We start from the raw sequence: 105,811 nt of genomic DNA on the forward strand, positions 1-105,811 counted from the left end.
AAGACGGGCTACCCGAACCCCCCCAACTTTCCGGCCTCGCCCCCCCCGCCCCCACTCCCAGGCCACCCCAGACCCCCCAAGACCAACCCCCCCCGGGGGGGGGGGGGGCGGGGCCCCCCCCCCACCACCGGCGTTTCAGCCCTCCGACACCCGCGCCATCACCCGCCGCAGCCCTTCGGTCAGCTGCTCGGCGTCGGTCGCCGAGGGCTCGTCGAACAGCCACTGGACCATCAGGCCGTTGAGCAGCGTCGTATAGAAGCGGCCCTCGGTCTCCACGAGGTCATCGGGCAGTTCGCTCTCCTCGATCCCGGTGAACATCGCGGCGAGCCCGCGCCGCCCCTCCACCTGCGCCTTGGCGAGCAGATCGCGGACGCCCGCGAGCCGCTCCCCCTGCGTGACGACCTCCAGAGTCAGCATCCAGATCGCCCGCGACTCGGGGATCGAGCGGATGACGTTCGCCCATGTCTCCCGGAATCTCTCCAGGCCGCCGCTCCCCGGAGCGCCCGCCACGCCGACCGCACGCTCGAAGCCCTCGCCCATGGGCTCCAAGAGCGCTACGTACGCCTCTACGAGCAGGGCGTCCTTCGAGCCGTAGTGGTAGCCGATGGACGCCAGGTTGGTCCCGGACTCCTTCACGATGTCGCGCGCCGTCGTGCGCACGAACCCCTTCTCCAACAGGCAGTACTTGGCGCCTTCGAGCAGATCCTCACGGTGTCCCATACGGGCCAGCCTACTCCCGATCCATACGCACGTCCCAGACCAGCGTCTTACACGTCCGTACTAGACAAGCGTTTAAGACGCTCGTACAGTCTCCGTCATGACGAACTCGACGCACGAACAAGCGAATTCGGCGGTCCCCGAGCGCGCGGGCCGCAAGGAGTGGACCGCGCTCGCCGTCCTGATGCTGCCGCTGCTCCTGGTCTCGATGGACGTCTCGGTCCTCTACTTCGCGGTCCCCGCGATCAGCGCCGACCTGGAGCCGAGCGGCACCCAGCAGCTGTGGATCTTCGACATCTACGCGTTCGTGCTCGCGGGGCTGCTGATGACGATGGGCTCGCTCGGCGACCGCATCGGCCGCCGCAAGCTGCTCATGATCGGCGCCCTCGCTTTCGGCGCGGCCTCCCTGACCGCCGCCTACGCGGGCAGCGCCGAGCTCCTCATCGCGGCCCGCGCGGTCCTCGGCATCGGCGGCGCGACCCTGATGCCGTCCACGATGGCCCTCGTCCGCACGATGTTCCGCGACGCCGGGCAGCGCGCGAAGGCCATCGGCATCTGGTCCGGCGTGATGGTCGCCGGTATCGCGCTCGGCTCGGTGATGAGCGGCATCCTCGTCGAGCACTTCTGGTGGGGCTCGGTCTTCCTGGTCAACCTGCCCGCGATGGTGCTGCTCCTGATCCTCGCCCCGGTCCTCATCCCGGAGTCCAAGGACCCGAAGCCGGGCCGCTTCGACCTGCTGAGCGTGCCGCTGTCCATGGCCGCCGTGCTGCCCGTCGTCTACGGGCTCAAGGAGATCGCCGCCGCGGGCCTCGAACCCGCGTACGTCGCCTCGCTCACCGTCGGACTCGTCTTCGCCGCCCTCTTCGTCCACCGCCAGCGCACCACGGAGTCCCCGCTGATCTCCCCGGCCCTCTTCCGTGGCCGCGGGTTCGCCCCCGCCGTCCTGCTGAACCTCATCTGCTCGCTCGCGATGATGGGTTCGGCGTACTTCACCACGCAGTACCTGCAGTCCGTCCTCGGCAAGAGCGCCATGGAAGCCGCCCTGTGGGCGCTGCTCCCCTCCGTCCTCATCGGTTTCGCCGCACCGGTCGCCACGGCCCTGGTGCAGCGGGGGATGAACCGCGCCTATGTCGTCTCGTCCGGCTTCGCCGTCTCGGCGTGCGGGTACGGCCTGCTGGCCCTGACCGGCACGGACTCCATGTGGACGGTCCTCACCGGCGCCGGGCTCCTTGCCTGCGGCGCCGTGGTCATCGGCTCGCAACTCACCGACCTGGCACTCGGCTCGGCCCCCGCGGAGAAGGCGGGCTCCGCGTCCTCGCTCCTGGAGACCGGCCAGGAGTTCGGCGGCGCCCTCGGCATGGCGCTGCTCGGCTCCATCGGCAACGCGGTCTACCGGAACGAGATCCCGGACTCGGCCCCGGCCGAGGCCCACGAGACGCTCGGCGGCGCCCTCGCGGTGGCCCGGCACCTGCCGGACAAGGCGGCCTCAGCGCTGACGGACGCGGCCCGCGACGCCTTCACCAGCGGCATGCACATGGCGGCCCTCACGGGGGCGGCGGTGCTGCTGGTCGCGGCGGCGGTGGCGGCCGTGACGCTGCGCCGGATCACGTCGGCAACGGCCCCCACGGAGCCGGAGCCCGCGAAGGTGCTCGCTTGATACCGCAAGACGAACGCCGGACGGGCTGGATCTCTCCAGACCGTCCGGCGTTCGCGGACGAAGTCGGCGGAGCCGGTGGCGACCGGCAACCGAGAAGCGGGGTGACTAGTCCGTCAGGTCCACCGCACGCGCGGAGTCCGCGCCGATCTCCGCGGCCAGCTCGTTGAGCACCGACTGCGGCACCGAGTCGTCCACGGTGAGAACGGCGAGCGCCTCGCCGCCGACGTCGGCGCGGGCGACCTGCATGCCGCCGATGTTGATGCCGCCCTCACCGAGGACACGGCCGACGGTGCCGACGACACCGGGACGGTCCGCGTAGCGAAGGACGACCATGTGCTCGGCGAGCGCGAGGTCCACGTCGTACTCACCGATGGCGACGATCTTCTGCAGGTGCTTGGGTCCGGCCAGCGTGCCGGAGACCGAGATCTCCTCGCCGCCGGTCAGCGTGCCGCGCACCGTGACCACGTTGCGGTGGTCCGGGGACTCCGAGCTCGTGGTGAGGCGGACCTCGACGCCACGCTCCTGGGCGAAGAGAGGCGCGTTCACATAACTCACGGTCTCATCGACGACGTCCTCGAACACACCCTTCAGCGCGGAGAGTTCGAGCACCTTCACGTCGTGCTGGGTGATCTCGCCGTACACCTCGACGTCCAGCCGCGCGGCGACCTCGCCCGCGAGCGCGGTGAAGATCCGGCCGAGCTTCTCGGCGAGCGGCAGACCGGGACGCACATCCTCGGCGATGACGCCGCCCTGGACGTTCACGGCGTCCGGGACGAGCTCGCCCGCGAGGGCCAGGCGCACCGACTTGGCGACGGCGATACCGGCCTTCTCCTGCGCCTCGTCCGTCGACGCGCCGAGGTGCGGGGTGCAGACGACCTGGTCGAACTGGAAGAGCGGGGAGTCCGTGCAGGGCTCCTTCGCGTACACGTCCAGACCGGCGCCCGCGACACGGCCTTCCTTCAACGCGGAGTACAGCGCCTCCTCGTCGACGATCCCGCCGCGCGCGGCGTTCACGATGCGGACGGCGGGCTTGACCTTGTGCAGGGCGTCGTCGCCGATCAGACCGACCGTCTCCGGGGTCTTGGGCAGGTGCACGGTGATGAAGTCCGAGACCTCGAGCAGCTCGTCGAGCGTGAGGACCTTGACGCCCATCTGCGCGGCGCGCGCGGGCTGTACGTACGGGTCGTAGGCGACGACCTTCATGCCGAAGGCGCTCATGCGCTGGGCGACGAGCGCGCCGATGCGGCCCAGGCCCACCACACCGAGGGTCTTCTCGGCGAGCTCGACGCCCGTGTACTTGGAGCGCTTCCACTCGCCGGCCTTCAGGGCCTGGCTGCCCTGGGGAATGTTGCGGGCGGTGGCGATGAGCAGACCACAGGCGAGCTCGGCCGCGGTGACGATGTTCGAGGTGGGTGCGTTGACCACCATCACGCCCGCCTTCGTGGCGGCGGACACGTCCACGTTGTCCAGGCCCACGCCCGCACGGGCGACGACCTTCAGCTTCTTGGCGGCCGCGATGGCCTCGGCGTCGACCTTGGTCGCGGAGCGGACCAGAATGGCGTCCACGTCGGCGATGGCGGGCAGCAACTCGGCGCGGTCCGCGCCGTTGCACTGACGGATCTCGAAGTCCGGGCCCAAGGCGTCGACAGTTGCGGGCGACAGCTCTTCAGCGATGAGTACGACCGGTTTGCCGTTGGCAGCAGTGCTCACGTGAGTCCTCACAAGTCCAATGCGGACGGCCGTCCCGACGGCCGCATGCGGGTGGAGGGGAGCGGCACCGGGGGCGTGCCTGCCCCTCCTCGGTGTCGCTCAGCCGCGTGGAAGACGCACGACGCTGTGGGCCTGACGCGAATGTTGAAAGCAGTGTAGTGGCGTCCTGACGAGTGTCTTACGCCTTGGTGGAAGGATCACCCTTCCGTGGCTGGACCAGGTGGACAAAGGGGCCGGGACTGCGGTCCCGGCCCCGTCGCCTCAAGGCTTACGCCTCGTCGTTCACCCACGACATGAGCTTGCGGAGCTCCTTGCCGGTGGTCGCCAGGAGGCTGGACTCGTCCTGGGTCTTGTACTCGTTGTACTTCTTCAGACCGCCGTGGTACTCGTCCATCCACTGCTTGGCGAAGGTGCCGTCCTGGATCTCGGCGAGGACCTTCTTCATCTCGGCCTTGGTGGCGTCCGTGATGATGCGCGGGCCCGTGACGTAGTCGCCCCACTCGGCGGTCTCGGAGACCGACCAGCGCATCTTCTCCAGGCCGCCCTCGTACATGAGGTCCACGATGAGCTTCAGCTCGTGGAGGCACTCGAAGTACGCGATCTCCGGCTGGTAGCCGGCCTCGGTCAGCGTCTCGAAGCCCGCCTTGACCAGCGCCGCGGTACCACCGCAGAGCACGGCCTGCTCGCCGAACAGGTCGGTCTCGGTCTCCTCGGTGAAGGTCGTCTTGATGACGCCCGCACGCGTGCCGCCGATGCCCTTGGCGTACGAGAGAGCCAGCGCGAAGCCCTTGCCGGTCGCGTCCTGCTCGACGGCCGCGATGCACGGAACGCCGCGGCCCTCCTCGTACTGGCGGCGGACCAGGTGGCCCGGGCCCTTGGGGGCGACCATGCAGACGTCGACGCCCTCGGGGGCCTTGATGAAGCCGAAGCGGATGTTCAGGCCGTGGCCGAAGAACAGCGCGTCGCCGTCCTTGAGGTTGTCCTTGATGGACTCCTCGTAGACCTGGGCCTGGATCGGGTCCGGAACCAGGATCATGATGACGTCGGCCTCGGCGGTGGCCTCGGCGGGCGTCACCACGCGCAGGCCCTGCTCCTCGGCCTTGGCCTTGGACTTGGAGCCCTCGTGCAGACCGACGCGGACGTCGACACCCGAGTCACGGAGCGACAGCGCGTGGGCGTGGCCCTGGCTGCCGTATCCGATGACCGCGACCTTGCGGCCCTGGATGATGGACAGGTCGGCGTCGTCGTCGTAGAACAGCTCGGCCACTGGGAATCTCCTATGTGTGCTGGTGTTGCGACCCACCGTACGGCGGGCGGGGGAGGGAAGTTTTACGGTCTCGGCATACGGGCGGGCCCGGCGGCCGGTTCGTGCTGGTTCAGGCCGAGCGGTCGAGCGCCCGCAGGCTGCGGTCCGTGATGGAGCGGGAGCCGCGGCCGATCGCGATGGTGCCGGACTGGACGAGCTCCTTGATGCCGAAGGGTTCCAGCATCTTGAGCATGGCCTCCAGCTTGTCGCTGGAGCCGGTGGCCTCGATGGTGACCGCCTCGGGCGAGACGTCCACGGTCTTGGCGCGGAACAACTGGACGATCTCGACGATCTGCGAGCGCGTCTCGTTGTCGGCGCGGACCTTGGCGAGGACCAGTTCGCGCGCCACGGCGCCGGCCGGCTCCAGTTCGACGATCTTCAGGACATTGACGAGCTTGTTGAGCTGCTTGGTGACCTGTTCGAGCGGCAGGTCCTCGACGTTCACGACGATGGTGATGCGTGAGATGTCGGGGTGCTCGGTGACGCCCACGGCCAGGGAGTCGATGTTGAAGCCGCGGCGTGAGAACAGCGCGGTGATCCGGGCGAGGACACCGGGCTTGTTCTCGACCAGGACGGAGAGCGTGTGCTTGGTGGACATGACTCGTGGTCTCTCTTTCGCTCTCGCCTAGTCGTCTTCGTTGTCGCCGAAGTCGGGGCGGACCCCGCGGGCGGCCATGACTTCGTCGTTCGAGGTGCCCGCCGCGACCATCGGCCAGACCTGGGCGTCCTCGTGGACGATGAAGTCGACCACGACGGGGCGGTCGTTGATGGCGTTGGCCTCGGCGATGACCTTGTCGAGGTCCTCGGGGCGCTCGCAGCGCAGCGCCACGCAGCCCATGGCCTCCGACAGCTTCACGAAGTCCGGGACGCGGGTGCCCTTGTTGGGGCCGATGTCCTCGGGACCGCTGTGAAGGACGGTGTTGGAGTAACGCTGGTTGTAGAAGAGCGTCTGCCACTGGCGGACCATGCCGAGGGCGCCGTTGTTGATGATGGCGACCTTGATCGGGATGTTGTTCAGCGCGCAGGTGGTCAGTTCCTGATTGGTCATCTGGAAGCAGCCGTCGCCGTCGATCGCCCAGACGGTGCGGTCGGGCTGACCGGCCTTGGCGCCCATCGCGGCCGGGACCGCGTACCCCATCGTTCCCGCGCCGCCGGAGTTGAGCCAGGTGGCGGGCTTCTCGTACTCGATGAAGTGGGCGGCCCACATCTGGTGCTGGCCGACGCCCGCGGCGAAGATCGTGTCGTCCGGGGCGAGCTTGCCGACCCGCTCGATGACCTGCTGCGGGGAGAGCGAACCGTCCTCGGGCTGGTCATAGCCAAGGGGGTAGGTCTCGCGCCAGCGGTTGAGGTCCTTCCACCAAGCGGTGTAGTCACCCTTCTGGCCCGCGGTGTGCTCGGCCTGGACCGCCTGGATCAGGTCGGCGATGACCTCGCGGGCGTCTCCGACGATCGGCACGTCGGCGGCGCGGTTCTTGCCGATCTCGGCCGGGTCGATGTCGGCGTGGACGATCTTCGCGAAGGGCGCGAAGCTGTCCAGCTTGCCGGTGACGCGGTCGTCGAAGCGGGCTCCGAGGGCGACGATCAGGTCGGCCTTCTGCAGCGCGGTGACGGCGGTGACCGCTCCGTGCATGCCCGGCATTCCCACGTGCAGCTCGTGACTGTCGGGGAATGCGCCGAGCGCCATCAGTGTGGTGGTGACGGGCGCTCCGGTGAGTTCTGCCAGGACCTTCAGCTCGGCGGTGGCCTGGGCCTTCAGGACGCCGCCGCCGACGTAGAGGACGGGCCGCTTGGCGGCGGTGATCAGCTTGGCGGCCTCGCGGATCTGCTTGGCGTGCGGCTTGGTCACCGGGCGGTAGCCGGGCAGGTCCTGGGTGGGCGGCCACTGGAAGGTGGTCTGCGCCTGGAGGGCGTCCTTGGCGATGTCGACCAGGACCGGTCCCGGACGGCCCGTGGAGGCGATGTGGAACGCCTCCGCGATCGTCGCCGGGATGTCCTCGGCCTTGGTGACGAGGAAGTTGTGCTTGGTGATCGGCATCGTAATGCCGACGATGTCCGCCTCCTGGAAGGCGTCCGTGCCGATGGCCTTGGAGGCCACCTGGCCGGTGATCGCGACCATGGGCACGGAGTCCATGTGGGCGTCGGCGATCGGTGTGACGAGGTTGGTGGCACCGGGACCGCTCGTCGCCATGCACACCCCGACCTTGCCGGTGGCCTGCGCGTAACCGGTGGCCGCGTGCCCCGCGCCCTGCTCGTGGCGGACCAGGACGTGACGGACCCGGGTGGAATCCATCATCGGGTCGTACGCGGGAAGAATGGCACCGCCGGGAATGCCGAATACCGTGTCGGCCCCGACTTCCTCAAGAGAACGAATGAGGGACTGCGCGCCCGTGACGTGCTCGACGGGTGCGGGCTGCTGTCCTGAGGATCGGGGCCGCGGCTGCGGATGGTGGGCCCCGGTGGCCTGCTCGGTCATCGGCATTCTCTTCTCGAAGCTGAGGGTTTTTGCGGGGTGTTTGCAGGGTTTTGGCAGTGCCGGTGCAACAAAAAACCCCTCGTGCCAGGTGGCAAGCGAGGGGAGCGCGTCGGAGCGTTCGCGGGATTCCGGTATTCGGACCGGTGATTCCCAGCTTCAGCCGACGCGCTTTCCAAGTACGAGAATTCGGGTGCGCATGGCATTGACCCTCTCTCCAGCGCACAGCACCTGTCAAGTAGGTGGGACGGGGGTCTCATTATGTGAGCGGATGAAGGATTCGACACCTCCTCCGAACCCCACCGGGGGGCCACCTGCCAGGACGGGCTCCGCGGGGCCGTACGGAACGGGGTACTGCCCGAGCGAGAGCGCACGGCGCAGTCGGTACTCGTCGAGCGGCCCGGAGAACGCCATGCCCTGCCCGTGCGTACAGCCCATCGCGCGCAGGGCGACGACCTGCTCCGGGAGGTCGACGCCGTCGGCCACGGAGCGCAGGCCCAGATCGCCGGCGATGCGCAGCAGACCGGCGGTGATCTTGTGAAGCCGCGCGGACTCGACGACGCCCTCGACGAGACTGCGGTCCAGCTTCAGTACGTCGACGGGGAGCCGCCGCAGTGCGGTGATGGCGGCATAGCCACTCCCGAAGCCGTCCAGGGCGATGCGCACCCCGAGCCTGCGCAGGGAGGTCAGGCGGCGCTCCAGATCGTCGAGGGGGACGCGGGGGTCACTGTCGGCCAGCTCGATGACGAGCGCCCCTGAGGGCAGCCCGTACCGGGTGAGGAGGGCCTCGATGGAGCTCAGCGGCATGGAGCGGTCCAGGAGGCGCCGTGCGCTGATGCGGACGGCGACGGGCGTCGCGTGCCCCGTGCGTCCCCGTTCGGCGGCCTGCTGGACGGCTTCCTCCAGCATCCAGCGGCCCAGCTCCGCGGTGCGGGCGCTCTCCTGGGAGTCCGATGTGTCGGCCATGCGCAGGAACTCGGCGGGCGTGAAGAGGATGCCCTGCGCCGAGCGCCAGCGCGCCTGGGCGGCGACGGAGGTGATGCGCCCGTCGTCCAGGGAGACCACCGGCTGGTGGAGCAGCGCGAACTGGCCTTCGTGCAGGGCGGTGCGCAGCCGGGTCGCCAGCTCCGCCTTGCGCACGACATCGGCCTGCATCTGGGGGGCGTACAGCTCGACGCGGCCCTTGCCCGCGGCCTTGGCGCGGTACATCGCGAGGTCGGCGTTGCGCAGCAACTCGCCCGCTCCGAGGCCTGGTTCGGCGAAGGCCACGCCGATGGACGCCGCCACGCGCACGTCGTTGCCGCCGATGGCGTAGGGCTGGGAGAGGGCGATTCTGAGACGGTCTGCGAGTTCGTAGATGTGCTGCTCGCGTGCGGCCTGGTCGCGGGTGCCGTCGCCCACGATCAGTGCGGCGAATTCGTCGCCGCCGAGCCGGGCCGCGCAGTCCCCGGACCTGACGGCCTCCTGAAGGCGGCGGGCCGCCTGGATCAGGAGTTCGTCTCCCGCCTGATGGCCGATGGTGTCGTTGACCGCCTTGAAGCCGTCGAGGTCGATGAAGAGCACGGCCGTGCCCCGGTCGGTGATCCTGCGGCCGGTGAGCGCCTGGCCGACCCGGCGCGTGAACAGGGCGCGGTTGGGCAGGTCGGTGAGCGGGTCGTGCTCGGCATTGTGCTGCAACTGCGCCTGGAGGCGGACCCGTTCGGTGACGTCGCGGCTGTTGAAGATGAGGCCGCCCTGGTGGCGGTTGACCGTGGACTCCACGTTCAGCCAGTCGCCGTCACCGGACTTGAAGCGGCACTCGATGCGGGTCGTGGGCTCTTCCACGGGGTTCGCGGTGAGGAACCTGCGGACTTCGTGGACCACTCTGCCGAGGTCCTCGGGGTGCATGAGCGAGGCCAGTTCGGAACCCATGAGGTCTTCGGCCTCACGGCCGTAGACCCCGGAGGCGGCCGGGCTGACGTAGCGCAGTATGCCGTTCGGGGCGGCGATCATGATCACGTCGCTCGAACCCTGGACCAGGGAGCGGAAGTGGTTCTCCTTCTGGGCCAGTTCCTGGGTGAGGGTGATGTTGTCCAGGAGCATGATGCCCTGGCGCACCACCAGGGCGAGCACGACCGTGCCCGCGGTGAAGAGCACGACTTCGTCGACGCTTCGGCCGCTGAGCACGTTGTAGAGAATCCCCAACGTGCAGACGGCGGCGGCCAGATACGGCGTGAGCGCGGCAAGGGATCCGGCGATCGGCCGGGTGGCGGCGGGCCGCACTCCCTTGGGGGCGCCGCTCTCCACGCGCGCGTGCTGCGCGTCATCCGCCTGCTTGGGCCAGGGCACCGCCCAGGGCGCGTACGCCAGGAGCAGTGATCCCGCGAACCAGCCCGCGTCCAGCATCTGCCCCGAGCGGTAACTGGCGTGCAGCAGGGGCGAGGTGAACATCGCGTCGCACATGACGGTCAGCGCGAGGGCGCCGATCGCGGTGTTCACCGCCGTGCGGTTGGCGGAGGCTCGCCTGAAGTGCAGCGCGAGGACCATGCTGACCAACGCGATGTCGAGCAGCGGGTAGGCGAGCGAGAGCGCGGCGTGCGCGACGCTCTGGCCCACGAACTGTGCCGTGTGCGCGAGGGCCAGGCTCCAGGAGAGCGTGAGCAGCGAGCCGCCGATGAGCCAGGCGTCGAGGGCCAGACAGACCCAACCCGCCCGCGTCACCGGACGCTTGGCGAGCACGAGCAGGCCGATGATGGCGGGCGGCGCGAAGCAGAGGAAGAACAGGTCGGCGAGGCCGGGACTGGGCACCGGCTGCTCGAGCACGACCTCGTACCAGCCCCATACGCCGTTGCCCAGGGCCGCCATCGCGGAGGAGAGCGCGAACAGCAGCCATGCGGGTCGAAAGCGGCTTCGACGGGTGCGCGAGTAGCGGAAGCAGGAGACCGCGGCGGTCGCCGCCGCGATGCTCAGGCCGAAGTCGCCCATGATCAGGGCGGCTCGGGGCGATCCCCAGCCGAGCGCCGCCCCGGCGGCATACCCGCCGCAGACCACGAAGAGCGCGATCTGCGAGACCAGGCTCGCGCCGCCGCCGGAGGCGGGGCGCCGGGCCAGTGGGGAACCGGGCGGCATCGGCGCCGTCAGACCTCCGCCGCCGTCCAGGGCGGTGACGGGTGACGGCCGGGTGCTCACCGGGCCGCCCTGGTCCGTACCGCCCTTGTATCCCTCCGCTTCCCGTGATCTATCGACTCCGGGATCTCGTGTGCGCAGCCGTCGCGCAGCCGACTGCGAGCCGGTGCGTGTGAGAGTCGCCGTCGGCAGCTCCGCCGCGTCGGTTCGTTCGCCCATTGGCCGTACATCGCCCGTCGCCCCCCTCGCGTCTGATGCCTTGCCTCGTCCCCGGCGCCGAACGGTCCACGGCGCAGCCCCTGTCGGGACGATACACCAGTCTCGTCACTCAGGGACATAGGTTCTGTACGCTCCGTGACGGCAAGCGGTGTCGTAAACACACGGCGCACGCACGCGGGTGCGGAGCGTGCTCGAACGCTCCCTGGGCGAGTGCGCCTTCGTGCGCTATTGGGTCGTCAGGACCACGTTCGCGAGGGGGTCCCCGGCGACGTGCCGGGTCAGCTGGCCGGCGAGCAGCCGCTTGGCGCGGGGCAGGAAGGCGGAGGTCGATCCGCCCACGTGCGGGCTGATGAGCACCCCTGGAGCCTGCCACAGGGGATGACCTGCGGGCAGCGGTTCCGGATCGGTGACGTCCAGGGCGGCGGTGATCCGGCCGCTCTCCAGTTCGGCCAGGAGCGCCTTGGTGTCGACGACGGGGCCGCGCGCGACGTTCACCAGCAGGGCGCCGTCCTTCATGCGCGCCAGGAAGTCGGCGCTGACCAGGCCACGGGAGGTGTCGGTGAGGGGCGTGGAGAGGATGACCACATCGGCTTCGGGCAACAGCGCTGGAAGTTCGGCGAGCGGGTGCACGGGGCCGCGCTCCGTGGCACGGGCGGAGCGCGCGACGCGCGCCACCCGCGCGCACTCGAAGGGGGCGAGCCGGTCCTCGATGGCGGAACCGATCGATCCGTAGCCCACGATCAGGACGGACTTGTCGGCGAGCGCCGGATAGAACCCGGACCGCCAGTCCTCCTGCCGCTGCCCTTCCACGAATCGGGGGATGCCGCGCAGGGAGGCGAGGGTCAGCGCGAGCGCGAGCTCGGCGGTGCTGGCCTCGTGCACTCCCTTGGCGTTGCACAACTGGACGCCGGGCGCGAGGAACTTGAGCCCGGACTGCACGTGGTCGATGCCCGCGGTGAGCGTCTGCACGGCGCGCACCGATGTCATCTCGGGCAGTGGCCGTACGGAGGTCTCCACGCCCTTCAGATAGGGCACCACGTAGAACGCGCAGTCGGCCGGGTCCGCCGGGAAGTCCGGGCCGCCGTCCCAGAAGCGGTAGTTGATACCGGCATCGGCTGCTCCGGGCAGGCCTTCGATCTCGTCAGCGGCATAGGGAAGCCATACGTCTGTCGTCATGGTCAGGAGGCTAATGCGCACAGGCCGCACGCCGCGTGAGGGGAGGCAGCGGTTACGTTGGGGGCTGCTCGGACATGAAGTGGGGGGCACGGCCAGGTGGACCGCAGGACGATCGGCGCGGCAGCGCTCGAAGTGGGTGCGGTCGGGCTCGGCTGCATGCCGATGAACTGGGCGTACACCGGATCGCGGCAGCGCGGCGAGGAGTCGCTGCGCACCGTGCACGCAGCCCTCGACCAGGGCTCGACCCTCCTTGACACGGCGGACATGTACGGGCCGTTCACCAACGAGCTCCTGGTGGGGCGGGCGCTCAAGGAGCGGCGCGGCGAGGCGTTCGTGTCCACCAAGTGCGGGCTCCTTGTGGGCGAGCAGCACATCGTCGCCAACGGCCGCCCCGGCTATGTGAAGCGGGCCTGCGACGCGTCGCTGCGACGGCTGCAGACCGAGACGATCGACCTCTATCAGCTGCACCGCGCCGATCCCGAGGTGCCCGTCGAGGAGACCTGGGGCGCGATGGCCGAACTCGTCGCCGCGGGGAAGGTGCGGGCCCTCGGTCTCTGCGCGGTGGGGGCGCGTGCCTCGCGGCGCGAGGGCAGGGGGCTGCACGAGGGAACGATCCGGCAGCTTGAGCGGGTCCAGCAGATCTTCCCGGTCAGCGCGGTGGAGGCCGAGCTCTCGGTGTGGTCGCGAGAGGCGCTTTTGACGCTCCTTCCGTGGTGCGCGGCGCGTGGGGTCGGCTTTCTGGCGGCGATGCCGCTGGGGAACGGGTTCCTCACGGGGACGCTGACGCCCGGGCAGGGCTTCGAGCCGGACGACGTACGGGCCCGGCATCCCCGATTCACCGCCGAGATGATGGCGGCCAACCAGCCCCTCGTGGTGGGCCTTCGCCGGGTGGCCGAGCGGCACGGGGCGACCCCGGCGCAGGTGGCGCTGGCGTGGGTGCTCGCGCAGGGCGGCGACGTGGTGCCGATCCCCGGGGCCAAGCGGGAGCGCTGGGCGGTGCAGAACGCGGGGGCGGCGTCGGTGCGGCTCACCGGGACGGACCTCGCGGAGATCGCGGCGCTGCCCTCGGCGATGGGCTCGTGGGACTGATGTCCACGCGTCGGTGAGGCTGGGCCGGGAACCTCTGGGGACCGAGCGGTGTATGAACGGTAGAAGCGCTGCGTCGAAGGGAACCTGATCGTGCAACGACCTGCTGTCACGGCCGCACTGGCCGCCGCCGCCCTTGTGCTCACGGCCGGTTGCTCGTCCGGGGGCGGGGGCACGCCGGACAACGCGAAGAGCGCGGAGTCGAGCCCCGCGACGGACGCGACATCCACGGGCAAGGCGCGCACCGGCGAAGCCCCGCCGGAGAAGGGGTCGGCGAAGGTCACCAAGACCCTCACCGAGAACCTGAAGTCGCCCTGGGGTCTCGCACCGCTCCCCGACGGGGACCTCCTTGTGTCCTCACGCGACGAGGGGACCATCACCCGCGTCGACGGGGAGACGGGCGAGAAGACGGACCTCGGCTCGGTCCCCGGCGTCTCCCCCGCCGGTGAGGGCGGCCTGATGGGCCTGGCGCTCTCCCCCTCGTACGCGTCGGACCACATGGTCTACGCGTACTTCACGACCGAGTCGGACAACCGCGTCGCCCGCATGCTGTACGACGAGAAGAAACCCTCAGGACAGCAGCTCGGCGCACCCGACACGGTTTTCAAGGGCATCCCCAAGGGCGGGGTCCACAACGGCGGCCGGATCGCCTTCGGCCCGGACAAGATGCTGTACGCGGGCACGGGCGAGACGGGCGACACGGGCCTGGCCCAGGACAAGAAGTCGCTCGGCGGCAAGATCCTGCGCCTGACCCCGGACGGCGACCCGGCCCCGGGCAACCCCTTCGACGACTCCCCCGTCTATTCGTACGGCCACCGCAATGTGCAGGGCCTGGCCTGGGACGAGGACAAGCAGCTCTGGGCGGCGGAATTCGGCCAGGACACCTGGGACGAACTGAACGAGATCAAGGCCGGTGACAACTACGGCTGGCCGGAGGTCGAGGGCAAGGGCGACGAGGAGGGCTTCCACGATCCGGTGGCCCAGTGGAAGACCTCGGAGGCCTCCCCCAGTGGCATCGCCTACGCCGAGGGCTCGGTCTGGATGGCGGGCCTGCGCGGCGAGCGCCTGTGGCGCATTCCGGTCCGGGGCGTGGACGGCGGCGTGCAGCCCCAGTCCTTCCTGAAGGGCGAGTACGGCCGCCTGCGCACGGTCGTCGCGGCGGGCGGGGACAAGCTGTGGCTGGTCACGAACGAGACGGACTCCCGGGGCACCCCCGAGAAGGGGGACGACAAGATCCTCGAGGTGACGGTGAAGTGACGTGAAGCAGCGCGGACGGCTACTTCTCGGACGAGGGCCCGGCGTCCGGTTCGGACCCGGATTCCGCGTCAGCCGACTCGGGGTCCGGGTCAGCCGACCCGGGGGCCGCGTCAGTCGGCCCGGATTCCGTCCTCGCCTGCTGCGGCACCCTCACCACCACCTTGCCCGACGTGAGGTCTATCGGCCCGCGGCCGGGGTCGCCGTCGGCGACGTCGACCCGGCTCAGCTCAAGCCGCTTCTGCTCGTCGTCCGTGTGTTTGCGGCCGGGCTGGAAAAGCTCGATCAGGTTGAACACTGCGCCTCCTGGCGGCCGAGTTCCTCCATACCAGCGTAAGCGAGCGCCCGCGGAACCCATCGGGGCCGGGAAGCCGCAGGTCAGCCGGTGGACCGTGCGCTCTGTGCGCTCTGTGCGCTCTGTCGGTTCTCTGGGCTCTCTGGGCTCTCCACGGGAAAAAGGCGCAGGCGGTGGGCCAGGGCCGCCGCCTCGCCCCGCCCCGCCACACCCAGCTTGGCGAGGATGTTGGAGACGTGGACGCTCGCCGTCTTGGGGGAGATGAAGAGCTCCTCGGCGATCTGACGGTTGCTGCGGCCCGCGGCCACGCGGCGCAGCACGTCCCGCTCCCTGCTGGTGAGGCCGAGCGCCTCGGCGGGGTCGACCGGGGCGAGGTGGGCCCGCGCGGTGGCGCGGTCGCCGTCGTGCTCGTTCAGCGTGAGGCGGGCGCGCTGGGCGAGCCCCGAGACGGAATCGGCGAGGGGCCGGGCCCCCAGGCGCTCGGCGACCTCGCGGGCCCGGCGCAGCAGACCGGCGGCGCGCTCACGATCCGCTTCGGCGCCCACGCCCGCGGAGGCGGCGAGGAGGGACTCGGCGAGGCGCAGGCGGGTGCGGGCGAGGTCGTAGGGGCGGTCGAGGGGTTCGAACGCGGCGACCGTGGCGGACCAGTCGGCGGGGGTGTCCCGGTCCTCGGCGCGCAGCAGCTCGGCGCGTACCCACTTCTCGTGGGCGTCCCAGACCGGCATGGGTGAGGGCAGTTTCCTGGCGGCTCGCCGAATGCTCTCGATGGCCTCGGTCCGGCCGGGTTCGGCGGCGGGCAGGCCGCGCGTATCGGCCTCCGACGTGGCCGCGGCGAGCAGCAGGGGCCAGGTGTAGCGCTGGGTGCCGGGCGCGAAGCCCGTGGCCAGGGCCTGTTCGAGCTCGGTGCGTGCTGCGGCGACGCCGGCCGCGCGGTCGGGGTCGGCCGCCGCGATACCGAGGGCGGCGGTGACCATGGGCAGGGAGTACTGCGGCATGAGGCCGTGCAGCCCGTACTGGTCGCGGGCCAAGGTCAGTTGGGCGGCGGCTTCGGGCACGTCGCCGCGGCCGAGGGAGACGACGGCGAGGTGCAGGGCCGCCCCGGCCCGTGGTTTGACACCGAGCGCGCCGCGGCGGGCCGCCTCGCTGGCATCGACCGCCTCGTCCCAACGGCCCAGCGAGATCAGGGTCTCCGCCTTGTTGTTCTGGACCCAGCTCTCGGTGTCCGTGAGTCCGTACTTCCGGCAGAGCGCGAGCCCCTGGTCGCTGACCTCCAGGGATTCGAGAGAGCGGCCCGCGCCTTCGAGCACGGACGGCAGGTTGACATGGATGTGCGGGATCCGGGAGACGAGGCCGGGGGGCGCCACGCACCGGTCCCTGACCGCGTACATCTCCGCAAGGCCGTGCTCGACGTCGCCCGCGTCGACCAGGAGGCCGCCGAGGATGAGCCGGGCGTTGAGCTCGATCTCCTCGGCCTTGACCATCCGGGCGTACTCGACGGCGCGTTGGGCGGCCGCCAGGGTCTCCGCCCCGGGGTTGTGGAGCATGCCCCAGGAGGCGACGTTGGTGAGGACCTCGGCGTGCACCTCGGACGGCGGAAGCCCGCGGACCAGTTCCTGCGCGGTGGCGATCTCCGCCCAGCCGTCACCGCGGGCGAGCGTCGAGGTGAGCCGGGAGCGCTGGATCCAGAACCAGGCGGCGCGCAGGGGGTCCCCTTTGCTCGAACCGTGTTGAGAGCCTGAGGGAGGGTCCTGCTCGTCCTCGAGGATCCGCAGCGCACGCTTGGTGATCTTCAGGGCGCGCTCGCGCTCACCGCAGAGGCGACCGGCGACTGCGGCCTCCGCCATGAGGTCGAGGTAGCGCAGCGGGGTGGTCTCGGGGTCGCAGCCACAGGGAGGGTAGACCTCGGCGTGGTCCAGGGGGCGCAGGTCGAGGCGTACGTCCTCGGGGGCGCCGTCCCACAGTTCCATCGCCCGTTCGAGGAGGCGCAGTTGCTCGGAGTACGCATAGCGGCGGCGGGCTTCGACGGAGGCGCGCAGGACGGCGGGGAGCGCCTTCGCGGCGTCGTGCGCGTGGTACCAGTAGCTGGCGAGGCGGGCGGCACGCTGGTCGTCGGCGACGAGTGAGGGGTCGGCCTCAAGAGCCGTGGCGAAACGGCGGCTGATCCGGGAGCGTTCACCGGGCAGCAGGTCGTCGCCGACGGCCTCGCGCACCAGGGAGTGCCGGAAGCGGTAGCCGTCGCCGTCGGGCGACGGCAGAAGTATGTTGGCGCCGACAGCGGCCCGCAGCGCCTCGATCAGGTCGTCCTCGGCGAGCCCGGCGACCGCGGCGAGCAGCGGATACTCCACGGTCGAGCCGCCCTCGGCGACGATCCTGGCCACCCGCTGGGTGTCCTCGGGCAGCCCCTCGACGCGTACGAGGAGGAGATCGCGCAGGGAGTCCGTGAGGCTCGCGCAGCTGCCGCCGTGCGAGGCGACCGCGAGCTCCTCGACGAAGAAGGCGTTGCCGTCCGAGCGGTCGAAGATGTCGTCCACCAGGGACTGCGCGGGCTCGGCGCTGAGGATCCCCGCCATCTGGCGGGCGACTTCGCCCTTGCTGAAGCGGGCCAGTTCGATGCGCCGCACCGTACGCAGGCGGTCCAGCTCGGCGAGGAGCGGGCGCAGCGGGTGGCGGCGGTGGATGTCGTCGGCGCGGTAGGTGGCGACGACGACGAGGCGGCCGCTGCGCAGCGTGCGGAAGAGGTAGGCGAGGAGGTGGCGGGTGGAGGCGTCGGCCCAGTGCAGGTCCTCCAGCGCGATGACCACCGTGCGCTCCGCGGCGAGGCGCTCCAGGAGGCGGACGGTCAGCTCGAAGAGGCGGGCCATGCCTTCCTCGTCGTGCTGGGCGTCCGTGCCGCGCAGGCGCTGCGGGGCCTCGCCGAGTTCGGGCAGGAGCCGGGCGAGTTCGCCCTCCTGGTCGGCGGCGGCGGCGTCCACCTCACCGGGGAGCTGGCGGCGCAGGGAGCGCAGGGCGCTGGAGAAGGGGGCGAAGGGAAGGCCGTCAGCGCCGATCTCCACGCAGCCGCCGAGCGCGACGACGGCTCCTTCGGCGCGGGCCGCCGCGGTGAACTCCTCGATGAGGCGGGTCTTGCCGACGCCCGCCTCGCCGCCGAGGAGCAACGCCTGCGGCCCGCCCGTGCCGGGGGTGGTGGTCCCCTGGGCGCGGGCGAGCGCGTCGTTCAGAACGCCCAGCTCATCGGCGCGGCCGACGAACACGGGGCTTACGGATCTGGTCTCCACAGCCGTGAGCATCGCACAGGGTGCGATGCTCACGGCAGCGGATATCCCGAGGGCGTCAGCAGGCGCTTCGGCGGGCGCTTCGACCGGCGCTCCGGTGGGCGCCTCCGCCTTCATCAGACGGCCCGGCTGAAGCTGATCCTCCGCTGGGCCCTGCTCACCCGCCCCTCGGTGTCGTGGCGGGCCGAACGGCGCTCGGCGCGGGTCGCCTTGGCCTCACGGGCCTCGCGCAGGAGGCGGCGGCGGTCGGCCTCGCGGGCGAGGTCGGCGGCGCGGAGCTGGTGCATTTCGTACTCGAACATGAGAACTCCCTGGCTACTGACTTGAGTTTCGGCTTCGCGGTCCGTGATCCGCTGTTCGCGGATCCCGTCTTGCGATGCCTCTACTTTCGTCTGCCAGGGAGGGTCGGCACATCGGGAGAGTGCCGCATCTTGAGGGGGTGGGGGGCCTTAGGAAGGTGGGCAGGGGCCTTAGGCCATACCTCCGCGCCTAAGGACCCCCGCTACCTCACGTGCATTGACTACGTGCCATCAACTCGTCGACGGCAGCCCGTAGATCAGGTCCGAGTACTTGGCGATGGCAAGGAGCAGGCCGATGACGCCGAGGACGACACCCGCCCAGGCCACCGACTTGATCCACGGCGCCTGTACCTGGTCGGGGGCGCCGAACGCGGGCCTGACCAGGACGACGAACCCGACGACCAGCGCGACGAGCGCGAAGGATCCGGCGATCAGCGCCGTGACCTGCCAGGAGTCGCCGTACAGGGCCTGGATCTGGTCGGCGACGCTCGCCGACTGCTTGGTCTCCAGCTGCCCGACGATGTTCGAACGCGCCGCGGCGACGGTGCCGAGCCAGCCACCGGAGAGGCCGATCACGCCGAGGGCGGCGGAGACGACGGCCGCGGCGCCCTGGAACACGCCACCGGACTTGGCCGGAGCGACCTCTTCGACGACGACGAGGTCGTCGGCGTCGTCATCGGTGTCGTCGGCGTCGTCGGCCTTGGCGGCATCCGTCGACACGGCATCCGTGGTGGTGTCGTCCACGGCGTCCGCAGCCTCCGAATCTGCGGGCTTCGCGGGCTTCGCGGCCGCCTCGGCCGCAGTCTCGTCCTCTGTCTTAGTTCCCATGCTCCGCACCGTACGGACGGAGTCTGAGAGGTTTCTTAACGAGCCGCTTCACCACCGGCGGAGTCCCCGGCACCGGCCGCCTCACGCGCCTCGCGCCACTGTGGCGCGAGCACCGACCACACCTCCATGTCGTGCCGCACCCCCTGCCAGGGGAAGCTCTCCCGCAGCACTCCGTCCCTGGTCATCCCGAGCCGCTCGGCCACCGCGATACTGCGGTCGTTCGCCGAGGAGACCATCCACTCCACGCGGTGCATGCCGCGCTCGTCGACCGCCCAGTCGATGAGGACCCGGCTCGCCCTGGTGATCAGGCCGTGCCCGGCGGCGGAAGGCTCTAGCCAGACACCGAGCTCGCAGCACTCCGTGGCCGTGTCGAAGATCCGGAAGAAGATTCCGCCGACGAGCGTGTCGTTCAGCCAGATGCCGTAGAGGTGCCCCGTGTCGGCGGCCTTCCTGTCGGCGTACGTCTGGAGGCGCTCCCGAGCCGAATTCAGGTCGGTCACCAGCGAGGTCAGGGGCACCCACGGCCCCGTGTAGTCGCGCGCCCGCTCGATGTGCGCGAGGAACTCCTGTGCCTGCCACGGCTCGATGGGCCGCAGTTCAGCGCCCTCGCCCAGCGATATCGCGAACATTCCGCTCCTTCGTCCCGTCCGTCATTACGGGGATCCTCGCACCAGGGACGGCTCGGCTCGAACGGCTTTCCGGCGGCTCGATGCTGATCCGCGGCAGCCTGCGGTCGAGGCCGCGCGGCAGCCACCAGTTGGCGCCGCCCAGCATGTGCATCAGCGCCGGCACCAGCAACGTACGCAGCACGAACGCGTCGAGTGCGACCGCCGCCGCGAGGCCGATGCCGAACATCGCGATGACCCGGTCGCCGCTCAGGACGAAGGCGAGGAAGACCGAGATCATGATCACCGCCGCGGAGTTGATCACGCGGCCCGTCTCGGCGAGACCGACCCGCACGGCCCGCCGGTTGTCGCCGGTCTCCAGCCACTCCTCGTACATCCGGCTGACCAGGAAGACCTGGTAGTCCATGGAGAGCCCGAAGAGGACGGACACCATGATCACGGGCAGGAAGGGTTCGATCGGTCCTGCCGAGCCGAGGCCGAGCAGCTCGCTCCCCCAGCCCCACTGGAAGATCGCGACCACGACCCCGAAGGCGGACGCCACCGCCGCCACGTTCATCGCGGCGGCCTTCAGGGGGATGCCGATGGACCGGAAGGCGAGGAGCAGCAGGACGCAGCCGAGGCCGATGATCACGCCCACGAAGAGCGGCAGCTTGCCGACGATGATCTCCGCGAAGTCGTCGTAGCTCGCCGTGACACCGCCGACCCGCAGGTCGAGCGCGGTGTCGGCCTCGGCCCTGGGGAGCACGTCGTCGCGCAGCCGGTCGACGAGCTCGCTGGTCCGCTGCGACTGGGGGGACGAGTCCGGTACGACGGTGACGTAGGCGGCCGTGCCGTTCGCGTCGTACGTGACGGGGCTGACGGAGGCGACGCCCTTGGTCGACTCCAGTGTGGGGACGAGGTTGGTCAGGGCGAGCCGGTCGCCCGCTCCTTCGACCTCGGTGACAAGGGTGAGCGGGCCGTTCACGCCGGGGCCGAAGCCGCGCGCGAGCAGGTCGTAGGCCTGCCGGGTGGTGGCCGACGCCGGGTTGTTGCCCTGGTCGGACGTGCCCAGGTGCAGGGAGAGCGTGGGCAGGGCGAGCAGCGCCAGCACCGCGACGGCGACGCCGCCGAGCAGCTTGGGGTGGCGCTCCACGAAGGCGGACCAGCGGGCGGCGAGCCCGGTGGGCACCTCCGGGGCCGGGCCGTGCTCGGCCAGGGCGCGCCGTTCGCGGCGGCTCAGCGCGCGCGGGCCGATCCAGGACAGGAGCGCGGGGAGCAGGGTCACCGACGCGGCGACCGTGAGGAGCACGGTCAGTGAGCCCGCGATGGCGACGCCGCCCAGGAAACTGAGCCGCAGGATGAGCATGCCGAGCAGGGCGATGCACACGGTGGCGCCCGCGAAGACGACCGCGCGTCCGGTGGTGGCGACGGCGCGTTCCGCGGCGACGGCCACCGGAAGACCCTGCCCCAGGCCCTTGCGGTGTCTGGTCACGATGAAGAGCGCGTAGTCGATGCCGACGCCGAGCCCGATCAGGGTGCCCAGCATCGGGGCGAAGTCCGCGACGGTCATGAGGTGCCCGAGCAGCACGATGCCCGCGTACGCCGTGCCGACCGAGACCAGCGCCGTGGCGATGGGCAGCAGGGAGGCGGCGAGCGAGCCGAAGGCGAGGAAGAGCACGACGGCGGCGACGGCGACCCCGACGATCTCGGCGGTCTGCGCGCTCTTGGTCTCGGTGAGGCCGACGGCGCTGCCGCCGAGCTCGACGTCCAGGCTGTCCGACCCCGCGGCCTTGGCGGTGTCGACGAGCATCTGCGCGTCCGACTTGTCGATGGCGTCGGCCTGCTCGTGGAAGGTGACGGTCGCGTACGCGATGCGCGCGTCGGCACTGATCTGTGCGGCGCCGCGCTCGGTGTACGGACTGCTGACGGAGGCCACCGCGGGCATGCCGGCGATGGTGTCCAGGGCGCTGGTCATCGTCTGTTCGACGTCGGCCGCGCGCACCGTCGTGCCCGCCTCGGTGCGCCAGACGACGGTGTCGCTGTCGCCGCCGAGGCCTTCGAAGCCCTCGTTCAGGAGCTGGGTCGCCCGGCCGGACTCGGTGCCCGGCACCTCGTAGTCGTTCGAGTACGCGGATCCGGTGACGGCCGCGGCACTCGCGGCGCCGCCGAGGGCGATGAGCCAGAGCAGTACGGCCAGGAGGCGGCGCTTCACACACCACCGTGCGAGTGCTGCCACCGACTGGCTCCCTGTACTGGTTCGTGGATCTTTATCGGGAACAGTCTTGAATGAGATGAACAGCCCGCAAAGAACGTTTGAGAGGCGACTTGGGCGCCAGAGGTACTTTGACAACACTCGGAGATCGTTGGTCCCGTTCGTGGCTTTCCTCACAAGTTCACAAGAGGGTGTGCGAGGCCCCATCGGGACCTCGCACACCCTCAGAACCGGGGATTCAGCCCGACACGCTCGCGCGTCCGTTCTCTATGTGCCCCATCAGACGGCGCCGGAAGGCAGGTTCGCCCGCCGCCGTCGCCTGAATGTCGTACCAGCCGTGCTCGTCGTCCGTGTGCCAGGCGATCGTGCGGCTGCTGCCCGCCTTGACGCGGACGACCCGCGTCCGCCTCCTGACGTCGTCCTCGTCCACATAGCCGACCGGCTCGACGGTGAAGACGAGCTCCTTACGGCCCCGGTTGGCCAGCGTCACATGAAGCTCGCGACGGGTGATCGCGGAGGCGAGCTGCGCGTTGCCGTCCTTGCCGCCCGCGAACTCGCGCCGGAAGCCGTTCGGCCCCGTGATCGTGAAGGAGTACGCGTCCTTGGACACCGGGACGGTCCAGGAGCCCTCGCGCACGACGTCCTTGTGCTGCGGGACCTTGAACTCGTCGGCGTACGGATAGAGCGCGAAGTGCGCGCTGGAGCGGCCGCCGTTGCGCAGCCGCACCGAGAGAGCGCCCTTCTCGCCCGGCTTCACGTACGCGTCGGGCTGGTAGGGCAGCGGGCGGGCGCGGCGCGTGCCGGGCTCCTGGACCGGCATGGACTGCTTCAGGGGCGGCTGCGGGGACCAGCGGCCGCTGAACGCCGGGATGGCGCCGGGCTTTTCGACCTCGGGCTGCCGGTGTCCTCGCTTGAAGTCGAAGGCGCCGGTGAGGTCGCCGGTGACCTTGCGGCGCCAGGCGCTGATGTTGGGTTCCCGTACGCCGGTCCACTTCTCCAGGAAGCGCACGACGGAGGTGTGGTCGAAGACTTCGGATGTGACGTAGCCGCCGACGGTCCAGGGTGAGACGACGAGCATGGGGACGCGCACACCGAGGCCGGTCGGCTTGCCCTCCCAGCGCTCCTCCCGCTCCTCGGCGCTCTCGCCGCCGGGGACGGGCGGCGGGACGTGGTCGAAGAAGCCGTCGTTCTCGTCGTAGTTGATGAAGACGGCGGTGCGGCGCCAGACCTCGGGGTGCGAGGCGAGGGCGTCGAGGACCTTGTAGACGATGGTCGCGCTGTGGATCGGCGAGGAGACGCTGGGGTGCTCGGAGTCCTGGGCGGACGGCACCAGATAGCTGACCTTGGCCAGCTTGCCGCCCGCGACGTCGTTGGCGAACTCCTCCGCGAGCTTGCCGGTGGGCACGCGGCGCAGGGCGCGCTCGAAGAGCGACTTCTCCGCCTTGGTGAGGGTGGCGACGCCCTCCTCCAGGGTGGCGAGCAGCTTCTCGCGCTCGGCGTCGTCCTTGGCGTCGCGGACCTTGGCGTAGAAGGCCTCCATGTAGGTCAGGCCGGTCTTGGCGAGGACCTTGCGGGCGATGGCCTTGAAGGTCGTGAAGAACTCGATCTGGTTGTCGGTGAAGTTCTCCCACTCCGTGTACGTCCGCCAGCTCACGCCCGCCTTCTCCAGGCGCTCGGCGTACGTCCCCCAGTCGTATCCGGGGTGTGTCCCCTCGTCGTACGCGTCGTTCCCGACGGCGCGCCTGCCGTTCGCCTCGTAGCCCGTCTTGCCGCTCCACAGGTGGTTGCGGTTGGGGCTCGTGGAGGTGTGGATGGACGAGTGGTAGGCGTCGCAGACGGTGAAGGTGTCGGCGAGTTCGTAGTGCAGGGGGATGTCTTCGCGCGTGTAGTACGCCATCGTCGCGGCGGTCTTGGCGGTGATCCAGCCGTCCGACCAGCCGTCGTGCCAGGCCTTGGCGCCGCCGCTCCATGAGTGGTCGAGGGCGCCGATGTACTGCAGGTCCTTCTTCTGCGCCGCCGCGGCCTCGCGGACGGGGAAGGGCAGGACGGTGCTCAGCACACCCGGCTGCTCGAACACGGACTTCCCGCTCGGGAGCCGGACGGCGTTGCGGTCACCGAAGCCGCGTACGCCGCGCAGCGCTCCGAAGTAGTGGTCGAAGGACCTGTTCTCCTGCATCAGGATGACGACGTGCTCGATCGAGTCGAGCCCGCTGCCGCCGGGTTTGGGCCGGTCCCGGTCCTGTGCCAGTGCCTGCTGCAACGACGGCGGCAGGAACGATCCGACGGCGGCGGCACCGAGTGCGCCTCCGCCAACTGCCATCAGCCGCCTGCGAGATATCTCCGGGGACACGTACGACCTCCAGTCGACGGCCAATGGTTCTCTGCTGATCCATTAGCCTGCTCCGCCGGGACGGTAGTGAAGTCTGGTTTCCCTGTGAAGACTTGGGGACGAAGTCGGCGTGAACGGACGCGCCCGAGTGTGTACGTCCGGACTCGGTCGGCCGACCGGACTGGTCAGCCGATCAGCAGCCCCGCCCAGAGCGCGACGGTCGACGCCGCGAGGATGAGGGGCACGGTCAGCACGCCGAGCACGGTGAAGGTGCGCAGCTCGGCGTCCGTGCCGTGGTCGTGCAGGATGCGGCGCCACAGGAGGGTGGCGAGCGAGCCGACGTACGTCAGGTTCGGGCCGATGTTGACGCCGATGAGCGCGGCGAGGACAGGGCCGGGTCCCGCGGGGGCGACGGCGGGCAGCAGGGCGAGGATCGCGGGCAGGTTGTTGATGAGGTTGGCGAGTACGGCGGCGAGGCCCGCGATCGCGAGCAGAGCGGGCAGTGAGGCGCCGTCCGGCAGGATCCACTCGATCCCGGAGCCAAGGCCGTTGTCGACGACCGCCTTGACGACGATGCCGAGCGCGAGCACGAACAGGCAGAACAGGGGGCTCGCGGAACGGACGATTCCGGTGGCGGTCGTACGTTTCCGCAGCAGCGCACGTCCCGCGAGCACCGCCGCTCCCGCGAGGGCGGCCCACAGGGGTTCGAGGCCCACGAACGACGTCACGACGAACCCCGCGAGCGTGAGCCCGAGGACGACCAGGGTGAACACCGGCACGGGGGTCGGCTCGGTCTCCTCGGACACCAGGGCGCCCGCGGCCAGCTCGCCCGCGAAGTACCGCCGGAACACCACGTACTCGATGCCGATGGCGACCAGCCACGGCACCGCCATGAGCAGAGCGAACCGCGTGAACGTGAGCCCGCTGGCGGTGAGTGCGAGGAGGTTGGTGAGGTTGGAGACGGGCAGCAGGAGCGACGCCGAGTTGGCCAGGTGGGCGGTCGCGTAGACGTGCGGACGCGGCCTGGCCCCGACGCGGGCGGCGGTGGCGAAGACGACCGGGGTGAGCAGCACGACGGTGGCGTCCAGGCTCAGCACCGCGGTGATCACTGCGGCGACGCCGAAGACCCCGCCGAGCAGCGCCTTGGTCCGCCCGCCGCAGAGCCGGGCGACGAGATCGCCGGCAGCCGCGAAAAGCCCGTCGTCCGCGCAGATTTGAGCGAGCACGAGCACGGCGGCGAGGAACCCCACCACCGGCAGCAGGCTCTCGACCTGCGCGAGCGCGTCCCGCGGCGAGACGGCCCCGAGCACCACGACAAGCCCGGCTGCGGGCAGCGCGGCGGCGGCCTCGGGCCACTTCCGGGGCCGTACGACGGCGAACGCGAGCACGGCGAGCAGCAGGCCGACGGAGAGGATCTCGGCGGTGACGGTGTTCAGGGGGACGCTCCGTGGCCCGCGGGGGGCGGTGGTTCGGCGGGGCGGACGTGTCCCAGCGTAAGGCGGACTTCTGTGTGGTCCGGGCGTCCGCGGGTGCGCCGGGAAGCTCCGGACCGGCACATGCGTGGGGCGGCGCCCCTTACGGCGCGCCGCCCCACCTCACACGTACGAGCAGGAGGACTCAGCCCTCCACGCCCAGCTTCTCCAGGATCAGTTCCTTGACGCGGGCCGCGTCGGCCTGGCCCCGGGTCGCCTTCATGACCGCGCCGACCAGTGCGCCGGCCGCCGCGACCTTGCCGCTGCGGATCTTGTCGGCGATGGCGGGGTTGCCCGCGATCGCCTCGTCCACCGCGGTCGTCAGCGCGCCCTCGTCCGAGACGACCTTCAGGCCGCGCTTCTCGACGACCTCGTCCGGCGTGCCTTCGCCGGCCAGGACGCCCTCGAAGACCTGACGGGCCAGCTTGTCGTTCAGGTCGCCCTTGGCGACGAGCTCGGCTACCCGGGCGACCTGCACGGGGGTGACCGGCAGTTCGTCGAGCGCCTTGCCCGTCTCGTTGGCGTTGCGGGCCATCTCGCCCATCCACCACTTGCGCGCGGCGGCCGGGTCGGCGCCCGCCTCGATGGTGGCGACGATCGGGTCGACCGCGCCCGCGTTCAGGATGGACTGCATGTCGTGCTCCGAGACGCCCCACTCCTCACGGAGCCGGTTGCGGCGCACGCGCGGCATCTCGGGGAGACCGGCACGCAGCTCCTCGACCCACGTACGGGCCGGGGCCACCGGGACGAGGTCGGGCTCCGGGAAGTACCGGTAGTCCTCGGCGTTGTCCTTGATGCGGCCCGACGTCGTGGAGCCGTCCTCCTCGTGGAAGTGACGGGTCTCCTGGATGATCGTGCCGCCGTCGTTCAGGACGGCCGCGTGACGCTGGATCTCGAAGCGCGCCGCACGCTCCACGGAACGGAGCGAGTTGACGTTCTTCGTCTCCGAGCGCGTACCGAACTCCTCGCGCCCGTGCGGGCGCAGCGAGAGGTTCACGTCGCAGCGCATCTGGCCCTTGTCCATCCGGGCCTCGGAGACGTCGAGCGCCTTGATGACCTCGCGCAGCTCGGCCACGTACGCCTTGGCGACCTCGGGAGCCCGCTCGCCCGCGCCCTCGATCGGCTTGGTGACGATCTCGATGAGCGGGATGCCGGCGCGGTTGTAGTCCAGGAGCGAGTGCGAGGCGCCGTGGATACGGCCCGTCGCGCCACCCACGTGCGTGGACTTGCCGGTGTCCTCCTCCATGTGGGCGCGCTCGATCTCCACGCGGAAGACCTCGCCGTCCTCCAGCTGGACGTCCAGATAGCCGTTGAAGGCGATCGGCTCGTCGTACTGAGAGGTCTGGAAGTTCTTCGGCATGTCCGGATAGAAGTAGTTCTTCCGGGCGAAGCGGCACCACTCGGCGATCTCGCAGTTCAGCGCGAGACCGATCTTGATGGCGGACTCGACGCCGATCTCGTTGACCACCGGCAGCGCGCCGGGCAGTCCGAGACAGGTCGGGCAGGTCTGGCTGTTGGCGTCCTGCTTGAGCTCGGTGGAGCAGCCGCAGAACATCTTCGTCTTGGTGCCCAGCTCGACATGGACCTCAAGGCCCATGACGGGGTCGTACGTCGCGAGGGCATCCTCGTACGACACCAGGTCAGTCGTGGCAGTCACGGTGAAACTTTCCCTCTCAACCCAGCAGGACGTCGTCGTCGCCGAGCTTCTTCAGCTCGCGATAGAGCAGAGCAAGGCCGGTGACGATGGCGGCGGCGGAGACAGCGGCGTCGACGAGCCGGAGCGTGTCGTGGTCCTTGCGGGCCGTGCGGGCCTGCTTGACGACGGAGACCGCGCCGAAGGCGGTCGAGGCGATCGACAGGTACGCGCCGGGCTTGGACTTCTTGAAGCCCTTGGCCTTGGCAGTCATGGGACTCACAGTGACGGTGCCTCCTCAAGCAGCGGGTGACCCCACCTTTCCACGAAGGCGGCCTCTACGGCAGCGCCGACCTTGTAAAGACGGTCGTCCTTCATGGCGGGGGCGATGATCTGCAGCCCGACGGGCAGGCCGTCCTCCGGCGCGAGGCCGCAGGGCAGCGACATGGCGGCGTTGCCCGCCATGTTCGACGGGATGGTGCACACGTCCGCGAGGTACATCGCCATCGGGTCGTCGGCGCGCTCGCCGATCGGGAAGGCGGTGGTGGGCGTCGCGGGCGAGACGACCACGTCGACCTGCTCGAAGGCCTTCTCGAAGTCCTTCGTGATCAGGGTGCGGACCTTCTGGGCGCTTCCGTAGTACGCGTCGTAGTAGCCGGAGCTCAGTGCGTACGTGCCCAGGATGATGCGGCGCTTGACCTCGTCGCCGAATCCGGCCTCGCGGGTCAGCGCGGTGACGTCCTCGGCGGACTTCGTGCCGTCGTCGCCGACCCGCAGGCCATAGCGCATGGCGTCGAAGCGCGCGAGGTTCGATGAGCACTCGGAGGGCGCGATCAGGTAGTACGCGGAGAGCGCCAGGTCGAAGGACGGGCAGTCGAGCTCGACGATCTCGGCGCCGAGCTCCTTGAGCAGCGCCACCGACTCCTGGAAGCGCTGGACGACACCGGCCTGGTAGCCCTCGCCCGCGAACTGCTTGACGACGCCGACGCGCATGCCCTGTACGGAGCCGTTGCGGGCCGCCTCGACGACCGCGGGGACCGGGGCGTCGATGGACGTCGAGTCGAGCTCGTCGTGTCCTGCGATGACCTCGTGCAGGAGCGCGGCGTCCAGGACCGTGCGGGCGCAGGGGCCGCCCTGGTCGAGCGATGACGAGAACGCCACCATGCCGTAGCGCGAGACGCCGCCGTAGGTCGGCTTGACACCGACCGTGCCGGTGACGGCCGCGGGCTGGCGGATGGAGCCGCCGGTGTCGGTGCCGATGGCGAGGGGGGCCTCGTACGACGCGAGCGCGGCGCTGGAGCCGCCGCCCGAGCCGCCGGGGATACGGGTGAGGTCCCACGGGTTGCCGGTGGGGCCGTACGCGCTGTTCTCGGTGGAGGACCCCATGGCGAACTCGTCCATGTTGGTCTTGCCGAGGATGACGACGCCGGCTTCCTTCAGCTTGCGCGTGACGGTCGCGTCGTACGGCGGGATCCAGCCTTCGAGGATCTTGGAACCGACCGTGGTCGGGATGCCCTCGGTGGTGAAGATGTCCTTGAGCGCGAGGGGTACGCCGGCCAGCGGGCCGAGCTTCTCGCCCTTCTCGCGCTTGGCGTCGACGGCGCGGGCCTGCGCGAGGGCGCCCTCACGGTCGACGTGCAGGAAGGCGTGCACCTTCTCGTCGACGGCCTCGATGCGGGCGAGGTGGGCCTCGGTGACCTCGACTGCCGTGAGCTCGCCGGAGGCGACCTTGGCGGCGATGTCCGCGGCGGTGAGCCTGATGATGTCGATCTTGCTGTCCGTCATGGTGGGTTAGTCCTCCCCCAGGATCTGCGGCACCTTGAAACGCTGCTGCTCTTGTGCCGGGGCTCCGGAGAGCGCCTGCTCGGGGGTGAGCGACGGACGGACCTCGTCCGCGCGCATGACGTTCGTCAGCGGCAGCGGGTGGGAGGTCGGCGGTACGTCTTGGTCGGCGACCTCGGAGACGCGGGCGACCGCGCCGATGATGTCGTCGAGCTGTCCGGCGAAGTGGTCGAGCTCTTCGTCCTTCAGCTCCAGACGTGCAAGGCGGGCGAGGTGGGCGACCTCCTCGCGCGTAATGCCAGGCATGCGGCGATCCTCTGGGGGTGAGTGTGTGGTGTGTGACCCCAATCCTATGGGGCCACACCCCGTGCACGTGAAACGGATTCCCCCGGGGGCCTCCACGCCGGTCCCGGTGGTGGCCCAAGGGCCCCGCCCGATTCCCCGCGGCTGCTTCCTCCCGGCTACTTCCTGGCGGCTACTTCCTCGCGGCTACTTGGCCACGTCCGCCCGTGCCTCCGCGGCCGCCTGCTCCTCCGCCGCGATGTCCACCGGCCTGCGCCATCCGCGCGAGCCCCGCGCCCGCAGCCAGGCGGTGGTCTCGTCCGGCGGCATCGCCGCGGCGACGAGCCACCCCTGGACCGCGTCGCAGCCCAGATCGCGCAACCGCTCCCACGTCTCGTCGTCCTCGACGCCCTCGGCGACGACGAGCAGCCCCAGGGAGTGCGCGAGGTCGACCGTGCAGCGGACGATCTCCGCGTCTTCGTTGTCCACCGCGAGCCGCGCCACGAAAGAACGGTCGATCTTCAGCTCGCTCACCGGCAGCCGCCGCAGATGGACCAGGGACGAGTACCCCGTACCGAAGTCGTCGAGCGACATCTTGACGCCGTGCCCGGTCAGGCCCGCCAGGGTGTCGGCGGCCCGCTGCGGGTCCTCCAGGAGCACGTGTTCCGTTATCTCCAGCTGCAGCGCCCCCGGCGGGACCCCGTGCCGCGCGAGGCGCGCCGCGACGGCGCCCGCGAAACCGGGGGTGTGGACGTCGCGCGGCGACACGTTGACCGCGACGGGGACCTTGAGCCCCATCGCCTGCCACTTCGCCACCTGGCCGAGGGCGGTCTCCAGGACGTACTCCGTCAGGTGCGGCATGAGCCCGGACGACTCGGCTATGGCGATGAACTCGTCCGGCGGCACCTTCCCGCGCTCGGGATGCACCCATCGCACCAGCGCCTCGAGCCCCGCGACGCGGCCGTCGAACTGGACCTTCGGCTGGTAGTGGAGCTCGACGTCACCCGCGTCGAGCGCGCGGCGCAGATCGCCCAACAGGCCCAGGCGGTCAGGGGTGTTGGAGTCGCGCTTGGACTCGTACACCTCGACGCCCGTGCGGTCCCGCTTGGCCTGGTACATCGCGACGTCCGCGCGCCGCAGCAGGCCTTCCGCGTCCATCGCGTGGTCGGGGAAGACGGCGAGCCCCGCGCTGGCCTCCAGGACGAGCGTCAGGCCGTCGAGGTCCAGGGGCGAGCCGAGGGCGGCGACCAGCGACCGTGCCACACGGGTGGCCGATGTCGTGGAGTCGGTGACCGGCAGCAGAACGGCGAACTCGTCGCCGCCGAGCCGGGCGGCCTCCGCGCCGCGCGGCAGGGCGAGCCTCAGCCGGTCGGCGATCTGCAGGAGAAGACGGTCACCCGCGAGGTGGCCGAGGGTGTCGTTCACCGAACGGAAGCGGTCCATGTCGATCAGCATCAGGGCGGAGCGCGCCCCGATCCGCTCGGCGTCGTCCAGAGCCGTCCAGGTCCGCTCGAGGAGCCACTGCCGGTTGGGCAGACCGGTGAGCGGGTCCTGCAACTGCTCCTCGGCCCTGGCCCGCGCGATCCACAGCGTCGAGTCGAGCGCGACGAGGGGGATCGCGAAGAGCGGCAGCATGATGGGCGTCGAGGCCGCGACCACGCAGATCAGCGGTGCGATGCCGAGCAGCGCGACGCCGACGAGGCCCTGTCTGACCAGGGCGGTACGGGTGACCGTGGGCAGGGCGCCGGTGCGCGGTGAGTGGACGTACCAGAGCAGGACCCGGGTGACGACGAGATAGCCGAGGGCGGCGAGCGCCACCTCGGGCAACGAGTACAGGTCCCACGTCTCGGGCAGCCAGGGCGACTGCGCCGATGGCGCCGTGCCGAACGCGGCCATGGCGAGCGCGCCCGCGCCGATGCCGAGGATGTCGACGGCGCCGTGCAGGATGCCCTGTCGCCAGCGGTGGCGGCGCGCGATGCCGACCAGGACGACGACGGTGAGGCTGACCATTCCGGCGGGCACCCAGCCGTACAGCAGGAGGACGGCGACGGTGAGCGCGCCGCCCGAGCCGGTGCCGCCCCACCAGCGGTCGCGGCCGAGCGCGACGAGGTGGCCGACGATGAGGCCCGTGAGAATGGCGAGGGACCAGCCGACCGCGCCGGAGGGGAACAGCGCGTCGCGTCCGGTGAGCGCGTGGAAGAAGCCCGTGCCGAGCACCACAGCGGCGAGGGCCACGACGGCAACCGGAAGCACTGGCCAAGGATCGCGCTCGGCGGACGCGTCGTCCGTGTCGTGCGCCTCGGAGCCGCGCCAGAGCGTCCTGCGCCGCCCGTCGGTGCCGCTCTGGGCGGAACGGGGGCCCGCCGCGTCCCTGCCGCCCGATGCCTCGCCCACGCCGAGCTCCTGTGTGCCGTACCCGCCGACGGTGCTCCATGCGCGCTCGCGTCGCTCAACTGCGGTGCTCGGGGCGGCGGGGCGGCTGCTCTCGGCTTCGCGCGCCTCGCGTGCCTCCCGTGCCGCTCTGCGTCCGCTGAGCCAGGCGCCCGGTCCGCGCCGCAGGCGCGCGCGCAGCCGGGAGTCCGGTGCGGCGCTCTCGGTCGGTTCCATTCCCGTCCCTCTCACAGCCGGCGGTACCCACGCCACGCGGACTCGGTCCAGAAGTCAGCCGCGTCTGGAATTCCTCCCCCGTGCTCCCGATGAGCAGGGGATACCCCAATCGCAGCGGGGCACGGCAGGCGCACATCTCAACAGTAGGCCGCAGAAGGCTTCTACGGGCAGCGGTCCACAACGGTTGCCCGAATGCGACCCGGCCACCCGTATGCATCTGGTATGCGCTGAACGGGTGGCCTTCAACCGCTACTCCTCGGTCGGAAGCGCAACTTCCGCCGCCGCGTCCGGTCCTTTTTCCAGCAGGACGGCGAAGCCTTCCTCGTTCAGAACCGGAACCTTCAACTGCATGGCCTTGTCATATTTAGATCCGGGGTTGTCACCCACAACAACGAAAGCTGTCTTCTTCGAAACGGAACCGGTCACCTTTGCGCCCCGGCTCTGCAACGCATCTTTTGCGCCATCCCTCGTGTGGTGTTCGAGCGTTCCGGTCACCACGACCGTGAGGCCTTCGAGCGGTCGCGGCCCCTCGTCCTCTCCCCCACCCTCTTCCTCCATACGGACACCGGCCGCACGCCACTTGCGCAGGATCTCCCGGTGCCACTCCTCCTCGAACCACTGCTTCAGGGAGGCGGCGATGGTCGGGCCCACGCCCTCGACGGCTGCCAGCTCCTCCTCCGTGGCCTGTTCGATCCGCTCCACCGACCGGAATTCGCGGGCGAGCGCCTCCGCGGCGACCGGGCCCACGTGCCGGATGGAGAGGCCCGTGATGATCCGCGCGAGCGGGCGCTCCTTGGCCGCCGCGATGTTCTCCAGCATGGAGACGGCGTTCTTCTTCGCCTCGCCCTGCTGGTTGGCGAAGACCGTGGCGATCTTCTCCTCGCCCGTCTTCGGGTCCCGCTTGGGCAGACCGCTGTCCTGATCCAGTACGTACGCCTTGATGGGCAGGAGCCGCTCGATGGTGAGGTCGAAGATGTCGCCCTCGTCGAGAATCGGCGGCTCGGACGGCTCAAGGGGCTTGGTGAGCGCGGCCGCGGCGACATAGCCGAAGTTCTCGATGTCCAGGCTCTTGCGGCCCGCGAGATAGAAGAGACGCTCGCGCAGCTGGGCGGGGCAGGACTGGGCGTTGGGGCACCGGAGGTCGATGTCGGCCTCCTTCATCGCCCGCAGCGCCGTCCCGCACTCGGGGCACTCGGCGGGCATCACGAACTCCCGCTCGGTGCCGTCCCGCAGGTCGACGACGGGGCCGAGGATCTCCGGGATGACGTCGCCCGCCTTGCGCAGGACGACCGTGTCCCCGATGAAGACGCCCTTCTTCTTCACCACGTCCTGGTTGTGCAGGGTGGCGAACTCGACCTCGGATCCCGCGACGGTCACGGGCTCCACCTGGGCGTACGGCGTGACGCGGCCGGTGCGGCCGACGCCCACGCGGATGTTGACCAGCTTGGTGTTGACCTCCTCGGGGGCGTACTTCCAGGCGATCGCCCAGCGCGGGGCGCGCGAGGTCGAGCCGAGGCGGCCCTGGAGCGGGATCTCGTCCAGCTTCACGACGACGCCGTCGATCTCGTGCTCCACGGAGTGGCGGTTCTCGCCGAAGTACGTGATGAACTCCCGCACTCCGTCCAGCCCTTGGACCACCCTGTTGTGCTGGGCGGTGGGCAGGCCCCAGTCGTGCAGGAGCTCATAGGCGTGGCTGAGGCAGTCGATGTCGAAGCCCTCGCGGGCGCCGATGCCGTGCACCACCATGTGCAGCGGGCGCGTGGCGGTGACGCGCGGGTCCTTCTGGCGCAGCGAACCCGCCGCCGCGTTGCGCGGGTTGGCGAAGGGCTTGTCGCCCGCCTCCACCAGACGGGCGTTCAGCTCCTCGAACTTCTCCATGGGGAAGAAGACCTCGCCGCGGATCTCGACCAGGGCGGGGATCTTGTCGCCCTTGAGACGGTCCGGGATGTCCGAGATCGTGCGGACGTTCGGAGTGATGTCCTCACCGGTGCGGCCGTCTCCGCGGGTGGCCGCGCGCGTGAGCTTGCCGTCCTCGTACGTGAGGTTCACGGCGAGTCCGTCGATCTTCAGTTCGCACAGGAAGTGGTGGTCGCTGGTGCCGACCTCCTTGGCGACGCGGTCGGCCCAGGCGGCGAGCTCCTCGTCGTCGAAGGCATTGTCCAGGGAGAGCATGCGCTCGCGGTGCTGGACCGAGGTGAACTCGGTCTCGTACGCCCCGGAGACCTTCTGGGTGGGCGAGTCGGGCGTGCGCAGCTCCGAATACCGCTCCTCCAGGGCTTCGAGCGAGCGAAGGAGCTTGTCGAACTCGGCGTCGCTGACGACCGGTTGGTCGTTCACGTAGTACCGGAAGCGGTGCTCCTCGATCTGTTCGGCCAGCTGGGCGTGCTGATCCCGTGCCTCGGCGGGCACAGAGCCTTGCTGTTCGACAGCCACCGTTACGTCCTCCCGTTACGTCATACCCAATTACTCAGGGTTGTCCGCGAGTGATCTCGCCGCCCGGGCGCAGTGGGCGAGCACCGCACGGGCGTACGCCGGGGAAGCCCCCGCGAGCCCGCACGACGGAGTGACCACGACCGACTCCGCGAGAGACCCCGGATTCAGCCCCAGCCTGCGCCACAACGTCCTGACACCCATGACGCTACCGGCAGGGTCTGACAATGGGCCGTCCACGCCGGGCGCGACACCGGCGAAGAGCTTCGTGCCGCCCTCGACGGCCTCACCGATCGCCTCGTCGTCACGCTCGGTGAGCAGCGAGAAGTCGAAGGAGATCGCGTCGGCCCCCGCGCGGCGGAGAAGCGCGAACGGCACGTCCGGCGCGCAGGAGTGCACGACGGCAGGCCTGTCCCCGTGCACGCCGATGACCTCGCGCAGGGTGCTCTCCACGAGCTGGCGGTCCACGGCGCGGTGGGTGCGGTACTCGCTCGCGGTCTTGATCTGCCCGCGCAGTACACCGACGAGCGAGGGCTCGTCGAGCTGGAGCACGACCTGGCCGCCGGGGATCCGGCGGCGTACGTCCGCGAGGTGGGCGCGCAGACCCTCGGCGAGCGATCCTGCCAGGTCACGGCAGGCGCCCGGGTCGGAGAGCGCGGCCTCGCCGTTGCGCAGCTCCAGGGCCGCGGCGAGGGTCCACGGCCCGACGGCCTGCACCTTGACCGGCCCTTCGTACCCCTGGGTGAACTCCTCCAGGGCGTCGAGGTCCTCGCCGAGCCAGGCCTTCGCGCGGCGCGTGTCCCGTCCGGGCCGGTCACCGATCCGCCAGCCGCTGGGCTCCACGCGCGCGTAGAGCTCGACGAGCATTCCGGCGGTCCGCCCGATCATGTCGGCGCCGGGCCCCCGCGCGGGCAGCTCCGCCAGATACGGGAAGTCCTCGAAACTGCCGGTGACGGTCTTCGCGGCCTCACGGGCGTCACCGCCCGGCATGGACCCGATGCCGGTGGCCGGGCCCCAACGATGCGCGCTCACTGGCCGGGCCGCACCGTCAGGTCGTTGACCTCGGCGTCGCGCGGCAGGTCGACGGCCATCAGGATCGTCGTGGCGACCGACTCCGGGTCGATGAAGCGGGAGGGGTCGTACTCCTTGCCCTCCTGCTGGTGCACCTTGGCCTGCATGGAGCTCGCGGTGCGGCCCGGGTAGACGGAGGTGACGCGGACGCCGTTCGCGTGCTCCTCGCCCCGCAGGGAGTCGGCCAGGGCCTTGAGCCCGTGCTTGGAGGCGGCGTAGGCGGACCACTCGGGGCTGGCGCTCAGGCCCGCTCCCGAGTTGACGAAGACCACGTGCCCCTGGGCGGCCCGGAGTTGGGGCAGGAAGTGGCGGGTCAGCTCGGCGGGGGCGATGAGGTTGACGTTGAGCTGGTGGCGCCAGGACTTGGGGGTGAGGTCACCGACGCGCCCGAGGTCGACGACGCCCGCGATGTGGAGCAGGGAGTCGACGCGGTCGGGCAGCGACTGGTGGCCGAACGCCCAGGAGAGCTTGTCGGGGTCGGAGAGGTCGCCCACGAGCGTGTCCGCCCCGGGGAATTGCGCGGCCAGTTCCTTCGCCCGGCCCGCGTCCCGTGCGTGCAGGACGAGGGAGTCGCCGCGTGCGTGGAGACGGCGGGCGACGGCCGCGCCGATGCCGGAGCCCGCCCCGGTGATCACATGTGTTGCCATGCGTCCATCGTCGCACCCCGGCAGACGCAGGTCAGCGCATGGTCACTGTGTGCCCATGGCCTCCTCCAGGTAGGCCAGGGCGCCGACCGGCTCCTCGGCGAAGAAGACGAGACCGGTCAGCGGCACCGGCAGGAAGCCCTCGTCCTCCATGCGCTGGAACTGCTCCTTCAACCCGTCGTAGAAGCCCGCCGAGTTGAGCAGGACCACCGGCTTGGTGTGCTTGCCGTGCTTCTTCAGTTCAAGGATCTCGGTGGCCTCGTCCAGCGTGCCCGTACCACCGACCATGATCACGACGGCGTCGGCCTTCTCCAGGAGCAGCGCCTTGCGCTCGGCGAGGTCACGCGCGATCACCATCTCGTCGGGCGCGGAGACGACCCGGGCCCTGTCCGCGAGAAAGTCCACCGAGACCCCGACAAGCCCTCCACCCGCCTCCTGCACCCCATCGGCGACGACCTTCATCAGCCCACTCTCCGAACCACCCCACACCAGCGTGTGACCGCCCTTGCCGAGCAGCTCGGCGAATTCGCGCGCGGGGCGGGTGTAGCGGTCGGGGAGGTCGGCTGCGGAGAGGAAGACACAGATGTTCATGGCTTCACCGTACGATCCGGCAGAGACTGGGTGGACCACAGCCGCTCACTGAAGGAGGACACGGTGACCGCAGGACACAAGATCACCATCGAGCAGGGCACCGACCTCGTCCGGGTGGTGCGCGACGGCCAGACCGTGGCCGAGAGCCACCGCCCACTGCTGCTGCGCGAGACCGGCTGCCCGGTCCGCTACTACCTCCCCCCGCAGGACGTACGCACCGACCTCCTGACCCCGTCGGACACGACCACGTACTGCCCGTTCAAGGGAACGGCGTCGTACTGGTCGCTGCCCGACGCCAAGGACGCGGTATGGGCGTACCCCGAGCCGAAGCCGGACGTGGCCAAGATCAAGAACCACTTCTGCTTCTACGAAGCAAACACCACCGAGCCCCCCCGATAGCCCCCGGGTCGGCGCCGAGGTCGTTGCAGGAAAGTCCCAGCGACACGCCGCATCGCACGGCGTGTCGCTGGGACTTTCCTGCAATCGAACTGGGCGCCAGCCCGTTAGACCGCCGCCGTTGCCCGGTCCGTCGTCGCGATCGTCGCCGAGCCGACCACGCGCGTGCCGTCGTAGAGCACGATCGCCTGGCCGGGGGCCACGCCGCGTACCGGCTCGTCGAAGGAGACGCGCAGCTCCGAGCCGTCGACCAGCTCCGCGCGCACCGGCGTCTCGCCGCCGTGCGCCCGCAGCTGTGCGGTGTACGTGCCGGGGCCGGAGGGGGCGACGCCGCACCAGCGGGGCTTGATCGCCGTCAGGCCCGTGACGTCCAGGGCGGCCACCGGGCCTACGGTCACGGTGTTGTTCACCGGGGAGATGTCGAGGACGTAGCGCGGCTTGCCGTCGGGGGCCGGGGTGCCGATCCGCAGGCCCTTGCGCTGGCCGATGGTGTAGCCGAAGGCGCCCTCGTGGGTGCCCAGCTTGTTGCCCTCGGCGTCGACGATGTCGCCCTCCGCCTTGCCGAGGCGGTCCGCGAGGAAGCCCTGGGTGTCGCCGTCGGCGATGAAGCAGATGTCGTGGCTGTCGGGCTTCTTGGCGACGGCCAGGCCGCGCTCCTCGGCCTCCGCGCGGATCTCCTCCTTGGTGGTGAGCGTGTCACCGAGGGGGAACATCGCGTGGGCGAGCTGGCGGTCGTCGAGGACCCCGAGGACGTAGCTCTGGTCCTTGGCCATGTCCGACGCGCGGTGCAGCTCGCGCGTGCCGTCGTCGTTCACGACCACCGTGGCGTAGTGGCCGGTGACGACCGCGTCGAAGCCCAGGGCGAGGGCCTTGTCCAGGAGCGCGGCGAACTTGATCTTCTCGTTGCAGCGGAGGCAGGGGTTCGGGGTGCGCCCCGCCTCGTACTCGGCGATGAAGTCCTCGACCACGTCCTCGCGAAACCGCTCGGCCAGGTCCCATACGTAGAACGGGATGCCGATGACGTCCGCGGCGCGGCGGGCGTCGCGGGAATCCTCGATGGTGCAACAGCCTCGCGCGCCCGTGCGGAACGATTGCGGGTTCGCCGAGAGCGCCAGGTGCACTCCGGTCACGTCGTGCCCGGCTTCGGCCGCACGCGCGGCGGCGACGGCGGAGTCCACGCCGCCGGACATGGCGGCGAGTACGCGCAGGGGGCGGGGGTGCTGCGGGGTCCGGTTCTCAGTCATAGCTCTAACAGGGTACGGGCCCGCGGGAACCAGGTGCCCGTGAGTAAGCGTTGACGATCACATGGGGGATGAACAGGACTCGAAGGCGGAGCAGAAGTCCGAGCGCCGGGGCATCGACCGGCGGACGCTCCTGATCGGCGGCGCCGCGGCGGCCGTCGGCACGGCCGTGCTCGCTTCGGACCAGCTGGGACGCCTGTGGTGGCGGCTGCCCGGCGTCGTCAAGAGGCGCGAGGAGGGCGCGGTCGACGCCCGGGGCGCGCAGTGGGTGGCCGCGTCCGACTACAACTGGCGCCGGGCGGACCGGCCGGACGACTACGGGATAGACATGGTCGTCATCCACGTCGTGCAGGGCGGGTACGACACGGCGCTGAAGGTGTTCAAGGACCCGGCGCACGGCGCGGCGGCTCACTACGTGGTGCGCAAGGACGGGCACATCGCCCAGATGATCCGCGAGCTGGACGTGGCGTTCCACGCGGGGAACAAGAGCTACAACGAACGGAGCATCGGCATCGAGCACGAGGGCTTCGTGGACAAGAAGTCCTCGTTCACCGATGCCATGTACGAGTCCTCGGCGCGCCTCACCGCGGGAATCTGCAAGAGGTACGACATCCCGGTGGACCGGAAGCACATCATCGGGCACGTGGAGGTGCCCGGCACGGACCACACGGATCCCGGGCCGCACTGGGACTGGGACCGGTACATGAAGCTGGTCAGGAAAGCCCGCACGGCCCTGGCCTGACCGGCGCCGCTCCATAGGTCCGTCCTACCAGCCGTACCCGTCCTACCAGCCGTACCCGTCCTACCGAAGGTGCACCGGCAGCGACTCCACCCCGTACACGATCGACAGCTTGCGGAAGGCGAGCTCCTCGGGGGCGACCGCGAGCCGCATCTCGGGGAAGCGCTTCACCAGGGCCGGGTAGGCGGCGCGCAGCTCCATGCGGGCCAGTTCGGCGCCGATGCAGCGGTGGATGCCGTAGCCGAAGGCGAGGTGGCCCGAGGCCTTGCGGTGCGGGTCGAAGCCGCCGCCGTCGGGGGTGTACTTGGCGTCGCGGTTGCCGCCGCTCAGGGAGCACAGGACCAGGTCGCCCTTGGGGATGAGCACCCCGGCTATCTCAATGTCCTCGCGGGCGAACCGCGGGAAGGCCACCTGCACGACGGTGAGGTAGCGCAGCGCCTCCTCGACGAAGGGGGCGGCCGCCGCGTCGTCGTCGCGCAGCCGCGCGGCGGTCTCAGGGTCCTGCAGGAGAAGCAGGGAACCGAGGGCCACCATGCTCGCGGTCGTCTCGAAGCCGCCGGTGAGGATGCCGTCGGCCAGGCCTGCGAGCTCCTCGTCGTCGACGGTGTCGCCGTGTTCCTTCACGATCATGCCGAGCAGTCCGTCGCCCGGGTTCTCGCGCTGCTTCTTGACGACGTCCCTGAAGTACGAGAGCGAGGCGGATATCGCCCCGAAGGGAGCGGTCGCCCCGCCGAAGAGGTCGAAGCGCTCCATGGCGAGCTGCTGGAAGTCGTGGCGGTCCTCGTAGGGCACGCCGAGCAGCTCGCAGATCGTCAGCGAGGGTATGGGAAGGGCGAAGGCCTGGACGAGGTCGACGGGCCCTTCCGCCGCCTCCATCGCGTCGAGCCGCTCCTCGACGATGGCCTCGATCCGGGGCGTGAGGCGGCGCAGCCTGCGCATCGTGAACTCGGGTGTGAGGATGCGGCGCAGATGCGTGTGGACCGGGGGGTCGCTGAAACCGAGGCCGCCGGGATTGTGGTCCTCGACCACGCCGGCGTTGCCCGCGAGGTTCGTGAAGTCGTTGCTGAAGCCGTCGGTCGCCCCGAGGACGGCCTTCACCTCGTCGTAGCCGGTGACCACCCAGGCGTCCATGCCGAACGGCAGCGGCACCTTGGATATCGGCTGCTCCGCCTGGTTCTCGGTGAGCCGGGCCACCGGGTCGAGCCCGTCGCGGCGCATCGGCGCGAGGAGGGGCTCGGGAAGACGCGAGATCGCGGAGGCGCTGATCCCGTTCTTCTGGATCCTGGAGAGATATATACGCCCGAGGCGCGCGGCGATGCGAGAGCGGAGGTTCGCCTTCAATGTGAACTCCATGAGGGGGTTGTCGTGCACAGCCCCGAACGCGCGGAGCGGACTCGCGAGCGGCAAGCATAGATCGGCGGGCTGTGGGTCCCGTAGCCCGCTCCTGTGCCTGTCCGCCCTATAGCGGCCGAAACCGGCATCAACTCGGGGCGCCATCACCCCAGTACGGCGTTATCTGCGTCACTTACCTGCGCAAAACGGGACCAAGTAGGTGCAGGGCTCAGCTAAGTCCCGCCGTCCGCGCCCGTTCCACCGCCGGGCCGATCGCCCGGGCCACCGCCGCCACGTCCGCCTCCGTCGAGGTGTGGCCGAGGGAGAAACGGAGCGTGCCGCGGGCCAGGTCGGGGTCGGTGCCGGTGGCGAGCAGGACGTGGCTCGGCTGGGCCACGCCCGCCGTGCACGCGGAGCCGGTGGAGCACTCGATGCCCTGGGCGTCGAGCAGCAGCAGAAGGGAGTCGCCCTCGCAGCCGGGGAAGGTGAAGTGCGCGTTCGCGGGCAGCCGGTCGACCGGGTCTCCCCCCAGGATCGCGCTCGGCACCGCCGCGCGCACGGCGGAGACGAGATCGTCCCGCAGCGCGCCGATCTCGCGGGCGAACCTCTCGCGCTGCCCGGCCGCGTGCCGCCCCGCCACGGCGAACGCGGAGATCGCGGGCACATCGAGCGTCCCGGAGCGCACATGACGCTCCTGCCCGCCGCCGTGCAGGACGGGCACGGGGCTGTACTCGCGCCCCAGGAGCAGCGCCCCGATGCCGTAAGGGCCGCCGATCTTGTGCCCGGAGACGGTCATCGCGGCGAGCCCGGACGCAGCGAAGTCGACGGGCACCTGGCCGAAGGCCTGCACGGCGTCGGCATGCAGCGGGATCTCGAACTCGGCCGCCACATCGGCCAGTTCGCGGATGGGCTGGATGGTGCCGATCTCGTTGTTGGCCCACATGACGGTGGCGAGGGCGACGTCGTCGGGGTCGCGCTCGATCGCCTCGCGCAGCGCTTGGGGGTGCACGCGGCCGTACGCGTCGACGGGGAGGTACTCGACGGTGGCGCCTTCGTGCTCGCCGAGCCAGTGCACGGCGTCGAGGACGGCGTGGTGCTCGACGGGGCTGGAAAGGACCCGGGTCCGCGCGGGGTCGGCGTCGCGCCGCGCCCAGTACAGGCCCTTCACGGCGAGATTGTCGGCCTCCGTGCCGCCCGCGGTGAAGACGGTCTCGCTGGGGCGCGCGCCGAGCGACTCGGCGAGCGTCTCGCGGGCCTCCTCGACGGTACGCCGCGCCCGGCGCCCGGCGGCGTGCAATGAGGACGCGTTGCCGGTGACGGCGAGCTGGGCGGTCATCGCCGCGATCGCCTCCGGAAGCATCGGAGTGGTCGCTGCGTGGTCGAGGTAGGCCATGGTGCGCACGATTCTACGAGCCATGGGCGGCCCCGCGTTCCAGCGGTCAGCCCGCGAGACCCCACGACACCGTGTTGTCCATGGACATCAGGACGGCGAGGACTACGAGATCGGCCACACCGAGCCCGAGTCCGAGGGCCGCGCGGCCCTTTCGGCTGGTCCCGCGCAGCAGCGCGATGCTCGCGAGGACGATCGCGATCGGGCCGAGGAAGAGGTTCAGGACGAGCAGCCCGAGCAGACCGAGGACGAACGAGGCGACGGCCATGCCGTCGGTGTCACGCCGGCCGGTGGGGGCGGGGGCGGGCTCGCGGGTCGAAGCGGCGGAGGTGGTGGAGGTGGCAGCGGCGGAGGTGGTGGAGGTCGTGGACTTGGGGGTGAGGGTGCCGAGTCCCATGGTGTGACTCCTTTCGGCGGCCGTGCGGATCAGGTGGGGATCGGGCGGGGCAGGGAGAGGAACAGTGGCGGCGCGCTCAGGAGTGGCGGCGCGCATGCCGCTCGCGGACCGTGAACACCACGAGCCAGACGCCGATGACGGCGGCGGCGACGAAGGTGACGGGGAGCGGTGCATGGGCCACGGCGCCCAGGGCGACACCGAGCAGCAGGAGTGCGGCTACGAGGAACAACACGGGATGCCTCTCGTCGAGGGTTCGGTGAACGCTTGTGGTCACAACTGTTCACTGACTTAGAGAGTACCGCTTCTCCGGCTTTCCAATCTCGGAGAACAGTTGTTAACTGCATGGCATGAGTCACACTCTCGGCATCCGGCAGGCCCAGAAGCAGAAAACCCGGCAGGCACTCCTCGACGCGGCGCTCCAGCTGCTCGAGGAGCAGAGCCTGAGCAGCCTGGGTCTGCGTGAGGTCACCCGGGCCGCGGGCGTGGCCCCCACCGCCTTCTACCGGCACTTCCGCGACATGGCCGACCTGGGTGTGGCCCTGGTGGAGGCGGCGCTGAGCAGCCTGCACACCACGCTCGTCGCACTCCTCGCCGCGACCGGCGACAGCAGCGGCGACGATGACGGCGAGGAACGCATCGCGGCCACGGTCGAGTTGATCGTCGCCTACGTCCGCACGCACCCCGCCCACGTCCGCTTCATCGCCCGCGAGCAGCACGGCGGGGTGCAGGCCGTGCGGTCGGCGATAGGCGATCAACTCACCCTGTTCGCGCAGGAGGTGGCGGGCCAGTTCGCCCAGGAGCCCGAGTCCGCGGGCTGGGACGAGGACGATCTCCTGATGCTGGCCAGGATGTACGTCGACCACATGGTGATGACCGCGTCCGCACTCCTGGAGGCGGCGCCCGGCGCGGAGGAGCGGGTGGCGGCCGGCGCACGCCGGCAGCTGCGCCTGGTGTCGCTCGGGCGGCGCCACTGGCTGGACGAGCGGTGACCGGGACATCGGAAACGACCCGATGGGGCCCGCGACACTCGACTCCCCCGTAAGGAGCTATTAGCCTTACGGTCATGACGACCGATCGTGACTGGACACTCGACCAGACCTTCGCGGGACCGACCGGCGCGGTCCGCTGGGCCACCTTCGGCCCTAAGGACGCACCGCCCGTCGTCCTGGTCCACGGCACGCCCTTCTCCTCGTACGTCTGGCGGAGCGTGGCCCGCGCGCTCTCCCAGGAACATCGCGTGTACGTATGGGACCTGCCCGGCTACGGGGCGTCGGAGATGCGGTCCGGGCAGGATGTGAGCCTGGCCGCGCAGGCCCGTGTCCTCACCGAACTGCTCGCCCACTGGGGTCTGGACGAACCCGCTGTCGTGGCCCATGACTTCGGCGGCTGCGTCGCCCTGCGCGCCCACCTCCTGCACGGCGCCCGCTACGAACGCCTCGCCGTCGTCGACCCGGTGGCCCTCGCCCCCTGGGGCTCCCCCACCTACCGCCTGCTCGGCGCGCACGCCGACGTCTTCAACCAGCTGCCGCCCGCCCTGCACGAGGCGCTGGTGCGCGAGTACGTCGGTTCGGCGAGCCACCGCGGACTGCACCCGGCGGTGCTCGACCGCCTGGTCGAGCCCTGGTGCACGGAGGAGGGCAGGCCCGCCTTCTACCGGCAGATCGAGCAGAACGACCAGCGGTTCACGGATGAGGTCCAGGGCCGGTACGGGGAGTTGGCGCTGCCCGTCCTCGTCTGCTGGGGCACGGACGACACCTGGATCCCGGTGGAGCGCGGCCACGAGCTCGCCGGGCTGATCCCCGGCGCCGAACTGCGTCTGATCGAGGGCGCGGGACATCTCGTACAGGAGGACGCGCCCGCCCAGCTCACCGGCGAGCTGAGCCGCTTCCTGCGTAAAGGGCGGTGACCGCGGCGGCGGCGTCCATCAGCTCGGCACGCGCCGCGGGCGGAGAGAGCACCTCCACACTGGCGGCGAACGGAAGCAGCGTACGGATGTCGCCGACGACGCCGAACCCGAGCCGGACGTCGATCCACTCGCTCTCTCCGTCGTCCTCGGGGCGCGCGCTGAGGAACTGGCCCTTGAGCCGCAGGAACTGGGCGAACCGATCACGCGCGACCCGCGCCGTCACGTCGACACCGACCGGACGGTCCTCGACCTGACGCTTCAGCACGGCCCATACGTCGGCGAGTTCGACTCCCGTCCTGCGCTTGACCGGTGCCTCCGTGAGGGTCGCCTCCCGCACGCGGTCGGCGCGCAGGAGCTGCGGGGCGCCGCGCCGGTCGGCCACCAGGTACCAGACGCCCGCCTTCGAGACGAGGCCGTAGGGATCCACGGTGTAGGCGCGCGGCCTGGCGTCGCCGCTGTGCCGGTAGCTCAGGCGCAGCCGCCGGTCGGAGAAGACGGCGTCCTGCAGTACGTCGAGGTCGACGACGACCGGATCCGATCCACGGGGCCCCGGCATCCAGCGCGCCGAGTCGACGAGGATGCGCCGGCTCGTCAACTCGGCGGCGGGACGGTGTGGTTCGGGCAGGGCCGCCATGACCTTGCGCAGGGCGGAGCCGATCGCCTCGCCAAGGCCGAGCGCGGCGTGCGCGCCCTGCGCGGCCAGGATGAAGAGCGCCCTCGACTCGTCCGCGGTGAGCCCCGTGACGTCCGTACGGAAACCGGGGAGCAGCGCGATGCCCCCGTGCCGCCCGCGCTCGGCGTACACCGGGACGCCGGATGTGGAGAGCGCCTCGATGTCGCGGTAGATGGTGCGCACGGAGACTTCGAGACGGTCGGCGAGCTCGTGGGCGGGGACCCGCCCACGGGTCTGGAGCAGCAGCAGGATCGAGAGCAGACGGTCGGATTTCACGCAGCCAAGGATGGCGGAAGGGGCCTGCCCACGGACCTTCCCGCGCCCCGCTTATGATTCAGATGTGTTCGATTCCCGGCACATCAGGTCATTCCACGAAGTGGTCCGCACCGGTTCCTACTCCGCCGCCGCCCGCTCGCTCGGCTATACGCAGCCCGCGATCACCCAGCAGATGAAGGCGCTCGAACGGTCCGTCGGCACGGTCCTGTTCACCCGCGTCGGCCGCAGGATGCGGCTGACAGAGGCGGGCGAGGCGCTGTCCCGGCACGCCGGAATCATCCTCGGCAACATCGACGCCGCCCAGCAGCAGATGAACGCCATCACGGGTCTGCGCACCGGACGCGTACGCATCTGCGCGTTCCCCAGCGCCAACGCCACCCTCATCCCCGAGGCGCTGTCCCGGCTCGCGAGGAGCCATCCCGGTGTACGCGTCGAACTCCAGGAGAACGAACCGCCCGAGTCGCTCCAGCGCCTGGTGCACGGCGACTGCGACATCACGCTGGCCTTCCACTACCCCGGTCTGCACGAGGACGTGCCGGAGGAAGTGATGGAGATCCCGCTGATGGAGGACCAGCTGACGGTCCTCATGCCCTCACACCATCCGCTGGCCCGGCGCCGTTCCGTCAGGCTCGTCGATCTCGCGGGCGAGCGCTGGATCGCGGGCTGCCTGCGCTGCCGGGCCAACTTCCTGCACGAATGCGCCGAGCAGGGCTTCACGCCGGACATCGCCTTCACCACGGACGACAATCTCGTCATCCAGAGCCTGGTCGCCGAGGGTCTTGGCATCGCCATGATGCCGGGGCTCGTCCTCAACTTCCTGCGCCACCGGCAGGTGACAGGGCGGGCTCTCGATCCGGCGTCGCGCCGACAGGTCTCGGCGTACGCGCTCCGGGAGCACCTGCGGATTCCCGCGACGGCGCTGGTCCTCGATGAGCTGAAGGCGGTCGCGGCGAACCGGATGGGCTGCTGAGGCCCCCCTTTTCCCCCTCGTCCACAACACCCCTCATCCATAAGCAGGAGTTGGGTTAAGGCTTAGAAACTGTCGTTGGACGTGATGGAAGGGTGGCAGGACGCTGCCCGTATGAGTGCCTCCACCACCGCGTTCCGCGCGGCCCGCACCACCGGGCGCCTGGACGCCCTCGTCGCCGGTGTCCGCGCGGCCGTCGGCCGGGGCCTTCCGCCGGATCTGACGGCGTACCTGGTCGGCGAGCGGCTCGCGCCGCATCTGGGCGCGGCCGATCTGCTCGCCGACGAGCAGTGCGAGGGCGACCCCGGGCGCTACCGCCAGCATCTGCTGCACGCCGAGCACGACGGCAGCTTCTCGGTGGTCGGCCTCGTCTGGCTGCCGGGCCAGCGCACACCGGTGCACGATCACGTCTCCTGGTGCGTCACCGGCGTCCACGAGGGCGCGGAGCACGAGCGGCGCTACCGCCTCGTCCCGGCGGCATCCGGCGCTCCGGCGCGGCTCGTCCCCATCGAGGACCTGGTCAACCGGCAGGGCACGGTGTGCGGTTTCGCGCCGCCCGGGGACATCCACCGAGTCCGGAACGCCGGTACGCGGCGGGCGATCTCGCTCCACGTGTACGGCGCGGACATCTCCCGCCTCGGCACCAGCGTGCGCCGGGTCTACGCGTTGCCGGCCGACCGCTGATGGCGCTGCTCGGCCAACGCCAGCTGGCAGCCCCATCGACGTCTCCGGTGGCGCCTCCCGGTCGCCACCCGGCGCCGGGGCTCGCCCTCGCGGCCCTCGGTGTCGCGGCGGCCTGGGCGACACACGCCCTGGTCCCCGCCGTGCCGATGCTGACGGCGGCGGTGGTGCTCGGGCTCGCGGCGGCGCATGTTCCGGGTGTCCGCGCTGTCGTACGAGGTCGGGGCAGGGCGGGGCTCTCCCTCGCGGGCAAGCGGCTGATGCGGCTCGGCATCGTCCTGCTCGGCCTGAAGCTGAGCCTGGACGACGTCCTGGGTCTTGGCTGGGCGCCGGTGGGGATGGTGCTCGGGGTGGTCGCGGCGACGTTCTTCGGTACGTGGTGGCTCGGCCGCCGCATGGGCCTTCCCGGCGATCAGCCCCTCCTGATCGCCACCGGCTACTCGATCTGTGGTGCCTCCGCGATCGGCGCGGTCAGCGAGGTGAGTGAGAGCGAGGAGCGGGACGCGGCGGTGTCGGTGGCTCTTGTGACGCTCTGCGGGACGCTCGCGATCGCCGTACTGCCGCTGTTGCAGGGGCCGTTGGGTCTGGACGACGCGGAATTCGGGCAGTGGGCCGGTGCGAGTGTCCACGACGTGGGTCAGGTGGTGGCCACCGCGCAGACCGCTGGGGCGGGGGCGTTGGGGGACGCGGTTCTCGTGAAGCTGATGCGGGTGGCGATGCTGGCTCCGCTGGTGGCGGGGGTCGCGCTGTCCCTGCGGGCGCGGTCAACCGGGCGTGGGTCCGCCAAGCGGCGGCCACCGGTGGTTCCGCTGTTCGTGGCGGGGTTCATCGGGATGGTCGCGGTACGGAGCACCGGCCGGGTTCCGGGATCCCTCCTCGACCTGGCGGGCCACGCCCAGGAACTGTTGCTGGCGGCGGCCCTGTTCGGGCTCGGCGCCGCGGTGGATCTGCCCTCGCTGAGCCGGACCGGGGGACGGGTGGCCGCGCTTGGGTTGTGTGCGTGGGTGGTCGTGGCCGGGGTTTCGTATGGGGGTGTGGTGCTGGTGGGTAAGGCGGGTTCATCGCTGCGGGGGGGGGGGCTGGAGATTTCAGCCCGTCCGGCGATTGAGGACATCTTGTACGGGGTCTGGAGCGGAGCCCCGGGCAGGTCCGGGGCGCAGGCACGGATTTCGGGAAGGAGCGGGGGCGGGGCGGGGTCGGGGTCGGGGGCGGGGAGACGACCTTGCCCCTCAGCCCAGCCGCACCCGGGCCAGCTGTCGCGACTGCGCGACCAGGCGATCCCCGCTGTCCCACACCTCCGCGTCCTCCTCCAGGAAGCCCCCGGCGAGGTTGCGGGTCGTGATGGAGACACGGAGAGGGCCGGGCGCGGGCCTGGCTCGTACGTGCACCGTCAGTTCCACCGTCGGAACCCAGCCGGAGAGGCCTAGCTCGAACGCCGTGGGCGGCAGCGCGTCCACCGCGAGCAGCAGCGACAGCGGATCCGCGTCGCGGCCGTCCGCGAGGCCGAACCAGGCCCGCATCTCCCCCTTGCCGGACGGCTGGCCGAGGGCCCACCCCAGGGTGGAGGGGTCCAGCTTCAGGAAGAGGCGGTCGCTGATCGCCGAACTGCCGGGCACCGGCGAGTGGTCCGGCGCGTCCTGCGGACCGAAGCACTGCTCGATCGGCGGCAGCGCCGGCGGCTTGGCCGTCGTACGGACGTCGTCGGGGAGACCCGCCAGATCTCCGTACGAGGCGAGCACGCGGATCCGCTCGACCTCGCGCCCCTCGCCGTCGTACTGGAAGAGCGAGGCCTGTCCTGTCGACAGGGTCCGCCCGGCCCGCGCGGTGTCCGTGCGGATCACGGCGGGTCCGGGGTGGGACGCCGTCAGGTAGTGCGCGGAGACGGTGAAGGGATCCGCGTGCGGCAGGGCGTCGGCGAGCGCGCGGCCGAGGACCGCGAGGAGATAGCCGCCGTTGACGGCGTTGATGATCGTCCACCCGGCGGAGAGGTCGATGTCGTAGACACCGGGCTCCCGCCGGGTGACCGCGGTGTCGCGGTCGAACTCGCTGTCGCCGATGCTCGCGGGCACCGCTGCCGGTGTGGATGTTGCCTCTGCCATACCAGTAACGTACAACACGTAATTACTAAGCGGTAGCTTTTATGCTCAGGGAGGGAGGCGTGCCCGTCCGTGAGCGACCACGCCGCTAAGGCGTCTCGTCCGCCTCCACCTCCACCGCCGTCGAACGCCGGTGCCAGGCCCGTGGGGCGCGCCAGTGGTAGCGCAGCGCGAGCAGTCGCAGGACGAAGGTGGTGACCACGGCGAGGCCGCTGGTGAAGGCGTTCACCATGTCGTAGTCGATGCAGAGCGCGACCATCGCCGAGCCGATGATCGCGGGCACGGCGTACAGATCGCGGTCCCAGCGCACCAGCGAAGGCACCTCGTTGGCGATCATGTCGCGCAGCACGCCGCCGCCCACCGCGGTGGCCAGACCCAGGGCCGCCGACGAGGTGAGGCCGAGGCCGTAGTCGTACGCCTTGATCGTGCCCGTGACGCAGAAGAGGCCCAGGCCCGCCGCGTCGAAGACGTTCACCGCGAGCTGCGTGCGCTCCACCTCGGGGTGCAGGAAGAACACCAGGAGGGCAGCGAACAGCGGCGTGATGAAGTAGCCGAGGTCGACGAACGCGGCGGGCGGCACCGCCCCGATGACCACATCACGGATGAGCCCTCCGCCCAGCGCGGTGACCTCGGCGAGTACGGCGATGCCGAAGACGTCGAAGTTCTTGCGTACGGCGAGCAGCGCGCCGGAGATCGCGAAGGCGAAGATTCCGACGATGTCGAGCGCGTGCTGGACGGAGGGACTGAACAGATCCTGGATCACGCGACATTCTTACCTGCCCGCCGACACGTGCCTGCCGACGCGTGCTCGACGACACGTACCCGACGACACGTGCCCGACGAGGCCGGGACTACAGGGCGGGCTTGCCCTTCGTGAACAGCCACGTCTGGAACAGCGCGTCGAGCTGCTTGCCCGAGATCTTCTCGGCGAGCTTGATGAAGTCGTCGGTGTTCGCGTTCCCGTGCCGGTTCTGCTTGGTCCAGGCCGGGAGCAGCTTGAAGAACGCCTTGTCACCGATGCGCTCGCGCAGGACCTGGAGCGTCATCGCGCCGCGCTGGTAGACGGCGGACGCGAACATCGTGTCGCGCTGCGGATCGCCGACGGTCGTCTGCCAGAAGGCCGAGTCGGCGGGGCGTGAGTTGTAGCCCGCGAGGAAGGCGTCGTGGGCGCTCTGGGTGCCCTTGTGCTCGCTCCACAGCCACTGGGAGTAGGTCGCGAAGCCCTCGTTGAGCCAGATGTGCTTCCACTTCTCGACCGAGACGGAGTCACCGAACCACTGGTGGGCGAGCTCGTGGGCGATGGTCGACTCGCTGCGGACCGCGGAGTAGACCGGCTTGGTCTGGGTCTCCAGGGAGAAGCCCGCCTGCGGCATGTCGTCGACGATCGCGCCGGTCTCCTCGAAGGGGTAGGGCCCGAAGATCTTCGACCAGTAGTCGGTGACCTCGGCCGTGACGCCGTACACGTCGACGTTGTTGCTGTTCTCCAGTACGGGGTCGATGGCGACGTAGATCGGGGTTCCCGCCGGAGTCCTGCCCTTCTTCACGTCGAACTTGCCGATGGTGGCGGTCGCGAGATAGGTCGCCATGGGCTCGGACTCGCGCCAGTGGGCGACCGTCTGCCCGCCCTTGTCGTACGTGTCGACCAGACGGCCGTTGGAGACCCCCGTCAGGCCCTTGGGGGCCTTGATGCGGATGTCGAAGGCGGCCTTGTCCCCCGGGTGGTCGCTGGAGGGGAACCAGGTCGACGCCGCGTTGGGCTCGCACGCGACGAAGACGCCGTCGGCGGTCTTCATCCAGCCGTAGTCGGAGCCGAAGACGATGGGGCCGCTCAGCGGCTCGGGCACGCCGCCGTAGGTGACGGTCGCGGTGAACGTCTTGTTCTTGTGCAGGCTGTCGCGCGGGCTTATCCGGATCTCGTCGCCCGAGCGCGTGAAGTGCGCCCGTCTGCCGTTCACCTCGATCTTCGTCACCTCCAGCTTCTGGAGGTCGAGGTCGAAGGAGGAGAGGTTCTGGGTGGCGCGCGCGGTGATCGTGCTGCGGCCGTCGAGGCGGTCGGTGTCGGGGTTGTACGCCACGTCGAGGCCGTAGTGGCGCACGTCGAAGCCGCCGTTGCCGAGCTGGGGAAAGTAGGAGTCGCCCACGCCGTCGGCGCCCGGGTGGGGCCCGGGTGCGGCGGCGATCAAGCAGAAGGAGGCAGCAGCTGTGGCCAGTGCTCCCAGACGTGCCGAACGGGAGAGTGCCATGAGTCATCCCTTAGCGCGTGTGTTCCGATGGAACGGACACGCAGACTCTGCACTCTCCCGTATGGGCGTGTACATGACCTGGTGACTGATTTTTACCAAGTCATCAGGTGCTACTTGTCAGTTGACGCCTGACCCTTGGCTTCCGCTTCCGGAGTGTCCTTCGCGACTGACTTCGGAGCATCCTTCGCGGCGGCCTTCGAGGCGCCCTTCGGAGCGTCCTTCGAGACGGCCGGCGTCGACTCCTCGGCAGCGGCCTCCTCCTTGGCCGTCTCCTCCGCCTTGCTCACCACCGAGACCACCTCGATCGCCTCCTTGGCGACCTGCAACAGCTTGGTGTCGCCCGGCTGCTGGTCGTCGGCGTTCTCCGGGTGGTGGCACGCCACCTGGTGGCCGGAGGCGAGCGGGATCAGCGGCGGCTCGACCTTCGCGCAGATCTCCGTCGCCTTCCAGCAGCGCGTGTGGAAACGGCAGCCGGTGGGCGGGTCGATCGGCGAGGGGACGTCGCCGCGGAGCAGGATGCGCTCGCTCTTGACGCCGCGCCGCTTGGGGTCGGGCACCGGCACCGCGGAGAGGAGCGCCTTGGTGTACGGGTGCATCGGCGTGGAGTAGAGGTCCTTGCGGTCCGCCAGCTCCACGATCTTGCCGAGGTACATCACCGCGATGCGGTCCGAGACGTGCCGGATGACCGAGAGGTCGTGCGCGATGATCACGTACGTGAGACCGAGCTCGTCCTGCAGGTCGTCCAGGAGGTTGACCACCTGCGCCTGGATGGAGACGTCCAGGGCGGAGACGGGCTCGTCGGCCACGACCAGCTTGGGCCGCAGGGCGAGCGCGCGGGCGATGCCGATGCGCTGGCGCTGACCGCCGGAGAACTCGTGCGGGTAGCGGTTGTAGTGCTCGGGGCTGAGCCCCACCCGCTCCAGCATCTCCTGGACGTGCTTGCGCAAGCCGCCCTCGGGCTTGACGCCCTGGAGCTTGAACGGCGCACCGACGATCGTGCCGATGGTGTGCCGCGGGTTCAGCGACGAGTACGGGTCCTGGAAGATCATCTGGACGTCGCGGCGCAGCGGCCGCATCTTGCCGGTGTTCAGGTGCGTGATGTCCACGCCCTCGAACTCCACGCGGCCCGCGGTCGGTTCGAGCAGGCGCGTGATCAGACGGCCCATCGTCGACTTGCCGCAGCCCGACTCGCCCACGACGCCGAGCGTCTCACCGGGACGTACGTCGAAGCTGAGACCGTCGACGGCCTGCACGGCCGCCACCTGGCGCTGCAGCAGCCCCTTCTTGATGGGGAAGTGCTTCACCAGGCCTTCGACCTTGAGCAGCGGCTCGGGAGACTCCGCGGAGCTCTTTGTCTGCGCCGGGATCGTCATCTCCTGGCCCTTCGCCTGTTTCGCCTGGTCTTTCGCATCGTCTTTCACAGCTTCGGCGCAATCTCTTCGGTCCAGATCCGGGTCCGCTCGTCCTGCGACATGTGGCAGGCGGTGAAGTGCCCCGGTGCGACCTCGTGCAGGTCGGGGCGCTCGCGGCGGGTGATCTGGTCCTTGGGGATGTCGGCGTACGGGCAGCGCGGGTTGAAGGCGCAGCCCGTCGGCAGGTTGATCAGGCTGGGCGGGGAGCCCTTGACCGGCACGAGGCGGTCGGTCTCCTCGCGGTCGATGCGCGGCATCGATCCGAGGAGGCCCCAGGTGTAGGGGTGCTGAGGCTCGTAGAAGACCTTCTCGGCGGTGCCGCGCTCGACGCAGCGCCCGCCGTACATCACGAGCAGTTCGTCCGCCATCTCGGCGACCACGCCCAGGTCGTGCGTGATCATGATGACCGCGGAGCCGAACTCCTTCTGCAGGTCCCGGATGAGGTCGAGGATCTGCGCCTGGACGGTGACGTCCAGGGCAGTCGTCGGCTCGTCCGCGATGAGCAGTTCGGGGTTGTTCACAAGCGCCATCGCGATCATCGCGCGCTGGCGCATACCGCCCGAGAACTCGTGGGGGTAGCTGTCGACGCGCTTGTCCGGCTGGGGAATGCCCACCCGGTCGAGCATCTCGATGGCGCGCTTGCGGGCGGCCTTCTTGTCCACTTTGTGGTGGACGCGGTAGGCCTCCATGATCTGCGTGCCGATGGAGTAGTACGGGTGCAGCGCGGACAGCGGGTCCTGGAAGATCATCGCCATGTCGCGACCGCGCAGCTTGCGCACCTCGTTCGGGTCCGCGCCGAGCAGCTCCGTGCCGTTCAGCCAGATCTCGCCGGACAGCTGCGCCTTGCGGCTGCCGTACTGCCCGGCGGTGTGCAGACCCAGGATGCCCAGCGAGGTGACCGACTTGCCGGATCCTGACTCGCCGACGATGCCGAGGGTCTTGCCCTTCTCCAGCTGGAAGCTGAGCCCGTCGACGGACTTGACCACGCCGTCGTCGGTCGGGAAGTGCACCTTGAGGTCGCGCACCTCGAGGAAGGCGGTGGGAGCGACCGAGTCGGCGACGGGTTCTCCGACCGCCGCTCCGGTCTTGTGCAGTTCGGTCATCCCAGCCTCACTCGCGGGTCGATGACGGCGTACAGAAGGTCGACGACGAGGTTGGCGAGCGCGATCGCGAGCGACGCGCACAAGGTGACGCCGAGGATCACCGGCAGGTCCTTGTTGCTGATGGCCTTGACGGCCTCCAGGCCGAGCCCCGGCAGGTTGAACGTGGACTCGGTGAGGACGGCGCCACCGAGGAGCACACCGAGGTCGAGGCCGAAGACGGTGAGGATCGGCGTCATGGCGGAGCGCAGCGCGTGCCGTCTGATGACGGTCGCCTCGCCGAGCCCCTTGGCGCGCGCGGTGCGGATGTAGTCCTCACCGAGCACTTCCAGCATGGTGGCGCGGGTGAGTCTCGCGTACATGGCGGCGTTGAGGAACGCGAGCACGATCCAGGGAAGGATCAGGGTCTCGAACCAGATGTTGATCGGATCGTCCGTGGTGAGGGTGTCCTCGATCTTCACCCAGCCGAGGGTGTGGACGAAGAGCCCCATCGCGATCATGCCTGTGAAGAAGATCGGCAGCGAGACGCCGCCGAGGGCGGTGATCATCGCGGAACGGTCCCAGATGGTGCCGCGCTTGAGCGCGGAGAGCACACCGGTGGCGACACCGGCGACGAGCCACAGCACACAGGCACCGGCGGCGAGCGCCGCGGTGACGGGCAGGGCGTCCTTGAGGGTCTCCCAGACGGGCGCCTCGGTACGGAAGGAGTATCCGAAGCAGGGGGCCGGGCAGTGGGTCACGTCGGGCCCGTTGGCGTAGTCACGCCCCATCGGGATGCCCTTGACGAAGTCCCAGAACTGGACGAGCAGAGGGTCGTCAAGACCCAGCTTGATCCGGATGCCCGCGAGCTGCTCGGCTCCGGACGACTTACCGGCGAAGAGGACGGCGATGTCCTGTCCCGCCCACTTGGGCAACATGAAGAAGACGGTGAAGGTCGCGAGCAGTACGACCAGCACCATGACGACAACGGCGATCAGGCGCCGGATGAGATAAGCAAGCACTGTGCGCGGCCCGGCGGTGGCCGGGACTCCCTTGTGAGGAGTCCCGGCCACCGCCCGGGGCCATCACCTGCCCTTCGGACTGGCGGGATTCGGCGGTAGGACGGCCTTTACGGGGACTGCTGAACTGCTGACTGCTTACTGCTTACTGCTTACTGCTGAACTGCGTTGCTGCTACTTTCCGCCGTTCACACCGAGCGAGACGTAGTCGTAGCGACCGCTGTACGCGGCGGACGAGTAGACGTTGCTCGCCCGCGACGAACGCCAGCTGATGTTCTTCTCGTAGATGAAGGGCATCCAGTACGCCTTGTCCACGATCTCGTGCGCCAGGTCGGTGTAGATCTGACCGGCCTTGTTCGGGTCGACCGTGGCGATCGCGTCGTCGAAGTACTTGTCGATCTTCGGCTCGTCGATCTGCGACTCGTTGTAGTTGCCGTTCTCGTTGATGAAACGGCTGTCGAACAGCGGCTGGGCGTAGCCCTGGCCGGTCGGGAAGTCCGGACCCCAGCCGGCCATCGTCATGCCGATGCCGCGCTTCTTCACGACCGAGGGAGAGCCGGTGATGCTGGAGGAGTCGGCGCCGTCGATCTGGTCGACCTCGGCGTTGATGTTGACCTTCTTCAGCTGCTCCTGGAGCGCCGTGGCGGCGTCCACCTCACCCGGCTGGTTGGTGCGCGCCGAGATCTTGGTCGAGAAGCCACCGGGCTTGCCGCAGTCCTTGAGCTGGGCCTTCGCCTTGGTGACGTCGGGCTTGCCCTTGCGCTTCAGGATCCCGTAGGGGTCGTAGTCGTCGTGACCCTTGATCGACTTCGGGAAGACGTTCGCGGCGATCTCACCGGCGGCGACCGGGCCACCACGGGTCTTCTGCAGGCTCGCGAAGTCCGTGGCGTAGAAGACGGCCTTGCGGCAGGCCTCGTTGTCGAACGGCTTCGTCTTGGTCACAAGGGCGACGTAACGGACGAAGTCCGTCTGCATGTTGTCGACGTTGTCCTTGTGGTCCTGAATGGCGGTGGTACGACCCGACTGGGTCATGCCGGTGCCATTCATGTCGATGTCGTAGTCACCTTCCATCAGGCGCTTGTCGTTCTCTTCGAGGTTCGCCGAGATGGTGACCGAGATCTTGTCCGGCAGGGCGGGACGGACCGGGTCGGACGACTTCTTCCAGTTCTTGTTGCGGACCAGCGTGATGCTCTTGCCGGCGCTGTAGTTCTGGAACTTGTACGGACCCGAGGAGAACGGGCGCTGGGTGTACTTGGCGCCGGTGTCCTCGGACTGCTTGACCGGGCTGCCCGACGGCATCGCGAGCATCTGCTCGAAGTCGCCGTTCTTCTTGGGCAGCTTGAAGATGATGGTGTTGTCGTCCGGCGTCTCGACCGCCTTCAGACCGAGCTTGTCCTTCGCCTTGTCCTCCCAGGGGCCCTTGTACTCGCCCTTGGGGTCAAGCGTGGACTTCAGGTAGCCGGGACCACCGGTGATGATCTTGGTGGCCCAGATGCGCTCGATGCCGTACTTGATGTCCTTGGAGGTCAGCTTCGAGCCGTCCTCCCAGGTGAGGCCGTCACGCAGCTTGTACGTGTAGGTCTTGCCGTCGTCGCTGATCTTCGCCGTGGACTCGGCGAGGTCGGGGACGAGCTTGTTGGACGCGGCGCCCGGCTTGGTGTCGTACGTGATCAGCGTGCGGGTGTAGTACCGCATGAAGTCCCACGTCATGCCGTAGTACGCGCGCTGCGGGTCGGCCGAGTCCAGGTCCTGCTTGGCGATGAACTTGAGCGTTCCGCCCTTCTTCGCCGACTTGTTCGCGACCTTGCCGATGGCCGCGTTGTAGCCCGCGCCCTTGCTGTCGCCGTCATCGCTGCCGCCGCCGCACGCCGTGGTGGTCACCAGCGCCGCTACGACGAGGGCCGCACCGGCGGTCAATCGTCGCTTAGAGGAACCTGTGGGCATTTCTCGCATCCTCCGAGATTCGCGGTCCTTGGCCTTGACTGCCTTAAGAACCATGGGAAAAGCCACCTGACGCTGCGGCAGGGGCAAGCCGGTTGGGGCTGTTAACGGGTTCCCTTGGGGTCCAGGGCATCGCGAAGCCCGTCACCGAAGAGGTTGAAGGCAAGCACGGTCACGAAGATCGCCAGGCCGGGGAAGACCATGAACATCGGGTCATGCTCGTACGTCGCCAGGGCGTCCCGGAGCATGCCGCCCCAGGAGGCCGTCGGCGGGCGCACACCTGCGCCGAGGAAGCTGAGCGCCGCTTCGGTGAGGATGTTGGTGGGGATCATGAGCGTCGCGTAGACGGTGATCGGAGCGACCAGGTTCGGCAGCAGCTCACGGAAGAGGATGTGCCGTTGACCGCCGCCGAGGCTGCGGGCCGCTTCCACGTACTCGCGTTCGCGCAGCGAGAGGGTCTGGCCTCGGACGATGCGTCCGACGTAGGGCCAGCCGAAGAAGCCGATCACCAGGATCAGCACCGCGATGCGGACGCCGCTGCCGGTGAGCCCGAGCAGGTCGTCGGGGAGCACCGAGACCAGGGAGATCACGAAGAGCAGCTGCGGGAAGGCGAGCAGCACGTCCATGACCCGGCTGATCAGCGCGTCGATCCAGCCGCCGAAGTAACCGGCGATGATGCCGAAGAAGGTGCCGAGCGCCACGGCCACCACGGCGGCGAGGAAGGCCACCAGGAGGGAGATGCGGGCGCCGTAGACGATCCGGCTGAAGACGTCGCGGCCCTTGTTCGGCTCGACTCCGAAGAGGAAGTCCCAACTCATGCCGCCGAACGCGCCCTTGGGCAGGTTCGTGAGGTCTTCGAGCTCGTCCTGGTGGAACTCGTTGGGCGGGTGGCCCAGCAGGGAGACGATCAGAGGCGCGAAGACGGCGACAAAGACCAGGACGAGCACGGTGATGCCGCCGGCCAGAGCGACCTTGTCCCGCTTCAAGCGGTTCCAGGCGATCTGCTTGAGGGACCGCCCCTCGACCTTCTTCACCCCTGCATCAGCTGCGGGAGCGACGTCCGCCGTCGGGTCCGCGTCCGCAGGTGTGTCATGCAATGGTGCCGTCATCGTGGCAGGGACCCCTCTCAACCGGTGGTGACCGGCCCGCACTTGCCGCTGTAGCGACGTGATCTGTCCGTCGTGCACAGGGGCGAGGCGCCCCACTTGCGGGAGTCTTCATCGGGGTTGCGATCTGTTACCAGACTTGACGGGGAATGGATGCTCAACCGTGATGCTGTTTGAGGTGTTCCGTTATCCGGACGCACGTGAACGAGGGGCGAACACGGGGCAGTTGGGCGGCAAAGGGCCACGAGGGGCTAAAGGGGCCCTCCACCATCAGAACGGACATTGTGACTGTCGGGGCAGGTATACGAGCCGTGATGGCCGGTTCAGGGCGTCTTCAGCGGCGCGTCGATGCGGATCGCGCACCTCACCCACACCGCATCCGCACCACATCCGCACCGATTCAGTACCGATTCAGTACTGTGCGGGATATCCGTATCCGCCCGCGGGCGCCGGGGCCGGCTGGGCCTCACGGTCGTAGAAGGGCCTGGCGTTGGCGCGCAGCCACAGGGCCACCGGGTCGTACCCGTCGGACATCGCGACCGTCGAGACGGGCAGCCCCTCGGGGACGGAGGCGATCGACTGCTGCATCATCGCGCGCACCCCGTCCACCGACGACGGCGACGTGTCGTACACATCGAGGCCGATGGCCAGATACGGCGCACCGAGCGCGGGCTGCACCCAGGCACGGCGCAGCGAGCGGACCGCGGGGGTGCGGTGGGCGTTCTGTGTGAGCACGGCGTAGAACTGCGGGATCTCGATGGCCGGCTCGGTGAGCCTGAGCGGGCCCGCGGGCAGCAGGTCGAGGCCGGAGGCGATGCGCCGCAGGTCGAGCCAGGGGATGCCGACGCCGCCGCCGGGGGCGTGCGGGTTGAGCCAGAGGCCGTAGTGGTCGGGGTAGAGGGTGCGGGAGATGTCGAGGCCGCTGACCACCTCGTACGAACGGTTCCAGCCACTCGCGGAGAGCTCCTGGGCGGAGGTCACGCACGGCGCGTACCCCAGGCCCTCGACCTCCATGTTCCCGTACTGCGCGTCGGGGGATCCGGCCTGGCCGTGCCAGAGCAGCATCCACACCTGGTCGGCGGCGAGCGCCCGCAGGAGCGCCTCGTAGGCGTCATAACGCCCTGGCGTCACCTGGCGCAGCATGTGCTCGACCTGCCCGGCAGCAGCCGTGCCCGACGCACTCACCCTTAACCGCCCCTTCGCGATGACCCGCTGACCCGCCGAGCCACTGACCCGCTGAGCCTGGAACCTGATGAACCTGATGAACCTGATGAACCTGCCGTGACCTGAGCCGAGCCGGTCGGTGGCCCCGGGCCGAATCGGCGGGGCCGTGCCCCGCCCGGGCCATGAAACCAGCTTAAGCGGCGATCCTGACACCGACTTGACGTACGGCACCCTCACACACGTACCTGCACATGTCCTTACACATGTCCGTGCTCGTGCCCCGGTGTCCGGCCGAAGAAGGGCCGGACCCGCTCGCGCATCCAGTCGCCGACCGGGTCCTGGGCGACATCGAGCAGCACCAGGTTCACCGGCCAGACCACCGGGGCGTGGCCGAGAGCCCGGCCCACGGCCTCCATCGGCAGGTCGCGCGCGTCGCCCTCCCAGGAGGTCAGTTCGACGCCGATGAACAGCGTGGGCTCCTCGCCCTCGACGCTCGCCAGGCAGCGGCGGGCGTTCAGGACGACCCCGGTGGCCTCGAACTCGCGGGCGGCGGCGGACAGGAAGTCCACCGGGTCCTGCTGCCAGTCCGGTTCGAAGAGACGCACACGGCCGCCGGTCGCGGGGCCGTCGAGCGGGGTGCGCCCGGCCCGGCAGAGTTCGGCGACGGCGGGCGGCGGCAGCGGGACCCCGACCGTGCCGTCCGGGTTGACCGCGATGCCCATCTGCGGGGGAAGTCCGCGCGCGAACTCCACGGCGGGCGCCACGGTGCAGCCCATCCGGCCGCCGGTGACCTGCTGGAACTGCTGCTCGGAGCTGAAGACGGGGACGAAGGCCTGGCCGTCGATCTCCAGCGTGGGCAGGTCGAGAGTGCCGCTGTCGGGGCCGCCGCCGCTCGGCAGCGGGACCCAGACGTGGCTGCGGCCGAGCACCTCGACGATGCGGGCCCCCGCGGACGTCCGGGGCGCCCCCGGCGTGCCGAGCGATGCCGCGAGCACCTCTTCGAGTTCGTTGCCCGGCCATCCTCCGTACGGATGTGCGTGCGCCTGCGCCGGAATATCCATCTGCCCAACCCCTGCCCTGTCCCGCTCTGCCTGCGGCACGACCCTAACGCGACGGGCCGCTCAGCCTCCGAAGCCGATCCCGCGCAGGATGCTCGCGGCTGTCCGGTCGAGCAGGATCGCGGAGCCGCAGCCGCGCGGCAGATCGCCCCGCTCGGCGGCGCCGACCAGGCGGCCGACGGTCCTGCGGTGCCGCGCGAAGGCGTACCGCGACACGCCGCGCCCGCGCGAGAGCTGCCCCTCTATGGCGGTGTCCGGCGGCACGTCGAGCAGCAGCAGATGCAGCGTCGTGCCGCGCCGCCCCGCCTCGCGGGCCAGCCAGCTGCGCACCCATGTCTGGGTGCCGCAGTCGTGCACCACGATGCCCTCGCCGGAGCGCAGGGCGGCGCGCAGCCCCGCGTAGTGCGCGAGGCGGACCAGGGGGCGGTAGACGGCGTACGGCAGCAGGGCCGGCATGCGCAGGGCCCAGCGGTCGCGGGTGTCCTGCGAGTCGATGCGCGGGCCCGCGACGGCTCTGCGCATCAGCGTGGACTTGCCGCTGCCCGGAAGACCGGAGACGACGATCAGGTCGCCCGCGCCGAACGTGAGGCGGTGCGGGCTGTGGCCGGACCGCTGCCTCAGGTCGCGGACGACGACCGCAGGCAGGGCGCCGCAGCTCTCCCTGGTGGGGGCGGCGGCCTGTTTGGGCAGGGCCACCCCCGTGTTGGTCGCGTAGACACTGGTCCTGCGCACCGTGATCGGCCTCCCCTAGCGGTCACGTAACTGCTTCCCGCAGCTTCCCCGGCAAGTGTAAAGAGAAGGTAATGCGGCACAACAGCGCCCGGGGCCCGGGGTTTCCCCCGGAATAGCACAGCTGGACTGGCACTGCCCCGTGACGCGGGCCCGTGCAATGATGTGCGCGCAAACTCCATACAGGCCGCTTGAATCCGCGCGGGAGAGTTCCCGGTCGCCGTCGCAGGACGCACCGGGGCGCCGAAGGAGCAAGTCCCTCCCTTGAATCTCTCAGGCCCCGTACCGCGCGGGCGAGGCACATCTGAAAAGCGGGTCGCCCCGGCGGCTCCACCCAAGGTGCAAGTCATGACCCCCTGATACAGACGTATGACGTATACGGACGGGTCGTGGTGAACCTCTCAGGTTCCGATGACAGATGGGGAGGATCGACCTCGCCCGTCATGCCCTGGGAGTTCCCCGTATGAGTACCGTCCCCCGTCTGACCGCCCTCGATGCCGTGCATCGCGCGCTCGGCGCGACCATGACCGACTTCGCGGGCTGGGACATGCCGCTGCGCTACGGCAGCGAGCGCGACGAGCACATCGCCGTCCGCACCAAGGCCGGTCTCTTCGATCTCTCCCACATGGGCGAGATCACGGTCACCGGACCGCAGGCCGTGGACTTCCTGAACTTCGCACTCGTCGGCAACATCGGCTCCATCGGTGTCGGCCGCGCCCGCTACACGATGATCTGCGCCGAGGACGGCGGGATCCTGGACGACCTGATCGTCTACCGTCTGGGCGAGGCCGACGCCCCTGAGTACATGGTCGTCGCCAACGCCTCGAACGCGCAGACCGTGCTCGACGCGCTCACCGCCCGCGCCGACGGCTTCGACGCCGAGGTCCGCGACGACCGCGACGCGTACGCGCTGCTCGCCGTCCAGGGGCCCGAGTCCCCCGGCATCCTGAAGTCACTCACGGACGCGGACCTGGCGGGGCTGAAGTACTACGCGGGCCTGCCGGGCACCGTCGCGGGCGTGCCCGCCCTGATCGCCCGCACCGGCTACACCGGCGAGGACGGCTTCGAGCTCTTCGTCTCGCCCGGTGACGCCGAGAAGCTCTGGAACGCGCTCATGGAGGCCGGCGAGCACGTCGGTCTGGTCCCGGCCGGGCTCTCCTGCCGCGACACGCTCCGTCTTGAGGCGGGCATGCCGCTGTACGGGCACGAGCTGACGGCGGAGCTGACTCCGTTCGACGCGGGCCTGGGCCGGGTCGTGAAGTTCGAGAAGACCTCGCAGTCCGACACCTTCGTGGGGCGCTCGGCGCTCGCGGCCGCCGCCGAGCGCGCCGAGACCGCTCCCCCGCGGAAGCTGGTGGGCCTGATCGCCTCAGGCCGCCGCGTTCCGCGCGCGGGCTTCGACGTGGTCGCCGACGGCAAGGTCATCGGCGAGGTCACCTCCGGGGCGCCGTCCCCGACGCTGGGCAAGCCGATCGCCATCGCGTACGTCGACGTGGCGCACTCGGCCCCCGGAACCACCGGTGTCGGCGTCGACATCCGGGGCACGCACGAGCCGTACGAGGTCGTGGCGCTGCCCTTCTACAAGCGCCAGAAGTGACGTTTCCGCCGCTGCTCCGCCTCTGTGGTAAGCCGGAAGTGACCCCACGCACATCAGTCCCGTTCCGCAGCACCCACCCGCGTACAGGAGAATTCAGGTCATGAGCAACCCCCAGCAGCTGCGTTACAGCAAGGAGCACGAGTGGCTTTCGGCCACCGAGGACGGTGTGGCGACGATCGGCATCACGGAGTTCGCGGCCAACGCGCTCGGTGACGTCGTATACGCCCAGCTCCCTGAGGTCGGCGAGGCCGTGACCGCGGGCGAGACCTGCGGCGAGCTCGAGTCGACGAAGTCCGTCAGCGACCTGTACTCCCCCGTGACCGGTGAGGTCACCGAGGCGAACCAGGACGTCGTGGACGACCCGTCGCTGGTGAACTCCGCTCCGTTCGAGGGCGGCTGGCTGTTCAAGGTACGGATCACGGATGAGCCGAAGGACCTGCTCTCCGCGGCCGAATACACCGAGCTCGCAGGCAACTAAAGACCCTTAGGGACCACCTGATGTCGCTTCTCAACACCCCTCTCCACGAGCTGGACCCGGACGTCGCCGCCGCCGTCGACGCCGAGCTCCACCGTCAGCAGTCCACCCTGGAAATGATCGCCTCGGAGAACTTCGCTCCGGTCGCCGTCATGGAGGCCCAGGGCACGGTCCTCACCAACAAGTACGCCGAGGGCTACCCCGGCCGCCGCTACTACGGCGGCTGTGAGCACGTCGACGTCGCCGAGCAGATCGCGATCGACCGGCTCAAGGACCTGTTCGGCGCCGAGTACGCCAACGTCCAGCCCCACTCCGGCGCCTCCGCCAACCAGGCCGCCCTCTTCGCGATCGCCAAGCCCGGCGACACGATCCTCGGCCTGGACCTGGCGCACGGCGGCCACCTCACCCACGGCATGCGCCTGAACTTCTCCGGCAAGCAGTTCAACGTGGTCCCGTACCACGTCGACGAGGCCGGTCTGATCGACATGGCCGAGGTCGAGCGCCTGGCCAAGGAGAGCAGCCCGAAGGTGATCATCGCGGGCTGGTCCGCCTACCCGCGTCAGCTGGACTTCGCCGAGTTCCGCCGGATCGCCGACGAGGTCGGCGCGTACCTGTGGGTCGACATGGCGCACTTCGCCGGGCTCGTCGCCGCGGGCCTTCACCCCAACCCGGTGCCGTTCGCGGACGTGGTCACCTCCACCACGCACAAGACGCTCGGCGGCCCGCGCGGCGGCATCATCCTTGCCCGCAGCAAGGAGTTCGCGAAGAAGCTGAACTCCGCGGTCTTCCCGGGCTTCCAGGGCGGCCCCCTGGAGCACGTGATCGCGGCCAAGGCCGTCTCCTTCAAGATCGCGGCCTCCGAGGAGTTCAAGGAGCGCCAGCAGCGCACCCTGGACGGCGCCCGCATCCTGGCCGAGCGCCTGGTTCAGGACGACGCGAAGGCCGTCGGTGTCGACGTCCTGTCCGGCGGCACGGACGTGCACCTGGTCCTGGTGGACCTGCGCGACTCCGAGCTCGACGGCCAGCAGGCCGAGGACCGCCTCCACGAGGTCGGCATCACGGTCAACCGCAACGCGGTCCCGAACGACCCGCGCCCCCCGATGGTCACCTCGGGCCTGCGGATCGGTACGCCCGCGCTCGCGACCCGCGGCTTCCAGGAGGACGACTTCCGTGAGGTCGCCGACATCATCGCCGAGGCGCTGAAGCCGGGCGACGTCGACACGGAGTCGCTCAAGGCCCGCGTCTCCGCCTTGGCGGAAAAGCACCCGCTGTACCCCAACCTGTAGCATTTTCGTACGCTTTCCTTCGTACGAATCTTCGGGGCACCGCGCACACTGGATGTGAACACAGTGAGCGCGGTGCCCCGGTTCGTGCCCCGGCTCACGCCTTGCTCTCTGCACCACCCCGGCAGACAACGGCGTCTACCAACCACCATTGGAGTTTCTCGTGGCCCTCTCGGTCTTCGACCTGTTCTCGGTCGGCATCGGCCCGTCCAGCTCCCACACGGTCGGCCCCATGCGCGCCGCACGCATCTTCGCGAGCCGCCTCAAGAACGAGGGCCTGATGGCCCACACCACCGCCATACGGGCCGAGCTCTACGGCTCGCTCGGCGCGACGGGCCACGGCCACGGCACCCCCAAGGCGGTCCTGCTCGGCCTGGAGGGCGAGTCCCCGCGCTCGGTCGACGTCGAGTTCGCCGACGAGCGCGTCGAGCAGATCAAGAGCACCGGCCGCATCAGCCTCCTCGGCATGCACGAGATCGACTTCGCCTTCGACGAGGACCTGGTCCTGCACCGCCGCAAGGCCCTGCCGTACCACGCCAACGGCATGACGATCTTCGCGTACGACCGTGAGGGCGCCCCCGTCCTGGAGAAGACGTACTACTCCGTGGGCGGCGGCTTCGTGGTCGACGACGACGCGGTGGCCGGCGAGAACCCGATCGTGCCGGACGACACGGTCCTCAAACACCCCTTCCGCACCGGCGACGAGCTGCTCCGCCTCGCCGAGGAGACCGGCCTCTCCATCTCCGCGCTGATGCTGGAGAACGAGAAGGCCTGGCGCACCGAGGAGGAGATCCGCGCGGGTCTGCTCGACATCTGGGGCGTCATGCAGTCCTGCGTCTCGCGCGGCATGTCCCGCGAGGGCATCCTGCCGGGCGGCCTCAAGGTCCGCCGCCGCGCGGCCAACTCCGCACGCCAGCTGCGCGCCGAGGGCGACCCGCTTGCCCGCTCCATGGAGTGGATCACGCTCTACGCGATGGCGGTGAACGAGGAGAACGCGGCGGGCGGCCGGGTCGTGACCGCCCCGACGAACGGCGCCGCGGGCATCATCCCGGCGGTCCTGCACTACTACATGAACTTCATTCCCGGCGCGGACGAGGAGGGAGTGGTCCGCTTCCTGCTCGCCGCGGGCGCCATCGGCATGCTCTTCAAGGAGAACGCCTCGATCTCCGGCGCCGAGGTCGGCTGCCAGGGCGAGGTCGGCTCCGCCTGCTCGATGGCGGCGGGCGCCCTCGCCGAGGTGCTCGGCGGCAGCCCCGAGCAGGTCGAGAACGCGGCCGAGATCGGCATGGAGCACAACCTCGGCCTGACCTGCGACCCGGTCGGCGGGCTCGTCCAGATCCCGTGCATCGAGCGCAACGGCATGGCGGCGGTGAAGGCCGTGACCGCGGCGAAGATGGCGATGCGCGGCGACGGCAGCCACAAGGTCTCCCTCGACAAGGTCATCAAGACCATGAAGGACACCGGGGCGGACATGAGCGTGAAGTACAAGGAGACGGCGCGGGGCGGGCTCGCGGTGAACATCATCGAGTGCTGAGCCCACGTCCCGGTCGTCACCCGGACGGCGGATACCCTGAGCCCCGTCAGTAGTGCACCAAGAAGGGGTGGATCCGGTGGCGGACATCGAGGAAGCGCGCAGGACGTTCAAGCAGTTCGACGCGGACGGCGACGGCTTCATCACAGCGGCGGAGTGGAAGTCGGCCATGGCCAAGATGGGGGACTTCTACGTCACCGAGACGGTGGCCGAGGCCGTGATCGGCACGAAGGACACCGACAAGGACAAGCGTCTCTCCTTCGACGAGTTCTGGGCGAGCCTGAACAAGAAGTAGTGGTGGTACGTACGAGGGGCCCGGCGCGTGAGAGCGCCGGGCCCCTCGCACGTACTCGCCGCGCCTGCTCAACGGGCGCGCGATCAGGGTCCGTCCGCGCTCGCCCCGGGAGAGCGCGGACCGGCGCGCGTCCGTGCGGCGCGCGAGCCCGGGCATGGCGATCAGGCGATCGGCCTGCTCCTCCTGCTCGGAGTGTGGGACTCCACCGGGGCAGCAGCTCCACGCTGTTGGCGAGCCCGGTCAGGACGGCCTCGCGCACCCGCAAGGGCGAGCGGAGTGGATGAGACCATCTGTCCATGAGCAGCGACCTGGAAGTGAGTGCTCTGGCGATCAATGTCACGATCCCGCAGGAGCTCCGCTGGACGGACACTCGGCGTGGTGAGGAGTTCATGCTGAGCACACTCAACGTCCGTCTCCTCCCGGACGGGCACCTCGCCACAAAGGCCTACGGCCGACCAGTCGCAGGCGGCCGGGGCGCATACGTCTCGTTCCCCGTCCCCGACAGGCCCGAACTGGCGGCGCTGATCGCCGACGCCGCCAGCCGCGCCGGGGCGCTGTGGGCCGCGCATCGGGGTCTCGGCTGAGCTTGGTCCGACTCAGGGAAGGGCAGTGGCGCCGAACCGCTGGCGCTGTCGGCCCGCTGACCAGGCGACGGCAGGCCCTGCGATCTGTTCACCAACACCGCGGCATCACGTGGGCGCGGACGTGAACTCGTACCGCGGTCCGTAGAGGTGCCCGGCCTTGACCAACGCCGTCGCCTCGATGGATTCCCGCTGCTGCGGGCGGTGCGGGCCGGGCGGCCGGACCGTGCTCAGCCGCGCTCGTCGGCGGCTTCGGGTTCCATGCCCTTCTGAGCTACGACAGCGCGCTCCAGGATCGCGCTGCTGCCGTAGAGCTCCTCGGGGTTGCCCCCCTTGCCCGGCGTGCCACCCGGCTTGTGGTTCTTCGTCATATAGCCGCGCGAGCCGAGATATTCGAAGGACTTCTTGTCGAAGATCCACACCTCGCGCGTCGCCCACGACGACTCGTCGAGGGTGATGCCGATTCCGTGGCGGCCCGCCGCGTCCACCGCGTCGGGCACCTCGGTCACGCCGGGGAGCTTCGCGACGACCTTGTAGAACGCTGCGGCATTCTCCGGCGGCATGATCGTCGATTCGAGCAGGTCACCGATCTTGTCGAAGACGGCCTGCGCCTTCGTCTCCTCCCCTTCGATCACCTGCGTCTGGGCATACAGCTTCTTCAGCAGGGCGTCGGGGTCGGTGGGCAGCGAGGCGAGCCAGTTGTACGTGGGCCGCTCCGGCCCCTCCGGGATGGCTCCGGAGTCATCGGAACCGTCCACGACGGACGTCTCGATGGGGACGTCCTGACCGGGCATCGACGCCCCCTTTCCGCTCTCCCGGATCATGCCGATGTTCGTGACGGGAGCGGGGTCCTGCGACATCCAGGACTCCTGCTTGTGCGGAGCACCGAGCTTCACCTTGGCGTTGAGCTCGCCCTCGTTGCCCTGGACCAGGCTGCGGATGTAGACGAACTGGCTCGCCTTCACCCGCCGGGTGTCGGCCTTCAGGGAAGCGGTGGCGATCCGGTCGAGAGTGACGGCCGCACCGGAGGTGGCGCCGTCGCCGGCCCCCATGTCACGGACACCGTCGGCGTGGTCGGACGGAAGCGTGGCGAGCAGGATCCCTGCCGCCGCGAAAGCGGCGGCGGCCGGCATCAGCACCGCGGGACGCAGCAGCTTGCGGCGGGCGGACGCGAGGGCGGGGGCGGGGGCGGGGGCCTGCTGTGTCCGGCTCTGGTCCGTGTCGTGGTCGATCTGCTGCATCAGGACGTCCTTGTGGTGAAGGTGACGCCCCGGCGGAAGCTGCCATTCGTCTTCGTCCGACTCCGGCAGCAGGCGGGCCAGTTCAGCGGCCTCGGCCTCTCCCGGGGGCGGGGTGGCGGCGTTCATCGGAATTCCTCCCGCAGGGGCAGGGCCGCGAACGCGGCCTCACTCTCTACCTCTCCGCGACCACGGCGAGGTTCCGTCACGTTCTTCATCTTCTTCACGTTCTTCGTGTTCTTCGTGTTCTGCGCTTCCGTCGCATCCAACCCGTCCTCGCTGAGCCGCCGCAGCCGCGCACGCGCCCGCGAGAGCCGCGACCGCACCGTGCCGACGGGAACACCGAGCGCCTCGGCGGCCTGCGCGTAGTCGAGCCCGGACCACACGCACAGGACGAGCACCTCCCGCTCCGGACGGCGCAGCCGACGCAGCGCGCCGTGCACCGCCGCGAGCCGTCGCACGTCGTCCATCCGCCCGGCCGACTCCTCGGCGAAGTCGGCCACTTCGGGCGGGGGCGGCTGACGGGAGAGGAAGGCGAGCCGCCTGCGCAGACCCCGGTTGGCGTTCTGCGCCTTGTGCGTCGCGATGCCGAGCAGCCACGGCTTGAGCGAACCGCGGTCCGGCTCAAGGCGGTCCCGGGTGCGCCAGGCCGCGAGGAAGGTCTCGGACATGACCTCCTCGGCGGTCGACCAGTCGCCGGTCAGCCGCAGGGCGTGGTTGTAGACCGTTCGCGCGTACGCCTCGTACAACTCGCCGAACGCCTCCCGCTCACCTGCCCGGATCCGTGCATGGATGCCGTCTTCCAGTTCAGTACGCCTCACACCAGGTATCTCTCCGCACCCTCCACCGAGTTCCTGTGCCCCTCGTCACACCCCCACCAAGGACGCGCACAGGCCGACGGAGTCCCATACTCGCCTCGGCGAGATCGTGGTGAAACTCTGGGGGTGGCGATCGGCTCAGCCGGAATACCTCACCGGTTCCGGAGGTTGGCTCCGCTACGGCACCACCGAATCCACCCCCGGAAGGGCGAGTCATGAAGATCGGCATCATCGGCGCGGGCAACATCGGCGGCAACCTCACCCGGCGCCTCACGGCTGTCGGCCACGACGTCTCCGTCGCGAACTCCCGCGGCCCGCAGACCCTCACCGACCTCGCCAAGGAGACCGGCGCCACGCCCGTGACGGTCGAGGAGGCCGCGCGCGGCGCCCAGGTCGTCGTCGTGACGATCCCCCTCAAGGCCGTACCGAACCTGCCGTCCGGCTTCCTCGACGGCGCGGCGGACGGCCTCGCCGTCATCGACACCGGCAACTACTACCCGCAGCAGCGCGACGGGAAGATCACCGAGATCGAGGAGGGCCTGACCGAGAGCCGCTGGACCGAGCGCCAGATCGGCCACCCGGTGATCAAGGCCTTCAACGGCACATACGCCCACGACATCCTCGACAAGCCCCAGCCCAAGGGCACGCCCGGCCGCGTCGCCCTTCCGGTGTCCGGCGACGACGAGGAGGCCAAGAAGGTCGTACGCGACCTCCTCGACGAGATCGGCTTCGACACCGTCGACACGGGCGGCCAGGACGAGTCGTGGCGCCAGCAGCCGGGCACTCCGGTGTACGGCCTCGCGGCGGACGCGGAAGCGGTCCGCAAGGCGCTGGACTCGGCGTCCCAGGAGCGGACGCCGGACTGGCGCGCCTGACCGAGACCGAGGGGCGCGCGCGGGGCGGCCATGACCGCGGCACGGCTACGGCACGGCTACGGCGTGGCCCACTCCCGCAGCGCGTCCTCGCTCTCGAAGTCCGCCACATTCTTGTCCAGTGGCGTCGACGTGTACTGATGGAAGCGCCACTTCGCCTTGATGCGCGGCTTGCCCGCCGTCACGTAGTCGGCGATCCAGAGGGCGTCGCCCGCGTATGACGTGGTGTCGTGGTTGAGCCAAAAGTCCCTATTCGTGTACAGCATGACCCGGTGGTTGGGGCGCAGCCTCTTCACCTCGCGGATGAAGTGGTCCTTGTCCGCATTGCTGGCGCGCGTGTGTTCACCCGTCCACTCCCAGTCCGCCGCGAGCAAGTCCCCTGATTTCTCAGGGGTCTTGCTGACGAAGTACTCCGCCTGCGCCTTGATGTTCCCGGGCCACAGGAAGTGGTAGAAGCCGACCACGCAGCCGCCGTCCCTGGCGCGCTTCACCTGCGCGGCCAGCTTCGCATTGACGTACGAACGGCCCTCCGTCGACTTTATGATGACGAAGGAGCGGCCGTCCGTCTCGAAGTTGGACTGGTGCGAGCTGACGTCGATGCCTTTGAGCACGGGCGGCCTCCTGAGCGGCAGAGGGGAGGGCAGGTCGATCTACCCTTCTCGTGCCCGGTGGCCGCTGTGGTCAACCGTTGAACAGCTCAGCGGAAGATCCCCGTATGTCCCAGCGAGTAGCGGCCGGGCTGCGGATACACCGCGAGGCCGTGCGGACCGCCGCCGACGGGGATGCGGGCGATCTGGACTCCGGTGCGGGTGTCGATGGCGTACACCTCGGAGTCGTAACGCCCGGAAAGCCAGAGGGTGTTGCCGTCCGCCGAGACGCCGCCCATGTCGGGGCTGCCGCCCTGGGGGAGTTTCCACTTCTTGGTGAGTCTGTTCTTGGGGAAGTCGAAGACGGAGATGGTGCCTTCGCCGCGGTTGGACACGTACATCTCGCGCGAGTCCCTGCTGACGTAGAGGCCGTGGGTGCCCTTGCCGGTGTGCAGGAGCTTCGGCTTGTCGAACTTGTCGCCGCTCAGGACCCACATGCCGTCGGCCATCATGTCGGCGACGTAGAAGGTCTTGCCGTCGGGCGAGATCTTCACGTCCTGCGGCATGGCGCCCTTGAAGGGCAGCTTCTGCTGGCCGACGACCTTCATCTTCTCGGTGTCCACCTTGAGGAGTTCGCCGGAGAACTCGCAGGAGACGATGAAGTAGCGTCCGTCCGCCGAGAAGTCGGCGTGGTTGACGCCGTAGCAGCTGACCGGTTCGGTCTTGACCTCCTTCATGGTGTGCGGGTCGCGGAAGACGAGCTCGCGGTCCATCGAGGCCATCACGACGGCGTACTTGCCGTTGGGTGTGAAGTAGAGGTTGTACGGGTCGTGGACGTCGACGGGCTTGCCCGCCTTGCCGGTCTTGGGGTCGATGGGGGTGAGCGTGTGGCCGCGGTTGTTGTTGACCCAGAGCGTCTTCATGTCCCAGGAGGGGACGACGTGCTGGGGCTGGACACCGACGTCGATCGTGTCGATCACTTGGTACGTCTTGGGGTCGATGACCGAGACCGTGTTGGAGGTGGTGTTGGGGACGTAGATCCGGGAGGGGAAGTCCTCCACGACCGGGGAGAGCCTGTTGGGGCGGTCGGCCGCGTAGACGTCCTTCTTGTCGAGGAGGGGCGGCATGCCCGGGAGGCCGGGCGCGGCCTTGGGCTCGGGTTCGGAGGATTTCTGGATGCCCTTGGTGCCGAGGGCTTCGTTCTCGCGCGTGTCACCGCCGCTGCCGCTGCCGCAGCCGGCGAGCGCGGCGGCGACGACGGCCCCGGCGGCGACGACCGCTCCGGTGCGCCGGGTGAGCTTCAGGTGCAGGGTCATCAGGTCAGCAACTCCGTGGTCGTCACCGCGCGCAGGCCGCGGCGGTCGAGGTCTTCCAGGACGGCGGGGAGCGCGGCGACCGTGTCCGCGTACCCGAAGTGCAGGCTCACGACGGAGCCCGCGCGCACCTCTGAGGCGATCTTGCGGGTGACGGCCGGGGCGCCCGGCGAGGTGAAGTCGAGGGAGTCGACGTCGTACGAGAGCACGTGCGGGTAGCCCGCGCGGTGGGCGAGGCGGGCCACGAGGGGCGTCGCGGTCTCGGCCCGCGAGGGGCGGAACCAGGTGCCGATGGAGCCGGTGAGGCGGCGCAGTCGGTCGGCGCAGCCGGTGATCTCCGCGTAGGCGTCGGCCTCGGGCAGTTCGTTGATCGTGACGTGGTGGTGGGTGTGGTTGCCGAGGTCGTGGCCGCCGTCGAGGACGCGGCGGGCGAGCTCGGGGTGCTCGTCGAGCCAGCTGCCGACGGCGAGGACGGTGATTCTGGCGCCCGCCTTCTCGGCGATGGAGAGCAGAGAGCGCGCGATGGCCGGGTCGCCCTGGCCGTGGAAGGTGAGGGCGACCTGGGGGCGGTCGCGAGGGCTGTGCGCGATCTGGTCGGGGAGGCCGGGGAAGCGGCGGGGCGGCGGGGCGGCGCGGGGCGTTCTTCGGGCGGGGTGGCGGGCGGCGGGTGCGGCCTGGTGCGCTGCGGGGGCGTCGGATCCGGAGGCGGAGCAGCCTGCGGTGAGGGCGCCCGCTACGGCCAGTCCGGCGCCCGCACGCAGGGCTCCGCGGCGGTCAGTCTCGATCACCCGACCATTTAATGGTAAAAGCGGTCAAAAGCCGCTGATTGCGTGCGGATGGAGCCTGCGGGTCGGGGCGCTGCGGCCCATCCGATCCCCCGCCGCCCCTTACGGAACATCTGTCACAGCCAGAACTTAGCCAGTGTTTACCAGGTAGGTGTCCCAGCTCACCAAGGATTCACCTCTAAAGTGTCATGATTCGCTACCGTATGACCGGTTAAGTACTTTTGGATCGGCGGGGCCCGTCTGCCATAGTCGGAGCCACGACCCCCATTGACCCGGGCTCGGTCGTCACCAGCGCCGCGGACCACACCCCTTTGTCCGTGGCGCTCCGCCAAGCCCCCGCAGTGCCGCATCCGGCAACCGGGGGCTTTCGCGTCTCAGCGACGCACATCCCGGCGATCCAAGCCTCAGCGGTCAGCGACCCGCATCTCGAACCACGTCGTCTTGCCGCGCGGCAGCAGATCCACGCCCCACCGGTCGGAGAGCTTGTCGACCAGGAAGAGGCCGCGGCCACTGAGGTCGAGTTCACTGACGGGCATCAGGCAGGGCAGCCCGCGCGAGGGGTCGCGCACCTCGACCCTGATCCAGCCGCGCCGCCGCATCATCCGCAGCCCGAAGACGCGGGCGCCGGTGTGCCGCACGGCGTTGCCGACGAGCTCGGAGGTGAGGAGCACCGCGTCCTCGGTCAGCTTCGGCGAGAGCCCCCAGTGCCGGAGCACCACGACCTGCGCGAGCCGGCGCGCGATGGCGGCGGACTCCGGGCGCGACGGCAGCGGAACCTCCGCGTCCGTCGGATTGCCGAACAACTCCACTGCCTTCAGCGCGTGTTCGTCCTCGACCGCCGGCGACCAGCGTGCCGCGGTCGCACTCCCGTGTCGCCGCGGCTGTTCGATATCCTCCAGCCCCGCCATGCCTCCATCATGGCCGCACAGAAGGCGTTCTGGGGCCGTTCCGACGGAATAGGCCCCCCGGAACCATCCATTCCGGGGGGCCAGGTAGGCATATGCCGATGGCAAATAGGGTCCTGCGACACCCCTTCTGACCTGCGATGACTACCCGCTCACGGATGATCACTTAGGGCCTCGGGCGGGGCGGACTTAAGGTTCTCTTAAGCTACGCATAAACCGCTCCTTCGGGGGAAACTTTGGCTGACGTGCCCTCAACTGATCGCTTCGCGGCGGAACTTCAGAGGAATTTCGCCTTGCCCGGGCCCTCCTCGACGAAGCTGCGCATGCCACGCTCCCGGTCCTCGGTGGCGAACAGACCCGCGAACCAGGTGCGCTCGATCGCGAGCCCGGTGTCGATGTCCGTCTCCAGGCCCGCGTCCACGGACTCCTTGGCGGCGCGCAGCGCGAGCGCGGGCCCCTGCGCCAGGCGTGCGGCCCACTGGTGCGCCTGCTCGTACACCTCGGCGGCGGGCACGACACGGTCCACCAGGCCGATGGTCAGCGCCTCGTCGGCCTTGACCATGCGCCCGGTGAAGATGAGGTCCTTGGCCTTGGACGGGCCGATCAGACGGGACAGGCGCTGGGTGCCGCCCGCGCCGGGGATCAGGCCGAGCAGGATCTCGGGCTGGCCGAGCTTGGCGTCGTCGGCGGCGATGCGGAAGTCGGCGCAGAGCGCCAGCTCGCAGCCGCCGCCGAGCGCGTAGCCGGTGACGGCGGCGACGACGGGCTTGGGGATGCGGGCGACGGCGGAGAAGGAGTCCTGCAGGGCCCGGGACCGCACGACCATCGCCGCGTGGTCCATGGCCTGCATCTCCTTGATGTCCGCGCCCGCCGCGAACACCTTCTCGCCGCCGTAGATGATCACGGCGCGTACGTCGTCGCGCCGTGTCGCCTCTTCGGCCAGCTCCTTGAGCCGGTCCTGAAGGGCGATGTCGAGCGCGTTCATCGGGGGGCGGTCGAGGCGGATCGTGCCCACGCCTTCGGCGACTTCGAGATGCACAGATGTCATGCGGGGCACGTTAGCCGTGCCCCGCATGACCGTGCGGGCGGGTCGGGCCATGCCCGGAGGAAGGTCAGGCCTTCCACTTCTCCCAGGACATGTTCCAGCCGTTGAAGCCGTTCTCGGGCTGGATCGTCTTGTCCGCGGAGTTCTTCACGACCACGAGGTCCCCGATGAGGGAGTTCTCGAAGAACCATCCGGCGGACGTCTTCTTGCTGTAGCCGCCGCGCACGTCGCTCAGGCCTATGCAGCCGTGGCTGGCGTTCGTGTTGCCGAAGGCGCCGCCCGACCAGTAGTTGCCGTGGATGAACGTGCCCGATGTGGACAGGCGCATCGCGTTCGGGACGTCCTTGATGTCGTACTCGCCGCCGAAGCCGACGGTCTCGCCGTTCATGCGCGTGACCTTGAGCTTCTCGCTGATGACCATCTGGCCGTTGTACGTCGTCGTGCCGGGTGCGCCCGCGGTGATCGGGATCTTCTTGATCTGCTTGCCGTCCCGGACGACCTTCATCTGGTGCGACTTGGCGTCGACGGTGGAGACCTGGCTGCGGCCGATGGTGAACTTCAGCGTCTTGGCCTGCTTGCCGTAGACCCCGGGCCGGCCCTCGACACCGTCGAGGTTGAGCTTGACGGTGACCTTCGTGCCCGCCTTCCAGTACTTCTCGGGACGGAAGTCGATGCGGTCGTTGTCGAACCAGTGTCCCTCGACCGGCACGGACGGCTCGGTCTTGACCTCGATGGCCTTCTCCACGGCCTTCGGGTCGGTGATGCCCCGTGTGAAGTGGACCGAGAACGGCATTCCGACGCCGACCTTCGAGCCGTCCTCCGGCGTGAACTGCCCCACGAAGGTGTTCTTCGGCGTCAGTGTCGTGAACGACGTGTCCTTGGCGGACTCACGTCCCTCGGAGTCCTTGGCCGTCGCGTGGACCTTGTACTTCGTGGAGGCGGCGAGGTGGTGCGCGGGCGTCCACGAGGCGCCGCCCGAGGTGATCTTGCCCGGGACCGGATTGCCCTTGCTGTCCTCGACCTCGACGTCCGTCAGCTTGCCCTTGTCGGCCGCTATCTTCAGTGCCCCGTTGGTGGCCACCGCGTCGGCGCCGTCCTTCGGAGCTATGGTCACCACCGCCGCCGACGGCGCGTTCTTGTCGGCCTCGCCCTTGCCGTCGCCGCCGGAGTCCGAACCGCCTCCCCCGCCGCATGCCGTGACCAACAGCAGCGCCGCACCCGATGCCACCGCAAAGAGGCCTTTGGTGCCCCGTCGCCGCGCGCGCCCCCGCGCACCAACCGACGTCCCCGATATCGGTCGCCCGTTCAAGATGTGTCTCCCCTCGCACGGCCTGGTCAGGCCCGCACCCCAGTGCATCTGCGCGCACAGACACGCGCCAGCGCTAGATAACCACACGGTCCTGACCGATGACTCCCCGCCAATGTCACTGTTCAGTCCCAACTGCGTACGGGGCGCGGAGCCTGCCTCGGCTGTGCTGCGGGCCCTGCCTCAGTCCTGGTCCGTGGGCTTGGCTTCCGGCTTGGAGCCGGGCGGTGCCGTCCAGTCCTTCCACTCCATGTTCCAGCCACCGAGCCCGTTGTCAGGAGCGACTTTCTTGTCATCACTATTGACAACTTCCACCACATCGCCAATCAGACTGCGGTCGAAGAACCACCCCGCCGGGGTCTGTGAGCTGCCGCCCTTCACATCGCGCAGGCCCACACAGCCGTGGCTGACATTTGTGTTGCCAGGGGCGTTGGGCGACCAGTAGTTGCCGTGCAGGAAGGTGCCGGACGTCGTCAGGCGCATCGCGTGCGGGACGTCGGGGATGTTGTACTCCCCGCCGAAGCCGACGGTGCGGCTGTTCATCCGGGTCACCTCCAGCATCTCCGTGACCACCATTTTCCCGTTGTACGTGGTGGACTTGGGGGCGCCCGCGGTGATCGGGACCGTGGAGACGACCTCGCCGTCGCGGCGGACCTCCATGGTGTGTTCGGCGGCGTCGACCAGGGAGGTCTGGCTGCGGCCGACCGTGAAGGAGAAGCTCTTGTCCTGCAGGCCATAGGCGCCGGGGGCGGCCTCGACGTCGCGCAGGTGCAGGCCGACGGTGACCTTCGTGCCGGGCTTCCAGTACTTCTGGGGGCGGAAGTCCAGGCGGCCGTTGCCGAACCAATGTGGTCGTACGTCGACCTCCGGGTCCGCGGTGACGCTGATGGCGCGCTGGACGGCCTCGCGGTTCTCGACCTCCCGGTTGAACTCCAGGGAGACGATCATGCCGGTGCCGACCGTGGAGCGGTTCTCCGGTGTCACATAGGCGGTGAACCGCTCGTCGGGGACGTACGTCGTGAACGTCGTGTGCCGGGCCGAGCGGCGGCCGTGGCCGTCGAGGGCGACCGCGTCCACCGTGTACTTGGCGCCGAGCGCCAGGGCGCCCTCGTCCAGCGGCTTCCAGGTCATGCCGTCCTCGGCGATGCGGCCGGGCACGGGAGCCTCCCGCGCGTCCTGGACGCGGACGGCCTTCACCGATTCGAGGCGTCCGTCGGGGACCTCGACCTTGAGCTGTTCGTCGCCCTTGACTCCCTTGCTGCCGTCGTCGGGTGTCACCCGGATCGCGTCGGCGGGCGACCGCGGCTTGCCCATCAGCTGGTCGATGCCACCGCCGTCACCGCTGCACCCCGCGGCTCCCGCGAGCAGTCCTGCCCATGTCATTACGGCGGCCAGCGCGGCCCCTGCGCGCCGTGCGCGCCTCGCTACCTGTCTCACGCCCGTCCCAACGACCGTCCCCCTCCTGGGGAAACGTGAGTGCGACGCACACGCTGGGCAGAACAGTGAGAAGGACGGCACGGGCCCGCGGGTCCTCGCGCGCCGTCCGGTCTGGTACGCCCCTGCCGCCGGGACGCGGCAGGGGTCGAGCCGCAGGAGGCGAATGGGTGTCCAGCGCAGCCGAACAGGAAGCACTCCAGGACGAGGGTGGGCGGCGCGGGACGGGCGCGACCGCGGTGAACGGCAGGACAGCCGCCGTGAAGGACACGTCGGCGAAGGAGCGCGCCACGGTCCGGGACACTTCGGGCGCGCCCGGCATACCCGTGTGGCCAGGGGCGCCGACGCCGCTCGGCGCGCGGTTCAGGGTGGGGCCCGACGGGGTCGCGGGCACGAACTTCGCGCTGTGGGCGGGGGGTGCCCAGGCCGTCGAGCTCTGTCTCTTCGACGACGAGGGCGTGTCGACGCGCGCGCCGCTCACCGAGCTGACGCACGAGATCTGGCACGGCTTCGTGCCGGGCGTCCTGCCCGGACAGCGCTACGGCTACCGCGTGCACGGCCGCTGGGACCCGTGGACGGGCGCCCGCTGGAACCCCTCGAAGCTCCTCCTGGATCCGTACGCGCGTGCGGTGGACGGCGACTTCGCCACGTACGGCCTGCCGCCCGAGGTGTACGGACACGTGCGGGACTGGCCCCAGCAACATGTGGCCGACACGGTGCGGGACGACCGCGACTCGTCCGCGTACGTCCCCAAGGGCGTGGTCGTGCACGACGACGCCCCGGACGACGAGTGGACGGACGACCGGCGCCCGAAGACGCCGTGGGCGGACTCGGTCATCTACGAGGTCCACGTACGCGGCTTCACGAAACTCCACCCGGGGATTCCGCGGGAGCTGCGGGGTACGTACGCGGGCCTGGCGCATCCGGCGGCGATCGAGCATCTCCTGCGGCTCGGTGTGACGGCGGTCGAGCTGCTCCCGGTGCACCAGTTCGCCCATGAGGACCACCTCCTGCGAAGAGGCCTGACGAACTACTGGGGCTACAACTCGATCGGCTACTTCGCACCGCACGCGGCGTACGCGGCGTCGGGGACGAGGGGTGAACAGGTCGGCGAGTTCAAGCGGATGGTGCGGGCGCTGCACGAGGCCGGGATCGAAGTGATCCTGGACGTGGTCTACAACCACACGGCGGAGGCGGGCGAGCTCGGCCCGATGTTGTCGCTCAAGGGCATAGACAATCGCGGCTACTACCGGCTCCAGCCGAACGACGCCCGCCGTTACACGGACTACACGGGCTGTGGGAACACGCTTCAGGTGGTGCAGCCGCACGTCCTTCGCCTGATCACGGACTCCCTGCGCTACTGGGTGACCGAGATGGGAGTGGACGGCTTCCGCTTCGATCTGGCGGCGGCGCTCGCCCGCTCGTTCCACGACGTCGACATGCTGTCGCCCTTCCTCGCGGTGATCGCGCAGGACCCGGTGCTGCGTCGCGTGAAACTGATCGCCGAGCCGTGGGACGTGGGGTCGGGCGGCTATCAGGTGGGGGCCTTCCCTCCTCTGTGGACGGAGTGGAACGACCACTACCGCGACGCGGTACGTGACTTCTGGCGGGGCGCGCTGCCGGACGTGCGGGATCTGGGCTACCGCCTCTCCGGGTCGAGCGACCTGTACGCGTGGGGCGGGCGGCGTCCGTACGCGTCGGTGAACTTCGTGACGGCGCACGACGGCTTCACGCTGCGGGACCTGGTGTCGTACGAGCACAAGCACAACGAGGCCAACGGCGAGGGGAACAGGGACGGCACCAACGACAACCGCTCCTGGAACTGCGGCGCCGAGGGCGAGACGGCGGACGCCCGGGTGGCGCGGCTGCGGCGGCGGCAATTGCGCAATCTGCTGACGACGCTGCTGCTCTCGACGGGGGTGCCGATGCTCGTCGCCGGGGACGAGATGGGCCGTACGCAAGGAGGCAGCAACAACGCGTACTGCCAGGACAACGAGATCAGCTGGGTGGACTGGGGGCTGCTTGAGGAGCCGGGGTGGGCGGCGCTGTGTGATCTGACGTCCCGCCTGATCGCCCTTCGGCACCGGCATCCGGTGCTGCGGCGGCGGGCGTTCTTCTCCGGCCGCGCGCACTCGGCGGACGGGCTCCGGGACCTGGCGTGGTTCACGGCGCGCGGGACGGAGATGACGGAGGGCGACTGGTACGCGCCTGCCGCGACGCTCGCCATGTATCTGTCGGGGCGCGACATCCCGGGACGGGACGCCCGGGGCGCGCCGATCGTCGACGACAGCTTCCTCGCGATCCTCCACGCGGCCGACCGCGCGGGGAGCTTCATGCTGCCGGGAGCGCCGTGGGCGCGGGCGTACGAAGTGGTGGTGGACACCTCTCTGGAGGAGCAGGGGGACGCGCCGGGCGCCGTGCTGCGCGCGGACACGGCGGTCACGATGGCGGCGCGGTCGGTGCTGCTGCTGCGGGTGCGGGACGGGGAGGTGGACTGCGAGGCGAACGGGGAGGCGAACGGGGAGGTGGACGGGGCAGCCTGACGCCGCCCGACCGCCGTCGACATTGGTCCGGACCTGACCATTGCCGCGCTCCGGGCCACGGGTCAAGCTCGGCCCATGGACCTGGAGTTGCGGCACCTCAAGACGATCCGGGCGATCGCCGACGCGGGCAGCCTGACCAAGGCCGCCACCGCGCTCGGGCTCGCGCAGCCCGCCCTGAGCACACAGCTGAAGCGGATCGAGCGCACCCTGGGCGGGGAGCTCTTCGAGCGGGGGCGGCACGGGGTGCGGGCCACCGCGCTCGGGGAGTTCGTGCTCGCCCGCGCCCGGGTCGTACTGCCCGCGGTCAGCGGGCTGCGGGAGGAGGCGCTGCGGTTCGGCCGGGACCGGGAGGGTGGCGCCGGGTTCCGGCTCGGGGCGACGCACGGGCCGCTGCTGGGCGCCCTGGTGGACCGCCTCGCCGCCGCGCACCCGGGGGCCCGGGTGACGACGCACACCTCCTGGTCGGAGCGGGAGATCGCGTCCCGCACGGCCGACGGGCGCCTCGACTTCGCGCTGGTGGGGACGTGCGGGGCGAGCCCGCCGCCGCGCAGCGAGCTGCTCGTGTGGCGGGAGGTCGCCCGTGACCCCGTCTTCGTCATGCTGCCGACCGGCCATCCGCTGGCCGCCTGTCCGGAGATCGACCTGGCCCGGCTCGCGGACGAGGCGTGGACGGACGTACCCGGCGACGGCTGCTTCGCGGACTGCTTCACCGCGGCGTGCGCCCGCGCGGGGTTCACGCCTTCCTCCGTGTACGAGACGGACGTCGCGTCCTGTGTCCATCTGGTCCAGGTGGGGCGGGCGGTGGGCCTGTGCCGGGCGACGTTCCCGCCGACGCCGGGCCTGGTGACCCGCCCGCTCTCCGGAGCGCCGCTGTACTGGCGGCACCTGCTCGGCTGGCATCCGGCGGCACCGGCCCACGACACGGCGCCCACCGTCTTCGCGCAGGCCCGCGCGGCGCATGCGGAGGCGGCGGCGCGCAGCGAGAGCTATACGGCGTGGTTGGCCGCGCCTTCCATAACACCGGGCACGGGGGTCAACTGACAGCTTTCGACGAGCAGTTGAGGCTTCTACGGTGTGGGCCATCCCCGCTCACCCCTCGAAGCCCACCTCGCAACCGAGGAGATGCCCCATGCTCCCCACCCACCACAGACGCGCCGCGGCGGCGTGCGCCGCGTTCGCCGCCGCCGGCGCCCTGGTCCTCGCGGGCCTGCCCGGCACCGCGAACGCCCAGGCCGATCCGTCCGTCTCCCCGCTACCCTCCCCCGCCGAGACCGCCGCCGTCGACAGGACATCGCCCGAGGTCCTGAAGGCCATGGAGCGGGACCTCGGCCTCACGTCGGCGCAGGCCGAGGCCCGTCTGGTCAACGAGGCCGAGGCCGGCGCCGTCGCGGGAGCCCTGCGGAACGCCATCGGGCGGGACTTCGCGGGCGCCTGGGTGCGGGGCGCCACATCGGCGCGGCTGACCGTGGCGACCACCGACGCCTCGGACGTCCCCGCGATCGAGGCGCGGGGCGCGCGCGCCGAGGTCGTACGGCACTCCATCGCTCCACTGGACGCGGCCAAGGCCAAGTTGGACCGTGCCGCGAAGAAGACGGCTACGCGCGACGCTCCCGTCTGGTACGTCGACGTACGGTCCAACGCGGTCGTGGTGCGCGCCGTACGGCCCGCCGCGGCCGAGTCCCTCGTATCCGCCGCGGGCGTCGAACCCTCCCTCGTGCAGGTCGAGAGGACAAAGGAACGGCCGCGCCCGCTGTACGACCTCGTGGGCGGTGAGGCGTACTACATGGGCGGCCGGTGTTCCATCGGCTTCCCGATCACCAAGGGCGCGCAGCAGGGCTTCGCCACGGCGGGTCACTGCGGTCGCGCCGGCACCGCGACCAGCGGCTACAACCAGGTGGCCCAGGGCACGTTCCAGGCATCCATCTTCCCCGGCAGGGACATGGCCTGGGTCGCCGCCAACTCCCAATGGACAGCCACCCCGTACGTGAAGGGCCAGGGCGGGCAACGGGTCGGCGTCGGGGGCTCCACGCAGTCCCCGGTGGGTGCGTCGATCTGCCGTTCCGGCTCCACTACGGGGTGGCACTGCGGCACGATCCAGCAGCACGACACCAGTGTCACCTACCCCGAGGGCACCATCAGCGGCGTGACGCGGACGACGGTCTGCGCGGAGCCGGGTGACTCCGGTGGCTCCTTCATCTCCGGGAGCCAGGCACAGGGCGTCACGTCCGGCGGCTCCGGCAACTGCTCAAGCGGCGGGACGACGTTCCATCAGCCGATCAATCCGCTGCTCCAGCAGTTCGGCTTGACGCTCAAGACCACCGGGGGCGGCGACCCCGGTCCGGGTGAGCCCGAGCCGGGGGGTACGTGGGCCGCGGGAAAGGTGTACGCGGCGGGTGACTCCGTCACCTATGGCGGGTCGGCCTACCGCTGCTTGCAGGGACATCAGGCTCAGCCCGGCTGGGAGCCGCCCAACACCCCTGCGTTGTGGGCGGCCGCCTGATCTGCCGTCCATCGGCCGCGCTCCGCATGTGGCTGGGCGTGTGGCTCCCCGCGCCCCTCGCGGGGAGCATCGGCCTCAGCCCAGGATCCCCCGGCTGTACGCCGTAGCCACCGCCGCCGCCCGGTCGTTGACGCTCAACTTGCCGTAGATGTGGGTGAGGTGCGTCTTGACCGTGGCCTCGCTGATGAAGAGTTCCGCGGCGATCGCACGGTTCGACGTGCCCTTGGCGACGAGCGCGAGCACCTCCCGTTCGCGGGTGCTCAGCGGTTCGTTGCCGGGGGCGCGTACGCGTGAGACGAGCCGGGACGCGACGGCGGGCGAGAGGACCGTGCGGCCCTGGGCCGCCGCGCGGACCGCGGTGAACAGGTCGTCGCGAGGCGCGTCCTTGAGGAGGTAGCCGGTCGCGCCCGCCTCGATCGCGGGCAGCGTGTCGGAGTCCGTGTCGTACGTGGTGAGGACGAGGACCTGGGCGCGGGCGCCGCGCCTCCTGAGTTCGGCGATCGCGTCGACGCCGCCCCCGCCCGGCATACGCAGGTCCATCAGGACGACGTCCGGGTCCAGGCGCTCCACCAGGGCGACGGCCTCGACGCCGTCGGCCGCCTCGCCGAGCACCTCGAAGCAGGGGTCCGACAGGAACATGCCGCGCAGACCGTCCCGTACGACGGGATGGTCATCGACGATGAGGAGAGTGATCAGGTCAGCCATGGCGGACCAAAGGTACGCGAGCCGAGAGCGCGGTGCCGTTCCCCGGTTCCGATTCGACGGTGAACGAGCCCGCGATGCGTTCGGCGCGGGCCCGCATGCCGTCGAGGCCGAAGCCGCCTGAGCCGCTGCGCTGGACGAGGGCCAGCGGGTCGAAGCCGCGGCCGTCGTCGCGTACGTCGAGGGCGACCTCGCCCTCCATGTAGGAGAGGGTGACGCCGAGGCGGGTGGCGTCCGCGTGCCGGGTGGCGTTGGACAGGGCCTCCTGGACGATGCGCAGGAGGGTCGCCTCTATCTCCTCGTGCAGGGGCTCGGCGGGTCCGGTGACCGTGAAGCCGGCGCGGACGCCGGTGCGTTCGGCCCACTCCATGACCGTCTTCTTCAGCGCCTCGGGCAGCGCGTCGTGCTCCAGGGCCGTCGGGGAGAGGTTGTGGACGGAGCGGCGGGCCTCGCCCAGGCTGTGCCGGGCCAGGTCGGCGGCGCGACCCAGGTGCTCGCGGGCCAGCTCCTCGTCACCGGCGTTCGCGACGACCTGGAGCTGGGCGATGATGCCGGTCAGGCCCTGCGCGATGGTGTCGTGGATCTCGGCCGCGAGCCGGCGCCGCTCGTCGGCGACGCCCGCTTCCCGTGCCTGGAGGAGGAGTTGGGCGTGCAGGGCGGCGTTCTCGTCCATGGCCTGCTGGAGCGCGGAGTTGGTGCGTTCCAGTTCGACGATGGTGGCGGCCGCGTCGAGGGCACGCTGGTCCTCCTGCGCCGCCAGGTGGGCGAAGACGGCGAGCAGCGCGACGTTCACCGCGAGCAGCCCGCCGAAGACGGTCCAGCCGAGTTTCTCGTCCGGCGGAAGTCCGCCCGACTGGGAGCCCGCCATGATGATCGCGGTGGCGAAGAGGCCGGGCTTGACCAGGCGTGGGGGCAGCAGCCGCTCGGCACCGAAGTAGCCGACGACGGCGAAGAACGCGAAGAACGGGTTGATCCAGGTGAGGACGAAGGCGATCGCCCAGCGCAGGGCGTAGTAGAGGATGCCCGCGGACGAGGGCCCCGGCCGGGAGCGGGCCAGCACGCTCCACCACGCCTGGAGGGCGAGCGCCGCGCCGACCAGGGCCGCTGCCACGTACCACGAGCCGGGTCCCATGCCGACGACGCCACTCGTGGCGGCCGACATGAGGATGCCGACCCCGAGCAGGACGTAGGGCCCCCAGCGGTGGAAGGTGCCCCAGCGCCGCTCGATCATCTTCGTGGCGTCCGCCGTACTCGTGCTCACGTCCCCAGTGTCGTCCACCGGACAGGTCACGCGCGGCTCACTCCCACCGGAACCAGCGCGTGGCCGCCGCCGACAGGGCCACGGCCCACAGTGCGAGCACGCCGAGGTGGGTCAGACCGGGCCAGTCGCCGCCCGCCGCTTCGCCCAGGGCCTGGGCGGCGGCGCCGAGCGGGGTGACCTCCACGACGTGGGCGAGCGCGTCCGGCATCGCCTGCACCGGCAGCCAGACGCCCGCGCTGAACATCATCGGGAAGAAGACGGCGGAGCCGATCGCGGTCGCGGCCTTCGTCGTACGCGAGATGGCTGAGACCACGGCTCCGAGCGCGAGCCCGCACAGGATGGCGAGGAGCAGCGCGAGGGCGTAGCCGAAGGCCTGGCGCGGCAGGGCGACGTCGAAGGCCAGGCGGCCCACGGTCAGGGAGAGCAGGGACGAGACGAGGGCGGCGGCTCCGTGGATGCCCATCTGCGCGCCGAGCACCGCGGAGGGGCGGACCGGGGTGGCCGACATGCGGCGCAGGATGCCGCGTTCGCGGTAGCCGGTGATCAGCGGCGGCATGGCCTGTACGCCCGCCATGATCAGGGAGAGCAGCACCGTCACGGGGACGTAGGCGTCGACGAGGCGGATGCCGCCCAGTGCGGCGTCGGTCTCCCGGAAGGAGGGGATGGAGCCGAGGATCACCAGGAGGATCGTGGGGAACACCATGATCCAGAAGAGGGCGCCCGGCTCGCGGCGGAAGATCCGGAACTCGGCCCTGAGGACGGCGGCCGATGCCTTGTTCTTCGCGGCGGCGTGAGGTGCGGCGGCGGTGGCGGTGGTGGCGGTCATGCCGTGGCTCCCGTCAGGTCGAGGAACGCGTCGTCCAACGTGACGTCGGAGACCCGGAGTTGGCGGGCGGTGATGTGGTGCCGGGCGAGCAGTGTGATGGCGGCGTCGACCGTCTCGTCGGTGCCGCCCAGGGTGTAGCGGCCCTCGCGCTGGTCGACGGAGACCAGCCGCGGCAGGGCGGCGAGCTCCCGCTCGTCGAGGGGCGCTGACGGCGTGAAGGACATGACGGTGGATCCCGCGGCCCGGCTGATCAGGCCCGCCGGGCTGTCGAGCGCGGCGATCCGCCCCTTGTCGATGACCGCGATGCGGTCGCAGAGACGCTGGGCCTCCTCCATGAAGTGCGTGACGAGCAGGACGGTGACACCGCTGTCGCGTACGTCCTCGATGAGCTGCCAGGTGTCGCGGCGGGCGCGCGGGTCGAGCCCGGTGGTGAGCTCGTCGAGCACGACGACCTTCGGGTTGCCGATCAGCGCGAGCGCGATGAACAGGCGCTGCTTCTGGCCTCCGGAGAGCTTGCCGAAGCGGCTGTCCAGTTTGTCGGTCAGGCGCAGGCGTTCGGCGAGGGGGCGCCAGTCGGCGGGGTTCGGGTAGAAGGCGGCGTACAGCTCCAGTGCCTCGCGCACCGTGAGCTTGGCCTGCAGCTCGCTCTCCTGGAGCTGGGCGCCGAGGAGCCGGGTGACCTGGTCGTGGTCGGCGACGGGGTCGAGCCCGGCGATGCGGACGGTTCCGGCGTCGGGGACACGCAGGCCTCCGACGCACTCCACGGTGGTGGTCTTGCCCGCGCCGTTGGGCCCAAGGACGCCGAAGATCTCACCCTCCTCGACTGCGAAGGACACACCGTCGACGACGGTCCGCCCGCCGTAGGCCTTGCGCAGGTCGTGCACTTCGATGATGGGCATGTGTCGAGCCTCGCCGGTGGGCGGGGGTCCGGGCATCGCCCATCGCGCTCGAAGCGGCATCAGCCGATCGGTTGATGGAGGGGTACGACTTCGCCGGTGCGGCCTGTTCGCGGAGCCACGCGGCGCCTGTTCGCGGAGCCACACGGTGCCCGGTCATGGAGCCACGCGGCGCCTGTTCGTGGAGCCACGCCGCGCACGGTCGTAGGACCAGCGGACGAGCGGGGACGGTCCAAAACTCGGTGGGCTCTGTCAGTGGCCGTCCGTAGGCTCGCTCCTGATGCCGAAACCAGATGCACCGACCGAGGACCAGGCCGAGGACCCGGCCAAGGACCCGACCGAGGACCAGGCCGAGGGACCCGCCCGGGAGACGTCCGCCGCGCGGACGCTGCTTCGGCTGTGGCCGTATGTCCGTCCCGTGCGAACTCGCCTGTTCGGCGCGGCGTTCGTGGCGATCATCGCCTCCTGTACGGGGCTCGTCTTCCCTCTCGTACTGAAGTGGCTCGTGGACGGCCCGGTGGCGGACCGGGATCTCGGCGGGGTCTGGCTCGGCGCGCTGCTCCTGCTGCTGCTCGGTGTCGCGGAGGCGCTGCTCTTCGGTCTTCGGCGATGGCTGGTGGCGCGGCCGCTCGCCTCGGTCGAGGCGTCGATGCGGGCGGATCTCTACCGCCATCTGCAGCGGCTTCCGGTGGCCTTCCACGACCGCTGGGCCTCGGGACAGCTGCTTTCGCGCGGCACGACGGACCTGATGCTGCTGCGGATGTTCCTCGCCTTCCCGCTGACGTTCCTGATCGTGAACGGGACGACGATCGTGGTCGGCATGGTCATTCTGCTGGCGCAGGACTGGACGCTGGGGCTCGTCCTCCTCACCCCGCTGGTGCCGCTGGTGATCGCCTGCGCGTACTTCGAGGGCCGGTACATGGCCGTCGCGCGGCGCGCGCAGGACCAGGTCGGAGATCTGACGACGGTCGTCGAGGAGAGCGTGCTCGGCATCCGCATCATCAAGGGCTTCGGCCGCCACCGCAGTCAGGCGCGCGCGTTCCACGCGCTCTCGCACACGTTGCGGGGCACGGAGCTCGTCAAGGCGCGGCTGCTCGCGGCGATCTACGCGGTGATCATGATGTTGCCGGAGATCGCGCTCGGTGCGGCGCTCGTCCTCGGGACGGTGCGGGTGGCGGAGGGCGACCTGTCCACGGGCACGCTGGTCGCGTTCCTCTCGACGGCGCTCGCGCTGCGCTGGCCGGTGGAGTCGATCGGGTTCCTGCTCGCGATGAGCCAGGAGTCGGCGACCGCCACCGAGAGGTACTTCGAGGTGATGGACGCGGAGCCGGAGTCTTCGGTGGCGCCCGTCGCCACGGGGAGCTCCGCGGCGGGCGGCTCCGGACTCCGCTTCCACGGCGTGCAGTTCCGCTACCCGGACGCGCCCGAGGACGCGCCGGCCGCGCTCGACCGGATCGACCTGCATGTACGCCCCGGCGAGACCCTCGCCCTCGTCGGCGCCACGGGCAGCGGCAAGACGACTCTGACGGCGTTGGTGCCCCGCCTGCACGAGGTGAGCGGGGGCCGCATCACGCTGGACGGCGAGGACATCGCGGAGATGGACCGCGAGCGGCTGCGCACGCTGGTGGCCGTCGCCTTCGAGGAGCCGACGCTCTTCTCGGCGACGGTGGGCGAGAACGTACTGATGGGTGCGGAAGGCGCTGCGGGCGATGCGGAGTTGGAGCGCGCGCTGGGTGTCGCCCAGGCGGACTTCGCCCACGCGCTGCCGCAGGGCACGGCCACCCAGGTCGGCGAGCAGGGCCTGAGCCTCTCCGGCGGCCAGCGCCAGCGTCTGGCGCTGGCCCGCGCGGTGGTGGGCAGCCCCCGCTTCCTGGTCCTCGACGACCCGCTCTCGGCGCTCGACGTCCACACGGAGGCCCTCGTGGAGGCGGCCCTGCGCCGCGTCCTTCGGGACACGACGGCCCTGGTGGTGGCCCACCGCCCCTCCACGGTCCTGCTCGCCGACCGCGTCGCCCTCCTCTCCGAGGGCCGCATCACCGCGGTGGGCACGCACCAGGAACTGCTGCGGGGGAACGCGGAGTACGCGTGGCTGATGTCGGGGGCGGGGGGCGCCCCCGCGACAGGGGAAGCAGACCCCGCGACCGCGGAGCGGGGCGCTTCCTCGGCAGAGGGGGCGGACCTGCCGGCCGCCGACGGACAGACGGAGGCGGGCGTCGTGTCCGCGGAGAGGGAGGGTCTGCGATGACCGCTTCGACGCCGGTGTCACGGACCACCGGGCCCGATGAGGACGAACGCCTGTCCCAAGCGGCAGCCGACCGGCCCGCTCCCACCGAGCGCCCCGCCGACGACTTCGACAACGACAGCCTGCCCGCGCCTCCCGGCGCCACCACCGCCCTGCTCCGTTCGCTGCTGTCTCCCCTCCGTGGCCGCGTCATCCTCGCCGCCGTCCTGCTCCTGCTCCAGCAGGCCGCCGTCCAGGGCGGCCCGCTTCTCGTCGCGTACGCCATCGACCGCGGCGTGCCCGCCGTGCGGGCCGGCGACCACGGGCCCCTCGTCGTCATCGGCATCGGCTATCTGCTCTGCGCGGGCGCGTCCGGCGCGTTCCAGTACGCGTTCATCGTGGCCTCCGCCCGCGTCAACCAGGACGTGCTGCTCGATCTGCGCGGGCGGATATTCCGGCACGCGCAGGCGCTCAGCGTGGACTTCCACGAGCGGTACACCTCGGGGCGCCTCATCTCCCGGTCCACCACGGACGTGGAATCCCTGCGGGAACTCCTCAGCGAGGGGCTGCAGGAGCTGATCACCGTCATCCTGTCCTTCGTCTACATCTCGGCGATGCTGCTCTGGCTCGACCTGGGCCTCGGCGCCGTGGCCGTCGCCTCGTTCGTGCCGCTCTACCTCCTCGTACGCCGCTATCAGCGCCGCGCGGGCCCCCTCTTCGGGAAGCGGTCCACCGCGATCGCCTCCGTCATCGTGAAGTTCGCCGAGACGGTGAACGGCATCCGCCCGGTCCGCGCCTTCCGGCGCGAGCGCGCCAATGAGGAAGAGTTCGGCGTGCTCAACCGCCATCACGAGCAGGCCAACGGCGACGCCATGCTGGAGATGGCCCGTTACGTCATCGGCTCCCGGCTCGTCGCCAACACGGCCGTCGCGGGCATCGTCCTGTGGGGCGCCTACCGCGTCACCGACGGCACCCTCGCGCTCGGCGTACTCGCCGCGGCCGTGCTGTACCTGCGGCGCCTGTACGACCCGATCGACCGGCTCGGGATGTTCCTGAACTCCTACCAGTCGGCCGCCGCCTCCCTGGAGAAGGTCGCGGGGCTGCTGGCCCAGACCCCCTCGGTGCCCGAGCCGCACCCCGACCGCGCCCGGCCGCTGCCCGCCCTCGCCTCCGAACACCCAGGGCGCGAGGTCGACTTCGACGGCGTGCGGTTCGGCTACCGGACCGGCGGCGAGATCCTGCCCCGCTTCGACCTGACACTGCCCGCCGGGCAGACCGTCGCCGTCGTCGGCTCCACCGGCGCCGGCAAGTCGACGCTCGCCAAGCTGCTCGCCCGCTTCTACGACCCGACGGACGGCCGGGTCCTGCTCGACGGGGTCGATCTGCGGGATCTGGCCAACGCGGAGCTCCGGCGGGGTGTCGTCATGGTGACCCAGGAGGCCTTCCTCTTCTCCGGGACCGTCGCCGAGAACATCGCCATCGGCCGCCCGGACGCCACCCGCGATGACGTGGAGCAGGCGGCGAAGGCCATCGGCGCGCATGACTTCATCGCCTCCCTGCCCGACGGCTACGACACCGACGTACGCAAGCGCGGCGGCCGCATCTCCGCCGGTCAGCGCCAGCTCGTCGCCTTCGCGCGGGCGCTGCTCGCCGACCCGGCGGTGCTGATCCTCGACGAGGCGACCAGCTCCCTCGACATCCCCGGCGAGCGGGCGGTGCAGCGCGCCATGCACACGGTGCTTCGCGGCCGTACGGCCGTCGTGATCGCCCACCGGCTCTCCACGGTGGAGATCGCCGACCGGGTGCTCGTGATGGAGGACGGGCGCGTCGTCGAGGACGGCACTCCGGACGAACTCACCGCCGGGAGCGGGTCGTTCGCGGATCTGCACCGGGCGTGGCGGGACAGCGTGGTGGGATAGACCGCAGCGGGACGGACCGCCGCCGGGAGAGGCCGCCGCGCGGTCCAGCAGCACGGACACCTCCGGTAATCTGGACTTTTGCCCCAGAAGGAGTTGCATCAGTGGAGTTCCGGCTGCTCGGAGTGGTTTCCGTCGCCACCGAGGCCGGTGAACTGCCGCTCGGTCCCGCCAAGCGGCGCAGCCTCCTGGCGGGCCTTCTGCTGAGGCCCAACCGCCCGGTTCCGGTGGATCAGTTGACGGCGACGCTCTGGGATCACGAGCCTCCGCCGCGCGCCCGTGGCGTCATCCAGGGCCATGTGTCGCGGCTGCGGGCCCTGCTCGCCGGTGCGGACGCCGAGATGTTCGGAGTGGAGCTCGTCACGCAGGGCTCCGCGTACGTCCTGCGGATGCCAAAGAGCCTCCTGGACGCCCACAGGTTCGAGGAGTTGGTGACGCTGGCCCGCGGCCTGCGCGCGCCCGCCGACGCCGTGGCGAAGTACCAGGAGGCGCTGTCGCTCTGGCAGGGGCCCGCCCTGAGCGCCGCCTATCCGAGCCCGCCCCTCCAGGCCGCCGCGCACGCCCTGGAAGAGCTCCGGCTCGCCTCCGTGGAGATGCTCGCCGGGTCGTACGCGCGCCTCGGCGAGCACAACCGGGCGGCGGCCGTACTGCGCGTGGAGGCCGAGGCCCATCCGCTGCGCGAATCACTGTCCGCCGCGCTCATGCGCGAACTCCGGCGTGCGGGGCGCCGCTCGGAGGCGCTCGACTGGTTCCACCGCACGCGGCGGGCCCTCGCCGACGAACTCGGGGTCGATCCGGGCCGTGAACTGGCGGACGCCTACGGGGTCGCCCTGCGTGGCGAGGGCGACGGCGAGGACACCGGCCCCGAGGCAGCCGCCCCGGTACCGCCGCAGCGGCGCTCCGGACGGATGAGCCCCGTGCGGACGGCCTCCGTTCAGGGCGCGCCAGTCACCAAGTCGCCCCCGGCGACCGTCGACCTGCTGCCCCGCATGCCCCGCGGCTTCCACGGGCGCGCGGACGAACTCACCGCCCTGTCCCGGGCCGCGGCGGGCGAAGCCCCCGTGTGCCTGGTCACCGGGCCCGCCGGGGTGGGCAAGACGGCGCTCGTGGTGCACTGGGCACACCGCAACCGCGCCGCGTTCCCCGGCGGCCTGCTCTACGCCGACCTGCGCGGCTTCAGCGACACGGGAGAGCCGACGCATCTGGAGGTCCTTCGCGAGTTCCTGCTCGCCCTCGGGGTCGCCCCGCGCCGGATACCGGAGTCGGCGAACGGGGCGTCCGCGCTGTACCGCTCACTGGCCGCCGACCGCCGGCTGCTCGTCGTCCTGGACAACGCGCGCGGTTCCGAGCAGGTCAGGGAGCTGCTCCCGGGAGGCACCCACTGCGTCACCGTGGTCACGAGCCGGTACCGCCTGCGCGGCCTGATCGCCTCCGACGCCGCCCGTCCCGTACCCGTGGACGTACTGGAGCCGGACGACAGCACGGCCCTGCTCGCCGCGGTGCTCGGCAAGGAACGGGTCCTCGCGGAGCCGGTGGGTGCCCGGCGGCTCGTGGAGCTGTGCGGCGGTCTTCCCCTCGCGCTGCGGGTGGCCGCGGCGCGCCTCGCGGACCAGCCGGACTGGTCGCTGCGGGACATGAGCGCCGAACTGGCCGACGAGTCGAGCCGGTTGAACCTGCTCGACGTGGAGGACACGGGCGTGCGCGCGGCCCTGCGGCTCACCGTGCGGCGGCTGCCCGAGGACGTCGCGCACCACTTCGCCCACCTCGGCCGCCATCCGGGCACGCACATCGACCGCTTCACGGCGGCGGCCCTCGCGGGCACGGACCCGGACACGGCCGGGGCCGCCCTCGACCGGATGACCGCGGCCCATCTCGCCACCCGGACCGCGCCGGGGCGCTGGACCTTGCACGATCTCGTACGGCTGTACGCGCGAGACCTGGACGCGGGTCCCGATGCCCTGCTCCGGGTGCTCGACCACCAGGTGGCCACCGCCCTTGCCGCCGCCGACGCGGCAGAACCCGGCGACGAGCCGTGCTTCACGCTGCCCGCCGACTTCCATCATCCCTGTGCGATAAGGGAGTTCGGCAATCGCGACGAGGCCATGGCGTGGTTCGCCGCCGAGCGCGACGACCTGATGCGCGCGGCGGCCGCGGCGGACGCCGCCGGGCTGCACGGCAGGACCTGGCGGATCGTCCTCGGGCTGTGGCCGCAGATGGTGTGGCGGGTTCTGGACGGCTGGACTCCGTTGCTGCGCAGGGCACTCGCGGCGGCGCGCGCCGACGCGGACGCCCGCGCCGAGTCGCGGGTCCTCGCCCTGCTCGGGTGGGTGCTCACCGAGGAGGGCCGCACCAGCGAGGCCGTCGTCCATCTGGAGGCCGCCCCCGTCATCGCCGCCCGCGCGGGAGACCGGCGCGGCCAGGCGACGGCGCTGATCAATCTCTCGCTCGCCCAGGCCGCGCTCGGCAGCCCGCAGGAGGCGGCGGAGGGCTGCGTGCAGGCCGCGCGTCTGGCCCGCGCGCTGGGCGACCACCCCACCGAACGCCTGGCCCTGCACCACCTCGCCCGTCATCAACTGGACGCCGGGCAATGGCAGTCGGCCCTGGACACGTCGATGGCGGCCCTGTCCGTCGAGAGCTCTCCGGACGCGTCGGCGGCGTCCCGCGTCCTGCTGCTCACCACGGGCGGCGAGGCCCTCATCGCCATGGGCGACGAGCCCGAGGGAATCCGCCGACTGGAGGGCGCGGCGAGCGAGGCGGAGGCATCCGGCTACGACGAGGGAGTGGTACGAGCCATCGGCGCACTGCTGCGGGTCTCGGCGGGCGTGGGGCTGCGGGCACGGTACGACACAGCGATGGTGCGGCTCGCGAACCGAACGTGAGGGCCCCGTGCGCGGAGCACCCCCCGGCCCTCAGCCGCGCCCTTGCGCCCCTCCCAACTCTTGCGCCTCTCCCCACCCTTGTGCCCCGTAGGCCCGCAGAAATGTGTCCGTCGCCGCCACCGCCACCGCCCGCACCTCCGCGGCCGGAACCTTCCGCGTGCCGAGCCCGGAGCGCCTCTCCATCGGGCCGGTGAGCAGGGCCAGGAACTGTTCGGCCGCGAGGGTGGGTTCGCACGGGCGCAGGTGTCCGGCGAGCGAGAGCCGCGCGACGCGGTCGGCGAGCGCGTCGCAGAGCCCGTTCGACGTACGCCCCTGGACGACTTCGATCAGGTCGGGGAATCCGGTGACCTGGGCATATGTGAGCCTGCGCAGCGCCATCGCGCGCTCCGCGCAGCACACCCGGAGCATTCGGTACGCCACGTCCTCCAGGGCCGCGCGCAGATCGCCCCCGGGGTCGCGCAGCCGCTCGACGGCGGCGAGGTTCTCCGCCCGCACCAGATCCGCCGCGGCCTCCATCGCCTCCCGGAAGAGGTGCTCCTTGTCGGCGAGATGGTTGTAGACGGTCGGCTTGGCGACGCCCGCCTCCTCGGCGATCTCCTTCACGCAGGCCTGTGCGTAGCCCCGGCGGGCGAAGACGGTGAAGGCGGCGTCCAGGATCGCCTGCCGCTTGTCGATACGTCCCCGTGCCGCCCGCGGCGCCGTCGTACGCCCCGTCGGTCCTCTCAGTGCTGCCACCTGTGCACTGTACTCACTTCACCTTTACCAATGAGACCAGTAGATTGAACCAGCTGGTTCAGTTCGGATCTCAACTCCCCCCTGCGACAAGGAGGATGCACATGATCGTCAACATCTTGCACTTCAGCTTCAAGGACGGCACGACCGAGGAGGAGAAGGCCGAGGCCCTCGCCGCGATGCGCCGCACATCGACGGTCGAGTCGGCCTCGTACGGGACGGTCGGCCAGGATCTCCGTCTGCCGGACGACGGTTTCACCCACACGTACTGCGTGGGGGTCGAGGACCTGGACGCGCTGGAGCGGTACATGCACGACCCCGTGCACATCGCCGGGGACTTCGTGATCATTCCGCGGCTCGGGCGGCTTTCGGCCCACAGGCTCTCCGACGACCTGGACCCGGAGATGGGCTCGAAGGTGACGGCCCTGCACGAGAGGAAGGTCGCCAAGTATCCGGAGTGGGGCCAGCTGCTCGACTCGATCCCCAGCTGAATTTCTTTCCAACTCAGCGCCAATAGCGCCTAGTTGGGGTGCGGAATCAGCCACACCGCTCCAGGTGTCCGGTGAAGGGCCCCATCGAACAACAGGGAGCCCTTCACCTTGAGCGACCCCTCCGTATATCGAACTTGGCCCACCGGGCAGCGGACCATTTCCGGCCAACTCTTGACGCACCCCTGACAAACAGAGCGCACCGGTGCCACTGTTCCCCTCGATTCCCAGCTCCACCACGCTCCACCGTGCAACACCCTGCTGCACCGAGCCCCACCGTGCTCCAGTGTTCGCTTTCCCAGCTCCACGTTCTGCCTTGTTCTGCCCGGACGGCACGACCGCGCCGCCCGGTCCCCCTGGCCGTTTATCCCGCGGCCACGCAGAAGGAGTCCGTGTTGAGAAGCACCTCTCACAGACCTGCCTCCCACAGACGCGCCGCCACCGCCGGCGCCCTCACCGCCGTCGCCGCTCTTGTCGCGGTGGCGTTCCAGACGGGCCCGGCATCGGCCGACGGCCCCGCGATATCACCGGCCAAGACCTCGGCCGCCGGCAAAATAGGCAAGGCCGACCCCGGCTCCCTGCCCGTGAAGCTCAGCCCCGCCCAGCGTGCCGCGCTCCTCAAGGACGCGAACGCCACCAAGGCGGACACGGCCAAGGACCTGGGGCTCGGCTCCAAGGAGAAGCTCGTCGTACGTGACGTCATCAAGGACGCCGACGGCACGCTCCACACCCGCTACGAGCGCACCTACGGCGGCCTGCCCGTCCTCGGCGGCGACCTGGTGGTCGACGAGGCGAAGTCCGGCAAGACCGAGGGCGTCACCAAAGCATCGAAGGCGCAGCTCAAGGGCGTCGACACCAGTGCCGACGTGAAGGCGGCCACCGCCGAGAAGCAGGCGCTCGGCGCGGCGAAGGCCGCGGGGTCGAAGAAGACCGACGCGGCCAAGGCGCCCCGCGAGGTCGTCTGGATGGCCAAGGGCGAGCCGACGCTCGCGTACGAGACGGTGGTCGGCGGTCTTCAGCACGACGGCACCCCGAACGAGCTGCACGTCATCACGGACGCGGCCACCGGCAAGAAGCTCTTCCAGTGGCAGGGCATAGAGAACGGCACGGGCAACACCCAGTACAGCGGTCAGGTCACCGTGGGCAGCGTTCAGTCGGGGTCGAACTACACCCTGACCGACACCGGTCGCGGCAGCCACAAGACGTACAACCTCAACCGCGGCACGTCCGGCACCGGCACGCTCTTCTCGGGCCCGGACGACGTGTGGGGCAACGGCCAGGCCTCCAACACGGAGACCGCGGGCGCGGACGCCGCCTACGGCGCCCAGCTCACCTGGGACTACTACAAGAACGTGCACGGCCGCACCGGCATCCGCGGTGACGGCGTCGGCGCGTACTCCCGGGTCCACTACGGCAACAACTACGTCAACGCCTTCTGGTCCGACGCCTGCTTCTGCATGACGTACGGCGACGGCTCGGGCAACTCCAAGCCGCTGACGTCCATCGACGTGGCGGCCCACGAGATGACGCACGGCGTGACGGCGGCCACCGGCAACATGACGTACAGCGGTGAGTCCGGCGGCCTGAACGAGGCGACGTCCGACATCTTCGCGGCGGCCGTCGAGTTCAACGCCAACAACGCGCAGGACAAGGGCGACTACCTCGTCGGCGAGAAGATCGACATCAACAGCAACGGCACCCCGCTGCGCTACATGGACAAGCCGAGCAAGGACGGCGCGTCCAAGGACTCGTGGTACTCCGGCGTCGGCAACGTGGACGTCCACTACTCGTCCGGCATCGCCAACCACTTCTACTACCTCCTGAGCGAGGGCAGCGGCGCCAAGGTCATCAACGGCGTCTCGTACGACTCGCCGACCTCGGACGGCCTGCCTGTGGCCGGAATTGGTCGTGACAAGGCGTCGCTCATCTGGTTCAGGGCGCTTTCGACGAAGTTCACCACGACCACCAACTACGCGGCGGCCCGCACCGGGACCCTCGCGGCGGCCGGTGAGCTGTACGGCACCACGAGCGCCGAGTACAAGGCGGTGGCCGACGCCTGGGCCGCCGTCAACGTCGGCACGCGGCCCGGTGGGGGCGGTGGCACGGACTACGAGAACAACACCGCCGTCGCCATCCCTGACAACGCCGCGGCCGTCACCTCGTCGGTCAACGTCACGGGACGTACGGGCAACGCGCCCGCCGCCCTGAAGGTCGGCGTCAACATCACGCACACCTGGCGCGGTGACCTGGTCCTCGACCTGGTGGCCCCGGACGGGTCGACGTACCGCCTGAAGAACTCGAGTTCCTCGGACTCGGCGGACAACGTCATCGAGACCTACACGGTCGACGCCTCGTCCGAGGTGGCCAACGGCACCTGGAAGCTGAAGGTCCAGGACGTGGCCGCGCAGGACACCGGCCGCATCAACAGCTGGAAGCTGACGTTCCCGTAGGCCCTCAGCGGGCTTGAAGGCACGTGCAGACTGCGCCGCCCCGGGTGGATCGACTCCCCGGGGCGGCGCACCCATGTGTGCCGCCGCATGCCGCCTTTGGGAAGTCGTTTAAATTCCATTGAACCGCCCTTGACCTGCGGTTGAGCCGCCGACCGCTTAACACGCCGTTCGCATTGCGTACATGAGCCGTCGCTCAACGGACGATTTCTGGCCAACCTGCCGTCAGGGTCCTGACATGAACCTGGCTCAACTGACACTCTTCCCACGCACAGTCACACCAGTACCGCACCGCATCTTTCAGCTCGGACGGTCCCCATGCCGTCCGGGCCCCCCACAGAAGGAGCATGCGTGACCCCCCACATATCCCGGAAGCGCTCAACGCTGGCCATCGCCACCGCCGTTGCCGCCGGAGCGCTGCTCGCAGGTGGTCTGGCCACCGGAGCCTCCGCACAGCCCGACCAGGCCGCCGCGCCCGCCGGATCCCAGATCGCGCTCTCCTCCACCGCCCGCGCCGGCCTGCTGCAGGACGCGAACGCGGACAAGGCCGCCACCGCCGAGAAGATCGGGCTCGGCGCCAAGGAGAAGCTCGTCGTACGCGACGTCGTCAAGGACCGTGACGGCACCACGCACACCCGCTACGAGCGCACCTACGACGGCCTGCCCGTCCTCGGCGGCGACCTCGTCGTCCACACCGCCAAGAGCGGCTCGGTCAAGAGCGTGACCAAGGCGGCCAAGGCCACCATCAAGGTCGCCACCACCTCCGCGAAGGTCGCCACGAAGTCGGCCGCGCTGTCCGCCGAGTCGACCGCCTCGAAGAGCGGTGACACCAAGAAGGCCGACGCGCAGACTCCGCGCAAGGTCGTCTGGGCCGCGTCCGGCAAGCCGGTCCTCGCCCACGAGACCGTCGTCACCGGCGTCCAGAAGGACGGCACGCCCAGCAGGCTGCACGTCATCACCGACGCGGCCACGGGCAAGAAGCTCTTCCAGTACCAGGCCATCGAGAACGGCGCGGGCCACAGCCAGTACAGCGGCGACGTCGAGATCGGCTCCAAGAAGGGCTCAAGCGGCTTCGACCTGACCGACGACTCGCGCGGCGGGCACTCGACGTTCAACCTGGACCACAGCGAGAGCGGCGAGGGCAAGCTCGTCACGGACGACGACGACACGTGGGGCAACGGCAAGGCGGACGACGCCCAGACCGCCGCCGTCGACGCCGCCTACGGTGCCCAGCTGACCTGGGACTACTACAAGGACGTGCACGGCCGCGAGGGCATCAAGGGCGACGGCAAGGGCGCCACATCGCGCGTCCACTACGGCAACGCCTACGTCAACGCCTTCTGGGACGACAGCTGCTTCTGCATGACGTACGGCGACGGCGAGGGCGACAAGAAGCCCCTCACGTCGATCGACGTCGCGGGCCACGAGATGTCGCACGGCGTCACCTCGGCCACCGCCAACCTGGAGTACAGCGGCGAGTCGGGCGGCCTGAACGAGGCCACCTCCGACATCTTCGGCACCTCCGTCGAGTTCAACGCCAAGAACAAGGAAGACGTCGGCGACTACCTCATCGGCGAAGAGATCGACATCAACGGCGACGGATCGCCGCTGCGCTACATGGACAAGCCCTCCAAGGACGGCCAGTCCCTGGACAACTGGAGCGCGGACGCGGGCAACACCGACGTCCACTACTCGTCCGGCATCGCCAACCACTTCTTCTACCTGCTGTCCGAGGGCAGCGGCGCGAAGGAGATCAACGGCGTCAAGTACGACTCCCCGACCGCCGACGACTCCAAGGTCGAGGGCATCGGACGCGACAAGGCCGAGAAGATCTGGTTCAAGGCCCTGACGACGTACTTCACCACGACGACCGACTACAAGGCGGCCCGTGAGGGCACCTTGAAGGCGGCGACGGACCTGTACGGCGCGGACTCCGCCGAGGCCAAGGGCGTGGCCGCGGCCTGGACCGGCGTCAACGTCAAGTAGTTACCCCGTTCGTCCTCCGGCGCCGGACAGGCTGAGATCCCTCGGCCTGCCCGGCGTTCGGGCGTGGCAGCCCGGAGCCGCCCTACCGCAGCAGCACCCCCGCGGCCTCCCCCGCCCCTTCCGACGGCACGGCCACAAGCCCCAGCTCGGCCCCGCTCGCGAGCAGCCGGTGCGACGGCAGGATGCGGACCGTGTAGCCGAAGGGGCCCGTACGGTCCAGGGCCAGCGGCCCCTCGTAGAGCCGACGGCCCTCCGCGTCGGGCCCGCCCACGGGCTTCAGCGGCAGCGGACTGGCGTCGGCGATGACGTCCTCGGGGTCGACGCGGCCCGCGATCGTCTGGACCTCCACGTCGTCCGGGGTCAGCTCGCCAAGACGCACGCGGACCCGCAGCGAGAGCGTGGCGCCCAGTTCGGCGGTGGCGCCCGTCGCCGACGCCTCGACGTGGTCGACGGCGACACGCGGCCAGGCCGCGCGGACCCGCGCCTTCCAGGAGGCGAGGTCCTCGGCGGCATCCGCGTCCAGGGTGCGGTGCGCCCGCGCGGCGGGCACGTAAAGCTGCTCCACGTAGTCGCGCACCATCCGCCCCGCGAGCACCTTCGGCCCGAGCCGGGTCAGGGTCCGGCGCACCATCTCGATCCACCGGTCGGGGAGGCCTCCCGGACCCTCCTCGTAGAACCGGGGCGTGATCCTGCGCTCCAGGAGGTCGTACAGCGCCGCGGCCTCCAGGTCGTCCCGCCGGTCGTCGTCCGTCGCCGCCCCGTCCGCCGTGGGGATCGCCCACCCGAAGTCCGGCTCGAACCACTCGTCCCACCAGCCGTCCAGGACCGACAGGTTGAGGCAGCCGTTCAGCGCTGCCTTCATCCCGCTCGTCCCGCACGCCTCAAGGGGGCGCAGTGGATTGTTCAGCCACACGTCGCAGCCGGGGTAGAGCTTCTGCGCCATCGCCATGCCGTAGTCCGGCAGGAACACGATCCGGTGCCGCACCCGCGGATCGTCCGTGAAGCGCACCAGCTCCTGGATGAGCCGCTTGCCCCCGTCGTCCGCCGGATGCGACTTGCCCGCGACGACGATCTGGATCGGCCGCACCGGATGGGTGAGCAGCTCCATGAGCCGGTCCTTGTCCCGGAGCATGAGCGTCAGGCGTTTGTACGAGGGCACGCGGCGCGCGAAGCCGATCGTCAGGACGTCCGGGTCAAGTACGTCGTCGATCCACCCCAACTCGGCACTGGCGGCGCCACGTTGACGCCATGACGCGTACAGCCGCTGCCTGACCTCCGTCACCAGCTGGCCCCGCAGCTCGCGCCGCAGCTCCCAGATGTCCGCGTCCTGGATCTCGGCGACCGCGTCCCAGCGCTCCGAGCCGCCCACCGACAGCGCGTCCTCGGTCCGCTGCGCGCCGATCTGGCGTGCGCCGAGGCGGAACACCTCGGGGGCGACCCAGGTCGGGGCGTGCACGCCGTTCGTGACGGAGGCGATCGGCACCTCTTCGGCGTCGAATCCCGGCCACAGGCCCGCGAACATCTCGCGGCTCACCTTGCCGTGCAGGGTGGAGACGCCGTTGGCGCAGCGCCCCAGGCGCAGGCCCATCACCGCCATGTTGAAGAGGTTGGGCTCTCCGCCGGGATACGTCTCCATGCCGAGCCGCAGTATGTGTTCGACGTCGATGCGGGGCAGTTCGGCGTGCGGGCCGAAGTGCCGGGCGACCAGCTCACGGTCGAAGCGGTCGATTCCGGCGGGGACGGGGGTGTGCGTGGTGAATACGGTCCCGGCCCTGACAGCTTCGAGCGCGGCATCGAACTGCACGCCCTGCCCGGCCAGTTCATGGATCCGCTCCAGGCCGAGGAAGCCCGCGTGGCCCTCGTTCGTGTGGAAGACCTCGGGCTCGGGGTGTCCGCTCAGTCGGCAGTACGTCCGTATGGCGCGCACTCCGCCGATGCCGAGCAGCATCTCCTGGAGCAGCCGGTGCTCGCTGCCGCCTCCGTAGAGCCGGTCGGTCACCTCGCGGGCGCCGGGGTCGTTCTCCTCGACGTCCGAGTCGAGCATCAGGAGCGGCACGCGCCCGACACTGGCCTGCCAGACGTGCGCGCGCAGCTCACGTCCGCCGGGCAGCGCGATCGCCACCAGGCTCGGGGTGCCGTCCGCCTCGCGCAGGAGGGAGAGCGGCAGCTCGTTCGGGTCGAGCACGGGGTAGGTCTCCTGCTGCCAGCCGTCGCGGGAGAGCGACTGGTGGAAGTAGCCGTGCCGGTAGAGAAGACCGACCCCGATGAGCGGGAGCCCGAGGTCGCTCGCCGCCTTCAGGTGGTCGCCAGCGAGGATGCCGAGCCCGCCCGAGTACTGGGGAAGGGCGTCGGTGATGCCGAACTCCGGCGAGAAGTAGGCGACGGCGCGCGGCAGTTCGGCGGCGCGCCCGGCGGACTGCTCCTGATACCAGCGGTCCCCGGTGACGTACTCCCGAAGGCCGTCCGAGGCCTCGGCCAGGCGGCGCAGGAAGGCCCCGTCCCCGGCGATCTTGGCGAGCCGCGCGGGCGGCACACTGCCGAGCAGCCGCACCGGGTCGCCACCCGCGGCGGCCCAGTGCTCGGGGTCGACGGCCTCGAACAGTTCACGGGTCCCGGTGTGCCAGGACCAGCGCAGGTTGCGCGCCAGTTCGGAGAGTGGAGCGAGAGGTTCGGGAAGAGCGGGTCGTACGGTGAATCGACGGATGGCCTTCATCACTGTGCACCTCTGACAGGGTGTCTGACGGGGCGTATGACGGGGGCGTACGTAGGTCGCGTATCGACGTTCTGTATATCGCGTGCCGACGCCTCACATGTCGCGCGTCGATGTGTCGCAACGACCGTAGCGGTGCGCCGCCCCTGTCACCACGGCGCACAGGGCGCACGGGCCTCAGGGCCGGGTCGTCGCCGCCACGATCGCCGCCGTGTCCCAGTAGAACGGCCGCACCTCCGCGATCCGCCCGCCCCGCACCGTGATCGTCTGGAGCACCGGGAAGGCGAGTTCACGCCCCGTCGCGCGGGCCCGCGCGCGAACCTGGGTGTGGACGACCGCCGTCTCGCCCGTGGCCAGGAACTCCTGCTCCCCGATCTCGAAGGTCTCCCACGTCTCGCTCATGGCGAGGAAGAAGCGCGTCATTCCGTCGTGGCCGTGCCAGCTGCCGCCGTACGGGAGTGTCTCCGCCTGGCGCAGTACGACGTCGGGTGCGAAATAGGGGGCGAGCAGGTCGAACGAGGCCCCGCCGGGGCCGCCCGCGGCCAGGTAGCGGGACTCCGCCTCGTACATGCCGGTGAGGAGGACGGTCGTCGAATCCGGCGCGCTCGCCGCGTGCTGGGGTCTCATGCCGAAAGGGTGCCGGATCCGGCGGCGTCCGACCGGCGGGAAACGGACGTCGACGTGCGACGGTCACCGCGCGGTCCCGCAACCGGCGAAGGCATCCTGAATCCGTCCGAAAATCGGCGCAACCCTCACAGCACCCCCACCGGCGATATGGCCGATTCCCCCACGCCGTGTGGTCTTGTAGGCCCTCACGCCACACGAGAGGCTGCCAAGTGGCGCGCGTGGAGGATACGGGGAATCCGGTACGGATCGGTCCAACTCCACGGGCCGCATGTAATGTTGGGGAGGGAAACCAGCGTATGACTCTGTCGCGCACGAAGCGTCTGCGGTGGGCCGGGGCTGTTACGGCCGCCACCACGGCCACGATGCTTTCGGCCATCACGATGCCCGCGCACGCCGCTCCCGCCGATGCCCCGCTGGGGAAGATAGTCGGCGCCGGGGAACCCGGTTCCATCAGCGGGAGTTACATCGTCACGCTCAAGGGCGAGACCTCGGCCCCGTCGGACGCGGGCAAGGGCCTCGCCGCGAAGTACGGGGCGCGGATACGCCACACCTACAGCACAGCGATCAACGGCTATGCGGTGAAGCTCAGTTCGGACCAGGCCAAGAAGCTCGCGGGGGACTCCAAGGTCGCCTCCGTCGTCCAGGACAGCACGGTGTCCCTGGACGACACCCGCAAGGGTCCGCCCTCCTGGGGGCTCGACCGGATCGACCAGGCCGATCTGCCGCTCGACAAGTCCTACACCGGCCCCCGGTCGGCCGGGCGGGGCGTGACCGCGTACGTCATCGACACCGGCGTACGCAGCACGCACAAGGAGTTCGGCGGCCGGGCGAGCAGCGGCTGGGACTTCATCGACAACGACGCCACCGCTCAGGACGGCAACGGCCACGGCACGCACGTCTCCGCGACCGTGGCGGGCAAGAGCTACGGCGTCGCGAAGAAGGCCGACGTCGTGGGTGTCCGGGTGCTCGACGACGCGGGGTCGGGGACGACCGCCCAGGTCATCGCCGGCATCGACTGGGTGACGAAGCACGCCAGGAAGCCCGCCGTCGCCAACCTGAGTCTCGGCGGCACGGCCAACGTCCAGTTGGACGCCGCCGTACGCAACTCGATCGCGTCCGGGGTCACTTACACGGTCGCGGCGGGGAACGACGGACTTCCCGCGCTGCTGTTCTCACCGGCCCGCGTGAAGGAAGCGGTCACGGTCGGCGCCACCGACAACAAGGACGCCAAGGCGAGCTTCTCCAACTGGGGCCCCGGGGTCGACGTGTTCGCGCCGGGCGTCGGCATCACGTCCGCGTGGAAGACGAACGACACCGCCAAGAACACCATCTCGGGGACGTCGATGGCCTCGCCGCACGCGGCGGGCGCGGCGGCGCTCTACCTCGCCGAGCACCCATCGGCCGCACCGGCCGCGGTGGGCGAGGCGCTGACCGGGCAGGCGGCCACGGGCAAGGTGACCGGCGCCGGTCTCGGCTCGCCGAACAAGTTGTTGCAGGTCAACAACCCGTAGGACACGGCACATCCACGACGCTGCACGGAACCGGCCCCGCCGCATACGGCGGGGCCGGTTCTGCGTGCGCGGCCGTGGCCTTGCCTCCGGCGCCGACCCGACGCACCCTCGATAGGGGACCGGTCTCGTATGAGGCCTTACGCACCAGTAGGTAAAAAAGTGCTGGATTGCCCACCAGAAGTTGGTGGGAAGGCTCCCCCGGAACGCACACGGCTGAGTACGGTCAGTCACGGCTCGGTACGCCAGCAAGCGCGGCACGCTGTCGCAGAACCACTCCACACCCCCGTATCCGCCCCACTCATGTAACGCGGACAGGAGCGGTCATGCCCTCAACTCGCCCGACGGCCAGGCCTTCGGGAAAGTCCACTAACAAGGTGCCCGAAACTCCGGCACCACAGCAGGACACGCGACGCCCGCAGGAAGCGCACGACCCGCAGGATGCGCAGACCCCGTCCCCGCGACCCGGGCGGCCGGGTCCCCTCACCGGCCGCATACCCGTCCTCGACGTCGCGCCCCTCGTCCACGGTGGGCTGAGGCCCGCGAAGGCCGTGGTGGGCGAGACCTTCCAGGTCACCGCCACCGTCTTCCGCGAAGGACACGAGGCGGTCGCCGCCAATGTCGTCCTGCGCGACCCCCGGGGGCGCCCCGGGCCGTGGACGCCGATGCGCGAGCTTGCCCCCGGCACAGACCGGTGGGGCGCGGAGGTCACTCCGCAGGCGGAGGGGAACTGGACGTTCTGCGTCGAGGCGTGGGGCGATCCCGTCACCCAGTGGCGGCGCCACGCGAACATCAAGATACCGGCGGGCATCGACACCGAACTCGTCCTGGAGGAAGGTGCCCTGCTGTACGAGAGCGCCGCCGCCGACGCCCCGGCGTGCAAGGACCGCGGTGCCACCCTCCGCGCCGCCGCCAAGGCCCTGCGGGACACGAAACGCCCCCTCGCCGCCCGTCTGGCCGCCGCCCTCACCCCCGAGGTGGACGCGGTTCTCGCCGAGCGTCCGCTGCGCGAACTTGTCACGGAGTCGCAGCGGCTTCCGCTGCTCGTGGAGCGGCAGCGGGCGCTGTTCGGGTCCTGGTACGAGTTCTTTCCGCGCTCGGAGGGTGCCGTCACAGTCGAGGGCGAGCCCCCGCGGTCGGGAACGTTTCGCACCGCTTCACAGCGGCTTCCGGCCATCGCCGCGATGGGCTTCGACGTCGTCTACCTCCCGCCCGTCCACCCCATCGGCACCACCTACCGCAAGGGCCCCAACAACTCCCTCTCCCCCGGCCCGCACGACGTCGGCGTCCCCTGGGCCATCGGCTCCCCCCAGGGCGGCCACGACACGATCCACCCCGACCTGGGCACCCTGGACGACTTCGACGCCTTCGTCCGCCGCGCCACCGACCTGCACCTCGAAGTCGCCCTCGACTTCGCCCTGCAGTGCTCCCCCGACCACCCCTGGGTGCACAAACACCCCGAGTGGTTCGCGCACCGCGCCGACGGCACCATCGCCTACGCGGAGAACCCCCCGAAGAAGTACCAGGACATCTACCCCCTGGCCTTCGACCGCGACCTGCCCGGCCTGATCGCCGAGACCGTGCGCCTGCTGCGGTTCTGGATGGACCACGGCGTACGCATCTTCCGCGTCGACAACCCGCACACCAAACCCGTCGCCTTCTGGCAGGAAGTCCTCGACGACATCAACCGCACCGACCCTGACGTCATCTTCCTGGCCGAGGCCTTCACCCGCCCGGCGATGATGCGCACCCTGGCCGCGATCGGATTCCAGCAGTCCTACACGTACTTCACCTGGCGCAACGACAAAAGTGAACTGACGGACTATCTAACGGAGTTGGCGGGCGAGACCGCCCACTATCTGCGGCCCAACTTCTTCGTCAACACCCCGGACATCCTGCACGCCTACCTCCAGAACGGCGGACGTCCCGCCTTCGAGGCCCGGGCGGTGCTCGCCGCGACCCTCTCGCCGACCTGGGGCGTCTACAGCGGATACGAACTCTGCGAGAACACCCCGGTACGGGCCGGCAGCGAGGAGTATCTGAACTCGGAGAAGTACCAACTGAGGCCGCGCGACTGGGAGTCGGCCGAGCGCTCCGGCGCCGGCATCGCGCCCCTCATCACCAGGCTGAACCACGTGCGGCGCGCCAACCCCGCGCTGCGGCAACTGCGTGACCTGCACTTCCACACCACGGACCAGGAAGCAGTGATCGCGTACTCGAAGACGGCTCATGACAGGGCCCCCGGCACGGCCTGCGACTCGGCCTCCGATATGGCATCCGACGCGGAAGGGCCGAACACGGTCCTGGTGGTCGTGAACCTCGACGCCCATCACACCCAGGAGGCCACGGTTTCGCTGGACATGCCGCGCCTCGGCCTCGACTGGCACGAGTCGGTCCCGGTGCGCGACGAGCTCACCGGCGAGACCTACCACTGGGGCAGGACCAACTACGTACGCCTCGAACCGGGCCGCGTGCCCGCGCACGTCTTCCGCGTCCTGCGACCGTCCTCACCGTTGATCGGAGGGTCACCCACATCATGATCATCAATGAGCCCGTCCAGGACACCTTCGAGGACACCCCCGCCAAGGACCGCGACCCCGAATGGTT

84 protein-coding genes, 1 pseudogene and 1 riboswitch are annotated in these 105,811 nt (G+C 70.2%); of the genes and pseudogenes, 28 read left to right on the top strand and 57 right to left on the bottom strand.

What is annotated here, in order from left to right; all coding sequences use genetic code 11:
• Nucleotides 1–135: 135 nt before the first annotated feature.
• A complete protein-coding gene (locus ACFVXC_RS25850) occupies nucleotides 136–720 on the bottom strand; it encodes a TetR/AcrR family transcriptional regulator (protein WP_389909167.1) in 585 nt (194 codons plus the stop codon).
• Nucleotides 721–817: 97 nt separating this feature from the next.
• On the opposite strand from ACFVXC_RS25850, the gene ACFVXC_RS25855 reads away from it, so the two are divergent.
• Nucleotides 818–2,374 carry an MFS transporter gene (locus ACFVXC_RS25855; protein WP_389909169.1) on the top strand — a complete coding sequence of 519 codons (1,557 nt, stop codon included), beginning with the start codon at nucleotides 818–820 and terminating at the stop codon, nucleotides 2,372–2,374.
• Nucleotides 2,375–2,479: 105 nt separating this feature from the next.
• On the opposite strand, the gene serA is transcribed toward ACFVXC_RS25855, so the two are convergent.
• From serA to ACFVXC_RS25885, 6 genes are all read right to left on the bottom strand, one after another.
• Complete coding sequence (gene serA / locus ACFVXC_RS25860) at nucleotides 2,480–4,084, bottom strand: phosphoglycerate dehydrogenase (RefSeq protein ID WP_389909172.1); 1,605 nt, start codon at nucleotides 4,082–4,084, stop codon at nucleotides 2,480–2,482.
• 268 nt (nucleotides 4,085–4,352) lie between these two features.
• Nucleotides 4,353–5,351 (bottom strand): ketol-acid reductoisomerase, encoded by a 999-nt coding sequence (ilvC, locus tag ACFVXC_RS25865; protein WP_389909175.1) that lies wholly within the window; start codon nucleotides 5,349–5,351, stop codon nucleotides 4,353–4,355.
• Between the two features lie 109 nt (nucleotides 5,352–5,460).
• Nucleotides 5,461–5,988 carry an acetolactate synthase small subunit gene (ilvN, locus tag ACFVXC_RS25870; protein ID WP_160507374.1) on the bottom strand — a complete coding sequence of 176 codons (528 nt, stop codon included), beginning with the start codon at nucleotides 5,986–5,988 and terminating at the stop codon, nucleotides 5,461–5,463.
• Nucleotides 5,989–6,015: 27 nt separating this feature from the next.
• On the bottom strand, nucleotides 6,016–7,863 hold the full coding sequence (locus tag ACFVXC_RS25875) for an acetolactate synthase large subunit (RefSeq protein WP_389909179.1): 1,848 nt from the start codon (nucleotides 7,861–7,863) through the stop codon (nucleotides 6,016–6,018).
• A gap of 231 nt (nucleotides 7,864–8,094) precedes the next feature.
• Nucleotides 8,095–10,968 (bottom strand): putative bifunctional diguanylate cyclase/phosphodiesterase, encoded by a 2,874-nt coding sequence (locus ACFVXC_RS25880; RefSeq protein WP_389909394.1) that lies wholly within the window; start codon nucleotides 10,966–10,968, stop codon nucleotides 8,095–8,097.
• Nucleotides 10,969–11,409: 441 nt separating this feature from the next.
• A complete protein-coding gene (locus ACFVXC_RS25885; protein WP_389909182.1) occupies nucleotides 11,410–12,360 on the bottom strand; it encodes a 2-hydroxyacid dehydrogenase in 951 nt (316 codons plus the stop codon).
• 96 nt (nucleotides 12,361–12,456) lie between these two features.
• Between ACFVXC_RS25885 and ACFVXC_RS25890 the strand changes: the two genes are divergently transcribed.
• Together ACFVXC_RS25890 and ACFVXC_RS25895 are read left to right on the top strand one after the other, a co-directional pair.
• Entirely contained in the window at nucleotides 12,457–13,449 is a 993-nt protein-coding gene (locus ACFVXC_RS25890) for an aldo/keto reductase (RefSeq protein ID WP_389909185.1), read from the top strand.
• A gap of 90 nt (nucleotides 13,450–13,539) precedes the next feature.
• The gene (locus tag ACFVXC_RS25895) at nucleotides 13,540–14,703 is read left to right on the top strand and encodes a PQQ-dependent sugar dehydrogenase (protein WP_389909187.1); all 1,164 of its coding nucleotides are present in this window, start codon (nucleotides 13,540–13,542) and stop codon (nucleotides 14,701–14,703) included.
• 19 nt (nucleotides 14,704–14,722) lie between these two features.
• Here the strand turns inward: ACFVXC_RS25895 and ACFVXC_RS25900 are convergent, their stop codons facing one another.
• From ACFVXC_RS25900 to ACFVXC_RS25980, 17 genes are all read right to left on the bottom strand, one after another.
• The gene (locus ACFVXC_RS25900; protein WP_389909190.1) at nucleotides 14,723–14,998 is read right to left on the bottom strand and encodes a DUF6191 domain-containing protein; all 276 of its coding nucleotides are present in this window, start codon (nucleotides 14,996–14,998) and stop codon (nucleotides 14,723–14,725) included.
• Between the two features lie 80 nt (nucleotides 14,999–15,078).
• Entirely contained in the window at nucleotides 15,079–18,282 is a 3,204-nt protein-coding gene (locus ACFVXC_RS25905; protein ID WP_389909397.1) for an AAA family ATPase, read from the bottom strand.
• 101 nt (nucleotides 18,283–18,383) lie between these two features.
• The gene (locus ACFVXC_RS25910) at nucleotides 18,384–18,569 is read right to left on the bottom strand and encodes a hypothetical protein (RefSeq protein ID WP_389909193.1); all 186 of its coding nucleotides are present in this window, start codon (nucleotides 18,567–18,569) and stop codon (nucleotides 18,384–18,386) included.
• Between the two features lie 228 nt (nucleotides 18,570–18,797).
• A complete protein-coding gene (locus ACFVXC_RS25915; protein WP_389909196.1) occupies nucleotides 18,798–19,394 on the bottom strand; it encodes a hypothetical protein in 597 nt (198 codons plus the stop codon).
• Nucleotides 19,395–19,429: 35 nt separating this feature from the next.
• Nucleotides 19,430–20,023, bottom strand: coding sequence for a GNAT family N-acetyltransferase (locus ACFVXC_RS25920; protein WP_389909199.1), 594 nt, complete (start codon nucleotides 20,021–20,023; stop codon nucleotides 19,430–19,432).
• Nucleotides 19,992–22,235 (bottom strand): MMPL family transporter, encoded by a 2,244-nt coding sequence (locus ACFVXC_RS25925; RefSeq protein ID WP_389909202.1) that lies wholly within the window; start codon nucleotides 22,233–22,235, stop codon nucleotides 19,992–19,994. The genes ACFVXC_RS25920 and ACFVXC_RS25925 overlap by 32 nt, the downstream gene beginning before the upstream one ends.
• A gap of 214 nt (nucleotides 22,236–22,449) precedes the next feature.
• The gene (locus ACFVXC_RS25930) at nucleotides 22,450–24,561 is read right to left on the bottom strand and encodes a phosphocholine-specific phospholipase C (RefSeq protein WP_389909205.1); all 2,112 of its coding nucleotides are present in this window, start codon (nucleotides 24,559–24,561) and stop codon (nucleotides 22,450–22,452) included.
• A gap of 164 nt (nucleotides 24,562–24,725) precedes the next feature.
• The gene (locus ACFVXC_RS25935) at nucleotides 24,726–25,976 is read right to left on the bottom strand and encodes an SLC13 family permease (RefSeq protein WP_389909400.1); all 1,251 of its coding nucleotides are present in this window, start codon (nucleotides 25,974–25,976) and stop codon (nucleotides 24,726–24,728) included.
• Nucleotides 25,977–26,157: 181 nt separating this feature from the next.
• The gene (gene gatB, locus ACFVXC_RS25940; RefSeq protein ID WP_389909208.1) at nucleotides 26,158–27,669 is read right to left on the bottom strand and encodes an Asp-tRNA(Asn)/Glu-tRNA(Gln) amidotransferase subunit GatB; all 1,512 of its coding nucleotides are present in this window, start codon (nucleotides 27,667–27,669) and stop codon (nucleotides 26,158–26,160) included.
• A gap of 16 nt (nucleotides 27,670–27,685) precedes the next feature.
• Nucleotides 27,686–27,919, bottom strand: a complete 234-nt coding sequence (locus tag ACFVXC_RS25945; protein ID WP_389909403.1) for a hypothetical protein — start codon at nucleotides 27,917–27,919, stop codon at nucleotides 27,686–27,688.
• A gap of 5 nt (nucleotides 27,920–27,924) precedes the next feature.
• Entirely contained in the window at nucleotides 27,925–29,430 is a 1,506-nt protein-coding gene (gene gatA / locus ACFVXC_RS25950) for an Asp-tRNA(Asn)/Glu-tRNA(Gln) amidotransferase subunit GatA (RefSeq protein WP_389909210.1), read from the bottom strand.
• Nucleotides 29,431–29,436: 6 nt separating this feature from the next.
• A complete protein-coding gene (gene gatC / locus ACFVXC_RS25955; RefSeq protein ID WP_016642027.1) occupies nucleotides 29,437–29,733 on the bottom strand; it encodes an Asp-tRNA(Asn)/Glu-tRNA(Gln) amidotransferase subunit GatC in 297 nt (98 codons plus the stop codon).
• Between the two features lie 183 nt (nucleotides 29,734–29,916).
• Nucleotides 29,917–32,103, bottom strand: coding sequence for a putative bifunctional diguanylate cyclase/phosphodiesterase (locus tag ACFVXC_RS25960; protein ID WP_389909406.1), 2,187 nt, complete (start codon nucleotides 32,101–32,103; stop codon nucleotides 29,917–29,919).
• A gap of 462 nt (nucleotides 32,104–32,565) precedes the next feature.
• The gene (gene ligA / locus ACFVXC_RS25965; protein ID WP_389909216.1) at nucleotides 32,566–34,749 is read right to left on the bottom strand and encodes an NAD-dependent DNA ligase LigA; all 2,184 of its coding nucleotides are present in this window, start codon (nucleotides 34,747–34,749) and stop codon (nucleotides 32,566–32,568) included.
• Nucleotides 34,750–34,779: 30 nt separating this feature from the next.
• Complete coding sequence (locus tag ACFVXC_RS25970; RefSeq protein ID WP_389909218.1) at nucleotides 34,780–35,778, bottom strand: methionine synthase; 999 nt, start codon at nucleotides 35,776–35,778, stop codon at nucleotides 34,780–34,782.
• On the bottom strand, nucleotides 35,775–36,464 hold the full coding sequence (locus ACFVXC_RS25975) for an SDR family oxidoreductase (protein WP_389909221.1): 690 nt from the start codon (nucleotides 36,462–36,464) through the stop codon (nucleotides 35,775–35,777). Before ACFVXC_RS25975 ends, ACFVXC_RS25970 begins: the two co-directional genes overlap by 4 nt.
• A 42-nt stretch (nucleotides 36,465–36,506) precedes the next feature.
• Entirely contained in the window at nucleotides 36,507–37,052 is a 546-nt protein-coding gene (locus ACFVXC_RS25980) for a TIGR00730 family Rossman fold protein (protein ID WP_389909224.1), read from the bottom strand.
• 63 nt (nucleotides 37,053–37,115) lie between these two features.
• On the opposite strand from ACFVXC_RS25980, the gene ACFVXC_RS25985 reads away from it, so the two are divergent.
• The gene (locus ACFVXC_RS25985; protein WP_389909227.1) at nucleotides 37,116–37,451 is read left to right on the top strand and encodes a DUF427 domain-containing protein; all 336 of its coding nucleotides are present in this window, start codon (nucleotides 37,116–37,118) and stop codon (nucleotides 37,449–37,451) included.
• 104 nt (nucleotides 37,452–37,555) lie between these two features.
• Here ACFVXC_RS25985 and mnmA read toward each other — a convergent pair whose 3' ends face one another.
• Complete coding sequence (gene mnmA / locus ACFVXC_RS25990; protein ID WP_389909229.1) at nucleotides 37,556–38,692, bottom strand: tRNA 2-thiouridine(34) synthase MnmA; 1,137 nt, start codon at nucleotides 38,690–38,692, stop codon at nucleotides 37,556–37,558.
• Between the two features lie 61 nt (nucleotides 38,693–38,753).
• Here mnmA and ACFVXC_RS25995 point away from each other — a divergent pair, with 61 nt between their 5' ends.
• Nucleotides 38,754–39,431 (top strand): N-acetylmuramoyl-L-alanine amidase, encoded by a 678-nt coding sequence (locus tag ACFVXC_RS25995; RefSeq protein WP_389909232.1) that lies wholly within the window; start codon nucleotides 38,754–38,756, stop codon nucleotides 39,429–39,431.
• Nucleotides 39,432–39,491: 60 nt separating this feature from the next.
• Here ACFVXC_RS25995 and ACFVXC_RS26000 read toward each other — a convergent pair whose 3' ends face one another.
• From ACFVXC_RS26000 to ACFVXC_RS26015, 4 genes are all read right to left on the bottom strand, one after another.
• Nucleotides 39,492–40,781, bottom strand: coding sequence for a cytochrome P450 (locus tag ACFVXC_RS26000; protein ID WP_389909235.1), 1,290 nt, complete (start codon nucleotides 40,779–40,781; stop codon nucleotides 39,492–39,494).
• A gap of 208 nt (nucleotides 40,782–40,989) precedes the next feature.
• On the bottom strand, nucleotides 40,990–42,153 hold the full coding sequence (locus ACFVXC_RS26005; RefSeq protein ID WP_389909409.1) for a cysteine desulfurase family protein: 1,164 nt from the start codon (nucleotides 42,151–42,153) through the stop codon (nucleotides 40,990–40,992).
• A gap of 46 nt (nucleotides 42,154–42,199) precedes the next feature.
• Nucleotides 42,200–42,547, bottom strand: a complete 348-nt coding sequence (locus ACFVXC_RS26010; RefSeq protein ID WP_389909238.1) for a hypothetical protein — start codon at nucleotides 42,545–42,547, stop codon at nucleotides 42,200–42,202.
• Nucleotides 42,548–42,623: 76 nt separating this feature from the next.
• Nucleotides 42,624–42,779 (bottom strand): hypothetical protein, encoded by a 156-nt coding sequence (locus ACFVXC_RS26015; RefSeq protein WP_389909241.1) that lies wholly within the window; start codon nucleotides 42,777–42,779, stop codon nucleotides 42,624–42,626.
• A gap of 115 nt (nucleotides 42,780–42,894) precedes the next feature.
• Between ACFVXC_RS26015 and ACFVXC_RS26020 the strand changes: the two genes are divergently transcribed.
• Both ACFVXC_RS26020 and ACFVXC_RS26025 read left to right on the top strand, forming a co-directional pair.
• Complete coding sequence (locus ACFVXC_RS26020) at nucleotides 42,895–43,536, top strand: TetR family transcriptional regulator (RefSeq protein WP_389909244.1); 642 nt, start codon at nucleotides 42,895–42,897, stop codon at nucleotides 43,534–43,536.
• 74 nt (nucleotides 43,537–43,610) lie between these two features.
• Nucleotides 43,611–44,453, top strand: coding sequence for an alpha/beta fold hydrolase (locus tag ACFVXC_RS26025; RefSeq protein ID WP_389909247.1), 843 nt, complete (start codon nucleotides 43,611–43,613; stop codon nucleotides 44,451–44,453).
• Here the strand turns inward: ACFVXC_RS26025 and ACFVXC_RS26030 are convergent.
• Nucleotides 44,413–45,402, bottom strand: a complete 990-nt coding sequence (locus ACFVXC_RS26030) for a helix-turn-helix transcriptional regulator (protein WP_389909250.1) — start codon at nucleotides 45,400–45,402, stop codon at nucleotides 44,413–44,415. The genes ACFVXC_RS26025 and ACFVXC_RS26030 overlap by 41 nt on opposite strands.
• A gap of 64 nt (nucleotides 45,403–45,466) precedes the next feature.
• Here ACFVXC_RS26030 and ACFVXC_RS26035 point away from each other — a divergent pair, with 64 nt between their 5' ends.
• The 3 genes and pseudogenes from ACFVXC_RS26035 to ACFVXC_RS26045 all read left to right on the top strand — a co-directional run.
• The gene (locus ACFVXC_RS26035) at nucleotides 45,467–46,372 is read left to right on the top strand and encodes a LysR substrate-binding domain-containing protein (RefSeq protein ID WP_389909253.1); all 906 of its coding nucleotides are present in this window, start codon (nucleotides 45,467–45,469) and stop codon (nucleotides 46,370–46,372) included.
• Nucleotides 46,373–46,483: 111 nt separating this feature from the next.
• Nucleotides 46,484–47,053, top strand: coding sequence for a cysteine dioxygenase (locus tag ACFVXC_RS26040; RefSeq protein WP_389909256.1), 570 nt, complete (start codon nucleotides 46,484–46,486; stop codon nucleotides 47,051–47,053).
• Nucleotides 47,053–48,093, top strand: a pseudogene (locus ACFVXC_RS26045) (YeiH family protein); the annotation flags it as partial. The gene ACFVXC_RS26040 and the pseudogene ACFVXC_RS26045, both read left to right, overlap by 1 nt.
• A gap of 186 nt (nucleotides 48,094–48,279) precedes the next feature.
• On the opposite strand, the gene ACFVXC_RS26050 reads toward ACFVXC_RS26045, so the two are convergent.
• From ACFVXC_RS26050 to ACFVXC_RS26100, 11 genes are all read right to left on the bottom strand, one after another.
• Complete coding sequence (locus ACFVXC_RS26050) at nucleotides 48,280–49,149, bottom strand: thioesterase family protein (RefSeq protein ID WP_389909259.1); 870 nt, start codon at nucleotides 49,147–49,149, stop codon at nucleotides 48,280–48,282.
• An 85-nt stretch (nucleotides 49,150–49,234) separates the two neighbouring features.
• A complete protein-coding gene (locus ACFVXC_RS26055) occupies nucleotides 49,235–49,909 on the bottom strand; it encodes a trimeric intracellular cation channel family protein (RefSeq protein WP_389909262.1) in 675 nt (224 codons plus the stop codon).
• An 88-nt stretch (nucleotides 49,910–49,997) separates the two neighbouring features.
• Nucleotides 49,998–51,389, bottom strand: a complete 1,392-nt coding sequence (locus ACFVXC_RS26060) for a M1 family metallopeptidase (RefSeq protein ID WP_389909265.1) — start codon at nucleotides 51,387–51,389, stop codon at nucleotides 49,998–50,000.
• A 110-nt stretch (nucleotides 51,390–51,499) separates the two neighbouring features.
• Entirely contained in the window at nucleotides 51,500–52,762 is a 1,263-nt protein-coding gene (locus ACFVXC_RS26065; protein WP_389909412.1) for an ABC transporter ATP-binding protein, read from the bottom strand.
• Nucleotides 52,763–52,806: 44 nt separating this feature from the next.
• Nucleotides 52,807–53,904, bottom strand: a complete 1,098-nt coding sequence (locus ACFVXC_RS26070; protein ID WP_389909268.1) for an ABC transporter ATP-binding protein — start codon at nucleotides 53,902–53,904, stop codon at nucleotides 52,807–52,809.
• Nucleotides 53,901–54,902 (bottom strand): ABC transporter permease, encoded by a 1,002-nt coding sequence (locus ACFVXC_RS26075; protein ID WP_389909415.1) that lies wholly within the window; start codon nucleotides 54,900–54,902, stop codon nucleotides 53,901–53,903. Before ACFVXC_RS26075 ends, ACFVXC_RS26070 begins: the two co-directional genes overlap by 4 nt.
• Nucleotides 54,903–55,073: 171 nt before the next feature.
• Nucleotides 55,074–56,843 (bottom strand): ABC transporter substrate-binding protein, encoded by a 1,770-nt coding sequence (locus ACFVXC_RS26080; protein WP_389909271.1) that lies wholly within the window; start codon nucleotides 56,841–56,843, stop codon nucleotides 55,074–55,076.
• 101 nt (nucleotides 56,844–56,944) lie between these two features.
• Complete coding sequence (locus tag ACFVXC_RS26085) at nucleotides 56,945–57,949, bottom strand: ABC transporter permease (RefSeq protein WP_389909274.1); 1,005 nt, start codon at nucleotides 57,947–57,949, stop codon at nucleotides 56,945–56,947.
• Between the two features lie 408 nt (nucleotides 57,950–58,357).
• Complete coding sequence (locus tag ACFVXC_RS26090) at nucleotides 58,358–59,131, bottom strand: enhanced serine sensitivity protein SseB C-terminal domain-containing protein (protein ID WP_389909277.1); 774 nt, start codon at nucleotides 59,129–59,131, stop codon at nucleotides 58,358–58,360.
• A 236-nt stretch (nucleotides 59,132–59,367) separates the two neighbouring features.
• Nucleotides 59,368–60,171: an enhanced serine sensitivity protein SseB gene (locus tag ACFVXC_RS26095; protein ID WP_389909280.1), complete on the bottom strand. Its 804-nt coding sequence runs from the start codon at nucleotides 60,169–60,171 to the stop codon at nucleotides 59,368–59,370.
• A 60-nt stretch (nucleotides 60,172–60,231) separates the two neighbouring features.
• Nucleotides 60,232–60,906: an AAA family ATPase gene (locus ACFVXC_RS26100; RefSeq protein ID WP_389909418.1), complete on the bottom strand. Its 675-nt coding sequence runs from the start codon at nucleotides 60,904–60,906 to the stop codon at nucleotides 60,232–60,234.
• A gap of 183 nt (nucleotides 60,907–61,089) precedes the next feature.
• A riboswitch (glycine riboswitch) is annotated at nucleotides 61,090–61,195 on the top strand.
• Nucleotides 61,196–61,360: 165 nt separating this feature from the next.
• Between ACFVXC_RS26100 and gcvT the strand changes: the two genes are divergently transcribed.
• The 6 genes from gcvT to ACFVXC_RS26130 all read left to right on the top strand — a co-directional run bounded on the left by gcvT (nucleotide 61,361) and on the right by ACFVXC_RS26130 (nucleotide 66,662).
• Entirely contained in the window at nucleotides 61,361–62,494 is a 1,134-nt protein-coding gene (gene gcvT / locus ACFVXC_RS26105; RefSeq protein ID WP_389909283.1) for a glycine cleavage system aminomethyltransferase GcvT, read from the top strand.
• Between the two features lie 100 nt (nucleotides 62,495–62,594).
• On the top strand, nucleotides 62,595–62,972 hold the full coding sequence (gcvH, locus tag ACFVXC_RS26110) for a glycine cleavage system protein GcvH (RefSeq protein ID WP_389909286.1): 378 nt from the start codon (nucleotides 62,595–62,597) through the stop codon (nucleotides 62,970–62,972).
• Between the two features lie 20 nt (nucleotides 62,973–62,992).
• Nucleotides 62,993–64,255 carry a serine hydroxymethyltransferase gene (glyA, locus tag ACFVXC_RS26115; protein WP_389909289.1) on the top strand — a complete coding sequence of 421 codons (1,263 nt, stop codon included), beginning with the start codon at nucleotides 62,993–62,995 and terminating at the stop codon, nucleotides 64,253–64,255.
• 160 nt (nucleotides 64,256–64,415) lie between these two features.
• Nucleotides 64,416–65,786, top strand: a complete 1,371-nt coding sequence (locus ACFVXC_RS26120) for an L-serine ammonia-lyase (RefSeq protein WP_389909420.1) — start codon at nucleotides 64,416–64,418, stop codon at nucleotides 65,784–65,786.
• A 76-nt stretch (nucleotides 65,787–65,862) separates the two neighbouring features.
• The gene (locus ACFVXC_RS26125; protein WP_389909293.1) at nucleotides 65,863–66,078 is read left to right on the top strand and encodes an EF-hand domain-containing protein; all 216 of its coding nucleotides are present in this window, start codon (nucleotides 65,863–65,865) and stop codon (nucleotides 66,076–66,078) included.
• Nucleotides 66,079–66,374: 296 nt separating this feature from the next.
• Nucleotides 66,375–66,662, top strand: a complete 288-nt coding sequence (locus tag ACFVXC_RS26130) for a hypothetical protein (protein WP_389909296.1) — start codon at nucleotides 66,375–66,377, stop codon at nucleotides 66,660–66,662.
• A gap of 227 nt (nucleotides 66,663–66,889) precedes the next feature.
• Here the strand turns inward: ACFVXC_RS26130 and ACFVXC_RS26135 are convergent, their stop codons facing one another.
• Entirely contained in the window at nucleotides 66,890–68,026 is a 1,137-nt protein-coding gene (locus ACFVXC_RS26135; RefSeq protein WP_389909299.1) for a CU044_5270 family protein, read from the bottom strand.
• On the bottom strand, nucleotides 68,023–68,691 hold the full coding sequence (locus ACFVXC_RS26140; protein ID WP_389909423.1) for an RNA polymerase sigma factor: 669 nt from the start codon (nucleotides 68,689–68,691) through the stop codon (nucleotides 68,023–68,025). Before ACFVXC_RS26140 ends, ACFVXC_RS26135 begins: the two co-directional genes overlap by 4 nt.
• 239 nt (nucleotides 68,692–68,930) lie before the next feature.
• Here ACFVXC_RS26140 and ACFVXC_RS26145 point away from each other — a divergent pair, with 239 nt between their 5' ends.
• Nucleotides 68,931–69,590, top strand: coding sequence for an NADPH-dependent F420 reductase (locus ACFVXC_RS26145; protein ID WP_389909302.1), 660 nt, complete (start codon nucleotides 68,931–68,933; stop codon nucleotides 69,588–69,590).
• 56 nt (nucleotides 69,591–69,646) lie between these two features.
• Here the strand turns inward: ACFVXC_RS26145 and ACFVXC_RS26150 are convergent, their stop codons facing one another.
• From ACFVXC_RS26150 to ACFVXC_RS26180, 7 genes are all read right to left on the bottom strand, one after another.
• Entirely contained in the window at nucleotides 69,647–70,198 is a 552-nt protein-coding gene (locus tag ACFVXC_RS26150; RefSeq protein WP_389909305.1) for a glycoside hydrolase family 25 protein, read from the bottom strand.
• A gap of 86 nt (nucleotides 70,199–70,284) precedes the next feature.
• Nucleotides 70,285–71,490, bottom strand: a complete 1,206-nt coding sequence (locus ACFVXC_RS26155; RefSeq protein ID WP_389909308.1) for a YncE family protein — start codon at nucleotides 71,488–71,490, stop codon at nucleotides 70,285–70,287.
• Entirely contained in the window at nucleotides 71,490–72,275 is a 786-nt protein-coding gene (locus ACFVXC_RS26160) for a polysaccharide deacetylase family protein (protein WP_389909310.1), read from the bottom strand. Before ACFVXC_RS26160 ends, ACFVXC_RS26155 begins: the two co-directional genes overlap by 1 nt.
• A gap of 401 nt (nucleotides 72,276–72,676) precedes the next feature.
• On the bottom strand, nucleotides 72,677–73,285 hold the full coding sequence (locus tag ACFVXC_RS26165; RefSeq protein WP_389909313.1) for an ATP-binding protein: 609 nt from the start codon (nucleotides 73,283–73,285) through the stop codon (nucleotides 72,677–72,679).
• A 169-nt stretch (nucleotides 73,286–73,454) separates the two neighbouring features.
• Nucleotides 73,455–74,225 (bottom strand): enoyl-CoA hydratase/isomerase family protein, encoded by a 771-nt coding sequence (locus tag ACFVXC_RS26170; RefSeq protein ID WP_389909316.1) that lies wholly within the window; start codon nucleotides 74,223–74,225, stop codon nucleotides 73,455–73,457.
• A gap of 64 nt (nucleotides 74,226–74,289) precedes the next feature.
• A complete protein-coding gene (locus ACFVXC_RS26175) occupies nucleotides 74,290–75,531 on the bottom strand; it encodes an Ig-like domain-containing protein (protein ID WP_389909319.1) in 1,242 nt (413 codons plus the stop codon).
• A 180-nt stretch (nucleotides 75,532–75,711) separates the two neighbouring features.
• Nucleotides 75,712–76,911 (bottom strand): Ig-like domain-containing protein, encoded by a 1,200-nt coding sequence (locus tag ACFVXC_RS26180; RefSeq protein ID WP_389909322.1) that lies wholly within the window; start codon nucleotides 76,909–76,911, stop codon nucleotides 75,712–75,714.
• A gap of 221 nt (nucleotides 76,912–77,132) precedes the next feature.
• Between ACFVXC_RS26180 and glgX the strand changes: the two genes are divergently transcribed.
• From glgX to ACFVXC_RS26195, 3 genes are all read left to right on the top strand, one after another.
• Complete coding sequence (gene glgX, locus ACFVXC_RS26185) at nucleotides 77,133–79,505, top strand: glycogen debranching protein GlgX (protein WP_389909325.1); 2,373 nt, start codon at nucleotides 77,133–77,135, stop codon at nucleotides 79,503–79,505.
• A gap of 75 nt (nucleotides 79,506–79,580) precedes the next feature.
• Nucleotides 79,581–80,546, top strand: a complete 966-nt coding sequence (locus ACFVXC_RS26190; RefSeq protein ID WP_389909328.1) for a LysR family transcriptional regulator — start codon at nucleotides 79,581–79,583, stop codon at nucleotides 80,544–80,546.
• Between the two features lie 88 nt (nucleotides 80,547–80,634).
• Nucleotides 80,635–82,005, top strand: coding sequence for a carbohydrate-binding protein (locus ACFVXC_RS26195; RefSeq protein WP_389909330.1), 1,371 nt, complete (start codon nucleotides 80,635–80,637; stop codon nucleotides 82,003–82,005).
• A 75-nt stretch (nucleotides 82,006–82,080) separates the two neighbouring features.
• On the opposite strand, the gene ACFVXC_RS26200 is transcribed toward ACFVXC_RS26195, so the two are convergent.
• The 4 genes from ACFVXC_RS26200 to ACFVXC_RS26215 form a co-directional block, all read right to left on the bottom strand.
• Complete coding sequence (locus ACFVXC_RS26200) at nucleotides 82,081–82,710, bottom strand: response regulator (RefSeq protein ID WP_389909333.1); 630 nt, start codon at nucleotides 82,708–82,710, stop codon at nucleotides 82,081–82,083.
• Nucleotides 82,703–83,938 (bottom strand): sensor histidine kinase, encoded by a 1,236-nt coding sequence (locus ACFVXC_RS26205; protein ID WP_389909426.1) that lies wholly within the window; start codon nucleotides 83,936–83,938, stop codon nucleotides 82,703–82,705. The genes ACFVXC_RS26200 and ACFVXC_RS26205 overlap by 8 nt, the downstream gene beginning before the upstream one ends.
• 67 nt (nucleotides 83,939–84,005) lie before the next feature.
• Complete coding sequence (locus tag ACFVXC_RS26210; protein ID WP_389909335.1) at nucleotides 84,006–84,794, bottom strand: ABC transporter permease; 789 nt, start codon at nucleotides 84,792–84,794, stop codon at nucleotides 84,006–84,008.
• The gene (locus tag ACFVXC_RS26215) at nucleotides 84,791–85,693 is read right to left on the bottom strand and encodes an ABC transporter ATP-binding protein (RefSeq protein ID WP_389909338.1); all 903 of its coding nucleotides are present in this window, start codon (nucleotides 85,691–85,693) and stop codon (nucleotides 84,791–84,793) included. The genes ACFVXC_RS26210 and ACFVXC_RS26215 overlap by 4 nt, the downstream gene beginning before the upstream one ends.
• 277 nt (nucleotides 85,694–85,970) lie before the next feature.
• On the opposite strand from ACFVXC_RS26215, the gene ACFVXC_RS26220 reads away from it, so the two are divergent.
• From ACFVXC_RS26220 to ACFVXC_RS26230, 3 genes are all read left to right on the top strand, one after another.
• Nucleotides 85,971–87,935 carry an ABC transporter ATP-binding protein gene (locus ACFVXC_RS26220; RefSeq protein WP_389909341.1) on the top strand — a complete coding sequence of 655 codons (1,965 nt, stop codon included), beginning with the start codon at nucleotides 85,971–85,973 and terminating at the stop codon, nucleotides 87,933–87,935.
• 50 nt (nucleotides 87,936–87,985) lie between these two features.
• Nucleotides 87,986–89,830 carry an ABC transporter ATP-binding protein gene (locus ACFVXC_RS26225; protein WP_389909429.1) on the top strand — a complete coding sequence of 615 codons (1,845 nt, stop codon included), beginning with the start codon at nucleotides 87,986–87,988 and terminating at the stop codon, nucleotides 89,828–89,830.
• A gap of 101 nt (nucleotides 89,831–89,931) precedes the next feature.
• Nucleotides 89,932–92,706: a BTAD domain-containing putative transcriptional regulator gene (locus ACFVXC_RS26230; RefSeq protein ID WP_389909344.1), complete on the top strand. Its 2,775-nt coding sequence runs from the start codon at nucleotides 89,932–89,934 to the stop codon at nucleotides 92,704–92,706.
• Between the two features lie 30 nt (nucleotides 92,707–92,736).
• Here ACFVXC_RS26230 and ACFVXC_RS26235 read toward each other — a convergent pair whose 3' ends face one another.
• On the bottom strand, nucleotides 92,737–93,432 hold the full coding sequence (locus ACFVXC_RS26235; RefSeq protein ID WP_389909430.1) for a TetR/AcrR family transcriptional regulator: 696 nt from the start codon (nucleotides 93,430–93,432) through the stop codon (nucleotides 92,737–92,739).
• 110 nt (nucleotides 93,433–93,542) lie between these two features.
• Between ACFVXC_RS26235 and ACFVXC_RS26240 the strand changes: the two genes are divergently transcribed.
• The 3 genes from ACFVXC_RS26240 to ACFVXC_RS26250 all read left to right on the top strand — a co-directional run bounded on the left by ACFVXC_RS26240 (nucleotide 93,543) and on the right by ACFVXC_RS26250 (nucleotide 98,359).
• Nucleotides 93,543–93,929 carry a Dabb family protein gene (locus ACFVXC_RS26240; protein ID WP_389909347.1) on the top strand — a complete coding sequence of 129 codons (387 nt, stop codon included), beginning with the start codon at nucleotides 93,543–93,545 and terminating at the stop codon, nucleotides 93,927–93,929.
• Nucleotides 93,930–94,321: 392 nt separating this feature from the next.
• Entirely contained in the window at nucleotides 94,322–96,376 is a 2,055-nt protein-coding gene (locus tag ACFVXC_RS26245) for a M4 family metallopeptidase (protein ID WP_389909349.1), read from the top strand.
• A 348-nt stretch (nucleotides 96,377–96,724) separates the two neighbouring features.
• The gene (locus ACFVXC_RS26250) at nucleotides 96,725–98,359 is read left to right on the top strand and encodes a M4 family metallopeptidase (protein ID WP_389909351.1); all 1,635 of its coding nucleotides are present in this window, start codon (nucleotides 96,725–96,727) and stop codon (nucleotides 98,357–98,359) included.
• An 82-nt stretch (nucleotides 98,360–98,441) separates the two neighbouring features.
• Here ACFVXC_RS26250 and glgP read toward each other — a convergent pair whose 3' ends face one another.
• Both glgP and ACFVXC_RS26260 read right to left on the bottom strand, forming a co-directional pair.
• The gene (glgP, locus tag ACFVXC_RS26255) at nucleotides 98,442–101,072 is read right to left on the bottom strand and encodes an alpha-glucan family phosphorylase (RefSeq protein ID WP_389909353.1); all 2,631 of its coding nucleotides are present in this window, start codon (nucleotides 101,070–101,072) and stop codon (nucleotides 98,442–98,444) included.
• A 174-nt stretch (nucleotides 101,073–101,246) separates the two neighbouring features.
• Nucleotides 101,247–101,696 (bottom strand): nuclear transport factor 2 family protein, encoded by a 450-nt coding sequence (locus tag ACFVXC_RS26260; protein ID WP_389909355.1) that lies wholly within the window; start codon nucleotides 101,694–101,696, stop codon nucleotides 101,247–101,249.
• 296 nt (nucleotides 101,697–101,992) lie between these two features.
• On the opposite strand from ACFVXC_RS26260, the gene ACFVXC_RS26265 reads away from it, so the two are divergent.
• Together ACFVXC_RS26265 and ACFVXC_RS26270 are read left to right on the top strand one after the other, a co-directional pair.
• Entirely contained in the window at nucleotides 101,993–103,207 is a 1,215-nt protein-coding gene (locus tag ACFVXC_RS26265) for a S8 family peptidase (RefSeq protein ID WP_389909358.1), read from the top strand.
• Between the two features lie 323 nt (nucleotides 103,208–103,530).
• A complete protein-coding gene (locus ACFVXC_RS26270) occupies nucleotides 103,531–105,744 on the top strand; it encodes an alpha-1,4-glucan--maltose-1-phosphate maltosyltransferase (protein ID WP_389909362.1) in 2,214 nt (737 codons plus the stop codon).
• Nucleotides 105,745–105,811: the final 67 nt, after the last annotated feature.

The sequence above is a fragment of the Streptomyces sp. NPDC058257 genome (assembly GCF_042881845.1).
In the GTDB taxonomy this organism is placed as follows: Bacteria; Actinomycetota; Actinomycetes; order Streptomycetales; family Streptomycetaceae; genus Streptomyces.

Excerpts from the sequence above, each read along its gene's own strand:
- ACFVXC_RS25980 (WP_389909224.1), bottom strand. The coding sequence starts at position 37,052 with ATGAACATCTGTGTCTTCCTCTCCGCAGCCGACCTCCCCGACCGCTAC.
- ACFVXC_RS25880 (WP_389909394.1), bottom strand. The coding sequence starts at position 10,968 with ATGCCGCCCGGTTCCCCACTGGCCCGGCGCCCCGCCTCCGGCGGCGGC.
- ACFVXC_RS26025 (WP_389909247.1), top strand. The coding sequence starts at position 43,611 with ATGACGACCGATCGTGACTGGACACTCGACCAGACCTTCGCGGGACCG.
- ACFVXC_RS26050 (WP_389909259.1), bottom strand. The coding sequence starts at position 49,149 with ATGGCAGAGGCAACATCCACACCGGCAGCGGTGCCCGCGAGCATCGGC.
- ACFVXC_RS25875 (WP_389909179.1), bottom strand. The coding sequence starts at position 7,863 with ATGACCGAGCAGGCCACCGGGGCCCACCATCCGCAGCCGCGGCCCCGA.
- ACFVXC_RS26060 (WP_389909265.1), bottom strand. The coding sequence starts at position 51,389 with ATGGCACTCTCCCGTTCGGCACGTCTGGGAGCACTGGCCACAGCTGCT.
- ACFVXC_RS25945 (WP_389909403.1), bottom strand. The coding sequence starts at position 27,919 with ATGACTGCCAAGGCCAAGGGCTTCAAGAAGTCCAAGCCCGGCGCGTAC.
- ACFVXC_RS25975 (WP_389909221.1), bottom strand. The coding sequence starts at position 36,464 with ATGGCAACACATGTGATCACCGGGGCGGGCTCCGGCATCGGCGCGGCC.
- ACFVXC_RS26270 (WP_389909362.1), top strand. The coding sequence starts at position 103,531 with ATGCCCTCAACTCGCCCGACGGCCAGGCCTTCGGGAAAGTCCACTAAC.
- ACFVXC_RS25885 (WP_389909182.1), bottom strand. The coding sequence starts at position 12,360 with ATGACGACAGACGTATGGCTTCCCTATGCCGCTGACGAGATCGAAGGC.
- ACFVXC_RS26190 (WP_389909328.1), top strand. The coding sequence starts at position 79,581 with ATGGACCTGGAGTTGCGGCACCTCAAGACGATCCGGGCGATCGCCGAC.
- ACFVXC_RS26265 (WP_389909358.1), top strand. The coding sequence starts at position 101,993 with ATGACTCTGTCGCGCACGAAGCGTCTGCGGTGGGCCGGGGCTGTTACG.
- ACFVXC_RS25995 (WP_389909232.1), top strand. The coding sequence starts at position 38,754 with ATGGGGGATGAACAGGACTCGAAGGCGGAGCAGAAGTCCGAGCGCCGG.
- ACFVXC_RS26095 (WP_389909280.1), bottom strand. The coding sequence starts at position 60,171 with ATGGATATTCCGGCGCAGGCGCACGCACATCCGTACGGAGGATGGCCG.
- ACFVXC_RS26195 (WP_389909330.1), top strand. The coding sequence starts at position 80,635 with ATGCTCCCCACCCACCACAGACGCGCCGCGGCGGCGTGCGCCGCGTTC.
- gcvH (WP_389909286.1), top strand. The coding sequence starts at position 62,595 with ATGAGCAACCCCCAGCAGCTGCGTTACAGCAAGGAGCACGAGTGGCTT.
- ACFVXC_RS26200 (WP_389909333.1), bottom strand. The coding sequence starts at position 82,710 with ATGGCTGACCTGATCACTCTCCTCATCGTCGATGACCATCCCGTCGTA.
- ACFVXC_RS26155 (WP_389909308.1), bottom strand. The coding sequence starts at position 71,490 with ATGACCCTGCACCTGAAGCTCACCCGGCGCACCGGAGCGGTCGTCGCC.
- ACFVXC_RS26080 (WP_389909271.1), bottom strand. The coding sequence starts at position 56,843 with ATGCCCACAGGTTCCTCTAAGCGACGATTGACCGCCGGTGCGGCCCTC.
- glgP (WP_389909353.1), bottom strand. The coding sequence starts at position 101,072 with ATGAAGGCCATCCGTCGATTCACCGTACGACCCGCTCTTCCCGAACCT.
- ACFVXC_RS26260 (WP_389909355.1), bottom strand. The coding sequence starts at position 101,696 with ATGAGACCCCAGCACGCGGCGAGCGCGCCGGATTCGACGACCGTCCTC.
- mnmA (WP_389909229.1), bottom strand. The coding sequence starts at position 38,692 with ATGACTGAGAACCGGACCCCGCAGCACCCCCGCCCCCTGCGCGTACTC.
- ACFVXC_RS26020 (WP_389909244.1), top strand. The coding sequence starts at position 42,895 with ATGAGTCACACTCTCGGCATCCGGCAGGCCCAGAAGCAGAAAACCCGG.
- ACFVXC_RS25850 (WP_389909167.1), bottom strand. The coding sequence starts at position 720 with ATGGGACACCGTGAGGATCTGCTCGAAGGCGCCAAGTACTGCCTGTTG.
- ACFVXC_RS26170 (WP_389909316.1), bottom strand. The coding sequence starts at position 74,225 with ATGACATCTGTGCATCTCGAAGTCGCCGAAGGCGTGGGCACGATCCGC.
- ACFVXC_RS25915 (WP_389909196.1), bottom strand. The coding sequence starts at position 19,394 with ATGGGAACTAAGACAGAGGACGAGACTGCGGCCGAGGCGGCCGCGAAG.
- ACFVXC_RS26130 (WP_389909296.1), top strand. The coding sequence starts at position 66,375 with ATGAGCAGCGACCTGGAAGTGAGTGCTCTGGCGATCAATGTCACGATC.
- ACFVXC_RS25905 (WP_389909397.1), bottom strand. The coding sequence starts at position 18,282 with ATGCTCACGGCTGTGGAGACCAGATCCGTAAGCCCCGTGTTCGTCGGC.
- ACFVXC_RS26040 (WP_389909256.1), top strand. The coding sequence starts at position 46,484 with ATGAGTGCCTCCACCACCGCGTTCCGCGCGGCCCGCACCACCGGGCGC.
- ACFVXC_RS26220 (WP_389909341.1), top strand. The coding sequence starts at position 85,971 with ATGCCGAAACCAGATGCACCGACCGAGGACCAGGCCGAGGACCCGGCC.
- ACFVXC_RS26215 (WP_389909338.1), bottom strand. The coding sequence starts at position 85,693 with ATGCCCATCATCGAAGTGCACGACCTGCGCAAGGCCTACGGCGGGCGG.
- ACFVXC_RS26210 (WP_389909335.1), bottom strand. The coding sequence starts at position 84,794 with ATGACCGCCACCACCGCCACCGCCGCCGCACCTCACGCCGCCGCGAAG.
- ACFVXC_RS26180 (WP_389909322.1), bottom strand. The coding sequence starts at position 76,911 with ATGACATGGGCAGGACTGCTCGCGGGAGCCGCGGGGTGCAGCGGTGAC.
- ACFVXC_RS26205 (WP_389909426.1), bottom strand. The coding sequence starts at position 83,938 with ATGATCGAGCGGCGCTGGGGCACCTTCCACCGCTGGGGGCCCTACGTC.
- ACFVXC_RS26065 (WP_389909412.1), bottom strand. The coding sequence starts at position 52,762 with ATGACGATCCCGGCGCAGACAAAGAGCTCCGCGGAGTCTCCCGAGCCG.
- gatA (WP_389909210.1), bottom strand. The coding sequence starts at position 29,430 with ATGACGGACAGCAAGATCGACATCATCAGGCTCACCGCCGCGGACATC.
- gcvT (WP_389909283.1), top strand. The coding sequence starts at position 61,361 with ATGAGTACCGTCCCCCGTCTGACCGCCCTCGATGCCGTGCATCGCGCG.
- ACFVXC_RS26010 (WP_389909238.1), bottom strand. The coding sequence starts at position 42,547 with ATGGGACTCGGCACCCTCACCCCCAAGTCCACGACCTCCACCACCTCC.
- ACFVXC_RS25910 (WP_389909193.1), bottom strand. The coding sequence starts at position 18,569 with ATGTTCGAGTACGAAATGCACCAGCTCCGCGCCGCCGACCTCGCCCGC.
- ACFVXC_RS25920 (WP_389909199.1), bottom strand. The coding sequence starts at position 20,023 with ATGTTCGCGATATCGCTGGGCGAGGGCGCTGAACTGCGGCCCATCGAG.
- ACFVXC_RS26070 (WP_389909268.1), bottom strand. The coding sequence starts at position 53,904 with ATGACCGAACTGCACAAGACCGGAGCGGCGGTCGGAGAACCCGTCGCC.
- ACFVXC_RS26000 (WP_389909235.1), bottom strand. The coding sequence starts at position 40,781 with ATGGAGTTCACATTGAAGGCGAACCTCCGCTCTCGCATCGCCGCGCGC.
- ACFVXC_RS26085 (WP_389909274.1), bottom strand. The coding sequence starts at position 57,949 with ATGACGGCACCATTGCATGACACACCTGCGGACGCGGACCCGACGGCG.
- ACFVXC_RS26135 (WP_389909299.1), bottom strand. The coding sequence starts at position 68,026 with ATGAACGCCGCCACCCCGCCCCCGGGAGAGGCCGAGGCCGCTGAACTG.
- glyA (WP_389909289.1), top strand. The coding sequence starts at position 62,993 with ATGTCGCTTCTCAACACCCCTCTCCACGAGCTGGACCCGGACGTCGCC.
- ACFVXC_RS26240 (WP_389909347.1), top strand. The coding sequence starts at position 93,543 with ATGATCGTCAACATCTTGCACTTCAGCTTCAAGGACGGCACGACCGAG.
- ACFVXC_RS26005 (WP_389909409.1), bottom strand. The coding sequence starts at position 42,153 with ATGGCCTACCTCGACCACGCAGCGACCACTCCGATGCTTCCGGAGGCG.
- ACFVXC_RS26145 (WP_389909302.1), top strand. The coding sequence starts at position 68,931 with ATGAAGATCGGCATCATCGGCGCGGGCAACATCGGCGGCAACCTCACC.
- gatC (WP_016642027.1), bottom strand. The coding sequence starts at position 29,733 with ATGCCTGGCATTACGCGCGAGGAGGTCGCCCACCTCGCCCGCCTTGCA.
- ACFVXC_RS25855 (WP_389909169.1), top strand. The coding sequence starts at position 818 with ATGACGAACTCGACGCACGAACAAGCGAATTCGGCGGTCCCCGAGCGC.
- ilvN (WP_160507374.1), bottom strand. The coding sequence starts at position 5,988 with ATGTCCACCAAGCACACGCTCTCCGTCCTGGTCGAGAACAAGCCCGGT.